At 56.9% G+C, this 112,674-nt stretch carries 94 protein-coding genes, 4 tRNA genes and 2 pseudogenes; 68 read left to right on the forward strand and 32 right to left on the reverse strand.

Translation table 11 applies throughout. The features are described from left to right. Together JRJ26_04640 and JRJ26_04645 are read right to left on the reverse strand one after the other, a co-directional pair. A partial coding sequence (locus JRJ26_04640; protein MBW2056769.1) for a phosphoribosylformylglycinamidine synthase occupies positions 1–866 on the reverse strand: 866 nt, incomplete at its 3' end. Positions 867–980: 114 nt separating this feature from the next. Beyond that, a complete protein-coding gene (locus JRJ26_04645; GenBank protein MBW2056770.1) occupies positions 981–2,366 on the reverse strand; it encodes an FAD-binding oxidoreductase in 1,386 nt (461 codons plus the stop codon). Between the two features lie 283 nt (positions 2,367–2,649). Between JRJ26_04645 and JRJ26_04650 the strand changes: the two genes are divergently transcribed. Beyond that, on the forward strand, positions 2,650–3,285 hold the full coding sequence (locus JRJ26_04650; GenBank protein ID MBW2056771.1) for a CBS domain-containing protein: 636 nt from the start codon (positions 2,650–2,652) through the stop codon (positions 3,283–3,285). 40 nt (positions 3,286–3,325) lie between these two features. Here JRJ26_04650 and radC read toward each other — a convergent pair whose 3' ends face one another. From radC to tatA, 3 genes are all read right to left on the reverse strand, one after another. Beyond that, positions 3,326–4,015 (reverse strand): DNA repair protein RadC, encoded by a 690-nt coding sequence (gene radC, locus JRJ26_04655; protein MBW2056772.1) that lies wholly within the window; start codon positions 4,013–4,015, stop codon positions 3,326–3,328. A gap of 184 nt (positions 4,016–4,199) precedes the next feature. Then, on the reverse strand, positions 4,200–4,952 hold the full coding sequence (gene tatC, locus JRJ26_04660; protein MBW2056773.1) for a twin-arginine translocase subunit TatC: 753 nt from the start codon (positions 4,950–4,952) through the stop codon (positions 4,200–4,202). Between the two features lie 7 nt (positions 4,953–4,959). Continuing rightward, complete coding sequence (gene tatA, locus JRJ26_04665; protein MBW2056774.1) at positions 4,960–5,355, reverse strand: twin-arginine translocase TatA/TatE family subunit; 396 nt, start codon at positions 5,353–5,355, stop codon at positions 4,960–4,962. A gap of 328 nt (positions 5,356–5,683) precedes the next feature. On the opposite strand from tatA, the gene JRJ26_04670 reads away from it, so the two are divergent. The 3 genes from JRJ26_04670 (at position 5,684) to JRJ26_04680 (ending at position 10,333) form a co-directional block, all read left to right on the forward strand. Beyond that, complete coding sequence (locus tag JRJ26_04670; protein ID MBW2056775.1) at positions 5,684–6,706, forward strand: potassium channel protein; 1,023 nt, start codon at positions 5,684–5,686, stop codon at positions 6,704–6,706. A 182-nt stretch (positions 6,707–6,888) separates the two neighbouring features. Beyond that, the gene (locus JRJ26_04675; GenBank protein MBW2056776.1) at positions 6,889–8,751 is read left to right on the forward strand and encodes an aldehyde ferredoxin oxidoreductase family protein; all 1,863 of its coding nucleotides are present in this window, start codon (positions 6,889–6,891) and stop codon (positions 8,749–8,751) included. A 34-nt stretch (positions 8,752–8,785) separates the two neighbouring features. Continuing rightward, entirely contained in the window at positions 8,786–10,333 is a 1,548-nt protein-coding gene (locus JRJ26_04680; protein ID MBW2056777.1) for an acyl-CoA carboxylase subunit beta, read from the forward strand. A gap of 52 nt (positions 10,334–10,385) precedes the next feature. Here the strand turns inward: JRJ26_04680 and JRJ26_04685 are convergent, their stop codons facing one another. Next, positions 10,386–11,273, reverse strand: coding sequence for a transposase (locus tag JRJ26_04685; protein MBW2056778.1), 888 nt, complete (start codon positions 11,271–11,273; stop codon positions 10,386–10,388). Between the two features lie 136 nt (positions 11,274–11,409). Between JRJ26_04685 and JRJ26_04690 the strand changes: the two genes are divergently transcribed. Together JRJ26_04690 and JRJ26_04695 are read left to right on the forward strand one after the other, a co-directional pair. Beyond that, positions 11,410–12,933, forward strand: a complete 1,524-nt coding sequence (locus JRJ26_04690) for a thiolase family protein (GenBank protein ID MBW2056779.1) — start codon at positions 11,410–11,412, stop codon at positions 12,931–12,933. Between the two features lie 60 nt (positions 12,934–12,993). Further along, on the forward strand, positions 12,994–13,560 hold the full coding sequence (locus JRJ26_04695; GenBank protein MBW2056780.1) for a hypothetical protein: 567 nt from the start codon (positions 12,994–12,996) through the stop codon (positions 13,558–13,560). Here the strand turns inward: JRJ26_04695 and JRJ26_04700 are convergent. Then, a complete protein-coding gene (locus JRJ26_04700) occupies positions 13,529–14,194 on the reverse strand; it encodes an MBL fold metallo-hydrolase (GenBank protein ID MBW2056781.1) in 666 nt (221 codons plus the stop codon). The two genes, JRJ26_04695 and JRJ26_04700, sit on opposite strands and share 32 nt — an antisense overlap. Positions 14,195–14,565: 371 nt before the next feature. Between JRJ26_04700 and ndhC the strand changes: the two genes are divergently transcribed. The 13 genes from ndhC (at position 14,566) to JRJ26_04765 (ending at position 29,793) form a co-directional block, all read left to right on the forward strand. After that, complete coding sequence (ndhC, locus tag JRJ26_04705) at positions 14,566–14,934, forward strand: NADH-quinone oxidoreductase subunit A (protein MBW2056782.1); 369 nt, start codon at positions 14,566–14,568, stop codon at positions 14,932–14,934. Then, positions 14,925–15,434 carry an NADH-quinone oxidoreductase subunit B gene (locus JRJ26_04710; protein ID MBW2056783.1) on the forward strand — a complete coding sequence of 170 codons (510 nt, stop codon included), beginning with the start codon at positions 14,925–14,927 and terminating at the stop codon, positions 15,432–15,434. Before ndhC ends, JRJ26_04710 begins: the two co-directional genes overlap by 10 nt. Positions 15,435–15,567: 133 nt before the next feature. Next, positions 15,568–16,047, forward strand: a complete 480-nt coding sequence (locus JRJ26_04715) for an NADH-quinone oxidoreductase subunit C (protein ID MBW2056784.1) — start codon at positions 15,568–15,570, stop codon at positions 16,045–16,047. A 114-nt stretch (positions 16,048–16,161) separates the two neighbouring features. Further along, positions 16,162–17,334 (forward strand): NADH dehydrogenase (quinone) subunit D, encoded by a 1,173-nt coding sequence (gene nuoD / locus JRJ26_04720; protein ID MBW2056785.1) that lies wholly within the window; start codon positions 16,162–16,164, stop codon positions 17,332–17,334. Between the two features lie 71 nt (positions 17,335–17,405). Next, complete coding sequence (locus JRJ26_04725) at positions 17,406–19,376, forward strand: FAD-dependent oxidoreductase (protein MBW2056786.1); 1,971 nt, start codon at positions 17,406–17,408, stop codon at positions 19,374–19,376. Positions 19,377–19,430: 54 nt separating this feature from the next. Next, positions 19,431–22,100 (forward strand): formate dehydrogenase subunit alpha, encoded by a 2,670-nt coding sequence (gene fdhF / locus JRJ26_04730; GenBank protein MBW2056787.1) that lies wholly within the window; start codon positions 19,431–19,433, stop codon positions 22,098–22,100. Position 22,101: 1 nt separating this feature from the next. Next, positions 22,102–23,115 (forward strand): NADH-quinone oxidoreductase subunit NuoH, encoded by a 1,014-nt coding sequence (nuoH, locus tag JRJ26_04735; GenBank protein ID MBW2056788.1) that lies wholly within the window; start codon positions 22,102–22,104, stop codon positions 23,113–23,115. 46 nt (positions 23,116–23,161) lie between these two features. Further along, on the forward strand, positions 23,162–23,575 hold the full coding sequence (gene nuoI, locus JRJ26_04740; GenBank protein ID MBW2056789.1) for an NADH-quinone oxidoreductase subunit NuoI: 414 nt from the start codon (positions 23,162–23,164) through the stop codon (positions 23,573–23,575). Between the two features lie 81 nt (positions 23,576–23,656). Continuing rightward, positions 23,657–24,202: an NADH-quinone oxidoreductase subunit J gene (locus JRJ26_04745; GenBank protein ID MBW2056790.1), complete on the forward strand. Its 546-nt coding sequence runs from the start codon at positions 23,657–23,659 to the stop codon at positions 24,200–24,202. A 3-nt stretch (positions 24,203–24,205) separates the two neighbouring features. Further along, a complete protein-coding gene (gene nuoK, locus JRJ26_04750; GenBank protein MBW2056791.1) occupies positions 24,206–24,520 on the forward strand; it encodes an NADH-quinone oxidoreductase subunit NuoK in 315 nt (104 codons plus the stop codon). Between the two features lie 71 nt (positions 24,521–24,591). Continuing rightward, a complete protein-coding gene (gene nuoL, locus JRJ26_04755) occupies positions 24,592–26,583 on the forward strand; it encodes an NADH-quinone oxidoreductase subunit L (GenBank protein MBW2056792.1) in 1,992 nt (663 codons plus the stop codon). Positions 26,584–26,756: 173 nt separating this feature from the next. Continuing rightward, positions 26,757–28,307 carry an NADH-quinone oxidoreductase subunit M gene (locus tag JRJ26_04760; protein ID MBW2056793.1) on the forward strand — a complete coding sequence of 517 codons (1,551 nt, stop codon included), beginning with the start codon at positions 26,757–26,759 and terminating at the stop codon, positions 28,305–28,307. Between the two features lie 22 nt (positions 28,308–28,329). Further along, positions 28,330–29,793, forward strand: coding sequence for an NADH-quinone oxidoreductase subunit N (locus JRJ26_04765; protein ID MBW2056794.1), 1,464 nt, complete (start codon positions 28,330–28,332; stop codon positions 29,791–29,793). 176 nt (positions 29,794–29,969) lie between these two features. Here the strand turns inward: JRJ26_04765 and JRJ26_04770 are convergent, their stop codons facing one another. The 5 genes from JRJ26_04770 to ftsE form a co-directional block, all read right to left on the reverse strand. Further along, on the reverse strand, positions 29,970–31,085 hold the full coding sequence (locus JRJ26_04770; protein MBW2056795.1) for a divergent polysaccharide deacetylase family protein: 1,116 nt from the start codon (positions 31,083–31,085) through the stop codon (positions 29,970–29,972). 182 nt (positions 31,086–31,267) lie between these two features. Then, complete coding sequence (locus JRJ26_04775) at positions 31,268–32,605, reverse strand: S41 family peptidase (GenBank protein MBW2056796.1); 1,338 nt, start codon at positions 32,603–32,605, stop codon at positions 31,268–31,270. 177 nt (positions 32,606–32,782) lie between these two features. After that, positions 32,783–33,931, reverse strand: coding sequence for a peptidoglycan DD-metalloendopeptidase family protein (locus JRJ26_04780; GenBank protein ID MBW2056797.1), 1,149 nt, complete (start codon positions 33,929–33,931; stop codon positions 32,783–32,785). 4 nt (positions 33,932–33,935) lie between these two features. After that, the gene (locus JRJ26_04785) at positions 33,936–34,835 is read right to left on the reverse strand and encodes an ABC transporter permease (GenBank protein MBW2056798.1); all 900 of its coding nucleotides are present in this window, start codon (positions 34,833–34,835) and stop codon (positions 33,936–33,938) included. Positions 34,836–34,850: 15 nt separating this feature from the next. Continuing rightward, on the reverse strand, positions 34,851–35,540 hold the full coding sequence (gene ftsE, locus JRJ26_04790; protein ID MBW2056799.1) for a cell division ATP-binding protein FtsE: 690 nt from the start codon (positions 35,538–35,540) through the stop codon (positions 34,851–34,853). Between the two features lie 227 nt (positions 35,541–35,767). On the opposite strand from ftsE, the gene JRJ26_04795 reads away from it, so the two are divergent. From JRJ26_04795 to JRJ26_04870, 16 genes and pseudogenes are all read left to right on the forward strand, one after another. Beyond that, a tRNA-Tyr gene (locus JRJ26_04795) sits at positions 35,768–35,852 on the forward strand. Positions 35,853–35,914: 62 nt separating this feature from the next. Next, a tRNA-Gly gene (locus JRJ26_04800) sits at positions 35,915–35,990 on the forward strand. Between the two features lie 141 nt (positions 35,991–36,131). Continuing rightward, positions 36,132–36,203 (forward strand) — tRNA-Thr (locus tag JRJ26_04805). Positions 36,204–36,281: 78 nt separating this feature from the next. Next, positions 36,282–37,423 (forward strand): annotated as a pseudogene (gene tuf, locus JRJ26_04810) (elongation factor Tu). A 58-nt stretch (positions 37,424–37,481) separates the two neighbouring features. Next, the gene (rpmG, locus tag JRJ26_04815; GenBank protein MBW2056800.1) at positions 37,482–37,631 is read left to right on the forward strand and encodes a 50S ribosomal protein L33; all 150 of its coding nucleotides are present in this window, start codon (positions 37,482–37,484) and stop codon (positions 37,629–37,631) included. 69 nt (positions 37,632–37,700) lie between these two features. Further along, positions 37,701–37,777: transfer RNA gene (locus JRJ26_04820), tRNA-Trp, on the forward strand. Positions 37,778–37,801: 24 nt separating this feature from the next. Next, a complete protein-coding gene (gene secE, locus JRJ26_04825) occupies positions 37,802–37,990 on the forward strand; it encodes a preprotein translocase subunit SecE (protein MBW2056801.1) in 189 nt (62 codons plus the stop codon). A gap of 50 nt (positions 37,991–38,040) precedes the next feature. After that, on the forward strand, positions 38,041–38,571 hold the full coding sequence (gene nusG / locus JRJ26_04830; GenBank protein ID MBW2056802.1) for a transcription termination/antitermination protein NusG: 531 nt from the start codon (positions 38,041–38,043) through the stop codon (positions 38,569–38,571). A gap of 26 nt (positions 38,572–38,597) precedes the next feature. Next, positions 38,598–39,020 carry a 50S ribosomal protein L11 gene (gene rplK, locus JRJ26_04835; protein MBW2056803.1) on the forward strand — a complete coding sequence of 141 codons (423 nt, stop codon included), beginning with the start codon at positions 38,598–38,600 and terminating at the stop codon, positions 39,018–39,020. 6 nt (positions 39,021–39,026) lie between these two features. Next, positions 39,027–39,731: a 50S ribosomal protein L1 gene (locus tag JRJ26_04840; protein MBW2056804.1), complete on the forward strand. Its 705-nt coding sequence runs from the start codon at positions 39,027–39,029 to the stop codon at positions 39,729–39,731. A 24-nt stretch (positions 39,732–39,755) separates the two neighbouring features. Then, a complete protein-coding gene (gene rplJ, locus JRJ26_04845; protein MBW2056805.1) occupies positions 39,756–40,271 on the forward strand; it encodes a 50S ribosomal protein L10 in 516 nt (171 codons plus the stop codon). A 97-nt stretch (positions 40,272–40,368) separates the two neighbouring features. Beyond that, positions 40,369–40,746 carry a 50S ribosomal protein L7/L12 gene (gene rplL, locus JRJ26_04850; GenBank protein ID MBW2056806.1) on the forward strand — a complete coding sequence of 126 codons (378 nt, stop codon included), beginning with the start codon at positions 40,369–40,371 and terminating at the stop codon, positions 40,744–40,746. Positions 40,747–40,826: 80 nt separating this feature from the next. Then, positions 40,827–45,014: a DNA-directed RNA polymerase subunit beta gene (rpoB, locus tag JRJ26_04855; GenBank protein ID MBW2056807.1), complete on the forward strand. Its 4,188-nt coding sequence runs from the start codon at positions 40,827–40,829 to the stop codon at positions 45,012–45,014. Positions 45,015–45,114: 100 nt separating this feature from the next. After that, the gene (rpoC, locus tag JRJ26_04860; protein MBW2056808.1) at positions 45,115–49,260 is read left to right on the forward strand and encodes a DNA-directed RNA polymerase subunit beta'; all 4,146 of its coding nucleotides are present in this window, start codon (positions 45,115–45,117) and stop codon (positions 49,258–49,260) included. 123 nt (positions 49,261–49,383) lie between these two features. Continuing rightward, positions 49,384–51,804, forward strand: a complete 2,421-nt coding sequence (locus JRJ26_04865) for a Cache 3/Cache 2 fusion domain-containing protein (protein ID MBW2056809.1) — start codon at positions 49,384–49,386, stop codon at positions 51,802–51,804. Continuing rightward, a complete protein-coding gene (locus JRJ26_04870) occupies positions 51,779–52,177 on the forward strand; it encodes a response regulator (GenBank protein ID MBW2056810.1) in 399 nt (132 codons plus the stop codon). The genes JRJ26_04865 and JRJ26_04870 overlap by 26 nt, the downstream gene beginning before the upstream one ends. 53 nt (positions 52,178–52,230) lie before the next feature. On the opposite strand, the gene mgtE is transcribed toward JRJ26_04870, so the two are convergent. Both mgtE and JRJ26_04880 read right to left on the reverse strand, forming a co-directional pair. Beyond that, positions 52,231–53,592, reverse strand: a complete 1,362-nt coding sequence (mgtE, locus tag JRJ26_04875) for a magnesium transporter (protein MBW2056811.1) — start codon at positions 53,590–53,592, stop codon at positions 52,231–52,233. 259 nt (positions 53,593–53,851) lie between these two features. Beyond that, a complete protein-coding gene (locus tag JRJ26_04880; protein ID MBW2056812.1) occupies positions 53,852–55,168 on the reverse strand; it encodes an MltA domain-containing protein in 1,317 nt (438 codons plus the stop codon). Positions 55,169–55,218: 50 nt separating this feature from the next. Here JRJ26_04880 and JRJ26_04885 point away from each other — a divergent pair, with 50 nt between their 5' ends. After that, the gene (locus JRJ26_04885; protein ID MBW2056813.1) at positions 55,219–55,662 is read left to right on the forward strand and encodes a hypothetical protein; all 444 of its coding nucleotides are present in this window, start codon (positions 55,219–55,221) and stop codon (positions 55,660–55,662) included. 96 nt (positions 55,663–55,758) lie between these two features. Here the strand turns inward: JRJ26_04885 and JRJ26_04890 are convergent, their stop codons facing one another. Further along, entirely contained in the window at positions 55,759–55,923 is a 165-nt protein-coding gene (locus JRJ26_04890; protein ID MBW2056814.1) for a zinc ribbon domain-containing protein, read from the reverse strand. Positions 55,924–55,949: 26 nt separating this feature from the next. Continuing rightward, positions 55,950–56,498, reverse strand: a complete 549-nt coding sequence (locus JRJ26_04895; GenBank protein ID MBW2056815.1) for a hypothetical protein — start codon at positions 56,496–56,498, stop codon at positions 55,950–55,952. Positions 56,499–57,104: 606 nt separating this feature from the next. On the opposite strand from JRJ26_04895, the gene JRJ26_04900 reads away from it, so the two are divergent. Further along, positions 57,105–58,139: a GNAT family N-acetyltransferase gene (locus JRJ26_04900; protein ID MBW2056816.1), complete on the forward strand. Its 1,035-nt coding sequence runs from the start codon at positions 57,105–57,107 to the stop codon at positions 58,137–58,139. A 2-nt stretch (positions 58,140–58,141) separates the two neighbouring features. Further along, on the forward strand, positions 58,142–59,452 hold the full coding sequence (locus JRJ26_04905; GenBank protein ID MBW2056817.1) for a glycosyltransferase: 1,311 nt from the start codon (positions 58,142–58,144) through the stop codon (positions 59,450–59,452). Here JRJ26_04905 and JRJ26_04910 read toward each other — a convergent pair. The 3 genes from JRJ26_04910 to JRJ26_04920 all read right to left on the reverse strand — a co-directional run bounded on the left by JRJ26_04910 (position 59,334) and on the right by JRJ26_04920 (position 64,081). Next, positions 59,334–60,776, reverse strand: coding sequence for a ribonuclease H-like domain-containing protein (locus JRJ26_04910; protein ID MBW2056818.1), 1,443 nt, complete (start codon positions 60,774–60,776; stop codon positions 59,334–59,336). The genes JRJ26_04905 and JRJ26_04910 overlap by 119 nt on opposite strands. Before the next feature lie 72 nt (positions 60,777–60,848). Then, positions 60,849–63,254: a DEAD/DEAH box helicase gene (locus JRJ26_04915; protein MBW2056819.1), complete on the reverse strand. Its 2,406-nt coding sequence runs from the start codon at positions 63,252–63,254 to the stop codon at positions 60,849–60,851. After that, entirely contained in the window at positions 63,254–64,081 is an 828-nt protein-coding gene (locus JRJ26_04920) for a response regulator (GenBank protein ID MBW2056820.1), read from the reverse strand. The genes JRJ26_04915 and JRJ26_04920 overlap by 1 nt, the downstream gene beginning before the upstream one ends. A gap of 422 nt (positions 64,082–64,503) precedes the next feature. Between JRJ26_04920 and JRJ26_04925 the strand changes: the two genes are divergently transcribed. Continuing rightward, positions 64,504–64,977, forward strand: a complete 474-nt coding sequence (locus tag JRJ26_04925; GenBank protein MBW2056821.1) for a MerR family transcriptional regulator — start codon at positions 64,504–64,506, stop codon at positions 64,975–64,977. A gap of 11 nt (positions 64,978–64,988) precedes the next feature. On the opposite strand, the gene JRJ26_04930 is transcribed toward JRJ26_04925, so the two are convergent. Beyond that, positions 64,989–65,255 carry a hypothetical protein gene (locus JRJ26_04930; protein ID MBW2056822.1) on the reverse strand — a complete coding sequence of 89 codons (267 nt, stop codon included), beginning with the start codon at positions 65,253–65,255 and terminating at the stop codon, positions 64,989–64,991. 182 nt (positions 65,256–65,437) lie between these two features. Here JRJ26_04930 and JRJ26_04935 point away from each other — a divergent pair, with 182 nt between their 5' ends. The 3 genes from JRJ26_04935 to JRJ26_04945 are packed head-to-tail and all read left to right on the forward strand — an operon-like array spanning position 65,438 to position 69,729. Then, positions 65,438–66,391, forward strand: coding sequence for a MoxR family ATPase (locus tag JRJ26_04935; protein MBW2056823.1), 954 nt, complete (start codon positions 65,438–65,440; stop codon positions 66,389–66,391). 24 nt (positions 66,392–66,415) lie between these two features. After that, positions 66,416–67,534, forward strand: a complete 1,119-nt coding sequence (locus JRJ26_04940) for a DUF58 domain-containing protein (protein MBW2056824.1) — start codon at positions 66,416–66,418, stop codon at positions 67,532–67,534. Next, a complete protein-coding gene (locus JRJ26_04945; GenBank protein MBW2056825.1) occupies positions 67,531–69,729 on the forward strand; it encodes a DUF3488 domain-containing protein in 2,199 nt (732 codons plus the stop codon). The genes JRJ26_04940 and JRJ26_04945 overlap by 4 nt, the downstream gene beginning before the upstream one ends. A gap of 85 nt (positions 69,730–69,814) precedes the next feature. Here JRJ26_04945 and JRJ26_04950 read toward each other — a convergent pair whose 3' ends face one another. The 4 genes from JRJ26_04950 to JRJ26_04965 all read right to left on the reverse strand — a co-directional run bounded on the left by JRJ26_04950 (position 69,815) and on the right by JRJ26_04965 (position 73,111). Then, complete coding sequence (locus JRJ26_04950; GenBank protein ID MBW2056826.1) at positions 69,815–70,774, reverse strand: methionyl-tRNA formyltransferase; 960 nt, start codon at positions 70,772–70,774, stop codon at positions 69,815–69,817. Between the two features lie 58 nt (positions 70,775–70,832). Beyond that, positions 70,833–71,573: an aminotransferase class I/II-fold pyridoxal phosphate-dependent enzyme gene (locus JRJ26_04955; GenBank protein MBW2056827.1), complete on the reverse strand. Its 741-nt coding sequence runs from the start codon at positions 71,571–71,573 to the stop codon at positions 70,833–70,835. A gap of 79 nt (positions 71,574–71,652) precedes the next feature. Next, positions 71,653–72,378 carry an alanine racemase gene (locus JRJ26_04960; protein MBW2056828.1) on the reverse strand — a complete coding sequence of 242 codons (726 nt, stop codon included), beginning with the start codon at positions 72,376–72,378 and terminating at the stop codon, positions 71,653–71,655. A gap of 112 nt (positions 72,379–72,490) precedes the next feature. Beyond that, complete coding sequence (locus JRJ26_04965) at positions 72,491–73,111, reverse strand: hypothetical protein (GenBank protein ID MBW2056829.1); 621 nt, start codon at positions 73,109–73,111, stop codon at positions 72,491–72,493. Positions 73,112–73,409: 298 nt separating this feature from the next. Between JRJ26_04965 and JRJ26_04970 the strand changes: the two genes are divergently transcribed. Next, entirely contained in the window at positions 73,410–74,234 is an 825-nt protein-coding gene (locus tag JRJ26_04970) for an ABC transporter substrate-binding protein (GenBank protein MBW2056830.1), read from the forward strand. Positions 74,235–74,398: 164 nt separating this feature from the next. Further along, the gene (locus tag JRJ26_04975; GenBank protein MBW2056831.1) at positions 74,399–75,910 is read left to right on the forward strand and encodes an amidohydrolase family protein; all 1,512 of its coding nucleotides are present in this window, start codon (positions 74,399–74,401) and stop codon (positions 75,908–75,910) included. Positions 75,911–76,045: 135 nt separating this feature from the next. On the opposite strand, the pseudogene JRJ26_04980 reads toward JRJ26_04975, so the two are convergent. After that, positions 76,046–77,482 (reverse strand): annotated as a pseudogene (locus JRJ26_04980) (RtcB family protein). 140 nt (positions 77,483–77,622) lie between these two features. Then, positions 77,623–78,063: an archease gene (locus tag JRJ26_04985; protein ID MBW2056832.1), complete on the reverse strand. Its 441-nt coding sequence runs from the start codon at positions 78,061–78,063 to the stop codon at positions 77,623–77,625. Positions 78,064–78,179: 116 nt separating this feature from the next. On the opposite strand from JRJ26_04985, the gene nth reads away from it, so the two are divergent. Then, the gene (gene nth, locus JRJ26_04990) at positions 78,180–78,833 is read left to right on the forward strand and encodes an endonuclease III (GenBank protein MBW2056833.1); all 654 of its coding nucleotides are present in this window, start codon (positions 78,180–78,182) and stop codon (positions 78,831–78,833) included. Between the two features lie 90 nt (positions 78,834–78,923). Here nth and JRJ26_04995 read toward each other — a convergent pair whose 3' ends face one another. The 5 genes from JRJ26_04995 to JRJ26_05015 form a co-directional block, all read right to left on the reverse strand. Then, entirely contained in the window at positions 78,924–80,081 is a 1,158-nt protein-coding gene (locus tag JRJ26_04995) for a Gfo/Idh/MocA family oxidoreductase (GenBank protein ID MBW2056834.1), read from the reverse strand. Between the two features lie 42 nt (positions 80,082–80,123). Further along, positions 80,124–80,978, reverse strand: coding sequence for a sugar phosphate isomerase/epimerase (locus JRJ26_05000; protein MBW2056835.1), 855 nt, complete (start codon positions 80,976–80,978; stop codon positions 80,124–80,126). 63 nt (positions 80,979–81,041) lie between these two features. After that, positions 81,042–82,034 (reverse strand): TIM barrel protein, encoded by a 993-nt coding sequence (locus JRJ26_05005; GenBank protein MBW2056836.1) that lies wholly within the window; start codon positions 82,032–82,034, stop codon positions 81,042–81,044. A 72-nt stretch (positions 82,035–82,106) separates the two neighbouring features. Further along, positions 82,107–82,697 (reverse strand): cupin domain-containing protein, encoded by a 591-nt coding sequence (locus tag JRJ26_05010; GenBank protein ID MBW2056837.1) that lies wholly within the window; start codon positions 82,695–82,697, stop codon positions 82,107–82,109. A gap of 66 nt (positions 82,698–82,763) precedes the next feature. Then, complete coding sequence (locus tag JRJ26_05015; protein MBW2056838.1) at positions 82,764–83,435, reverse strand: bifunctional 2-keto-4-hydroxyglutarate aldolase/2-keto-3-deoxy-6-phosphogluconate aldolase; 672 nt, start codon at positions 83,433–83,435, stop codon at positions 82,764–82,766. A gap of 881 nt (positions 83,436–84,316) precedes the next feature. On the opposite strand from JRJ26_05015, the gene JRJ26_05020 reads away from it, so the two are divergent. The 21 genes from JRJ26_05020 to JRJ26_05120 all read left to right on the forward strand — a co-directional run bounded on the left by JRJ26_05020 (position 84,317) and on the right by JRJ26_05120 (position 108,604). Beyond that, positions 84,317–85,372 (forward strand): ABC transporter substrate-binding protein, encoded by a 1,056-nt coding sequence (locus JRJ26_05020; GenBank protein MBW2056839.1) that lies wholly within the window; start codon positions 84,317–84,319, stop codon positions 85,370–85,372. A 93-nt stretch (positions 85,373–85,465) separates the two neighbouring features. Continuing rightward, a complete protein-coding gene (locus JRJ26_05025; protein ID MBW2056840.1) occupies positions 85,466–86,974 on the forward strand; it encodes a sugar ABC transporter ATP-binding protein in 1,509 nt (502 codons plus the stop codon). 98 nt (positions 86,975–87,072) lie between these two features. Continuing rightward, on the forward strand, positions 87,073–88,068 hold the full coding sequence (locus tag JRJ26_05030) for an ABC transporter permease (protein MBW2056841.1): 996 nt from the start codon (positions 87,073–87,075) through the stop codon (positions 88,066–88,068). 21 nt (positions 88,069–88,089) lie between these two features. Further along, on the forward strand, positions 88,090–89,157 hold the full coding sequence (locus JRJ26_05035; protein ID MBW2056842.1) for an ABC transporter permease: 1,068 nt from the start codon (positions 88,090–88,092) through the stop codon (positions 89,155–89,157). A gap of 13 nt (positions 89,158–89,170) precedes the next feature. Next, the gene (locus tag JRJ26_05040) at positions 89,171–91,624 is read left to right on the forward strand and encodes a glycyl radical protein (GenBank protein MBW2056843.1); all 2,454 of its coding nucleotides are present in this window, start codon (positions 89,171–89,173) and stop codon (positions 91,622–91,624) included. A gap of 78 nt (positions 91,625–91,702) precedes the next feature. Next, positions 91,703–92,740, forward strand: a complete 1,038-nt coding sequence (locus JRJ26_05045) for an alcohol dehydrogenase catalytic domain-containing protein (GenBank protein MBW2056844.1) — start codon at positions 91,703–91,705, stop codon at positions 92,738–92,740. Positions 92,741–93,021: 281 nt separating this feature from the next. Beyond that, a complete protein-coding gene (locus JRJ26_05050; protein ID MBW2056845.1) occupies positions 93,022–93,732 on the forward strand; it encodes an FCD domain-containing protein in 711 nt (236 codons plus the stop codon). Then, a complete protein-coding gene (locus tag JRJ26_05055) occupies positions 93,722–94,780 on the forward strand; it encodes an Ldh family oxidoreductase (GenBank protein MBW2056846.1) in 1,059 nt (352 codons plus the stop codon). Before JRJ26_05050 ends, JRJ26_05055 begins: the two co-directional genes overlap by 11 nt. A 140-nt stretch (positions 94,781–94,920) precedes the next feature. Continuing rightward, entirely contained in the window at positions 94,921–96,519 is a 1,599-nt protein-coding gene (locus JRJ26_05060; protein ID MBW2056847.1) for an ABC transporter substrate-binding protein, read from the forward strand. Positions 96,520–96,597: 78 nt separating this feature from the next. Further along, complete coding sequence (locus tag JRJ26_05065; protein ID MBW2056848.1) at positions 96,598–97,521, forward strand: ABC transporter permease; 924 nt, start codon at positions 96,598–96,600, stop codon at positions 97,519–97,521. A gap of 40 nt (positions 97,522–97,561) precedes the next feature. After that, positions 97,562–98,398: an ABC transporter permease gene (locus tag JRJ26_05070; GenBank protein MBW2056849.1), complete on the forward strand. Its 837-nt coding sequence runs from the start codon at positions 97,562–97,564 to the stop codon at positions 98,396–98,398. Positions 98,399–98,435: 37 nt separating this feature from the next. Next, positions 98,436–99,470: an ABC transporter ATP-binding protein gene (locus JRJ26_05075; GenBank protein ID MBW2056850.1), complete on the forward strand. Its 1,035-nt coding sequence runs from the start codon at positions 98,436–98,438 to the stop codon at positions 99,468–99,470. 3 nt (positions 99,471–99,473) lie between these two features. Then, positions 99,474–100,460, forward strand: coding sequence for an ATP-binding cassette domain-containing protein (locus JRJ26_05080; GenBank protein MBW2056851.1), 987 nt, complete (start codon positions 99,474–99,476; stop codon positions 100,458–100,460). A gap of 73 nt (positions 100,461–100,533) precedes the next feature. Further along, a complete protein-coding gene (locus JRJ26_05085; protein MBW2056852.1) occupies positions 100,534–101,103 on the forward strand; it encodes an HD domain-containing protein in 570 nt (189 codons plus the stop codon). 272 nt (positions 101,104–101,375) lie between these two features. Then, entirely contained in the window at positions 101,376–102,098 is a 723-nt protein-coding gene (locus JRJ26_05090) for a GntR family transcriptional regulator (GenBank protein MBW2056853.1), read from the forward strand. Then, positions 102,095–102,868 (forward strand): metal-dependent hydrolase, encoded by a 774-nt coding sequence (locus tag JRJ26_05095; protein ID MBW2056854.1) that lies wholly within the window; start codon positions 102,095–102,097, stop codon positions 102,866–102,868. Before JRJ26_05090 ends, JRJ26_05095 begins: the two co-directional genes overlap by 4 nt. Before the next feature lie 118 nt (positions 102,869–102,986). Then, positions 102,987–103,997, forward strand: coding sequence for a TAXI family TRAP transporter solute-binding subunit (locus JRJ26_05100; protein ID MBW2056855.1), 1,011 nt, complete (start codon positions 102,987–102,989; stop codon positions 103,995–103,997). A gap of 104 nt (positions 103,998–104,101) precedes the next feature. Then, positions 104,102–106,009, forward strand: coding sequence for a TRAP transporter fused permease subunit (locus JRJ26_05105; GenBank protein MBW2056856.1), 1,908 nt, complete (start codon positions 104,102–104,104; stop codon positions 106,007–106,009). Positions 106,010–106,083: 74 nt separating this feature from the next. Then, a complete protein-coding gene (locus tag JRJ26_05110) occupies positions 106,084–106,761 on the forward strand; it encodes an RraA family protein (protein ID MBW2056857.1) in 678 nt (225 codons plus the stop codon). A gap of 13 nt (positions 106,762–106,774) precedes the next feature. Continuing rightward, on the forward strand, positions 106,775–107,782 hold the full coding sequence (locus JRJ26_05115; protein MBW2056858.1) for a hydroxyacid dehydrogenase: 1,008 nt from the start codon (positions 106,775–106,777) through the stop codon (positions 107,780–107,782). A gap of 42 nt (positions 107,783–107,824) precedes the next feature. Beyond that, entirely contained in the window at positions 107,825–108,604 is a 780-nt protein-coding gene (locus JRJ26_05120) for a hypothetical protein (GenBank protein MBW2056859.1), read from the forward strand. 30 nt (positions 108,605–108,634) lie between these two features. Here JRJ26_05120 and JRJ26_05125 read toward each other — a convergent pair whose 3' ends face one another. Then, on the reverse strand, positions 108,635–110,887 hold the full coding sequence (locus JRJ26_05125; GenBank protein MBW2056860.1) for a DNA polymerase II: 2,253 nt from the start codon (positions 110,885–110,887) through the stop codon (positions 108,635–108,637). 382 nt (positions 110,888–111,269) lie between these two features. On the opposite strand from JRJ26_05125, the gene JRJ26_05130 reads away from it, so the two are divergent. Next, positions 111,270–112,181, forward strand: a complete 912-nt coding sequence (locus JRJ26_05130; protein MBW2056861.1) for a hypothetical protein — start codon at positions 111,270–111,272, stop codon at positions 112,179–112,181. Between the two features lie 61 nt (positions 112,182–112,242). Beyond that, positions 112,243–112,674 (forward strand): transposase (locus tag JRJ26_05135; GenBank protein MBW2056862.1); only part of this gene is annotated, 432 nt, incomplete at its 3' end.

The raw sequence follows: 112,674 nt of genomic DNA on the forward strand, positions 1-112,674 counted from the left end.
CCGAGTTCCTCTCTGACCCGTTCTGTAGCCCCCCGGACAAAAGTGTTGAACAGGCCGTCGATGATAGCCGATTCTCCGTGAGGGCCCACATAGTCGATGACCGCATTGAATATCTTGTGTTTGCAGTGTTCCGACCAGGTCTGGGCCACCGCCTCGAGCTCGACGTCGGTGATTCGTCCGTCCAGCCCGTAAGCCATCCGCTCCTGTCTGACCCGGGGGTCGTCCAGGTACGCCCTGATGGCCTTCATCTCCTCGAGATTCAAGGCAAGCAGTCTGGTGCGGCTTATCTCCATAAGGTCTCTGTCACCCCCATGGAGATCGATTCTCTCGACCCGGGATCCTCCGGTCCCCTCGACCCTGGGCACCACGGGCCGGGGACGCCGCCCCCGGCGCCATGTATCTCCGTCGATGATCTCGAACCGCTGAATCAGGTTGTTGCCGAGAAGCCCCGATGCGATTCGTTCCACCTGGTCACGGGAAAGGGTGCCCCAGATGACGTACTGAACCGACGTGTAGACTCTCTCCCCCGGCCCGAACGGCCTGCCGAGGCGCAGCTCTGCGGCCTCCGTAGCCGTCTTGCCCACATTGTCCGTCACACCGGGCTTGAAACCCACCTCCACGAGCCAATCGAAGCCGGAGGCCAGAGACTCATCTATCGCGTATTCCTGACTGATCGGATCGAGATAGGCCCCGCAAGCGATGGCCTCGAGCTCCTCCCCGGAGAGAACGGCGTCTATCGTATAGACGTTTACGGTCCTGACACGATCGACAAGGAGTCCCAGATCTGTCTCGATCCTCCGCCCGATCTTCTCACCCAGGGCGTCTCTCAGGTGCTTTTTCAATGCGATTTCGATCCGATGAGCCATGGAGATCTCCCCGGCTGAGCCGACACCCGCCCTTCCCTCAGACGGCAAGCGCCGGCATCCGGGCCAACCCTTTGGAATCCACGTGTTTTGAGCCTACTTCACCCTATTCTACCTTCAGGGCAGAATCTTGCCGGGATTCAAGATGCCGTTGGGATCCAGGAGATTCTTGATCTTCCTCATCACCTCCACCCCCTCGCCGTGCTCCTGGGCCATGAATCTTCTCTTACCGATTCCGATACCATGCTCACCCGTGGCCGTCCCCCCGAGAGAAATCGCATGTGAGACTATCTCTTCATTGGCCCGGTTCATCCGTTCGACGAACTCTCCGTTCCCCATGTCACCCACGATGTTCAGATGGAGGTTCCCGTCTCCGGCATGACCAAAGCCGTACGCTTTCAGGCCGTACGACTCCACAACCCTTCTTGCATACTCCAGCATACCCGGATATTTTGACAGGGGGACGGCCGTATCCATGATGAGGATGTCGAGGCCTGGATTGGACCGCTTCAAAGATTCAAAGGCATCGTGTCGGGCCTCCCAGAGTCTGTTCCGTTCCTCCCGGCCCACCCCGGACTGGAAGCAGAGGGCCCCGTGGTCTTCGCAGATCTGCTGTGCCAACTTCAGGTCTTCTTCCAGACCGATATCGCTGGACCCGGTGAACTCGATAAAGAGAGTCGGCTTCTCGGCCAGGCTGACCTTCCCGTCCCTGTTTATGGCCCCGATCGTTTCCGAGTCGAGCAACTCGAGGGCTGCGGGGATGAGACCGGAACCCATGATCTCGTAGACCGAATCGGCAGCATCCTGGACAGAGCCGAAGGTGACAATAGCGGCGCTGAACTTCTCCGGGATACCGGCGAGCCTCAGAGTGATCTCCGTCACGATGCCCAGCGTCCCTTCGGAGCCGACCATCAGTCTGACCAGGTCGTACCCTGAAGATGTCTTGTGGGAACAAGAGCCCGCACGGAAGACCTCGCCTGTGGCCAGAACTACCGTCAGCCTGAGGACATTGTCTCTTGTCGACCCGTATTTGACTGTACGGATGCCGCTGGAATTGTTCGCCACCATCCCTCCGATGGTCGCGTTGGCTCCGGGATCGGGCGGGAAAAACAGACCGTGCCGGGCAAGAATTCGATTCATGTCTTTGTACTTCACGCCCGCCTGCACATCCACCTGGAAATCCCCGGGGCGTACTTCCAGGACCTGGTCCATCTGTCCGAAGTCAAGGACCAGGCCCCCTTGGGTGGGGAGGGGGTTCCCCTCCAGGCTCGTCCCGGCTCCCCACGGCGTCACTGGAAACAGCTTCTCATTGGCCAGCTTCACAATGGCAGCCACCTCCTCGGTCTCTTTGGGCCACACCACTGCATCCGGCCTATACCCTCGATGATACGACTCGTCCCGGCTGTGGAGATCTAGCACCGAGGTTCCAACCGAGAGGCGTTCTGGCCCCACAAGGGATTTCAGGAATTCCAGATCCTCGGGTGTGACACGGTTAAACGCCATCGAGTCCCCTCCCGACGGGCCACTCCCGGGCTCTACCCGGGCAAAGGGCTCGCCCATCGCATCCAAGACCGACTCCCCGATGAGATCCACCCTCCCCTCGGGCTCGCGCCAAACCCCTGAAGAGACGTGATCCCACGGGCAATTTATATCAACACATACGAGTTCACGTCAACACTTCAACGTCTGCCCCGCGGAATTCGCGCTTTACAAGACCCGATCGAAAAAGGGATACTTAGATAGTCCCGGTCGGCCTCAGACCAAACCAGACAGGGAGGTGTCGGTGATGAGAATCAAGGACGTCATGACGGAAAACCCGATTACAGTGGACGTCGATACCCTGGTGATCGACGCGCAAAAACTGATGAAGGAAAAGAGGATCAGGAGGCTTTGTGTCACAAGAAAGGGAAAGCTAGTGGGGATTGTAACCTACCATGACCTGCTCAGGTCTTCCCCCTCCCCTGCCACAAGCCTGAGTGTATGGGAGATTAACTACCTCTGGGGTAAGATGAAGGTCAGCGATGTGATGACAAAAGACCCTCTAACAGTCACCCCGGAAACGACCTTTGAGGACGCCCTCCTGCTCGGACAGGAAAAAAAGATAGGATCCTTTCCGGTAATGGAAAACGGCAGGCTGGTGGGAATTACCACGGAGTCTGATATTATCAGACTCGTTGCCAGGGTTCTGGGGTTGAGGGAGGAAGGTTCAAGGATCACGATTCACGGACTCCAGATGAAACTCGGAACCTTTTCCAAGATCATCTCCGTGGTGGATCGCCATCGGGTACCCATCCTGAGCATGATGTCCCTTACAAGGCCGGAGCAGAGGGACGTGATGATCGTCCTCAGGCTGAAGACAAAGAATCCAAGGCAAATCCAGGCGGATCTGGAAGAGATGGGCCTTTCCGTGGACGTCTCATAGGGCGCAAGGCCGAGTGGTGGCTTCCCTCGGTCCTTCCGTCTTAGAGCTCTTTCTCCTCGGCAAAACTGTAATAGCCCCGGTCCCCGATGATCACGTGATCCACAACCTCTATGTTGACGAGGCCGCAAGCCTGGACAAGCCGATCGGTCACCTTCCTGTCCTCCGGGCTCGGGCAGGGATCACCGCTGGGGTGGTTGTGTACGAATATCACGCCGGCCGCCGAGTGGGCCAGGGCGGTCTTCACGATCTCCCTGGGATTTACCAGACTCCCTGTCAGGCTCCCTTCGAAGAGGGTCTCTTCCCTGATTATCCTATTGCGCCGGGTCAGAAAAATGACCTTGAAGACCTCCCGCTTTCGGTGACGGAGATGGGGACCAACGATCCTGTAAACATCCCGGCTGGAAGCAATTCTCCTCTTTGTTGACCCCCGGCTCGACTGGAGGCGTTTTCCTATCTCAAAGGCCGCCTTGAGCTGAGCCGTCTTGGCAGGTCCCACACCCTTGACACGGCAGAGTTCCGAAGCCGCCTTGCCGTCGATTCCCACCAGCCCCCCGGTCTCCCTGATCAGGCGGCGGCCGAGATCAATGGCCGACTCCTCTCTGTTTCCAATGCGAAGAAGGATGGCCAGGAGCTCCGCGTCCGAGAGTTTCTCAGGGCCGAACCGCATCAGCTTTTCCCGAGGTCTTTCCTCCTTCGGCCACTCAGGAATCTTCCGCCAATCCCCGTTCATGGGCGACCCCACGGTTCACAAGACCCGAAGCTGGGCAGCCGGTACCCATCGCGCAGCATCCCGAAAAACCCCGACATCACCCGACCTCTCCCGTCCGATACCTGTCCAGCCGAAGGCTCCGTGCCGTTCCCCCTGCCGGCCGATCCCCTCTCACGAGCAGTCCCGCATCCGACCTTCGAACATGCTAATCCCCGCCGGTTTCCGACTCCTCAGAATCGTCCTCTTTCTCCTTCTTCGCCTCTTTCCCAAAAACCCGGGCGACGACGATGCTGACACCGTAGAGACACAGCAGGGGGCCAGCCATCATCAACTGCGTTGCCACATCTGGAGGGGTCAGGATTGCTGAAATGGAGAAGATGATAAGAAGGGCGTACTTGAACTGCCTCACCAGCATTCTGGAGTTTACGATCCCCATCTTGGCCAGAAAGAAAACGAACAGGGGAAGTTCGAAAACCGCGCCGAAGGCCAGAAGCATCTTGGAGGCCAGGGAGAAGTACTCCCTGATTCTCGGATAGGGTCGGATCTGCTCGCTGGCAAAACCGAGAAGGAACTTGAATCCGTAAGGAAAGACAACAAAGTAGCCGAACAGAGCCCCACCAACAAAAAAGATGGTCGAGAATATGACAAAAGGAATGACGTAGCGCTTCTCCTTGGTATAGAGCCCGGGAGAGACAAACGCCCAGATCTCGTACAGAACCAGGGGCGAAGAAACAAAAAAACCGGCCAGGATGGCAACCTTGAGATAGGTAAAGAAGGCTTCCGTGACTCCGGTGAAAATGAGGGTACTTTCAGGGGGGAGGGCCCTCACAAGGGGGGCCATCAGGACTGCGAACATCTTGGGGGCGAAGTAGTAGCAACCGGCAAACCCGATCCCCACGGCCACGGCACAGATTATCAGGCGCCTCCGCAGTTCCTCCAGATGGGCCGTAATGGGCATTCTCTTGTCATCCGGGGGGAGATTTTTCGTGCTCTTCGGTCGACTCTTTTCCGCCTTCTGCATCGCTCAAATCATCCGTTTTTTCGCTCTCCTGCTCAGACCTCCCGGCTCCGGCTTCGTGCCCCGGTGTCTCGGCCTCCTCTTCGGTTCCTACAGCCTCCTCTTGCTCTGTTGTCTCCTCCGGTTCAGTTGCCCGGTTGATCTCCCCTACGATCGTATCCTTGATCTCTTCCAGTTCTCCTGTCTCCTCCCTCAGGCTCTCCCTCATCTCGTCGGTTGCGCTCTTGAACTCCCTCATAGCCCGCCCAAGCCCCCTTGCGATTTCCGGGAGCTTCTTTGGACCCAGAATGATCAGCGCGAGTCCAAGGATGACCAGCAACTCGGGCATTCCAATTCCAAACATGACGATCTCCCTTGAAATTCCCCGAATATATAACACAAGGCCGTAGGGATTGCAACAAAAGAACCTTCTCCAGGGTAAAGGGGCCCTTTGCCGGGAGTTCTCACCGGTTTGGAAGAACATGTCGCAAAGTGTCTCGATCTATCAGGACGTTTCTCGATTCTCCAGGGGAATCCTTTTGTCCTTTCCCCCGTGACCTCACAAGGCAAACTCCCGGCCCCTTGCGGGTTGAGATTTTCAAGATCGAATGTTATAACTCGGCATAATACGGAAACAATCCTTCGACGATCGATCATTACTACGGGATGTCCCGACAGGGAAGCTGAGTTCTTTGGACATTATCAAACAAGTCAAATTCGGCCTCGCCTTTCTCCTTCTGGTCCTGGTCGGTGGTACCCTGGGATACTCTCTGATAGAGGGATGGGACCCTCTTGACGGACTCTACATGACGGTGATTACGATCACTACCGTGGGATACCGCGAGGTGGCGCCCCTCTCTCACGGGGGGATGATATTCACCATGGTCCTGATTCTCACGAGTGTGGGCATGGTGGCCTTTATCGTCGTCGGAATGGCCAGAATCATGGTGGAGGGAGAGATCCGGAGAATCCTTGGGAGGAGAAAATTGGAGAAGAGAATCGGCGGTCTCAAAGATCACTATATCATCTGCGGCTTCGGGCGGATCGGGAGTTATATCTGCAGGGAGTTGGCAGACAACCCTCTGGACTTTGTCATTGTGGAAAGAGATCCGGAGGTCACTCAAAGAATCGAAGAACAGAACTACATCTATGTCCGGGGGGATGCAACAGACGACGAAACCCTTCTCAAGGCCGGAGTCAGATCCGCCAGATGCCTTGTAGCCACAGTGGCAAGCGATGCGGACAACCTCTATATCACCTTGACAGCCAGACAGCTCAACCCGAAACTCCATATCCTGAGCCGTGCCACCGACGAGAACGCCCAGAAAAAGCTGCTCTCCGCAGGAGCCAACAAGGTTGTTTCCCCTTATCTGATCGGGGCACACCGCATGGCCATGGCACTCCTCAGGCCCGCTGTCGTCGATTTCATGGAGATCGCCATGCAGAGGAGGAGTCTCCAACTCCAACTCGAGGAGATCAAGGTCCACCATGTGGACCGCCTCCCGTCCACCGTGCTCCGCGACTCCGGTATCCGCAGCGATCTCGATCTGATCGTGGTGGGTGTCAAGAAGGAATCCGGCAAGACGATCTACAATCCTTCGTCTGAAACCCGCATTGAGCCGGGGGACACCCTGATCACCATGGGGGAGCGAAAGAATCTGGACAGATTGGAAAGGCTCGTCGGATTCAAGGCAGAGCTCGGGGATCTCGGGTAGATGTCCCGCAGGAAATCCCCTTCCTTGCCTAATCCTCGATCCCCCATCCGGGGGGAGAGGCCTTCGGGAAGAGAGACCTCAGAGCGAGATACACTTGACAAGAGGGTTTCTTTTGGTGGAAGATGATGGGAATCGCTCGGCTGCAAAAGGGATCAGGACCATAACGGAAAGGACGGACTGCTATGGGATACGGTTTTTGGGGAATACTTCTAGACGTGGATCTCAAGACGGGCCAGATAGAGGAGAGACAGGTGCCCGAAGAAGACTATCGCCGGTATCTCGGGGGAAGCGGACTGGCCGCGAAGATCCTCTTCGAGGAACTCGATCCTAGGGTGGATCCCCTGGCCCCTGAAAACACCCTGGCTTTCATGGCCGGGCTCGTCACGGGAACCGTTGTTCCCTGTGCCTGCCGGACGGTGATCTGTGCGAGATCGCCCCTCACGGGGATCTGGAACGAGTCGGCAGCAGGGGGTTACTGGGGAGCAAATCTGCGGTTCAGCGGCTACGACGGGATCATCATAAGAAACTGGTCCGAGAAGCCGGTCTACCTCTGGGTGTCGGATCAGGGGGTCGAGCTTCGCGATGCGACCCACCTGTGGGGAATGGATACATTTGAGACCGACGAGGCGCTCCGCCGGGAGACCCACCCGAGGGCCAGGGTGGCGGCCATCGGCCCGGCTGGAGAGAGAATGGTACGGTTCGCCTCGGTCACTTACGAGGGGAGAATGTCTCGGGCCTCCGGCCGGGCAGGGATGGGTGCCATCATGGGATCCAAGAATCTCAAGGCCGTCGTAGCGTATGGCAAGAAGCGAGTCGACTTGAAGGACAAGGACGGACTCCACAGGCTGCTCAGGGAGGACGTGCCCATCTTGAAGAAGGGCGCTGCCGGACTGACCGCCTACGGAACACCTGGAGGAGTCGAGGCTGTCGAGTTTACCGGTGATCTCCCCATCAAGAACTGGCAGCTTGGAACCTACAAGGAGGGAGCTAACAAGACGGCAGGTCAGACCAACTTACCCAGGTATCTCGATTCCCATCACACCTGTCATGCCTGTCCGATCCGATGTGCGAAGACCGTTCGAATCACCGAGGGTCCCTATGCTGGGATCTCCGGCCATCAGCCGGAATACGAAACCATTGCCGGATTTGGGGCGAATTGCCTCAACGACAACTGGGAAGTTATCGCAGCGGCCAATGACAAGTGCAACAGGTACGGTCTCGACACGATCTCCACCAGTGCCGCAGTGGCTTTCACAATGGAGGCTTACGAACATGGGATCATCACAAAGGAGGAGACCGACGGTGTCGAGGCCACCTGGGGAAGTGCCGAAGCCATCCTGAAGGTCGTCGACCTCATCGCTGAGAGGAGAGCCCTGGGAGATCTTCTCGCTCAAGGAACCCGCCGGGCCGCTCAAAAACTGGGAGGACTGGCCCCGGAGTTCCTGGCACAAGCCAAGGGGCTGGAGATAGCCTTTCATGATCCCCGGGGCTTCACTTCCATGGCGGTCAACTACGCTACGGCGAACCGGGGGGGATGCCATCTGGAAGGCCTGACCTACTTCATCGGCCGGGGAGTTCCATTGGCCGACATGGGATATACCGAACCGCCGCCTGCCCACGTTACAGAGGGCAAGGCAAAACTCTGCTACGATCTCCAGAACTACATGGCGATCTTCAACCCCCTCGGTCTGTGCAAGTTTCTCTTCATCGGCCGGGCGGGGCCAAAGATGATCGCCTCTTGGCTGGAGAAGGTAACCGGATGGGAGATGGACCAGGAGAGCCTGATCGGGCTGGGAGAAAAGATCTTCAATCTCAAACGAATGTACAACGTTCGACTCGGCATCAGTCGAAAAGACGATACCCTTTCTCCCAGAATGCTGGCCGAGCCCAAACCCGATGGAAAAGCCGCCGGTGTGGTTCCCCACCTGGGGCTCATGCTCTCGGAATACTATCGACTCAGAGGATGGTCGAAAGAGGGAATCCCGGCACCTGAAACGCTCGACAGGCAGGGACTCGGCTGGACTCTCGACTATCTTGACAGATAGAGGGTCACGGTTTTCCCGTGGATTGGAGATCTCCATGACGAAGGACAAGATAGAACTGCTCCGTGAGAGGAGCGCCGCCGCGGAACTCGGAGGCGGCCAGGCGCGGATCGAGACCCAGCACAAGAAGGGAAAGCTGACTGCCAGAGAGAGGATCGAGTGCCTCCTTGACAAAGGGTCTTTTGAAGAGTTCGACAAATTCGTCCTCCACGCCAGTACCGAATTCGGACTGGACAAGAAGCGGTTCCCGGGCGACGGGGTGGTGACGGGTTACGGGAAGATCGACGGCCGCCAGGTATACGTATATGCCCAGGATTTCACGGTCATGGGCGGTTCCCTCAGCCTGACAAACGCGGGGAAGATCTGTAAGGTCATGGACATGGCCAGGAAGAACGGGGTCCCCCTCATAGCGCTCAATGACTCTGGAGGGGCACGCATTCAGGAGGGAGTAACCAGCCTGGCCGGATACGGAGACATCTTCATGCGAAATGTCCTCTGCTCCGGTGTAGTCCCCCAGATCACTGCTATCATGGGGCCCACCGCAGGAGGGGCGGTCTATTCACCGGCCTTGACGGATTTCGTCTTCATGGTCGAAAAGACCAGCTATATGTTCATCACCGGCCCAGAGGTGGTCAAAGCGGTGATTCACGAGGATGTGAGTCCGGAAGAGCTCGGGGGGGCACTGGCTCACACTACAAGGAGCGGAGTGGCCCACTTCTCTGGAAAGGACGACCGGGAGGTCCTCGGGATGATACGCGAACTGCTCGGTTTCTTCCCTTCCAATTCAGGACAACCCCCCCCTGTCAGGAAACCCACCGACGATCCTGAGAGAATCGATCCTGGACTCAATGCACTTGTCCCGGAAAACCCCGCCAAGCCGTACGACATCAAGGAGATTATCCGGTCCGTGGTGGATGATCACCATTTCTTCGAGGTCCAGGCGAGACACGCCCGAAATATCGTCGTGGGATTTGCTCGACTCAACGGAATGCCCGTAGGCATCGTAGCCAACCAGCCGAACTGGCTGGCGGGAGCTCTTGACATTCTCGCTTCCATCAAGGCAGCCCGTTTTGTGCGATTCTGTGATTGTTTCAACATCCCGCTCATCACCTTCTGCGACGTGCCTGGTTTCTTTCCGGGAACCCAGCAGGAACACGGAGGGATTATCAAACACGGTGCCAAGCTGATCTTCGCATACTGCGAGGCCGTGGTTCCCAAGATCACCGTCATAACGCGGAAGGCATACGGCGGAGCCTATATCGTCATGTCGAGCAAGCATCTCTGGGGCGACATCAACTATGCCTATCCCACCGGCGAGATTGCCGTCATGGGGGCCGAAGGTGCTGCCAGGATTATCTTCAGAAGGGAGATAGAAAGTGCCGATGATCCCGTGGCAAAGGAGAAGGAGATGATCGAAGCTTACAGGCAGGCCTTTCTCAATCCCTATCGAACCGCGGAAAAAGGCTATATCGATGAGATCATAGTCCCCGAACAGACGAGGCCCAAACTCATCAGGGCCCTTGAATCTCTCAGAAACAAGAGAGACAGCATGCCCCGGAAGAAACACGCCAACATGCCCCTCTAGAGCAAACTCGACACTCTCCTCGCCTCCCCGCTGGGGGTCAGGTCTTGAATTATCAGTTCCGCTTATCCGGTCTTGAATCCCCAGTTTGTTCCATGGCCTTCCCCACTATCTTGCTGACCGTTGTGTAATGAAGCCCGAGGATCTTTGCTATTTCCGAGAGGGTGTATCCGTACTCCAAATGAGCCGATACGACAGCCTGATTCCTACGGGCCTTATCCCTTTGCATCTTTTCCCCAAGGAGATCATCCAGCGGCGGTCTCGACGCAAATCTTTCCAGCTTTGGTACTTCTTGAATCCTGGATCTGTCTTGGAGCAATGGAGTGATCCGCTCCAGAAATTCTCTACCCCCCAAAATGAACCGGCCCTGAAGCTCTTGCCATGGTGAGGGTTGGCTGATTCCTGAAGCAACAAACCGCCTGTAACGCTTCTGGGCCTCCCGGCGGTCCTCGTCGAACTGGGCCAATACCCAGTCGGTGGTGAGAAAGGTGGGCCTGCCTCCCAAACCCGATGTGGCTCGATAGCTGCTCCATGGCCATTTGGCTGGTTCTTGAACTATCGCTGCCCTGACAGGATTGAGTACCACATAACGGCAAACCTCAAGCAGATGGCTCTGTCGATCAACCAGAATCGATCCGTACCTTCCCTGAAAAATGTGGCCCGTCTGTTGGTGTCTCCGATTGAAGCGTTGAGTATAGACTCCGTTCAGGTGACGCATGCCCTGCGAGAGCTTCCCATCAACTGTCTCTACCACTAAATGGTAGTGATTCTCCATAAGGCAGTATGCGTGAAGGCACCAGTTGAACCGCTTGATGGTCTCTTTGAGGATCCCGAGAAAGTTCACTCTGTCTTGATCATCTCGGAATATAGACTGACCTGCGTTGCCCCTTGAGGTTATGTGGTAGACCGCACCGGGAAATTCAATACGCAGAGGTCTGGCCATGATGGACAATGGATAACACAAGAAGACTTATAATTCAAGACCTGACCCCAAGTCGGAGCTTGAAAAAAAAGCCCCGGCACCTTAACATAGTGGAGGTTTCTCTCGGGCTGTGAGAACCCCTTGGGAGGTATGGGCCGTGTCCTGTGAGGTCTACGTGGCGGGGGCGGGTTTGAGTGCATTCAAGAAATCGACCTTATCCATCGAGGAACTGATGGCCGAGGCCGGAAAGAAGGCTCTGGAGTTTGCCCGGCACCATCCCATCGACTCGATCTATATCGGGGCCATGAATGTTGAGGAGTTCGTCGGAGAGGCCAACTTTGCCACCCTCCTCGCCGAGTACCTGGGGCTTTCAGGGATTGGCTCCTCCCGCGTGGAGACGGCCTGTTCGACAGGGGCTGCCGTATTCGAGTCGGCTTTCTATGCCGTCGCCTCGGGGTACATGAAGAATGTGCTGGTGGTCGCCGGAGAGAAGATGAGTCACGTCCCCAAGATGAGAAGAGCCCGTATCCTCAGGGAGGTGATCGACCGGGAGGAACGCCGGTACGGCGCCACGATGCCCGCCCTTGCCGCCATGATCACCCGGCGATACCAGAAGGAATCCGGCCTTTCGGACAAGTCTCTCCAAAGGGTTCTGTCCAGGGTCGTCGAGAAGAACAGCGCCAACGGAATCCTCAACCCCTACGCCCGGGCAAAGAGGAGAATCACCGAGGACATCTACGAGAAGAGCCGATTCATTTCGACCCCCCTCAGGCTCTACGATTGCTCGCCGAATGCGGACGGTGCGGCTGCCGTGGTGCTCACCTGTGAGAAGACGCCCATCAGGGTATCGGGCATAGGCCATGCGACCGATACACTGGCGCTCAGGCACAGGGCATCTCTGACCTCCTTCAGCTCCACAAGGGCCTCAGCCCTGAAGGCCTATGCCATGGCTCAACTCAATCCCGGGGATATCCAGTTCGCGGAAGTGCACGACGCCTTCAGTATCTTCGAGATCATCGGCACGGAGGATCTGGGATTCTTCGAGCCCGGCCGGGGATGGCGGGCCGTGGAAGACGGTGTGACGGCCCTGGATGGCGGACTCCCTGTCAATCCCTCCGGAGGACTCCTTGCCCGAGGTCATCCGGCTGGAGCCTCCGGGCTGGCCCAGATCGTGGAAATCGTTCTGATGATGCTCGGCGAGGTGGATGAAAAGAGGCAGGTGAAACGGACGGAGGTGGGGCTGGCCCAGAGCGCAGGAGCCCTGGCCAACAACAATGTGGTAACCATTCTCGAAAAAAGCGACAGGCATCGGGTGATCACCACAGGATGGCAACCCGAGTACAAACCCGTGATCCAGGTAGGGACGGTCGACGGTCCCCCGCAGCCCCTTGCAGCGAGCGGGATCCTGGAAACATACACCGCTCTTTACGCCACACCCGAGGGGTTCTCGGCCCCCCATACCCTCGGTATCATTGGAATAGGTGGCGGCAAGAGGGTCCTGGCCCGTTATCCCAAGTATCTTGAGAGAGCCCGGTTCAAGATCGGCCAGAAGGTCGTGGTGAAGAAACGGGGAGATTCGATCCTCTTCGAGACGAGGAGCCTATTGCACACGCTGAAAGACGGGGTCAGAGGCCTCTTCAAGAGGAAGGCAGGGGCCAGCAGGTCCCGGGCCGAGGCCTGAGAAAAATCCGCCGCACCGGTATCAACCGCTCCGGAGGCTCTTATCCATTGAGGAGGACCGATGGGAGAAATCAAGAGTACCCTGGAAATCGCACTGGAAAAAGCGAGGTCGATCAAGATCTCTTCGGAGGATAGAAGGCGTTTCAAAGGCGAGGAGGCCCGTTCCAAGGCCAGGGAAATCTTTCAAGACTATATCGACCACCGGGCCCGGTCGGCAGACCTTGGGGCACTCATAGAGAAAAGCGGCCAGGAGCCGTCCCTTTTGAGGCACCATCTGGTCGAGGTCTTTCTGGACTCCCTCGATCCTGCCCGTGAGTCCGAAAGGATCTGGGAGGGGCTGGGTGAACTCGGTCTGAAGGAGACATCACCCTTCCGGGAGGCCCTGGCCCGGATAGGCGAAGATGAAGAGACGGCTCGCAGGGAAGAGGCCCAGAGGCTCGAGAAGCGACTCTCGGAGGCTCTGGCAGAGGCAGGAATTTCGGGAACAGCAGTGGAACCCAATGTCGAGGGGACATCCGAATGGAAAGAGATCCTGCACAGTGTCGAGAAACGAAGATCCAAAGCCCTCCAGAGGCTTCGCCGGGAAGTCTCACAGGCTATAGAAGGGGATAGTAGCTTTCCTCGATAGCTCGAAAATTCTCCTGCACCCGGTCTTCTCCAACGATTATCTCTCCGTGGCCGGGGAGGAGGATCTCCACGTCGAGTCTTCTCACCTTCTCGATGCTCTCCATCAACTGTTTGCCGTCTCCACCCGGGAAGTCCGTCCTACCCACTCCTCTGTAAAAGACCAGATCCCCCGTTACGAGGACTCTCCTCTCCGGCCAGTAGATACAGATCCCTCCCGGCGAGTGCCCCGGGGTATGAATCACCTGGTAGAGGCACCCCCCCACCTGGAGGGTCCCCTCCTTCAAATGGAAATCGATGGGAACCCTGGGAATCGCTATTCCCATCATCTGGTAGAGGACCCCCCCCTCCCGGCGCAAATACTCTTCCTCCTCCTTGTGGCAAGCCACCTTGATACGGCCGTCGGCAAATGTTCCGACCGCCTCATAGTGATCAGGGTGACAGTGGGTGATGATGACGAGATCTATCGAATCCAGGGAGACCCCATCCTGCTCCATGCCCCGCAGCAGGTGATCCACGTGTCTCTTATGGCCTACATCGACAAGGACGGCCCGATCCTCACCCAGGACGTAGCTGTTGCAGTTGTTCTCAAAGTAGTTCTGCCACGGATACGCATAGATCCCATTTTCGATAATCATGCTTCACCCCTCACCCGGCTTTGCCGTCAGGTTCGGGCCGTCCCTTCCATTGCTGAAAACATCGAAGGCCCGCCTCTATTTCTCTTCTCCCTCCCGAGATCAATCCCGCCTCCCCGAGAAAGAGCCCGGTATACACGGAAATATACCCCCATGCCTCTCCGAAAGTAAAGAATCCTCGGCCTGGGGCGCTCTCCACGGCGGGTTGGGTGAGCCCGGATGCTTCCCAATGTTCGCTCCACCCTGATTTTGGGGCCTTCCCCAAAACTCAGGAACTCCCGAGGGATTTTTGTTGACAAAGGGGGAGAGATCCTGTATAAAGCAATTTATTAAACTTTTCACAAAGTCACCTATTCTGCCCCTGGAGGCCCCTCATGCTTCTCGAATATCTGCCGCTTCTCGTCTTCGTGGGGATCGCCGTCGCTTTCGGCGCCTTTGTGGTAATCGCCTCCTACCTGGTGGGCCAACACAAGCCGACACCCGCCAAGATGGCCCCTTATGAATGCGGGGTGACCACCGTGGGATCCACCAGGCGGAGGATTCCCATCCGGTATTATATTGTGGCCATGCTCTTCCTCCTCTTCGATATCGAGATTGTTTTTCTCTACCCCTGGGCCGTTGTCTTTCGTGATTTCAAGGCTGCTTTCGGCATATTCGTCTTCGTAGAAATGCTGGTCTTCCTAGGGATCCTCGTTGTGGCCTATGTCTACGTCTGGAAAAAAGGAGCACTCGAATGGGAATAGAGGTCTATCTCGGTAACACCGCCCTGATGAGGGGACTCGACGGCCTTGTCAACTGGGGACGTAAGTCCTCCATATGGCCTGTAACCATGGGGCTCGCCTGTTGCGCCATCGAGATGATGGTTTCGGCTGCTTCCTGGGATATCGCCCGATTCGGTTCAGAGATCTTCCGACCCTCACCCCGCCAGGCGGATCTCATGATCGTCGCCGGTACCCTGACCAAGAAGATGGCCCCCATCGTGAGGAGGATCTGGGAGCAGATGCCCGAGCCCAAGTGGGTCATCGCCTATGGGGCCTGCGCCTGCTCGGGCGGTATATTCAAGACCTACAGCGTGGTTCAAGGGGTTGACCAGATACTGCCGGTCGATGTGTACGTCCCGGGATGCCCTCCGAGACCCGAGGCCTTGCAACTGGCCCTGATGGATGTCCAAAAAAAGATTACAAAAGAATCCCTCCTCGATCGGAAAGACGTGAAGAGTGTGTTCGACGCCCCATCGTTCTAGCTCCTGAGTGGAACCTCAGCAGGGGGGAGCCCGGGAAGGGCTTCTTCCGGTCGGTCCATGTGAGGCGAGACGTCTTTGACGGTTGCTGGAAAGGGCAAATCCAGAGCTTCAGGCTCTTCTGGTTGGTGGATCTATGGCAGAGAGAGAAGTCATCAAGAGGATGAGAGAGAGGTTTCCATCGGAGTTGCTGGACTACAGGGTTTTCCGCGACGAGGTCACCCTCGTTGTCCGAAGGGATTCCCTCTGCAAAATCATGGAATATCTCCATGACGATCTCGCCTTTGACCTCCTGACAGATCTCTGCGGGGTGGATCGATTTACGGAACATCCCAGGTTTGAAGTGGTCTATCATCTCTACTCGATCAAGAGGAACGACCGGGTGAGGGTCAAGGTCCCTGTGGATGAGGGAGAGACCGTACCCACGGTCGAGACGGTATGGAAGGGAGCCAACTGGTACGAGAGAGAGACCTTCGACATGCTGGGGATAGCCTTCGAGAACCACTCCAACCTCAAGAGAATCCTCTTGTGGGACGAGTTCGACGGTCACCCCCTGAGGAAGGATTTCCCGACAGAGGGAAGGGATTTTGAGAACCCCGTGCTCCCGGACACGTGAGAGAACTCCCGAATCGCTCGGCTCGGCCGCCGGGGCTTTTCCGCCGGAACGGGCAGGGAGTCGGGCAATCGTGGGATGTGAGGTTCAGGGCCGACTCGAAAAGGAGCAGACCTAATGGCTGAGCAGAAGACCATGACCATAAACATGGGTCCCCAGCATCCGGCGACCCATGGTGTGCTGCGCATCGTCCTCGAACTGGATGGGGAGATCATCAGGAAGGCCACACCGGTTCTGGGCCACCTCCACCGAGGAATCGAGAAACTCGCCGAGGCCAAAACCTACCACCAGTGCATCCCTCTCACCGACAGGATGGACTACGTCAATGCCATGGGCCATAATCTCGGATATGTTTTGGCCGTGGAGAAACTCCTGGGCGTCGAAATCCCTGTTCGAGCCCAATACGTGCGGGTCATGCTTGCCGAACTCCAGCGCATTGCATCGCATCTGATCTGGCTGGGGACCCACGTCCTCGACCTCGGAGCAACGACTCCCATCATGTACTGCTTCAGGGAAAGGGAGGCTATTCTGAGGATTTTCGAAGAGGTGGCAGGGGGCCGTATCACGCCCACCTACTTCCGAATCGGTGGATTGCCCAGAGATCTTCCCGATGGGGCTGTCGACCTCGTCAGGGATTTTGTCAAGGATTTTCCAAGGAGAATCGATGACTACGAGGCTCTCCTCACCCAAAACGTCATCTTCCAGCGCCGAACCAAAGGGGTGGGAGTACTGTCGGCCGAGGATGCGATAAACTTCAGCGTCACAGGCCCGACCCTCCGCGGATCCGGAGTCTCCTATGACGTGAGGAAGGCCACTCCGTACAGCCGGTACGAGGATTTCGATTTCGAAGTCCCCGTGGGCGAGAAGGGGGACGTCTTTGACAGATACCTGGTGCGTATGGAGGAGATGCGCCAGTCCAGGAGGATCGTCGAGCAGGTTGTGGAGAACCTCCCTGAGGGGCCTATCAAGGCCGATGCTCCCCAAGTCGTGCTGCCCGACAAGGAGGATGTCGAGACCAGGATCGACGCCTTGATAAGGCACTTCAAGATCGGGTTCGAGGGCTTCCAAACGCCCGTCGGTGAGGTTTTTCAGAGCGTAGAGGCCTCCAAAGGGGAACTGGGCTACTACATCGTCAGCGACGGGGGTAACAAACCGTTCCGCCTCAGGGTTAGGGCACCGAGCTTCGCCAATCTCAGCGCACTGCCCAAGATGATCGAGGGCCAGATGATAGCCGATGTGATCGCCACTATCGGATCGATCGACATAGTGCTCGGGGAGATCGACCGGTAGGATCAGGCAGAGGAATGAGGAGACGGGGAAAAGGCCCGGGGTGAACCGGGCAGACCAGTAAAGGGCGCGTCATGGGCGACATAGTTTTTTCCAGCTGGCACGGTAGGGTAATCGATAATCGGGGGAAACCCCCCGAGGAGTTCGAGGAGGTGACCGGTCTGGATCTTCCCCTCGACTATGACGGGGAACTCCGGATCAAGGCTCTCATGGGATGGGACGGCCTGGCCATCAGAGATCCCGATGTGAATGTGGTCGACATGTGCCGGGTTTACATGGAGGCGGTGCAGAAGGAATCCTGTGGAAAGTGCGTCCCCTGCAGGGTCGGGACCCAGGTAATCCTCACCGCTCTGAAGAGGATCGCGGATGGCCGTGGAACGCGGGCGGATCTGGAGGAGATCGAGTCCTTGGGCCGCATCGTTCAGGAGAGTGCCAAGTGCCAGATCGGACAGACGGGCACCGTCGCCCTCCTCCACTGCCTCCGGTACTACAGGGATGACTTTCTCGACCTGATCGAGAACAACAAGAAGGCACCTTCCGGAACCTACAGGACCAAGACCGTGGCCCCGTGTTCCAACGCGTGTCCTGCCCACCTCGATATCCCCACCTATGTCGAATACGTGAGGGAAAACAGGTTTGAAGAGTCCCTGGACGTGATCCGGAAAATGACCTGCTTTCCCGGCACTCTGGGGAGAGTATGCATTCGGCCCTGCGAGTCGAGCTGCCGGAGGGCCAACCTCGACGAGCCGATCTCGATCAAGTACCTGAAGCGTTTCGTAGCGGACTGGGAGCTCGAACGACGGCACACCCCGCCTATAGAGAAACCCGACACAACCAGGGACGACCCGGTTGCAGTGGTGGGAGCAGGTCCGGCCGGCCTCTCCTGCGCATACTACCTCGCCCAGCAAGGCTATCCCGTAACGGTCTTCGAGCGTTTCGGAGCCCCCGGGGGCATGGCGGCCTGGGGCATCCCGGATTATCGCCTGCCCCGGGAGATCCTCAACCGAGAAGTGGAGCTTGTCCAGGCCATGGGAGTGGAGATTCTCTACAACACGGAGGTGGGCAAGGATATCACCCTCAAGGAGATAGCCCAGAAGTACAAGGCCATCTTCCTTGGGGTGGGCGCCCAGGGAAACACTTCCATGAGAGTGGAGGGGGAGGACGCCGGCTATCAGGGTTTCATCCCAGGGGTGAAGTATCTCCTGGAAATCAATCAAGGAAAGGACCCCTATCCCGAGGGCAAGAAGGTCGTAGTGGTCGGGGGGGGGAACGTCGCCATCGACTGTGTGCGGTCCTCTCTTCGTATCGGAAAGACCGACGTGAATTTGGTCTATCGGAGATCCCGAAAGGAGATGCCCGCCGATGAGGTGGAGATCCGTGATGCAGAGGAGGAAGAGGTGAAGTTTCATTTCCTCTGCAACCCTGTAAAAGTGGTGGCCAAGGACAACAAGGTGGTGGGCGTCGAATGCATTCGCATGGAACTGGGTGAGCCTGATGAGAGCGGCAGGAGGCGACCTATTCCGATTCCAGGCTCGGAGTTCTTCATCGACTGTGACATTGTGATTCCAGCCATAGGCCAGGCCGTAGATCTCGGCTTTCTGGAGGGGATGAAGGAAATCGAAACGACCCGATGGAAGACTCTCGTGGTCAATCCCAAGACCTTCGAAACCACCCGCAAGGGGATCTTCTCTGCAGGAGACTGCGTAACAGGGCCTGACGTCCTTGTCAGAGCGGCCGGCAACGGAAAGCGTGCAGCGGACAAGATCGACAAGTACCTGCGAGGGATGCCTGTGGAACCCTCTGAAGAAGAGAGATTGGAAGACCTGATGGCGGCGATCGGTGTCTATGATAAAGAGGAAATGATCGGTGCGGTGGGAGGACAGGAGAGGAAGCGGCTGCGCATGCTCGAACCGGAACAGAGGCGACAGACTTTTGAAGAGGTGGAAAAGGGATTCCCGGTGCCTGTGGCAAAGGAAGAGGCCGAGCGATGCCTGCGGTGTTACAGGGTCAGCCTCGTAGCCCTGGGCCCGAAATCCCAGGGATAGATCGATCTCTCCTGGCCAGGGGCGAGCGGGTTTCAGGAGAACTGAGGGTCAAGCATGGTTAGTCTGACTATTGACGGGAAACAGATAACAGCCGGAGAGGGAAAGACTATCCTGGAGGCGGCCAGGGAGAACAATATCTACATTCCCTCCCTCTGTTACCTGCCGAAGTTGAGCTGGCTCAAGTCATGCCGGATGTGTCTGGTCGACATCGAGGGTGTCGAAAACCCCGTGGCCGCCTGTGCTACCCCGGTCATGGAGGGTATGACTGTTCACACCCGGTCCGGACGGGTGGAGAAGATGAGGAGGGAAGCCCTCAAACTACTCCTCATCCAGCATCCTCTCGACTGTCCGGTCTGTGATGCGGGAGGCCAGTGTGAACTCCAGAATCTGGTCTACCAGTTCGGCATCGACGAGCAGAACCATGTTGCGGAAAGGGCTGAGCGGCCCCAGGTGCCATTTGCAACTCCCCTTGTCGAGCAGGTGATGGACCGGTGCGTCATGTGTATGCGCTGTGTCCAGGCCTGTATCGAGATTCCCGGTTCGCACGTACTCGATGTGGTCGACCGAGGTTTCGAGTCCCATGTCGAGGCGGTTCGACCCGAGGCTTGTATCTCTTGTGGGGAATGTCTTCACGTCTGCCCAGTAGGGGCCCTCACGGACAAGCTCAGCCCTATCAAGGGACGAATCTGGCAGATGGAGAGGATTCAGACGACGTGCACCTTCTGCGGGTGCGGGTGCCAGCTCGATCTGAACGTCCTCCACGGCAAGCGGATCGTGAAGGTGACGAGCCGCGACGAGGTCGGGATCAACGCCGGAAGCCTCTGTGTCAGGGGACGCTTCGGCTGGGACTACATCCACCATTCGGATCGACTGGCCCGCCCCATGATCCGTGAAGGGGGAAAACTCCGAGAGTCGACTTGGGAGGAGGCCCTCTCCCTGGTTTCGAGCAGACTCCAAAACCTCAAGGAGGGTTTCGGTGGGGAGAGCATCGGGGCCATTGCTCCCTCAAGGGGGACCAATGAGGAGATCTACCTGCTCCAGAAATGGATGCGGGTGGTTCTTGGTTCGGACAACGTGGACAGCGGCGCACGCCTGGGCAGCGCACCGACTCTGGTGGGACTCTCCGAGTCTCTCGGTTACGGGGCCATGCCCGGAAGTCTCGAAGGGGTTGCCGGGGCAGAGGTGATCCTGGTCGTGGGGGCGGATCCTGATGAGAATAACCTGATTTTCGCACACAAGATCCGTCAGGCCATCCAGAAAAACGACGCCCGTCTCATCCTCGTCGATCCGCGCAGGACCCGGTTGGAGAAATACGCAAACATCTGGCTCCGTCCCTTTCCCGGGAGTGATGTAGCCTGGATCAACGGCCTCATAAATATCCTCATCAACCAAGACCTCATCAAGGAGGATTCGATCAAGAAGAGGCTCCGCGGGTTCGGAGAATTGAAGAAATCCGTCTCCTCCTATACCCCGGAAAAAGTGGAGAGGCTCACCGGCGTTCCGGCGAGCCAGCTCGAGGAGGCGGCCCGCCATTTGGGCGAGGCCGGCTGTGCGGCAATCGCTTATGGATCGGGAATCACCCAAAACGTGAGGGGAACGGAGGCCGTCAAGGCTCTTGCCAATCTCGCCCTGATAACCGGGAATATCGGGAAGACGAGGGGTGGGTTTTATCCTCTTTGTCCCCAGAGCAACGCCCAGGGAGCCTTTGACATGGGCGGCCTTCCAGGTTATCTCCCCGGATACCAGAGGATCGACGATCCCGCCGTCCGCGAGAAGTTCGAAAAGGCCTGGAACGGGGAGCTTCCCCGCAGACCCGGTCTCGTGCTGGGGGAAATGTTCGACGCCATGCACACGGGAAAGATCAGGGGGCTCATCGTGGTCGGAGAGAATCCGGTGATAACCCTTCCCAACCCAAAGCGAATCGAAGAGGGCCTTAAGAGACTCGAACTGCTGGTCGTGGTCGATGTCTTCCTCACGGAAACCGCGGAGAAGGCGGACGTAGTGCTTCCCGGGGCGACCTTTGCGGAAAAAGACGGGACTTTTACCAGCATGGACCGGCGGGTCCAAAGAGTCCGGCGGGCGATCCCTCCGGTGGGAGGAATGGCGGAATGGGAGATCATTTCAGCCCTCTCATCCCGGCTGGGTCACCCGATGGGCTACCACCATCCCCGTGAGATCTTTTCTGAAATGGCCTCCCTCACACCCCTTTTCCGTGGCATGGATTATCCGGGCCTGGACGAGGCCGGCCTCCAGTGGCCGTGTCCTGAGCCGGGCCATCCAGGCACCCCTGTCCTTTACAGGGAGGGATTTCCCGACGGAGGCGGCCGGCTTGTCGCTGTTTCTTATGAAGAGCCGGAGGAGAAACCAGGGGCCGATTTCCCCCTCTGGCTCATCGTTGGAGGTCTCCTCAACAATTACTCCATCGGTACAAAGAAAAGGCGGGCCCTGGGACTGGCACGGTGGTATCCTGAAACCGCTGTCGAGATCCACCCGGAAGACGCGGCGGCCCGGGGAATCGGGGAGGGAGACACGGTCCGCCTCTCTTCTCCCAGAGGTCAAGTCGAGATCAAGGCGAGAATTTCCGAGGGTGTGGCCAGAGGCACGGTCTATCTGGCCCCGGACTTCCACGATGTGGAGCTGACAAGGCTCCTCTACCCGGACTTCGACACGCGGGTGGGAACACCCGCATACAAGGCCTGCGCGGCCAAAGTGGAGAGGGTCTAGCATGGAGCTTCTTTACACGCTGATTGAGATTGTCGCAAAGAGCCTGTTGGTCTTCGTCGCTCTCCTTTTGATGACCGCATACAATACCCTCTTTGAGAGGAAGGTGCTCGGCCACATACAGGTTCGATACGGCCCCAACCGCGTCGGTCCTTTCGGCCTCCTCCAGCCTATCGCCGATGGAATCAAGGCCTTTTTCAAGGAAGACCTGGTCCCGGCCAGGGCAGACGGCATGGTCTTCATGGTGGCACCTGCCGTATCCGTGATCTCGGTGCTCTGCCTGGCAGCGGTCATCCCCTTCGGCAACGACCTCGTTCTCAAGTCCGGCCGGGTCATCAAGATGGTGGTAGCCGATGTGGACATAGGGCTGCTGTACATCTTCGCCATCGCCTCCATTGGGGAGTTCGGAGTGGTACTGGGAGGCTGGGCCTCGGGAAACAAATACGGCATCACGGGTGCTCTCCGCGCGGCGGCGCAGATGATCAGTTATGAGGTCTTCATCGGACTGGCCGTCATAGGCGTCTTGATGATCTCCCAAACACTCAACCTCAGAGAGATCGTCCTGGCTCAGAGCGGCGGTTTCTGGCACTGGAACGTCTTTCTCCAGCCCGTGGCCTTTCTGCTTTACTTTGTCGGGGGGCTGGCCGAGCTCGCCCGGGTCCCTTTTGACATGCCTGAAGCCGAATCGGAACTGGCCTGCGGATTCAACATCGAGTTCAGCAGCATGAAGTTTGCCCTCTATTTCATAAGCGAGTATGCCCATATGATCATCATGCCGGCCGTGGCCGTCACCCTCTTCTGGGGCGGCTTCCTTCCCGTCGTGCCGGCCCTTTCGTTCATTCCGGGGTGGATCTGGTTCCTCGCAAAGGTGTCGGTTCTCGTCTTTGTCTGCATCTGGATCCGAGCTACCTATCCCAGGTTGCGGTACGACCAGATCATGAAGTTCGGCTGGAAGTTCATGTTCCCCCTGGCTCTGCTAAATGTGCTTGTTACGGGTGTGGTGCTCCTGTTCAAATAGGGGTTGCCCCCGGGCCTGCAGGTGGCAATATAGGAAAGGAAAGACCATGATTATCCCACTTCTCAAAGGCTTGGCCGTAACCCTCAAGTATTTCTTTTCGAGGCCCTTTGCCATCCAGTATCCGGACGAAAAGATCGAAATGACGGATCGATGGCGGGGGATTCACTACTTCGAAAGGAGAGAAGACGGCTCGACCAAGTGCGTGGCCTGCGGTCTCTGCGAGGCCGTGTGCCCTTCCAACTGCATCTACCTCGAAGCCGAGGTATACGAAAACGGCAGGAGGTTTCCCAGGGTTTATGAGATCGACGGAACCCGCTGTATCTTCTGCGGCTTCTGTGAGGAGATCTGCCCGGTCAATGCGATTCGGTTGGGAAAGAACTACGAATACGTCAGACACGAAAGGGCAGACTTCATCTTTGACACGACCTTTCTCCTGGATCAGAAGAAGTTGAACCCGTGATCTTCAACAACGGCCCTTGGCAAATGACCAGTGGGAAATGGTAAATCGCCGATGAAAAACGATAGATAGCAGAGGTTCTCCATGTTTGCACAGAACATAAGCATCCTCTTTGAGTGGCTCGTCTTTCTGGGAACGGCTTTTGTGGCTCTTCTCGCCGCGGTTCTCATGGTGACCCGCAAGAATCCTATCCATTCCGCCATATTCCTTATCCTTACGCTACTCTGCACGGCCGTGCTGTTTTTCCTGCTCCAGAGCCCCTTCATCGCCATAATCCAGGTTCTGGTCTATGCGGGGGCCATAATGATGCTCATCGTCTTCGTGGTAATGCTTCTGGAGCTCGAAGAGGAACTCCGCCTGCCCCTTAAGATCTCGTTTTCCAAGGGAGTCGGGGTACTGACCGTTCTCCTCATCATGTTGGGGCTTTTCTTCGCCGTCTTCGGTGGAGCCCGGGGTCTCAGCGACGGATATACACCCGAGCTTTTGAGTCATCTGGGATCGGTGAGGATCGTCGGCAAGTTGCTTTTCACCGACTATCTCCTCCCTTTTGAGATCGTCTCGGTTCTCTTGATGGCGGCCATTGTGGGGGCTGTGGCACTGACCAAGAAGAGACCCTCTGAAAAGGAGTAACCCATGACCATACCGCACATCCCTTCAGCCGCTTATCTCATCCTGGGGGCCATGTTGTTTGCCGTGGGCGCCATCGGCGTCTTGACCAGAAGAAACGCCATAGTCGTCTTCATGTCGATCGAACTGATGCTCAACTCCGTCAATCTGACCATGATCACCTTTGCCCATTTCCTCGATTCCATGGAAGGCGTCGTGTTCGTGTTCTTTGTCATGGCCGTGGCCGCCGCCGAAGCAGCCGTCGGCCTGGCCATCTTTGTGCAACTCTATAGAACACGCAAGACCATCCATCTAGACGAGGTTCATCTGATGAAGTGGTAGCGGCGGTCCTGCAGTGAACCTGCAAGAGAGCGACAGGAAAAAAAGGAGAGATTCTTTCCAAGGAGATGGCAATGCTTGAATTCGTGTGGCTGATACCTCTCTTCCCTGCTATTGGATTCGTTATCAACGGTCTCTTTGGAAGGCGGTTGAACCGGAAGGCCGTGGGCCCAATAGCCTGCACGGCTATCGGACTGTCGGCGGCCCTCTCGTCGGTCCTCTTTTTTGCCCTTCTGAAGCAACCCGACCGTTTTTTTGAGAAGGACATCTTCACCTGGATCCTTTCCGGACAGTTGAGCGTGGCCGTCGGTTACCAGGTCGACGCCCTCTCCATCGTTATGGCTCTGGTGGTCTCATGGGTGAGTTTCTTCATCCATGTCTACTCCATCGGGTACATGCACGAAGACCCCGGTTACCCACGGTACTTCACCTACCTCAACCTCTTCGTCTTCATGATGCTCAATCTTGTCCTGGCCAACGGTTTTCTCCTCATGTTCGTCGGATGGGAGGGGGTGGGGCTCTGCAGCTATCTGCTCATCGGGTTCTGGTTCGAAAAGGACTCTGCCTCCAATGCCGGTAAGAAGGCTTTCGTGGTGAACCGTGTGGGGGATTTCGGGTTTCTTCTCGGCATCTTCTTACTTGTGGTCCACTTCGGAACCCTCAATTTCAGCCAAGTCTTCGACCGTGCCCCTGAGATCCTGACGACCTCAACAGCCACCACCATAGCCGTTCTCCTGTTCGTCGGCGCGGTGGGCAAGTCGGCTCAGCTCCCGCTTTACGTATGGCTGCCTGATGCCATGGAGGGCCCCACACCGGTGAGCTCGCTGATCCATGCCGCCACCATGGTGACCGCGGGGGTTTACATGGTGGCCCGGTGCCACGTGATCTATCAGATGGCGCCCCTCGCCATGGCCATCGTCGCCACCATAGGCGCTTTGACGGCCATATACGCGGCCTCAATCGGCTTCGCCCAGAACGACATCAAGAAGGTTCTCGCCTATTCGACCATCAGCCAACTCGGTTACATGTTCCTCGGGGTGGGAGTAGGGGCGTACAGTGCGGGCATCTTTCACCTCATGACCCATGCCTTTTTCAAGGGTCTCCTCTTTCTCGGCGCCGGCAGTGTCATGCATGCCATGAGCGGTGAGCTCGACATGAGAAAGATGGGGGGATTGAGGAAACTCACCCCGATCACCTTCTGGACCTTCCTCATCGCTACTCTCGCCATTTCGGGTTTCCCCCCTTTCTCGGGCTTCTTCAGCAAGGACGAGATCCTCTGGCAGGCTTTCCAACAGAACCGTCTACTCTGGGCAATCGGGTTTGTTGCCGCGGGTATGACCTCCTTCTACATGTTCCGTGCGGTATTTATGACTTTTTTCGGGGAGTGCCGCGCCCCCCAAGAGGTGAAGAAGCACATTCATGAATCCCCCAGGATCATGACGGTCCCTCTGATGATCCTGGCAGCACTGTCGATCGCAGGAGGATGGATCGGTATTCCCCATGCCCTGAAGGGGGCAAATCGGTTCCATGAGTTCCTCTCCACCGCAATCAGAACCTCCCCCGAGACCGGTGGTTCTGCAGCCGCCAAAATCCACCTACTTCTCGCCTCCAATCAGAGTACGGCGGAATTGGCCAAGCACGGACTCGTATCGGCACATCCCCCTGTCGACCCTACGGAATACACTCTCATGGCTCTCTCGGTGGGGATCGCCCTTGTAGGGCTGGCCGTTGCCTATCTCCTGTACATGGCGAAGCCCGTGCTGGTGGAGCGGTTCGTGGCAAGCTGGCAGCGACTCTACCGACTCGTTCTGAACAAGTACTACGTCGATGAGATCTACGAGGTCCTCTTCATCGATTCTCTCAAGGGCCTCGGCAGAGGACTGTGGAAAGGGGTGGACACCTTCCTCATCGACGGGGCGGTAAACGGTGTGGCTTATGTAATCCGGATCCTGAGCGATCTCATGCGGAGGCTCCAAAACGGGCTCGTCCAGAGCTATGCCCTCTCCATGGTCGTGGGGGGGGTGGTGGTCATGGGATACTATGTGATCCGTGTCATATTCTTCTGACCGTAGTCCCGCTTGTTGCGGTCAGAGGCGAAATGGGCTTTGTGCAAAATCAGGCCGGTTCCGGGCGCCGGGATTCTTCGGGGGCACCCGGCACCCTCCGAATATCGGGGAAGCGATCCCGGACGGATGGAGACCGATCGGCTGCGGGTGAATTCAACAAGGAGTAAAAACCAATGGAAGGTTTTCCCATTCTCACTGTGGTGACTTTCTTTCCCATCGTCGGTGCCGTCATCCTTCTCTTCATAGACAAGGAGAACCATCCGGCCCTCCGCACGGTCGCCCTCATGTTCTCCCTCGGAGAGTTCATCCTCTCCCTTCCCCTGTTCTTTCTCTTTGAAAACTCCACCCACCAGATGCAATTCCAGGAGGTTCTTCCATGGATTGAAAGCTACGGCATCACCTATCACCTGGGCATCGACGGGATCAGCCTTCTGCTGGTGCTTCTGACAACATTTCTTACGGTTCTCTGCGTCCTGAGCGCCTTCAGTGCGATCCAGACGCGGGTCAAGGAATTCATGATCTCCTTCCTCTTTCTCGAGACGGGAATGGTAGGCGCCCTGGTAGCTCTCGATCTCGTCCTGTTCTACATATTCTGGGAAGTCATGCTCATCCCCATGTACCTTCTCATCGGTGTCTGGGGCGACCCGAGAAGGAGGATTTACGCTGCCGTCAAATTCTTCCTCTATACAATGGCAGGAAGTGTCCTGATGATGGTGGCCATCCTCGCCCTCTATTTCATCCACGGCAAGGCCACCGGAAACTACACCTTCGATCTGCTGGAACTCTACAAGTTCGGCGTGCCCCTGGGCGCCCAATACTGGCTCTTCGGCGCCTTCGCTCTCGCCTTTGCCATCAAGGTTCCCATGTTTCCCTTCCACACGTGGTTGCCCGACGCGCACACAGAGGCTCCCACCGCCGGGAGTGTCATCCTGGCGGGTGTCCTCCTGAAGATGGGGACCTACGGTTTCATCCGATTCGCCATCCCCCTGTTTCCCAGCGCTGCTATGAGGTTTCTCCCCCTGGTCTGTGCACTCGCCCTTGTGGGAATCATCTACGGTGCCCTCGTTTCCATGATGCAGGATGATCTGAAACGCCTGGTGGCCTTCTCGAGTGTCAGCCATCTGGGTTATGTGATGCTGGGAATGTTCGCCTTAAACATGCAGGGGGTCCAGGGTTCTGTCTACCAGATGCTGAATCACGGTATCAGCACGGGTTCCCTCTTTCTCATCGTGGGTATCATCTACGAGAGAAGGCATACGCGGATGATCGCCGATTTCGGCGGCCTCTCAAAGGTTATGCCGGTCTATGCAGCCATCTTCATGATAGTCACCCTGTCATCCATCGGGCTGCCCGGGACCAACGGTTTTGTGGGTGAATTCTTGATCCTTCTCGGGGCTTTCAAAGCCAAGACGATATACGGGGTTCTCGGGGCCACGGGGGTCGTTCTCGGAGCGGCTTACATGCTGTGGATGTTTCAGAGAGTCATGTTCGGACAGATAAGAAACCCCGAGAACCTGAAACTCAAAGACCTCAATCCACGGGAGATCGCTTACATGGTTCCCATGGTCATTATGATCTTCCTCATGGGGATCTACCCCAGGCTGTTCTTCCAGAAGATGGATGCCACGGTGGACCATTTCATCAAGGACGTCAAGAGCAGGTACGAGGCCACGGTCGATCAGGCACCCTCAAAGGCCCTGCTGGCAGGGGAGATGAAACGATAGGAGTCTAAGGGAGGATTTTTTGATGGATCTTTCAGGCCTGCAGATCAATTTTCGGATCATCATGCCGGAGATCATTCTAGCCGCTTTCGGCATGCTGGTCCTGCTGGTGAGTGTCTTTTCCTCCTCGAGAGAAGAGGGTAAAGACCACCTCGGATACATCAGCCTCTTCGGCGTGATTCTGGCCCTGGGCTTTTCTCTCCCCCTCTTCGGTAAGGCGCAGTCCGGCTTCAACGGCATGATCACTGCGGACAGTTTCGCCGCTTTCTTCAAGCTGGTCTTCGGTCTCATCTGCCTGCTGACGATCCTCATCTCCGTCGGATACACGAAGCAAGAGGACATCCCCATGGGAGAGTACTATGCCTTGGTGCTGTTCTCCACCACCGGGATGATGCTCATGGCAGCAGGGACCAACCTGCTTACCATCTTTCTCGGCCTCGAAACCATGTCGATCTCCATATACGTCCTGGCTGGAATCCTCCGCCGGGACCCGAGATCCGTAGAGTCGGCCATGAAGTATTTCATTCTGGGCGCCTTTGCCACTGGTTTCTTCCTCTACGGTGCCGCCCTGCTTTACGGTTCCACCGGATCCTTCGGTCTCAAGGAGATCGCTTCCTACCTGTCCACCAGGGGCACGGAGGCCAGGAGCCCCATGCTGATCATAGGCATCGCCCTGCTGACCATCGGGTTTGGATTCAAGATCGCCACGGTTCCCTTTCACATGTGGACGCCGGATGTCTACGAGGGCGCACCCACATCCATTACCGCGTTCATGGCCACGGGGGTGAAGGCCGCAGCCTTCGCCGGGCTCATCCGGGTTTTCTTCTCGGCTCTCGGGCCCTTCCAGCCGGACTGGACCGCCATCATGTGGCTTCTCTCCGTAGCCACCATGACGCTGGGAAACATCGTAGCCGTCTCTCAGTCGAATATCAAACGGATGCTGGCGTACTCCAGCATCGCCCACGCCGGATACATCCTGGTGGCGTTTACGGCAGGAAACGCCTTGGGAACCTCGAGCATCCTCTTCTACCTGCTCGCCTATGCATTCATGAATATCGGAGCCTTCACGGTGGTGATCCTGCTGGGCAAGAAGGGCGAGGAGAACACCCTGATTGCCGACTATGCCGGGATCGGGTTCAAGTACCCCCTTCTGGCCGCAGCTATGACGATCTTCATGCTCTCCATGGCCGGAATTCCCCCCTTGGCGGGCTTTATGGGGAAATTCTACATATTCAGCGCCGCCGTCAAGGCGAAGTTTTACTGGCTTGCCGTGATCGGCGTGCTGAACAGCGCCCTTTCGGTCTACTACTACCTCCGTGTAACGGTTCTGATGTATTTTCGAGAATCGGAAAGGGAGATCACGGGTCTTACCTTCTCACCGGCAGCAGTGGTGGGGGTGACCATTGCCGTGGCAGGGGTCATCTATCTGGGCATCTTCCCCTCCGCCGTTCTTGCCCTGGCAAGAGCCTCGATAGGGGCTCTTATGTGACAAGAACCCGCGGCGAGCGGCCGCGGCCAAGGCTTTGCCAAGGTCCACCGAGGAGCTTTCCGAGCGGTGGGCAATCCTCACACCTTGGGGAAACCCTCGAGGATCGAAAGACATCCTTGGAAATCAAAAGGCTTCAAGACGCGTGCTTCGAAGGTGCGAGGCAGGTCCGGGAATGCTCACTCCAGGAGAGAGGAGACGGGAACCAGCCTGACCCCGTTCTCCTTGATGGAGGGAAGAGACTGGCGGATCGCCTCCAGGGTCTCCGGATAGGGATGGCCGATACCGATGGCTCCCCCGTTTTTCATCGACAGCTCGATCAGTTCCGAAATTCTGGCCTTGATTCTCTCCACGTCCTTCTCGTTGTCAAGGAAGACGTTCCGTCTCCCCGTCCTCAAGCCGAGTTGCCGAGCCACACTGTATCCCACACTCTTCGCCGTGGTTCGGCTGTCCAGAAAGAAGAGGCCCTTCCTGCGGACATCTTCAAGCACAAGGCGCATCAGTTCGGGGTCCTCGGTGAACTTCGAACCCATATGGTTGTTGACGCCCTTCACATAAGGGACCGCACTCAGGTCCTTCTCCAGTTGTGAAACCAGCTCTTTCCTCCCCATTGTGGTAAGCAGTCCGCCTTTGCCGGGGTCCTGCTCCGGGTATCCCTTGGGCTCCAGGGGAAGGTGTAGGAGGACATCCCTTCCCCGCCTGGTGGCTTCCCTGGCGAACTCCCGGGAATGCCGTGCAAAGGGAAAGACGGAGAAACTCAGAGGGACGTTGAGATTGAGAAAATCCATGGCGATCTTTCTTCTCTCCCCCAGATCATCTATGACAATGGCCACTCGTCCCTTTGGGGGTATCTCGGGTTTTGCCAGCTTGGGCGCACGAAAGAAGAGGTTATGGACCACCGCGTCACGAACACGTACCTCGACTTGGAGAAGCCCCTTCCCCTCCCTGCCGGTCACCGAGAAGTCTCTTCCCAGGGTCGATATCTCCCGGTCGAGCCGCGAGACAATCCTCTGGAAGGGAATGGGCCTGGGCAACTGGATCGTGGTAGTGACTTGCCTCCACTTCTCACCGTCCCTCTGGTGAAATCGTGACTTGCGGGCCACCACGTCTCTTTCCGAGAGACCGAGCATGTAGAACTGACTCTTAAGGGCGAGATCGACGAGGTGGATTCTCTCGGAAAGGGAAGGAACAGGGGGCCTGGTCGGCGGGGGAGAAATCAACCGGCCGAGGAGGAAGCCTGCCGCCAGGCAGACCACGACCAGAGCAAGGCCGAACCACCACGCTCTCCTCTGCACTCCTTTCGGTTTTCGGCGGGAAGGGGGCTTCCTCGAGGTCTTAGGCCTCGCCCTCGTGGGCCCCCTCTTCCTGGTGATCGATGCTTTTGACTGACCCTTCATCGGCCTCCCTCTGGCAGGCCTTCCACCCAGACCGGGAAGATGGCCATTCAGGTCCGACCGGGTACATCTCTCCAGGAGGCTCAGGAGGGAGACCCGCTTGCCTCTTCACTTCCGTGGAGATAGGTTTGAAAGGTTCCCCAGTTCCTCAATATCCGAAGGGCTACGGACTTCTGGCCGTCGGTCTCCGTCTCTTTTACCTCGGCCTTCAACCGATCGATGAATTCCTCGAGCTCCGGATTCTCACGCCTTTTCGCCGCCTTCTCCTTTCTCTCTCCGATCGGTTCCAGATGCCCTTCAAGATCCTTTTCGAGGAAATGCTGGGGCTTCGTCTCCCCCTTTTCTCCCGCCCTCTCCTTGGCACCAAAAGGGGGAAGAAATACATCAGGCTCTATTCCCTCTGCCTGAATATCTCTTCCGTTGGGAGTGAAATAGCGGCCCGTCGTCAAGCGGAGACCTGACCCGTCCCTGAGAGGGTAGAGGGTCTGTACCGTCGCCTTGCCAAAGGTCCTGGTCCCCACAATGACGGCTTTGTGATAGTCCTGGAGAGCCCCTGCCACGATCTCCGACCCACTGGCACTCCCGTCGCTTACGAGCACGACCACGGGATAGTTCTTCTCCGTCCTTTTTGCATGCGCCCCATAGGTAGAACGGCTGGACGGATGGCGCCCCCTGATGGAGACGATCACCCCCGACTCGATGAAGTGGTCCGCCACTTTGACGGCCTGATCCAACAATCCTCCGGGGTTGTCTCGAAGATCGAGGATCAATCCCTTGGGAGGTCCCTGAATCGACTTCTCCCATTTTCTCAGGGCCTGGCGGAACTCCCGGTCGGTCCGCTCCGAGAACTGTCTAATCCTGATATAACCGTATCCCCCATCAAGAATCTCGGATCGAACGCTCCTGATCGGAATGACGCCCCTCTCAATAGTAAAATCCCTGGGCTTGTCGAATCCCTCCCGCATGATCGCGATCGTTACCCGGGTTCCCTTCGGCCCCCTCAGCTTGTGGACGGTCTCCAAAAGGGACATCTTCTTGGTAGGCTCACCGTCGATTTTCAGGATCTTATCCCCGGGCTTGATCCCTGCATTCCATGCCGGTGTTCCCTCGATAGGTGCGACGACCGTAAGAACCCCGTCCCTCATCTCGATCTCTATGCCCAGCCCCTCGAACTTCCCCTTGGTATCCAACTGTGCTTCCTTGAACACATCAGGAGGCATGAAGGAGGAATGGGGATCAAGGGTAGCCAACATCCCGTTGATGGCCCCGTAGACCAGAGCTTGACTGTCGGTCTTTTCAACATCCACATAATCCTTTTGAATGATCGAAAGAACGTCGGTAAAGACCTTCAGGTTCTCATAAATCCCGTCGGTGACGGCTCCGACTCCACGACTCTTGACCAGCCCGAGGGATACACCCATGAGGAAGACAAGAATCACCAGAAACCCATACCTCAGTCTTGAAGACTCCTTGAATCGAATCATTACACTCTCCTACCTGCACACGTGATCTGTCTTTTCAATCTACCTCCTGTCGTCCTCTCCTGTCAATTCATCCCGGAAGAAGATCCCCACCTCGGAGAATGCCTCTCTTTACCCCTATTTCAGGGCCAACCGGTCCTTGGGCGAAAACCAGCCGAGAGGGTTCACAGGGATGCCACCGCGCCTTATTTCGAAGTAGAGGGACGAACCCCCAAGTGAACCGGTGCTTCCGACCCTGGCCACGGGCTCCCCTGCCTCAACCCAGTCACCTTTTTCCTTCAGCAGCTCTGATGCATGGCCCATGACGGTATGATACTTGTTGCCATGGTCGATGATCAGGAGATTCCCGTATCCCTTGAACCAGCCGGCATAGACGACACGCCCTTTGTAAACAGCCCTCACCACAGCACCTCGATGCGCTTTGAGTGAAATCCCTCGGAACCACCCCTGTTTCTTCCTGTCGATCTTTCCCGCCACAGGTACAGGGAGCCTGCCCTTCAGAGCCCCGAAACCGCTCCCCTCCTCAAGCCCGTCTCCCCTCTCTTTCGAGAGTCTCTTGACCAGCACCTGGAGTTTCTCCGCCTGCACTTCCAAATCACGGATCAACGCGGCATAGGAGGACTTCTCGGCTCTCAGCCTGCGGAGGCTTTTCTTCTCCTGTTGCTGGAGCGCCTCGATCTCTCGCTTCTTTCTGGAAACCGCTACCTGCTTGTTCGCGAGGTCCTCCCAGTTCGCTGCCAGCCTCCTCTGAAGGGCTTCCTTGCGGGCCAGCTGGGTATCAAAGGTGGTTAGAAGCCGAAAGTCGTGGCCGATCATTGAATTGAGAAAGGCAAACATACGGAGAAAATCCCCGTAATTCTCGGCCGAGAGGAGAAAAGCCCAGGGACCGAGCTTGGACATCTTGTAAAGAGCCACCACCCTCGCTTCGATCCGCTTCCTGGTAAGAGAAATACCCTCTGTCAGACCCCTCATCTCCTTTTCCCGCAACCGGATGGCTTTCTCTATCTCCAGGCGCTGTCTTTGAAGGGATTTGAGTTCCATGTTCTTACGGTTCCGCATGAAAGCCAACCGATCCAGGTGGTCGAGAAGGGATTTCTCCTGTTTTCGCAGATCCTCGTGTTTTTTCCTCTGGATCTCGATCTCTCTGATGACTCTCTTGTAGCGATGCTTGGCCCCGACGGCCCGGCGATCCGATTCCTCTGCAAGACCTATTCCAAAGGAGAGGGTAAGAATTACGGCCGTGACTGCGAGAACTCCCTTCCTCATACCTTCAGTTCTCCTTGAGTCTCACCAGTGAGAAGAAGCTGCCGAGAAACCCCAGCAAGCCGCCGCCTGTGATGATGGAGACGACGGCCCCGGGCGTAAGGAACCGGATATCCATGAAGAGACCGTAAAACTGCAGCTTCCTGGAAAGTTCGGAAAGAAAGAGCAGGTAGAGGAGAAAGAGTATGCCCAGGGAGACGGACGAACCCATGAGGCCTTGTAGCCCTCCCTCCACGTAGAAGGGAACCTTGATAAAGCCCGTGGTCGCCCCCACCAGTCTCATGATCTCCAGTTCTTCCCGGCGGGAGTAAATGGAAAGCCTGATGGCATTCGACACGATAAAGGCGATAGCCACGGAGAGGAGAAGGCCGAGCAAAAGGGTCGAAAACCGGTAGACATCCACGAAAACCGAAAATCGGTCGATCCACTGCTGGCCGTACTGGATGTCGGAAATCCCGCCGGTATCCTTGAGACGCGACGCCAGGCGCCGGACTTGGTCGGAGTTCCGGTAAGGGCGCTCCAGCCGGATTTCGAAGGAGGCCGGCAGAACACCGGGCGTGAGGGCATCCAGGATACGCCCCTGACTGCCGAGATGCTTCTTCACGATGGCCATGGCCTCCTCTTTTGACACAAAGCGGACACTCTCGATCTCGGGCATGTCGACGAGGGCGACACGGATTTCTTCGATTCTCTTCGCCCCCAGATCATCGGCCAGGTAGGCGATAATCTGAATCCTCTTTTCCCAGGCCTCGAGAAAACCGTTGAGATTCTGAAAAATCAGGAAAAAGGCCGAAAAGATCAGGAACGAGAGTGCCACCGTTCCCACAGCCATGACGTTGATGACCGCGTTCTGGCGGATCAACTGAAAGCCCCTTCTGAAAGAACTCGTTAGCCTGTAGAGTGCCATGAGATCTCGAGACTGTCACAGCCGAACCGGCTTCCGCGATTCGGCTGTTCCCGGGTGAACGATCTTTCCCTGAGACAATAGAACAACCCTCTTGCGGTACCTTTGGATAAGGTCGGTGTCATGGGTGGCCACAACAACCGTGGTTCCCTTTGTGTTGAGGAGCATCAGCATGTTGATGATATCCGACGTCAGTTCAGGGTCGAGATTCCCCGTGGGTTCATCGGCGAGGATGAGAGGGGGATCTTTTACCAGGGCCCGGGCGATGGCAACCCTCTGTTGCTCCCCCCCGGAAATCCTCAGGGGCAAGACGTCCATCTTCTCATGGAGTCCTACGAGGCGGAGAGCCTGCCATGCCCTCCGCTTTATCTCCTTCTTGCTATAGCCGAGGATTTCCAGAGCAAAGGCGATGTTCTCGAAGATGGTTTTGTGATTGAGGAGCTTGAAATCCTGAAAAATCATCCCTATACGCCTCCTAAGCATGGGAATCCTTCTCCCATCGATCTTGGAGACGTTTATCCCATCCACCAGGATCTCGCCAGCCGAGGGCTTTTCCTGGCAAAAAAGCAACTTGAGGAGAGTGCTCTTGCCCGCTCCGCTGGGTCCGGTGAGAAAGACGAACTCACCCCTTTCGATTTTGATATTGATGTCCGACAGCGCCGTGATGCCGCCTGGGTAGGTTTTGTATAGATGATACGTTTGAATCATCGCCCGGTGACTGGAACCAAGGATGAGGCTAACACATTTACCCGGCGTTGGCAAGATCCGCTGTTTTTTGGTAAGATAAGAAAGACCGAGACGATCCCGGCGCTTGACAGTCGAAGACGGAGTGAGGGAGCGTGCTTTTTTCTGCCAAAAAGAGCAGAATTCTCGGAAAGTGACCCAACGAGGTATTGATTTCCCGGGAATTTGGTAATATAATATATTTTTGCACTGGAGAGGTTCCCGAGCGGCCAAAGGGGGCAGACTGTAAATCTGTTGGCAACGCCTTCGGAGGTTCGAATCCTCCCCTCTCCACCAGTGGTTGCATCTATTTGAAACAGCAACTAATTTTCCAGATCAGTAATAGTTCCTTGGCGTGTGCGGGAATAGCTCAATTGGAAGAGCATCAGCCTTCCAAGCTGAGGGTTGCGGGTTCGAGCCCCGTTTCCCGCTCCAAGAGTTGAGGTGCGCACGGGTTCGGGCGTCTCCTTTTGGTCGCCGGTCTTTCACTCGTGCAGGACCTATTCTCTGACCCATCCGCGGGCGGGCCCGCTTGCGTCAGAGGCGGTCGAGCGCGGGTTAGGGAGACCGAGAGCTGCCCACGTAGCTCAGTGGTGGAGCACTTCCTTGGTAAGGAAGAGGTCATCGGTTCAATCCCGATCGTGGGCTCTTATTCTTTGCGGGCAAGAGCTTCTGACTTGCTCGACTCATCCCCAGCCCAAGCTTTGTTTTTAAGGAGGATTTCCAATGGCGAAGGCGAAGTTTGTGCGGAGCAAGCCCCACATCAACATAGGGACGATAGGGCATGTGGATCATGGTAAGACGACGTTGACGAGTGCGATAACGAGTATATGGCGTTTGAGCAGATAGACAAGGCGCCTGAGGAGAAGGAGCGGGGGTTAACGATAGCGATAGCGCATGTGGAGTATGAGACTGAGAGGCGGCATTATGCGCACATAGACTGTCCTGGGCATGCGGATTACATAAAGAACATGATAACTGGTGCTGCTCAGATGGATGGGACGATATTGGTGGTATCGGCGGCGGACGGTCCTATGCCGCAGACTCGGGAGCATGTATTGTTGGCCAAGCAGGTACGGGTACCATCGATAGTGGTATTTTTGAACAAGGTGGACATGGTGGATGATGAGGAGTTATTGGATTTAGTGGAGTTGGAGGTAAGGGAGTTATTATCTGGGTATGAGTTTCCTGGGGATGAGATACCGATTATACGTGGTAGTGCGTTACGGGCGTTGGAGAGTGGGTCTACGGATTGGGATGGTGCGCCTGAGTATCGGTGTATATGGGAGTTGATGGAGGCGGTGGACACGTATATACCGGAGCCTGTGCGGGATGTGGACAAGCCGTTTTTGATGCCTATAGAGGATGTTTTTTCGATATCTGGTCGAGGGACGGTGGTGACTGGTCGAGTGGAGCGGGGTCGGATAAAGGTAGGGGAGGAGGTTGAGATAGTAGGGTTTAGGCCGACGGTGAAGACGGTATGTACAGGGGTGGAGATGTTTCGCAAGACATTGGATGAGGGTCAGGCTGGGGACAACATAGGGGTATTGTTGCGTGGTGTGAAGCGTGATGAGGTGGAGCGTGGTCAGGTATTGGCCAAGCCTGGCAGCATAACGCCTCATCGGAAGTTTAAGGCGGAGACGTACATATTGACCAAGGAGGAGGGGGGTCGGCACACGCCGTTTTTCAATGGGTATCGGCCGCAGTTTTATTTTCGGACCACGGATGTGACGGGTGTGGTGTCATTGCCCGAGGGGGTGGAGATGGTGATGCCCGGGGACAATGTCTCGATTTCGGTTGAGTTGATCACGCCCATAGCCATGGAGAAGGAGCTGCGTTTTGCCATCCGTGAGGGCGGTCGAACGGTGACCCTTTGGGTCTGGTCTCCGTATTGGGCTTGCGTTACCAGGTGTTTGGGGAGCGGAAATGAGAAACATCGTGACCTTGGCATGTACAGAGTGCAAGAGGCGCAACTACACTACCACCAAGAACAAACGAACCACGCCCGACCGCCTGGAGTTCAAGAAGTACTGCCGATTCTGCCGGAGACACACGGTCCACAGGGAGACCAAGTAGGGTTTCCCGGAGATTCAGAGGGCGACCCGAGTGAAGGGTCAGTGGTTGGATCATAGAAACCCCGTTTGTAGGCCAGTAGCTCTAACGGTTAGAGCGCCGGACTCCAAATCCGGAAGTTGGGGGTTCGAATCCCTCCTGGCCTGCCAAATCACTTCGTTAGGAAAACCGTGATGAGTCGATTCGAGGCAATCAAGCAGTTCCTGAGAGAGGTCAAAGTCGAGCTAAAGAAGGTTACATGGCCCTCCAGAAAGGACACCATATATGCCACCATCGTTGTTTTGATCTCCGTCTTCATTTTCGGCTTTTTCCTCGGGATTGTCGACATGGGCCTATCACGCCTGGTTCGGTTGGTCTTATAATCCTTCTTCAAATCAACGGCGATAGAAAAGGAATCCGCATAGAGTCCGCCATGGCAAAAAACTGGTATGTGGTCCATACGTATTCAGGCTATGAGAACAAGGCCAAGGCCAGCCTGGAAGAACGGGTAAAGAACTTCGGCCAGTCCGCCTTTTTCGACGAGATCCTGGTCCCCACCGAAACGGTGGTGGAACTGGTCAAGGGGAAACGACGCACGTCTCAGAGAAAGATCTTTCCGGGTTACATTCTCGTCAAGATGGAATTGAACGACGAGACCTGGCACATCGTCAAGGGGACCCCTAAGGTCACGGGATTCGCCGGGCATGGTACACGGCCGACCCCGATCTCGGAAAAGGAACTGGAGGGGGTGATAGCCCAAATCAAGGAAGGCGTTTCCAAACCCAAACCGAAGGTCTCTTTCTCGGCAGGCGATACGGTCAGAGTCATCGACGGCCCCTTCGTGAATTTCGTCGGTACCGTGGAAGAGGTAAGACCGGAAAAAAGGAAGGTCAAGGTCCTGGTCTCAATCTTCGGCAGAGCTACTCCGGTGGAACTCGATTTTGTACAAATCGAGAAGAGCTAGGGCGCGACTCGATCAGGAGATCCAGAATGGCAAAGAAGATTATCGGCATGATCAAACTGCAGATCCCTGCGGGGCAGGCAAATCCATCGCCACCGGTCGGGCCTGCCTTGGGCCAACACGGGGTCAACATCATGGAGTTCTGTAAGGCCTTCAATGCCAAGACTCAGGGGCAGGAGGGGACGATTATTCCTGCGGTGATCACCGTTTACTCGGATCGGTCTTTCACCTTCATCACCAAGACGCCGCCGGCCTCCATCCTTCTGAAAAAGGCAGCCCAGATCGCCAAGGGTTCCAGTGAACCGAACCGTACCAAGGTGGGCAAGATAACGAGGAGCCAGATCGAGGAGATTGCAAGGGTCAAGCTTCCCGATCTGAACGCGGTCGATCTGGAGGGAGCGATTCGAACCATCGAGGGAACAGCCCGCAGCATGGGCATCGAGATTGAGTAGGGAGCCATGGGGAAAAAAGGGAAAAAGTACTTGGAAGCAAGGCAGAAAGTCGATCGAACAAAGAAGTACGGCCTCGAAGAAGCGATCCGACTGGCAACGGAAACGAGCTATGCCCGGTTTGATGAGACCGTAGATATCGCCATCCGACTCGGAGTGAATCCCAGGAAGGCGGATCAGATGGTACGAGGCACAGTGGTGCTGCCCCATGGGACTGGAAAGACCAGCCGTGTCCTGGTGTTTGCCAAGGGAGAGAAGGCGAAGGAAGCCGAAGAGGCCGGGGCCGACTTCGTCGGTGCCGAAGACCTTGTGGAAAAAATCCAGGGGGGATGGCTCGACTTTGACAAGGCAGTGGCCACACCGGACATGATGGGCCAGGTCGGAAGATTGGGAAAGATCCTGGGACCGAGGGGGCTCATGCCCAACCCAAAGGTCGGCACGGTGACTTTCGACGTGGCCAGAGCGGTAAAGGAGATCAAGGCCGGGAAGGTGGAATTTCGGGTGGAAAAGGCGGGTATCGTCCATGCCCCATTGGGAAAGGTCTCCTTCGGAGTCGACAAGCTCATGGAGAACGCCCGGTCCCTCTTGGAGGTGGTCATGCGGGCAAAACCGCCCACTAGTAAGGGCGTATACCTCAAAGGGATCGCCCTTTCGAGCACCCTGGGCCCGGGCATAAGGGTCGATCCCCTGGAAGCTCGGAATCTGCTGAAATGAGCCGATAGTAAGGAGGAATCACCTTTGCTGAGAAGAGATAAGGAAAGAATCGTCGAGGAATTACAGGAGGCGCTCAAAGGCGTTAAGGCTGCGGTTCTGTCCGATTACCGGGGGCTGAACGTGGAAGAGATGACTCTTCTCCGCAGCCAGCTCAGAGAGGCCTCCGTGAACTACCGTGTCGTGAAGAATGCATTGATCAAACTCGCCATCAAGAATACCGACCTCGAACCTCTCGCCAGCGAGATAAACGGCCCGACGGCCCTCGCCTTCTCGTATGACGATCCCTTGGCCCCTGTAAAGACCCTCGAGGGATTCAATAAGAAGCAACCCAAGCTCGAGATCAAGGGGGGAATGGTCGAAGGGAGGCTGCTCGACCGAGAGGAGATCAAGAAACTGGCCGAGATCCCGAGTCGAGAGGTTCTGCTAGGGCGGCTGATGTCGGTCCTCAGTGCTGGTCCGACCCGTGTGGTCACCGTCCTTTCTCAGATTCCACAGAGACTCCTTCTCGTACTGAATGCGATAAGCCTGCAAAAACAGTAGGCCGCTCTCCCGGTCCCGGCGGAAGAGACGGTCCTGACTGGTGCGGTGAACCGGCAACTAAATACCCAGCATGAAAAAGGAGAGAGGCATGGCAGAGCTGACAAGAGAAGATGTGAAGAACTTCATAAAGAACATGACGGTTCTCGAACTCTCGGAGTTCGTCAAGGAACTCGAAGAGGAGTTCGGGGTCACCCCAGTGGCACCGATGGTCGCAGGTGCCGTTGCTGCGGCCGGGACGGCTGAGGCTGCCCCCAAGGAGGAGAAGACCGAATTCGATGTGATCCTGACCGGGTATGGCGACAAGAAGATCCAGGTGATCAAGGCCGTGAGAGAACTCACGGGCCTCGGTCTCAAGGAGGCCAAGGATCTCGTAGAGGGAGTACCCAAAGCCGTCAAGGAGGGAATATCCAAGGAGGAAACCGAGACGGTGAGGAAGAAACTCGAAGACGCGGGCGGCACCGTGGAAATCAAATGAGGTCAAACAGCTTGGATGTGAATCCCTGCCAACCTGTGGGGTGTCCCCAAGAGGAAAAACAAGGGGGTTAAGGGGTTACTATGTCAATCGAGAATGGCCAGAATCTCAGAAAAGATTTTGCAAAAATCAAGGAGGTCGTGGGTATCTCCAATCTGATCGATATCCAGACCAGGTCGTACAGTAAGTTTCTCCAACACGATCGACCTCCCGAACAAAGGGAAGACACCGGGCTGCAAGGGGTATTCAGGAATGTCTTCCCTATTACGGATTTCTACGATACCGCCTCCCTGGAGTTCGTCAGCTACCGCCTGGGAGAACCCAAGTACGACGTGGACGAATGCGTCCTGAAGGGCGCTACCTACGCGGCACCCATAAAGGTGACCCTTCGCCTCGTGCTCTACGACATCGATGATGAAACAGGCAGGCGAGACATCAAGGCGATGAAGGAGCAGGAGGTCTACTTCGGGGAGATCCCTCTCATGACAGAGAACGGGACCTTCATCATCAACGGTACCGAGAGGGTCATCGTCAGCCAGCTCCACCGGTCACCCGGCGTCTTCTTCGACCACGACCAGGGCAAGAGCAGCGGCAAACCCCTTTACTACGCCCGGATCATTCCGTACAGGGGCTCGTGGATCGACTTTGAATTCGATTCCAAGGACATACTCTACGTCCGAATCGACAGGAGAAGAAAACTCCCCGTGACGGTTCTCCTCAGAGCCCTGGGGTATTCGGCCAAAGAGCTGCTCGACTACTTTTACCGCCGGGAGAAGATCCACATCGAGGAGGGAAGGTTCGTCAAGGATATCTCTTTCGATCTTCTCGAAGGGCAGAGATCCGCAGTCGATATCGTCGATCCAAAGACCAATCAGGTGATCGTCAAGAAGCTCCGGAAAATCAACAAGGCCATGGCCAAGAAACTCGAGGCCGCCGGCATCACAACTCTGGTCGTAGGGGAATCGGATCTCATCGACAAGTACCTGGCAGACGACGTCTTCGATCCTGACACAGGAGAGCTGATCGCCGAATGCAACGAACCCGTCACCGAGAAGCTCCTCCAGGAGTTCAAGACACGAAACGTACCGGAATTCGAGATCCTCTTCATAGACAATATCACGGTGAGCTCCTCTCTGAGAGACACTCTTGTTCTCGACAAGCTCTCCCTCACAAGGCAGGAGAAAGAGCGGCTGGCCGAGACGGAACCGGGAAAACTCCCCACCCAAAAAGAAACGGAGAAGGCCATCGTAGAAATCTACCGCCGTCTCCGTCCCGGGGATCCACCCACCCTGGAGACGGCCACCACCCTTTTCTACAATCTCTTTTTCAACCCGGAACGGTATGATCTCTCCCGGGTCGGCAGGATGAAACTCAACTACAAGTTGGGGTTGAAAGGGGTGCCTGAGGATCAAACGGTTCTCAGACGGGAGGACATACTCGAGGTGGTCCGTTACCTCATAAACCTGAAGGACGGTCATGGGAGTGTGGACGATATAGACCATCTCGGAAACCGGCGAGTCCGCACCGTGGGGGAACTCCTGGAGAACCAGTATCATATAGGTCTCGTGCGAATAGAAAGGGCCATTCGGGAACGAATGAGCCTCCAGGAGATCGAGACTCTCATGCCCCACGACCTGATCAACTCGAAGCCGCTTTCGGCAGTAATTAAGGAGTTCTTCGGAAGCAGCCAGCTTTCACAGTTCATGGACCAGACCAACCCTCTGTCGGAGATCACCCACAAGCGGAGGCTGAGTGCCCTGGGCCCTGGTGGCCTGACCCGGGAGCGGGCGGGTTTCGAAGTACGGGACGTCCATCCCACCCACTACGGCCGGATCTGCCCGATCGAGACACCCGAGGGACCCAATATCGGGCTCATCACTTCACTGAGCACCTACGCCAGGATTAACGATTACGGATTCATAGAAACCCCATACAGGGAGGTGTTGGACGGAAGGGTGACAAACCGGATCCGCTACCTCTTTGCCCTGGATGAGGAGAAGGCGGTCATCGCCCAGGCCAACGCCCCGCTGGACGAAGAGGGACGATTCCTCAATCCACTCGTCTCTGCGAGAAAGGGTGGGGAATTTGCCATGGTGAAGCCCGAAGAGGTCGATTTCATGGACGTCTCTCCGAAACAGCTGGTAAGCGTGGCCACTTCTCTTGTCCCTTTTCTGGAACACGACGACGCCAACAGAGCCCTTATGGGATCCAACATGCAGCGCCAGGCGGTTCCTCTTCTCGTAGCCGAGGCCCCACTGGTGGGAACTGGAATGGAGAAGGTTGTGGCCAGAGATTCAGGGGTGACTGTGGTGGCAAAACGGGGCGGAATCGTGGAGGAGGTTGATGCCTCAAGGATCGTTGTCCGCTGCGATCAGGTATCTGACGACACAGACCCGGGGGTGGACAACTACAACCTCGTAAAGTACCAACGGTCCAATCAGAACACCTGCATGAATCAGAAACCCATCGTCTCCAAGGGAGATCGAGTCAAGGCAGGCCAGATCATTGCGGACGGCCCCGCAACCCATAACGGTGAGCTGGCCCTGGGGAGAAACGTCCTGGTGGCTTTCATGCCGTGGGGAGGCTACAACTTCGAGGACTCCATCCTCCTCAGCGAGAAGCTGCTGAAAGATGATGCCTACACCTCGATCCATATCGAAGAGCTTGAATGCACGGCGAGAGACACTAAACTCGGCAAGGAGGAAGTCACTCGTGATATCCCCAACGTGGGCGAAGAGGCGTTGAAGGACCTCGACGAAAGCGGGATCATCCGGATCGGCGCCGAAGTCGCCCCCGGTGATATCCTGGTCGGCAAGGTCACTCCAAAGGGGGAGACCCAACTCTCTCCAGAGGAAAAACTGCTCAGGGCTATATTCGGAGAAAAGGCCGGGGATGTGCGGGATACATCCCTCCGGGTCCCTCACGGCATAGAGGGCATCGTGATCGATGCCAAGGTCTTCTCCAGAAAGGGGGTGGAGAAGGACGAAAGAAGCAAGGCCATAGAAGACCAGGAACGGGCCAAGCTCCTGAAGAATCAGTCCGATGAGATCCGAATCATCAATGAGAGCGCCAGGAGGAGGATGGAGCGGCTCCTCTTGGGCAAGAAGCTGACGGCTCCTGTCATCGATCCCAAGAGCGGAGCTGTCCTCGCTGAGGCCCACAAGAAGATCACGGCAGAAATGCTCAAGTCCATACCCACCAGCCGGCTCGTGGAAGTCCCCGTGGCGGACGAGATGGTTACGGCGAGACTGAGAGACATCCTGGAGGGTGCAGAGATTCAGATCGATCGTGTGAGGGAGAGATTCGAGGAGAAGATCGCCAAACTCAGACTAGGAGACGAACTGCCACCCGGGGTCATCAAGACGGTCAAGGTTTACGTCGCCATCAAGCGCCGGCTCTCGGTGGGGGACAAGATGTCCGGAAGACACGGTAACAAGGGGATAATCTCCCGCATACTGCCCGAGGAGGACATGCCTTTCACCGAGGACGGAACGCCCGTCGAGGTCGTCTTGAATCCCCTTGGTGTACCTTCCAGGATGAATGTGGGGCAGATCCTTGAAACTCATCTCGGATGGGCAGCCAAGGGGCTGGGCTGGCAGATCCAGCGGTTTCTGGAGGAGAATTACAGCCCGGATGCGTTGAGGAAGCAGATCAAGTCGATCTACCAATCCAAGGAGGTCGACGAATACGTCGACAGGCAGAGCGACGACGAGATCATCGAGCTGGCCAGAAAGATCGGCGAAGGCGTCTACATGTCGGTCCCGGTTTTTGACGGCGCTTCCGAAGATGATATCAAGGAAACCCTCAAGAAGGCCGATCTCCCGATCACCGGCCAGACGGTTCTCTACGACGGCAGAACAGGGGAGCAGTTCGACCAGAAGGTGACCGTAGGTTACATGTACCTGCTCAAGCTCCATCACCTGGTGGACGAGAAGATCCACGCACGGTCCATCGGACCCTATTCACTGGTAACCCAGCAGCCGCTGGGTGGGAAGGCCCAGTTCGGCGGCCAGCGGCTTGGAGAAATGGAGGTTTGGGCCCTCGAGGCCTATGGAGCCGCCCATTCACTACAGGAGTTTCTCACCGTGAAATCCGACGATGTGGGAGGAAGAACGCGAGCCTACGAGGCCATTGTCAGGGGCGAGCACGTCCTGGAGCCCGGGCTGCCCGAGTCTTTCAATGTGCTGGTCAAAGAGCTTCAAAGCCTCGGTCTTGACGTAGAACTGATTGAAGATAGGAGCGCCAGGCAAGAGGAGGCAACAGGTTCGTGACCCAAACCCTCGTAGAGAGTGTGGAATCCGGGAAAAGACAGCAGATAAAGAACCCGGATGAGCCGCTCGAATTCCTGGGAAATTCTTTAGGGAGGATATCTTGGAAGACTATCTCAGCTTTCTCGAGAAACCAAAGAGTCCTTTGAGTTTCAATGCCATTCGAATCTCCATCGCCTCTCCTGAGAAGATCGAGTCATGGTCCCACGGAGAGGTGAAAAAGCCGGAGACCATCAACTATCGGACTTTCAAGCCCGAGAAGGACGGTCTTTTCTGTGCCAAGATCTTCGGTCCTGTAAAGGACTACGAGTGCAACTGCGGCAAATACAAGCGCATGAAACACCGCGGCATCGTATGCGAGAAATGCGGTGTCGAGGTCATCCAGTCGAAGGTCAGGCGTGAACGGATGGGACATATCCGGCTGGCAACGCCTGTGGCCCATATCTGGTTCTTGAAGAGCATCCCGAGCAAGATAGGGATTCTTCTCGACATGACCCTCAGGGACCTGGAGCGGGTTCTCTACTTCGAGGCTTACGTGGTCCTGGACCCGGGCAGCTCGCCCCTTACCAAGGGTGACCTTCTCTCAGAGGAGAAGTACCGGGAGGCATCCAAGAAATACCCCGATCTCGTCGCGGGACAGGGTGCAGAGGCGATCCGGGATCTGCTGGCCGCAACCGATGTGGAGAAACTCTCAGAAGAACTCCGCCTGGAGATGAGGGAGACCACATCAGAGGCGAAGAAGAAAAAGGTCGCCAAGCGGCTCAGGATCGTCGAGGCCTTCAGGGATTCGGGGAACAAACCCGAATGGATGATCCTCGAGGTCATCCCTGTCATCCCACCGGATCTGAGGCCCCTGGTTCCTCTGGACGGAGGAAGATTCGCCACCTCCGATCTGAACGATCTGTACAGGAGGGTGATCAACCGCAACAACCGTCTCAAGAGGCTCCTCGAGCTGAATGCACCGGACATCATCATCAGAAACGAGAAGAGGATGCTCCAGGAGGCGGTCGACGCTCTTCTCGACAACGGCAAGAGGGGCCGCACCATTCTCGGGGCCAACAAGAAGCCCCTCAAGTCCCTGAGCGACATGCTTCGCGGAAAACAGGGCCGATTCCGCCAGAACCTCCTCGGCAAGAGGGTTGATTACTCGGGCCGTTCCGTCATCGTTGTGGGACCCGAGTTGAGGCTCCACCAGTGCGGCCTCCCCAAGAAGATGGCCCTGGAGCTTTTCAAACCCTTCATCTACAACAAGCTGGAAGAGAAGGGCCTCGTTTCTACCATCAAGAGTGCAAAGAAGATGGTCGAGAAGGAGAAGTCCGAGGTGTGGGACGTTCTGGACGAGGTGATCCGCGAACATCCGGTCCTGCTCAACCGCGCCCCTACCCTGCATCGGCTCGGCATCCAGGCATTTGAGCCGGTCTTGATCGAGGGAAAGGCGATCCAGCTCCACCCACTGGTCTGTTCGGCCTTCAACGCGGATTTCGACGGGGACCAGATGGCCGTTCACATCCCTCTTTCGGTCGAGGCTCAGGCCGAGGCGCGAATTCTCATGATGTCCACCAACAACATCCTCTCTCCTGCCCACGGCAAGCCGATCATCGTGCCGACCCAGGATATCGTACTTGGTATTTACTACCTCACCAAGGAGAGGCCTGGATGTAAGGGGGAGGGGAAGATCTTCTCTGATCCGGAAGAAGTCCGCATCGCCTACGACGCTGAGACCGTAGACCTCCATGCCGCTATCAAGGTAAGAATAGACGGCGAGATGGTCGATACCACGGTGGGCAGGGTTCTCCTGAGGGAGATAGTCCCCAAAGACGTTCCCTTCTCGGCTGTCAACAAGACCATGAACAAGGGGGAACTTGGGAACCTCATCGACTATACCTACCGGGTGGCGGGAGAGAAGGAGACCGTTCTCCTGGCGGATCGTGTCAAGAATCTGGGTTATCGTTATGCCACGCAGGCTGGTATCTCCATGTGTATCGACCACATGCTGATCCCGCCCAACAAGGAGAGGTTTCTCGAAGAGGCCAACCGCGAGGTTCAGGAGGTCAGGGAGCAGTACACCGAGGGCCTTATTACAGACGGTGAACGCTACAACAAGGTGATCGACCTCTGGTCCCAGGTCACCGAAAAGATAGCCGAAGAGATGCTGAGACAGCTGGGAACCGAGGAGATTACCACACCCGATGGGAGGAAGCTCCGGGTCTCCAGCATGAACCCGATCTTTATGATGGCGGATTCGGGCGCCAGGGGAAGTGCCCAGCAGATCCGCCAGCTCGCCGGGATGAGGGGACTCATGGCGAAGCCCTCAGGGGAGATCATCGAGACCCCTATCACCGCGAACTTCAGAGAGGGTCTCACGGTGCTCCAGTACTTCATCTCGACCCATGGCGCAAGGAAGGGGCTTGCCGATACGGCCCTGAAAACCGCAAACTCGGGTTATCTCACCAGGCGGCTCGTCGACGTGGCCCAGGATGTCATTATCACCGAGTACGACTGCCAGACCCTGGACGGCATAGAGGCCACCGCTCTCGTAGAAGGGGGGGAGATCATAGAACCCCTGGCCAGCCGAATCCTCGGCCGTGTCGCCCTGGAGGATATCAAGGATCCTTACACAGGAGAAGTACTGGTAAGGGGCAACCAGGAGATCGACGAGGAGGCGGCCAGGCGGATGGCTGATGCGGGCATCGACAAGGCCAAGATCCGCTCGGTCCTGACCTGCAAATCCAAGCGGGGGGTCTGCGCCCTTTGCTACGGGAGGGATCTTGCCAGGGGGCGGCTGGTCAATGTGGGTGAAGCCATCGGCATAATTGCGGCCCAGTCCATAGGCGAGCCTGGGACCCAGTTGACCATGCGAACCTTTCACATCGGCGGGACCGCCAGCCGCCGTGCGGAACAGACGACCCTCGAGGCGAGGATCCCCGGGAGAATCAAGTTCGAGAACCTGAAGACCGTGCGAAACCGGGATGGTGACCTGGTCGTTATGAACCGAAACGGCGAGCTTGCCATCGTGGATGAAGAGGGCCGGGAGAGGCGGCGCTATTCGGTCATCTACGGTGCAAAGCTCAAGGTCAACGACGGTGACGAGATCAAGGAGGGCCAGTTGCTCGCCGAGTGGGACCCATACTCGATCCCCATTCTGACCGAAGTGGGAGGACGTGTCAAGTTCGGTGACATCATCGAAGGCGTGACGATGCACGAAAGGGTCGACGATTTTACGGGGCTCTCCCGAAAGGTGATCACGGAGTCGAAAGACCCCCATCTCCGCCCGAGGATCTCCATCAAGGACGAGAAGGGCAAGACACTCCAGTTGCCTGACTCGACATCGGCTGCGAGATATCTCCTCTCGGTGGGCTCCAATATCCTGGTCGCAGAGGGAGATATGGTCGAGGCGGGAGACGTCCTTGTCAAGATTCCAAGGGAGACGACGAAGACCAAGGACATCACCGGCGGTCTCCCAAGGGTGGCCGAGCTGTTTGAGGCTCGCAAACCCAAGGAATACGCCATCATAAGCGAGATCAACGGCAGGGTCTCCTTTGGCAAGGACGTTAAGGGGAAGCGGAAGGTCATCATCACCCCCGATGTGGGGGAACCCCGGGAGTATTCTTTTCCCCGCGACAAGCACATCAGTGTCCATGAAGGGGATATAGTGAAGGCCGGAGAACCCCTGATGGACGGACCGGCGAATCCCCATGATATCCTCCGTGTGCTGGGAGACAAAGAACTGGCAAAGTACCTGGTGGACGAGATCCAGGAGGTCTACAAACTCCAGGGGGTCAAGATCAACGACAAGCATATCGAGGTCATCGTGAGGCAGATGCTCAAGCGGGTGCGAGTGAAGGAAGTGGGAGACACCAACTTCCTCGTGGATGACCAGGTGGAGAAACACGTCTTCGAAGAGGAAAACGCCAGGGTCCTTGCCCAGGGAGGGAAACCTGCCATTGCAGAGCCTCTCTTCCTGGGGATCACCAAGGCCTCCCTGATCACCGACAGCTTCATATCAGCCGCTTCTTTCCAGGAGACCACCAAGGTCCTGACCCAGGCGGCGGTGGCTGGAAAGACCGATCATCTCAGGGGGCTCAAGGAGAACGTGATCATGGGACGCCTGATCCCGGCTGGCACCGGCCTCAACAGGTACACAAGGCTGAAGATCCACGTGGAAGGCTATGAGGAACCGGAAACCGGCGAGATGTACGGAGAAAGCGAAGAACTCCCTCTCGCCGAGTCACAGGGCGACTTCTCATAGTGAGAATCTTCCCGCCACGCTCTGAACGGGCGTGGCGGGATTTTTTTGCCGATCCAACAAGAAATCACAAGACCCTATCCGTCATCACAGGAGTGACACCGCCTCACCGTCCAGGACCAGGGCATGAGAAGATTCTTCAGGGACTGGAAAATCCAAACGAAGATAACTCTTATGGCGGTAGTCCTGGTCCTCCTTCCCATCCTCATCATCTCGGCACTCGCTCTCGGCCGTTTCACACATGCCCTCCAACGGGCAGCAGAGGCCGACCTGGAACACATCCTTCAGGACGTGGTCTCCATGTGCCGGATCGAACAGGGGTCGCTCCGGAGCAGAGCCGCCTCGAGCCTCGATATGGCCCAGTCCATGCTGAAAGACCGGGGTAGATACCTCAGGGAAGACCGGGCCGTAACGGTTGTATTCAAGGCGGTCGATCACGAGACCCGTGAGGTACGCCGCGTCGAGCTGCCCCTGCTCGAGACGGGCGACTCTCCCATTACCGGGAACAGCGGCCTCGTTGAAGAGATCCAGCGACTGCTCGGCGGCGAGTGTACGGTCTATCAGAGGGTGCACGAAGGCGGTCTTCTCGCAATATCGACTACTGTTCCAGACAGAGGCGGACCCGGAGCCCCGGGTGATTACATCTCCCTCACCTCCCCCCTTGTCGATGCGATACTCAGGGGCCAAACCTATCTGGAACAGACCTTCAAGGGTGACAGATGGGAGACAAGGGCCTTCGGGCCTCTCCGTGACGAAGGGCAGAGGATCGTCGGAGCCCTCTGTGTTAAGACGAGGGACCAGCCGATCGATGCCCTCAAGAAGGCCATTGCCCGGATCAGGGTAGGCCGAACAGGGTACGCCTTTGTAGTGGATACGAAGGGCAATATCATTCTTCATCCCACCAAAGAGGGCAGAAACATCGCCTCCCTGCCAAATCCGGCTGAATCAGCCGTAATCTCCAAGATCATCCAGGAGGGGTCGCTGCTCAGGGAGCGGCAGGTCGGAACCATCCGGTACCCCTGGGTCAACGTGGAGTTGGGGGAGAAGAGACCGAGGAGGAAGATCACAAAGTACGTGTATTTCAAGGACTGGGATTGGATCATCGGTGCGGGGAGCTACGAACAAGAGATCTATCACGCCGTGGGCAGAACCAGGCTGTTTATCTACCTCGTCTCGGGAGCCATCGTGTCGGCGGCCGTTTTCCTGGCGGTGTTGCTGTCCAGACTTCTTACCCGACCCATCCTCAATCTCACCGAGATCACCGCCAGGATGGCCAGAGGCGACTTCTCCCACCAGGCCGATACCTCCAGCAGGGACGAGGTCGGCCTCCTGGGCCGGTCCTTCAACGAGATGGCCCGGCAGATTCTGGACAAAACGGAGAAGCTCCAAGAAATCGTGGCCGACCGGACAGCCAGGCTGACCGAGTCGGAGGCCAGGTATCAGAGGCTCTTCGAGGGGTCGAAAGACGGGATCTATATCTCCACCGTTGAGGGGAAATTCCTCGATGTCAACCAATCGGCCGTAGAGCTGTTCGGCTACAGAGACAAAGAGGATCTCCTCTCAATCGACATCCCTCGAGACCTTTACGTCAATCCCGAAGATCGGGAAAAGATGAAGAAGGAGATCGAGAGACACGGGTATGTCAAGGATTTCGAGCAGAGGTTGAAAAAGAAGGACGGTACAGAGGTCTTCGTCCTGATCACCTCCAATCTCGTCAGGGACGCCCAGGGCAGACCGGTCGCCTACGAGGGAATCATGAGGGACATCACCGAACGCAAGAGACTCGATGCCGAGCTGAAAAAGACCCAGGCCTTCCTGGTTCAGACGGCCAAGACAAGGGCCCTGGGAGATCTTGTGGCCGGTGTCGCCCATGAACTGAACAACCCCCTGATGGCATCAGACACTATCCTCCATGTGATCTCCGAGAACCTCCACAAGGGATGCCCCAACCAGACCCGGCTGGAGCTGGTCCAGGAATGCAACAGAAGGATGGCAAAGATCATCAACCACCTGAGGGAGTTCTCCCGCCAGGCCGAGACGGTTTTTGAGCCTCTAGACATCCGTCTCCCCCTTGAAAACGCCCTGATGATTGTGGGCCAACAACTCCTCAACCAAAACATCTCCACGGAGAAGGATCTGGCTCCGAATTTGCCCGTGATTCTCGGTGATTCCAATCAACTCGAGCAGGTCTTTCTCAACCTGATCTCCAATGCCCGGGACGCCATGCAAGACCAGGACGAACCGAGACGGCTAATCATCAAGACCCGCCTGATCGAGAAGGAGACCGAACAGGAGGTCGAGGTTCTCATAGGGGATACCGGCAGAGGGATCCCCGAGGAGATCATCGACAAGATCTTCGTCCCCTTCTTCACCACAAAAGATGTGGGCAAGGGTACTGGACTGGGCCTTGCCATATGCTACGGAATAATCGAAAACCACGGGGGTCGTATCGAGGTCGACTCCCGCCAGGACAGGGGGACGAATTTCAGAGTCTATCTCCCCGTCCCCAAGGGGGATGAAAATGGCAAGAAGAATCCTGGTAGTTGACGATGACGAACTGGTTCTCGTGGCCTTAAGGGAGCTCCTGGCACCTCGGGGTTACGCTGTCACCACTGTCCAGAGCGGCGCCCAGGCCCTGGAGGAGATTGAAAACCATCGCTTTGATCTCCTCATCCTCGACGTCATCATGCCCCGGATGGACGGTTTCCAGCTCTGCGAGAGGATCCGCGCAACGGAGGGATATTCCCGGACCCCCATCGTCATGCTTACCGCCAAGAGCGACCCGGATGAGGAAAAACGAGGGCTGGCAGCAGGAGCCGATCTGTTCCTTCCAAAACCGATCCCACCCCAGCGCCTCCTCGATCTGATAGAAGCCACCGTCGAGAAGGGGAAGAGAACGGGAGCCCGGAACTCCCACTGAGAAGCCGAGGACGACCCCCCTCGCGGCCCCCCATGGGCTATCCCCCTATCCTCTCAGGCGGGAATCGGAATTATGGCTGCTGCCAGGCTCAGATAGAGGAGCAATGTGAACACGTCCATCAGGCTGCTGATAAAGGGGCCTGACATCAAGGCCGGATCGAGACCGATCTTCTTGAAAAAGATTGGAAGCACCGCTCCCGCCGATATGGCAAGCATCACGCATCCCACCATGGCCAGCCCCACGGTCAGACTGAGAGGAACAACTAGGTTTGGATCCGGGCTGGTAATCACCGCCCGAAGAGCCGTAAGAACGCCCATGGCCAGGCCCACAAGCATGCCGATCCGAATCTCCTTGAAAAGAATCCTGAAGATATCCCTCATCTCCAGTTCCCCTGTGGCAAGCCCTCGGATGATGACCGTGGTGGTCTGGGTCCCCGCATTGCCCCCGGTTCCGGACAAGACCGGGATGAAGAAGACCAGGGCGATGACGGCGGTCAACTGGTCTTGAAACCTCTGCATCACCGCTCCGGCCACAAATCCCGTCAGGACCAGGATAAAGAGCCAGAGAATCCGTTCCCGGGCGATCTTGAAGGTCCCAGTGCTCAGGTAGTCGAGCGGCTTTCCTGCAGCCGCCAGGTGGTAGATGTCCTCTGTGGCCTCTTCTTCCACCACATCGAGAATATCATCCACGGTCACGATCCCCACCAGCCGTCTCTCCTCGTCGATAACCGGAATGGCCAGAAAATCATAGTGAGAGATCTTGTCGGCCACCTCCTCGGCGCTCTCGTCAATGGAGACACTGATTACATCCTTCTCCATGATCTCTTCCACCCGCTCGGTCGGTCGAGCAAGGAGAATATCCTTCAAGGTCACGAAGCCCGTCAATCTCCGATCCTGGTCGACAACATAGACATAGTAGACCGTCTCCTTGTTGGGGGCCTGCATTCTCAGCCGGTTGAGGGCTTCGGCCGCTGTAATGTCCTTGTCCACCGAGGCATACTCGGTGGTCATTATGGCCCCGGCCGTGCCCTCCTCATAGGCGAGGAGGCGCCTGATGTCATCCCGCTCGGCCTGGGCCAGCAGCGGCATGAGGCGTTCCGCTATTTCCGGCTCCACCTCCTTGATCAGGTCTACCCGGTCGTCCGGAGACATGCCCTCGATAAAGGGGAGCACGGCCTTTGGACCGGCTTTTTCCAGACAGGCCTTCTGAACCGGCAGATCGAGCTGTTCGAATATCTCAATGGAAGCCCGGTTGCCGACAATGGCCAGAATATCCATGATCTCGTGAGGCTCCAAACCCGAGATGAGTTCCGCACCATCCGACGGGTGGAGATCGGCGAAGACCTCCCGAATCGTATCACGATTCCCTGCAGCCACCAGTTCTCGAAGCTCGGGAACAAAAAGAGCACCCCGCATGGCTCCTCCTCTGATCGAACACGACCGATAAGGACTCCGAACTATGCTCCGTTGTCTCTGTGGCTCGGTATTTCAGTAGAACCGAAGGTTTTCAAAAAGGCAGGAGAGAGGAAGGGAGGTCTTGTGGAAATACGTGCCGATCAATCCCCCCCCTCTTCCTGCAACCTTTGGCAACTGTCACTATCGTCCACGGTTTCCTCCTGTACACTGAATACTTACCACACCGTGCGGGGAAAATCAATTTGGAGGCACGGCCGCTTCACCTCGATTCCTTCCTCTTCATCAGGAAAAAGAGCTTCCCCCTCTGTTTCATGTGCCCTGCAGAAACCGCGGCCACCTCTCCCTCCCCCCAAAACAGGTCCACTCTCGCGGGGCCGCGGATAGCCCCTCCTGTATCCTGGTTTACCACAAACCTGGAGAAGGGTTTCCATTCGACTATATCCCCCTTCTCGTCCATCACCGGTTTTTCCGTGATAACAAAGGCGAGTCCTCCCTTTGGAAAGAGTCTTGAATCGGTGGCAATAGAGCGGCCCGTCGTGAGGGGGACGTTGATGTTCCCCAGCGGGCCCCTCTCCACCACACGGAAGAAGGTGTAGCTCGGGTCGTGAAAAAGAACCTCGTCCACCTCACGCGGGTTGTCACGGAGGTAGGATCGGATTCGCTGCATGGACATCTCCTTTCTCGGGATTTTCCCCCGATCTATGAGAAGTCTCCCGATGCTCCGGTACGGCCTCCCGTTTGCGGCATCGTAGTTTACTCGCAGGCACCTACCATCCTGAAGCCGCACGAAACCCGACCCCTGGATCTGCAAGAAATACCGGTCGATCTTGTCCCTGAGCCAGACTATCTCGTATCCCCTTCCCTCCAGAACACCCTCACCGTCGATCTGGGCCCGGGTGTAAAACGGGACAAGCCGGTCCCCTTCCAGTCTCCCCATGATCCTCTCCCCCTCGAAACGCGGACTGAACATCCCCAGCCTGACAGTGACCAGTTCGTCAGGCTTCCTGTAGAGGGGATAGGGGTGACCCTCGTCCCGAACGAGGCTCCCCTCCACCACCGGTTCGTAGTAGCCGGTAAAGAGCACCCGGCGCCCCCAACCGTGACCAACAGACTGGTAGACCTGGAAGCGGCTGGCGACAAGACGATCCACCTCTTCAGGTGTACGGGCCTCTTCGAGAAGACCGAGAAAAGCCTCGAGGGAGGAGACCGCATCGGCCACCGTGTAGGTGTCTGGGCCCAGGACCAGCAGCCGGTCCTGCGGCAGAGATCTGAAGTAGCGGATACTGCCCTGGAGAGCCTCTTTCAGAGACGCCTTATCGAGGTCGTCCAGAAACCTGGGAAACCGGCTGGCCTTGAGGCGCACCAGGGCGTCCTCCGGCCTCCGCACCTCACGAATCCTCAGGGCCGTACACCCCGAGAGGAGAACCAGAGCCACCAACAAGGCGGAGAAAAACCTCCCGAATCTCTTCACCATCCTCCCACCCGGATCCATACTACCACCGCCTCCGCTCCCCATGGATTTGACAAAACCCGCCATATGGGTTAGAAAGGAGGTATCATCTTCCAAAAGACTCATCTACGAAACACCTCGTCTACGGTTCATCTCAAACGGGAGGGAGGATTCTGGTGGTGGAAGAGGATTTCGGAAACTCCATGGGCGAGAGGAGACGGTACCGCCGGTTGAAGATCAGGCTGCCCCTCTCCTTTACCGTCCGGGATCCGGAAGACCTGGATACAGACCTCCGCCGCCATGGGCCTGAACAGCGATCGATCAGAGGAGAGACCTACGATGTCTCCATGGAGGGCCTCACCATCGATGTCATGCTCTCGCCCCAGGATATGGACTATCTCCTCCCCCTCATCGCCAAGGCCCAAAAAGCACCTCACATCGATGTCGAAGTGGAACTCGATGAAGGTACCGTTTCCATGGCGAGCACGGTGATCTGGTACAATCTCTTTTTCCCCGGCACGCCGCCTCCCAATTTCAAAGCCGGCCTCTATCTCATCGAGCCCGACAGCAACCCGGCCAAGCAGAGATGGAACGAGTTCCTCGAAACCATCAGGGTCTAACGGCCGATCCTCTCCTCCCCGCCCGAGGTCAGGTGGTAGAACGAGCCCTCCCGGCCTGTTCGGCGGACGAAAATAGCCGACAAAACCGCCTATCTTTCAGCTCTTTCTGGATGTCTTGGTCATGAAGGGCGTAATCTGCTGTTTCAGGTCCATGCTTCCGCAGTGGGGGCACTTTGCCTTCCCCTTCTCGTACTCCTGGAGCGACAGATTCATACTTACCGGCTTCTTACACTTCGTGCAGACAAAATCATAGGTCGGCATGGCGATTCCTCCTCTAAGCCGAAAGCTTAGGCCAGAATCTCCAGTTGGCCCGCAAAGTCCAGAAAAGGGTCATTCCCCCCTCTGTCCTTGAAGAAAGCCTTTTTCATGTAGTGAACCGCTCCTGAATAGAATTCGAACCGCCTGGCCAGTTCAAGAAACAGATAGGCTGGTCTCATGAGCCTGACATCCATGTCAAAGACCACCTGGTACGCCCTTCCACCTTCCTGGAGGTAATACCCGAGAAACGCGTTTTTTTCGACGTATTCGCGGAAAACACCGGACATGAAAAGAATGTAGTCGCCGGTATGCTTGTAGATCTCCCGCTCCTTTTCGAGATCCGAATCGACCTCCCCCATCCTCCCGGCCTCAAGGAGCATCTCCACCACGCTGTCGAGTCTCCTGCCCTGCAGGTCCCTTATCCTGTACAGGTTGTCCGTCCGGGCGAACTTTGCCAGCAGGTCGGCGATGTAATCGGCCACTGCGGGCTCCCTTATCTTCAGATCCTGGAAAGCCCTCCGGATCAGCCAGTCGAAAAAACGATTCAGCCGCGAAGGAGCAGGTTTTGTCGTGATCATGTACTCCACCTCCGATTCATAATAATTTTAGTTAAGAACCCATTGCCTGTCAATTCCCCCCTCTCACAGGAGTCCTCCCGCCATAACCCTTTCCCTTCCACCGCAGGAAACCACCCCGGTTCTGCCCTACCCGGGTAGTCCTCCCCCCAGAGGCGACCCCCTTTTGTCTCTGAAATCCCTATCACTCCCTTCTCACGCTCCCGGCACCGGGCAGAAGGACCCCCGAACCTCTCTTCCCTCCCCTGGTGGAGTTTCCTGAGTCTCCGGCCGAGGATTCTTGAAAGAATATGACTTCAGGCTTTTTTCTGTTTTGGCAGGACAACCCCTCGCTCCTGAGCTCACGCGGTGACCCTATCAAGGTTCGCGGGTGGGCGGTTCCTGTCCCTTCCCCGGGAACACGACTCACGAATCACGAACACGACCTTTCCCCTCCCCGCTCACCCTTGATGGGTACCCCACCGCTTCCGCAATGTCGCCAGGAGGCAAGGATGTTCCCCAAAAGTCAAAAAACTCCACCTCCTCTGTCGTTGCAACATCTCCGGGGACTGTGGTATTTTTCTCTCTGTAACCCTCGCTGGAAACTCTTGTGGCTTCCAATGGGATCAAATGACGGACAAGCCGCTGAGACTCGAGCTCCATCAGGATCCTTCAGATCTCATGGAGCTCAGAGACGAATGGGAAGACCTCCTCGGCCGGAGTGCGACCAACACGGTGTTCCAGACGTGGGAGTGGAACACTCTCTGGTGGAAACATTTCGGTTCCTCAGGAGGACTCTTCCTCATTACCGCTCGAACTCCCGATGGCAGACTCGCGGGGATAGCCCCTCTTATGACTAGTTCAGAGGGGGACGGCCCAAAGAGGCTCGGTTTCCTGGGAGGTACCGATCTGTCCGACTACCTCGACTTCATTATCCGCCGGGGAGAGGAGGTTCCTTTCTTCGAGGCAGTGGCCGACTTGATCACCACCCACGGGGAACTCTGGGATACCCTCGATCTCCATTGCCTTCCCTCGGATTCCCCCACTCTGGAACACCTTGTGAGAATCTGCGAGAAGAGCGGATTCCCTCACACCCTTGTCATGGAGGATGTCTGCCCGAGGGTCGAACTCCCTTCGAGCTGGGAGACTTTTCTTGCAGGAATGAATCGGAAGAACCGTCACGAGATCAGGCGGAAAAGCAAGAAGATCCGGCGGGAGGCAGGAGAGTACAGGTATCTCAACAGTTCTGCACCATTCATCCTCCAGGATATGGAATCCTTTATCGAACTCCACAAGAAGAGCGATCCTGCAAAAGCGGTTTTCATGAACCAGACAAGGGAGGATTTCTTCAGGGAAATGGCCTCGTGCCTTCACCGGGCAGGATGGCTTGATATCTCCTTCCTCGAAGCCAACGGCAGGAGGCTGGCCGGTCTGGTCACCTTCAAATACGGAGACTCCCTCTACCTCTACAACTCGGGATATGACAAGGAGTTCGGCCACTGGAGTCCCGGCTGGGTTCTGATCAGCCATTCCATAGAGGACGCGATCTCGAAAGGGGTGAAAACCTATGACTTCCTGAGGGGGAACGAGTCCTACAAGTATCGATTCGGGGCGAGGGATTATGTAATCTACAGATATACCGTCTATAGGCGAGAGGAGCATTAACCTTGAAACGGATCGCCATGATCAGCTTTCATACCTGTCCCCTGGCCGACCTGGGCAGGAAGCGGACGGGGGGCATGAACGTCTATGTGAGAGAAATCGGGCGCCGCCTCGGGAGCTCCGGTGTCGAGGTGGACGTATTCACCCGCTCTCAAAGCCCTGACGTCGGCAGAGTGGTTCCCCTGGGCGGGAAGGCCCGGGTGGTCCATGTTCAGGCCGGTCCTCAGAGGCCGTTTGGGAAAGACGGGATCTGGCTCTACCTGCCCGCTTTTGTTAGAGGGATCCTGGATTTTGCCCATGCCCGGGGAATCCGTTACGACATCATCCACAGCCACTACTGGCTCTCCGGGTGGGCCGGCCTTGAACTCTCCCGGCAGCTCGGAGCCCCCCTCGTCCATATGTTTCATACCCTCGGCGTGATGAAAAACATGGTAGCCAGGGTGAAGGAGGAAAGAGAGACAGACCTGCGAATCGGTATCGAAAAGAAGGTGATGGGTCTCTCCCAACTCATCGTGGCCTCGACTCCGGCTGATCGAGCCCAAATGGTCTGGTACTACGGAGCGGATTGCAGCAAGATCGCCGTTGTTCCCTGCGGCGTCGACCTCGATCTGTTCACGCCTCTGCCCAAGGAGACTGCAAAGGAGCGACTCGGTCTTTCCGGCCACCGGATCCTTCTGTTCGTGGGGCGGATCCAGCCGATCAAAGGCCTGGACTGTCTTCTCAAGGCGGTGGCCATGCTCATCGATAAGCGGGGTATCCATTCCGAGGACCTCCGGCTTCTCATCATCGGAGGCGATAGGGACAACCGTGGCAATTCGGCAGACACAGAGATGGAGAGGCTGAAGCACCTCGCCTCTCAACTCGGCCTCGATCCTGTGGTAACCTTTCTCGGCTCTCAGCCCCAGGAAGCGCTCCCCCTCTTTTACTCCGCAGCCGAGGTCTGCCTTCTGCCATCCCGCTACGAGTCATTCGGCATGGTGGCATTGGAGTCGATGGCCTGCGGTACTCCCGTGATCGCATCGAGGGTAGGCGGCCTGAACTATACGGTTAGAGACGGCCAGACAGGGTATCTCATCCCCGAGGGAAACCCCCGGGCCATTGCGGACAGGCTCGACAGGCTTCTGCGGGACAGTGCCCTCAGAAGCTTCATGGGAAGCCGAGGGATCGATCAGGCGAAAAGGCATTCGTGGGAAAACATCACCTCCCAGATCCTCTCCCTTTACAACCGGATCCTCTCCCGGAAGAGCTCTCATGCACTCGGTCCTGATCGACTCTCCGTCTCGAACACTGCCAAGGAGGCAGGGATCTGCTGCTGATTTCCGCCACGCCCTCGCCGCTGTCCTTCCCCCCGCTTTTCTTTGAAAGGAGGCGGCGATACCGGCGTTGGAGGGCCTCCCTCTCGACCATACTCAGGTCCCTCAGCTTACCGGAGGCCTCTCTGACCCATCTCAGAGCTTCCTGATAGTCCTTCGCATGGTGCTCGTAGTACTTTCCCAATTCTTCGTAAGGGAAGAGCCCCCGGCTCCCGTCCAGAGAGACCATCTCTTTCCAGAGCGAAACCGCCCCCTCCATCTGCCTCTCTCTTTTCATGGCCAGGGAAAGGTGCTTCAGGATCTCCCACTCTCCGGAATCCTTGCAGATCCTCAAGGCATGATGAAAACATCCGATCGCCTCACCGGTTCTTTTCCGATTCGACAGGAGTCTTCCGACGGCATAAGGCTCGACCCACTCCCTTTTGGAGGCCGTCTGAGGGGCGTGAACCAGCTCATGGATCCGCCCGGCCAGGGTGACAAGCGAGAGAACGTCCATGCGGTTGTGATAGAACACGCGCTGGATCCGGTTTCCGTCGCCGGTCCTGAGATAGTCGAAATAGACGTAGGGGATCATCTCACTCGGGATGTCGTCGTGACGCTGGATATCCAGTACGTGAGACTCCAGCGTGGCCAACCGACAGTCCCCATACGCCCCTCTCCATATCCTCATGGAGGGGAACAGGAGGTCGTGGTTCGGGAGATCCCTCAAGGGGTTTTCCATTTGGGAAAGGACAAACCTCGTCTCCAGCACGGGAACGTCGAATCTCTTCCCGTTGAAAGTCACGAGGAATCGGAACCTTGCGGCCAGCTTGCCCAGGAGCCAGAGCATAGCCCTCTCCTCTGAGAAATCCCTGAGAAAGAACTGGCGCGTTATGAATCGGCCCCCTTCGAAAAAACCCACACCCACCAGAAACGCGCAGGTTCCCGTTCCACCGGCCAGACCGGTAGTCTCCACATCGATGAAGAGAGTCCGGGAAAAATCAAGGCCTACGAGGCTTTCGTCCCGGGAAACTACGGAAATCGAATCCGTCGGGATTTCCAATATCCGGTCGAGCAGCATACCTCCATGGCGGTAACCTGAACCGTAGGTCTCCTCCCTCATGAGAGTCTTTCCGTGGGGGGTGGCCACCTCTTGGCCCCCGATCAACTCCTCAACAGGTCTCGACTTCTTCCCCTCTGCCACTATTCGCCGGTCACGAGCCAGTCTCTCGAGCCTCTTCTTCAGATCCGAGACTATCTCATCCCGGGCCTGTCGCTTTGCCCCGGACCTCGTTTCGAGTCTTTCCAGCCGCTCTTTGATACCCATCATGATCCCCGTCGAGGGCAAGGCCTCTCTCAGAACCCGATGCGGGTCCTACAGGCCTCCGGGAGCAGCAGACACCGTCGGCCCCTTTGACTATCAAACTCCCGTGGAATCCAAGACATGGCTGAGCAGGGCCATGGCCACCTCCTTGGAGTTCATACCCACCTCTTTTGTGGGGCCCACACACGAGGGACAGCCATGGGAACAGGGACAGCGGGAGATGAGTCCGAGAGTCTCGCGGAAGAGGCCCTCTCTGGTATCGTAGATCTGGTGGCTGAACCCCACTCCTCCGGGATAACTCTCATAAATATAGACAGTGGGCTCAAACTCCTCGACCGTTTCCGGAGAGACCAGATCTTCTCCGCCGACAGATCCGTACAGGCCCCTGCCTTCACCCGAGAGCCGGACAAACCAACGACCCTCCCTGTCTCCGACAGTCCACTGTATGTCTCTGGGATCACACATCAGATGAAGACAGGCCACGGCATGGAGGGCATGAGAGATCCCCAGTACCCCGTCTATGACCTCCCACCGGGGAAGGGAGAAACTGTCGATCGCCGCCTTCCGAAAGGTGAACCAACAGGCAGTGGTGTGCATCTCCTGGTCAGGGAGACTCACCTTGCCGTAACCCAGGTTCTCCAGGGTATGGAATCGGATCTTCTTGAATCCCACCACCTTGCTTGTGAGTCTTATCTCGCCGTGTTCGACCCGGTACGAACCCTCCTCGCTGCCTTCAAAGGTATCGAGGATGGCGATATGGGTGTAGCTCAATGCCTCGGTATAGTGATCCCCGTGGAATCTCCTGACGTATGCCTTCCGGTGGTGATAGTCGAGCCTCTCCACCTGGTAGAGTTGGGATTCACACATGTAGACGGCCTCCGGATAGAGGGTGGTATGGGCCCCCACGAAATCCACCTCTGCAATGACCCGGTTTGCAGGTTTCCCCTTTTCCCTCGTGGTGTCAACCACCACGAAGTTCTCCTCGGAGATGCTTCTGAGACTCACCTCGTCGGCAGGGTAGGCATCCTGTGTCCAGTGCCACCGCCCCCCGGACTTGTGGAGGACCTCCTTATCGGCCAGGAATTCCAGGATCTCATCGAGATCTTCTCCGCCGAACCTTTCTCCCTCCCTGAAGGGGAGCTCGAAGGCTGCGCACTTGATATGGCTCAACATGATCAGGAGATTGTCCGGGTTGACCCGGCCGTACTCTGGGCTCCCGCCGAAGAAGTAGTCCGGATGCTCGATAATAAACTGATCCAGAGGGGAACTCCTCGCAACGAAAACCACCAGGGCCCTGCCGGATCTCCGCCCGGCCCTCCCGGCCTGCTGCCAAGTACTGGCGATGGTGCCCGGATAGCCGACGATCATGCATGCATTCAACCACCCGATGTCGATTCCCAACTCCAGGGCGTTCGTGGAGACCACTGCCAGAACCCGGCCCTCTCGCAGCCCCCTCTCGATCTCCCTCCTCGTCCGGGGCAGGTAACCCCCGCGATACCCCCGGATCGACTGCTCCCTGCCTGTCGACCTTCCAACGCGGTCTTTCAGATACTTTGTCAGCACCTCCACATTGAGCCTGCTGGTAACAAAGAGGATGGTCTGGACCTTTTCCTTTAGAAGTGCCGAGGCGAGTCTCTCGGCGGCTTTGAGATGATTCGCCCGGATACCCAACTCCTTGTTGACAACAGGAGGATTGAAGAAGACAAAGGTCTTCTCCCCAGAGGGCGCTCCGTTCCGGGCAATCAGTTCCACGCGCCTCTCGATCAACCTCTCGGCCAGATCTTTCGGGTTTGCGATTGTGGCACTGCAGCAGATGAATTGGGGCCTCGACCCGTAGAAGGCCGAGACTCGATCCATCCGGCGAATCACGTTCGCCATGTGGGAACCCAGCACACCCCGGTAGAAATGGAGCTCGTCTATGACCACGTACCTGAGGTTCTGGAAAAAAGAGGCCCACTTGGTATGATGGGGGAGTATGCCCGTATGAAGCATGTCCGGATTTGTTATGACGATGTCTGCCTGGGATCGGATAGCACGGCGCACTTCACCGGGCGTATCCCCGTCGTATGTGTGAACCTTGAGACGGCGGGAAATCCCGCCCTGGAATTCCTCGACTTCGGCCATCTGGTCCTGGGCCAAGGCCTTTGTGGGAAACAGATAGAGGGAGCGGGAAGGGGGGTTCTCCATCTTGTCGTTGAGAACAGGCAGGTTGTAGCAGAGGGTCTTGCCCGAGGCGGTCGGTGTAACCACGACCACGTCCTTGCCCGAACGGACCGCCTCGAGAGCCTCTTTCTGGTGGGAGTAAAGCCTCGAGATGCCTCTCTTCTTCAGGACCGAGACGAGTTCCCCGTGAATAAACGGGGGGAAATCAGCGTAGATCCCCCTCCGTGCGGGTATATGTTCGACCCTCGTTATGCAGGGTGAGATGTCCTTGGACCGCCGCCACCAGTCTAGGATGGATTCCAGCGACCTTTCCCCGTGCCCTGGTTCTCTGTCATCCATCATCGCCCTGCCGGCCTCTTTTCTCTGTACATCACCGCCGTCACCTCGTCGCCTTTGCCGTTGAACCGGAGTTCGTCCGCAAGGAGGTCGACGATGAAGAGACCCCTCTTCTCAGGAACCGACGGCTGCCGTCCCCTTATCATTCCCAAGTAGTTCTCCCCGTCAAATCCCTCCCCCTCGTCTCTGACAGAAAGGACAAATTTCTCCGCATCGAAAGACATCTTCAGCCTGATTCGCTTATCCCCATTCCTCCGGTTACCATGAACATAGGCATTACTCAGAAGCTCCTCCAGGCATATGGCGACATTCTCCAGGCGCCCTTCATCGTCCATGCCCCGCCACTGGCACTCCTTGACGGCAAACAGTATCGCAGAGGGGAAGAGATGGGGCTGGCTGGGGAAGACCATCTCCGTTTGACTCTGAACCCACTCCATAAGCGCGTAGGTCCCCAGGGACAATTCCCGCAACTGCCTGCCCTTTCGAACCAGTTCCCTTATCTCCGGCAGCTTGAAGGGCTTGGCCACGAAGCTGAAGGCACCCCTGGTAAGGGCCTCGCTTGTGTTCTCCACACTTCCAAAGGCGGAGATGACGGCGATGGGAATACTAGGGTTGATCTCCTTGGAGGCGAGTATCAGATCCAAACCGTTCAATCCGGGCATCGACAGATCGGTAATGACCAGATCGACCTTCTCGTCCCTGATTCTCCGAAGAGCCTCCTCCCCGCCCCCTGCCACCAGAACCTGATACCCGAGCCCCTCGATCATCTCCGAAAGAGTCTGCCGCACCTCTTGCTCGTCATCGACAACAAGAACACTGAATTCATCCATAAGGAACTCCTCCGCCCGGGTTCGAGCCAGGCATCTCAGCCCTTTCGGAGACCAAGGGATCCCTGCAACGGGTCCCTCCGGCCGGCCGCCACCGAGACGTGCCGGTCCCTTTCTCTTGGGGAACCTTCTGACCCATTCCGAGCACCGGTCGACCCGACCGGAAAACCCATGCCGGCGGACTCGGAGCATAAAGACTCCCTTTCGGGAAAGCCTTTCCCGGCAAAAGGGAACGACCACAAAAAACCCCGTGATGCCCGCCCCACGGCCACTCTTCAGTGATTACTAATTGGCCGTAACCATAAGACTTTTTTGCGATACTAACAGAAAATCGAGAGGAGGGCAAGTCCCTTCGCTCCTCTCTGGCCTTGAAACACAAAAGCCATCTTTTTTATACTTAACAGGGCATGGCTGCGAGGAACCGCGTGGGCAATACACAGGGGCTGATGAAGATCGGCGAGGTCGCAAGAAAGACGGGCGTTTCCCTCAGGACGATACGCTATTACGAGGAACTCGGACTGATCAATCCGGCCATGCGAAGCCCCGGAGGGTTTCGGCTCTACGATGGAACAGCTCTCTCCAGGATCAATCTGATTCAATCACTCCAAGAACTCGAGATGAGCCTCAAGGAGATCAAGGTGCTGATGGCCTTGAAACGCAAGAGCAAGACCAGAGGAGAAGTGGCCAAGAAGCTTCTCGTGCGGCTCCAAAAGCAGAGCGCCGAAGCGGAGAGAAGGAGAGCCGTCTACCAGACCATCCTTCGGGATTTCCATGAAGGCATGAGAATCCTGAGCCAGTGCCAGGAGTGCACGAGGAAACCGGATCAACCCCACTGTGGAAAGCACAAGGAGTTTCTCTCGGAAGACCTCCTCCCCACCGTCGTGCGCTCCCTCTTTTGATCTTACACCACTTAGCCGGATGAAGAGCTCCGCCGGCAGAGGACCTTTGTTCTGATCCGTTTCAAGACGAGAGTCTGCCGGGGGTATCTCCTCTTAACGCGGTAAACCCACTTTTTCACCGTCTCATTGCCAGTTGCAAGAAGCCCCACTCCCCCGGCGATAAGGAGAATCCCCTGGAGAACAGGGAGGAAGAGCCCGGCAATTCCCACGAGGATCAGGCTGATCCCTGCGATGTGGATGAGTATCTTCTTTAGCAGACCCGGTGCATTTTCCTCCAAGATGCGCCTCTTGCCTCCCCGCGTTGACCTCGGCAGAAGAATAGCAGAATATTCCCGGTCCGGCAAGGACGCATCGGCCTGTGGCATGGATTATGCTTTCCCCTTCTTCCAATCTGCCCGCTTTTGCCGTAGATTTCTTTGAGCCCCTCCAAATGCAGGTGTGCCATCTGGAGAAAAAACCTATGCAGGTCGACATGGAAACCGCGGCCAGGATCTCCCTCCTCCAGAAAAACGTGGAGAAGGCAATCAAGGGGAAGTCTCATGTGGTCCGACTGGCGGTGATCACACTTCTCGCAAGAGGCCATCTCCTGATCGAGGATGTGCCCGGGGTGGGCAAGACGACGTTGGCCCACAGTCTCGCACGCTCCCTTAACTGCTCCTTCAAGAGGATCCAGTTTACAAGCGACATGCTGCCCTCGGACATCCTGGGCGTTTCGGTCTACAACCCGATTCAGAAGGAGTTCGAATTCAAATCGGGCCCCATCTTCTCCAATGTGGTTCTTGCCGACGAGATCAACCGGACCTCACCCAAGACCCAGAGCTCACTGCTTGAGGCCATGAATGAATCCCAGGTCTCGATCGACAAGGAGACCTATCCCCTGCCCAGACCCTTCATCGTCATCGCCACACAGAACCCCCTGGAGTACCAGGGTACCTTTCCCCTGCCCGAATCCCAACTCGACAGGTTCATGATGCGCATCCGGATCGGATACCCCCAGATCGACGACGAAAAAGAGATTCTCAAGGCAGAGTGGCCGGGCTCCCCATGTAGTGATCTCGCCCCCGTCCTCTCTGTGGAGGAGGTTCTCCATCTCCAGGAGATGGTAGACACCGTGCGGATGGATGAGAGCCTGATGGACTATATCCTCCATATCGTGGGTGCAACTCGAAGCTCCAAGAACCTCGAAGTGGGCGCGAGCCCCAGAGGGGGGCTTTTTCTCATGAAGGCATCAAAAGCCATGGCAGTCAGCCGGGGAAGGGGATACTGCATTCCCGACGACATCAAGGGTGTGGCCGTCCCGGTCCTGGCCCACCGGGTGGTTGTGGCCGGTCGATTCAACTTCTACGGCCAGAGGGGTGAGGAGGCCGAGCGAATCATACAGGACCTGGTCGAGAGTGTCCCTGTGCCCCTATGAGGCCGCCGGGAGAGTCGCGAATAGATGGAATCCTTGCGAAGACTCCTCCAGCTCTCTTACAGGGATCGAGCCCTGAGGTTCACACCCGTAGGATTCCGATTCTTTCTCATCACACTCGGAGTGGGCATCGGGGCCTTGAACACCGGGAACAATCTGCTTTACATGATCCTGGCCATGATGCTCAGCCTCATCGTGGTCTCGGGGATACTCTCGGAACAGTCTATCAAGCGGATCTCCTTGTCGAGATCCTTTCCCCAATCCGTTTTCGCCGCCTCCCCCTTCCTGGTAGAGCTGAGGGTGACAAATCTCAAGCGATTTGTCCCCACTTTCTCTCTCCAGATCGAGGACCTGGGCGAAGGGGATGTTGCCTTGGGGAATCACTATCTTCTCAAGATTGCCGCGGGGAAGACCCTCGTCCTGAACTACCGGGCCCGCTTTGAGAGGCGGGGGCGCCACGCATTCACAGGGTTCCGCCTCACCACCAGATATCCCTTCGGCCTCTTCGTCAAATCGAGAGAAATCCGCAAGGAGAGAGCGATCCTGGTCTACCCCGAGATCCTGCCCGACCGGTTCGAGGGAATCAGGACCCCGGGTGACGGGACCGGTAAGCTCCCCAATATAAGAAAGGCAAATGAAGGCGACTTCCTGGGCATTCGAGACTACCGGACCGGCGACGACTCAAGGTCGATCCACTGGCGAAGCTCCGCGAAACGGTCCAGCCTCATGGTCAAGGAGTTTGAGGCGGAACAGAGCCACCGCGTCAGCCTTGTCCTCGACGGGGCCTTCGGTATGGGTCACCTTGAGAATCCTAAGGAGCTGTTCGAGACCGCGGTTCGCATTGCTGCAACCCTGGTTCTCAGGTTGGACCAGAGAGGGTTTCAGACCAGGCTCGTCACCAGGGGCCGTACAACGCCTTTCGGCCTCGGAACGCATCATGCGCGGAGTCTGCTTGAGATACTCTCCCTCGTCGAAGGAGAAGACCTGGCCGAAACCAACCCTCCGGATCCCGGATCTTGGCGAAACGGCAGGCAGGGGTCGGTGGTATTCATCTCGGCACGCCCGGATGCTTTGAGCGGAATCCCCGAGGAGTGCATCCCTGTGTCTGTTCTCGATTTCCATAGATCTCTCAATGAACCGCCATGAACAAGAGGTTTCTATCTCTTTTCAGGTCTTCCTATCATCTGCTCGTTCTGGCCGGGTTTCTCTCCCAGGCCCTGACAGGAGCTCTCAATCCGCTGATCCTCTCATTGGGATTCGCCGCACTGGGCCTCTCTTTTTTCAAGAGCCGCCTCGGGCCTTCCCTGATTCTCTCCAGGGCATTGGGAAACACTGCTGCCCTTGCCGCCCTCCTCTTCGGCCTTGCCGATTACTTCTTCCTCTCAGGAGACATGATCATCGCCTCGGCCCATCTCCTGATTCTGATTCAGACCGTCAAGCTCTTCAGCCTGAAAAACAACCGCGACTACCATCAACTCTACGGCCTGAGCTTCTTCGGCCTGATTTCTGCGGCCGGATTGACCGCCGGGCTCTCCTTCGTCTTCTCCTTCCTCTTCTATCTCTTGATGCTGACCTGGACCCTGATTCTCCACCACTTCAAGGAAGAGTTGGAAAGCAGGGGAATGGAGCTGTCCGCAGATCCTGGCGGGGCACCACCCGTGGGCGGCCGGTTTCTTGCGACCGTGTCCCTGGTCGCCTTCTTCTCCTTCTTCATCACCCTTGCCTTCTTCTATGGAATCCCCCGCATCGGATTCGGCTATCTCCATTCAAGAAGCCCTGACAGCCGTGTTTCGGGATTCTCCAAGACCGTGGACCTCGCCCTCTTCGGTCCGGTAAGACTCGACTCACGGGCTGTCATGAGGGTTGAGCTCTATCCGGCACAGGGAACGCCACAGGCAGGACCCCTCCACTGGCGAGCAATGGCCTTCGACTATTACAACGGCAGGGCATGGGAGAGCCGGGCGCCCTTCGACCGGCTCCTGAGACCAGGCTCTGGCAGGGTCTTTCCCGTCCGAGAAAGAGCCGGCACGGGGCCGATTCTGGAGCAGACCTTCTACATGGAACCCCTCGGTATGGATCTCGTCTTTTCTCTTCCCGGTACCGTGGCCGTTTCAGGCGATTTTCTGTACGTGAAGACCAACAGGCTCGGCACCATAGAGCTCCCCCTCTCTGTGAGGAAGAGGATACGGCTGAGCTACAGGGTTCGATCCGAGATCGCCCTCACCCGGGATGGAAGGGAGATCAGCAGCCCCAGGCCTCCCGAAAAGGGGGGCTCCGACTTCTCCCTCCAGTTGCCCGAGCAGAGCCAGAGCATCCGGCGTCTCGCCCATCAGGTAACCAAGCCCTTTGAGGGAGACTACCAAAAGGTGGAGGCCGTCGAGAAATTTCTCAAAGAAAACTACACCTACAGTCTCGACGTGGAGAGAAACCCCGCTTACTCCCCTGTCGAGGATTTTCTCTTCCATCAGAAAAAAGGCTTCTGCGAACACTTTGCCACTGCCATGACACTGATGGTCAGAAGCCTGGACATCCCCGCCAGACTCGTTTCAGGCTTTCTCGGTGGAGAGTGGAACGGATTCGGCCGGTACTACCTGATCCGCGAGAAAGACGCCCACACATGGGTGGAGGTCTATTTCCCTGGAAGCGGCTGGGTGACCTTCGACCCCACCCCGCCGGCCGGAGAGGAGAAACCGGTCTTCGGCCCGGTCAAAGAACTCTTCCATTTCGTCGATGCCCTGCGCTTGAAGTGGAACCGATATGTCATAAACTACCGGTTGAGAGACCAGGTCGCGGCGGTCCGCCTGGCCCGAACCAAAGGCCTCTACCTGGGGAGGGGAGGCCGGCGGCTTCTTGCGGCGCTCAAGATTCGATACCGCCTCTGGGCAAGCAAGGCGCCCTCCTGGCAGAAGTCTCTCTTTCTCCTTTTGATCCTACTCGGAGGAGTTGGAACCCTCTTTCTGATCATCCGTCAAGTGAAGAAACCCCTTGCCTCGACAAAGGAATCTTCCCGCCAGCCGATCCGGGTGGGGTTCTACAGGGAAATGGTCAGGATGCTCGAGGCACGGGGCTTTTCGAGAAAGGCGGGAACTACTCCTCTCGAGTACGCCCGGGAGGTGATCCGATCAGGGGGCAGGGGTTACAACGGTGTGCTCGATATCACCTGTCTTTACAACCGGCAACGGTTCGGGGGGCAAGAGGCCTCTCCCCAGGAGATGGCTCGCATCCGATCCATGCTCGGAGATCTCAGAAACCTGATCCAAGAGACCCGAGGCTCTCGCCCCGCCAGCCGGCCGTCCCGCTACAACCGTAACCATCCACCCCCAACCGCCACCCCCCTTTAACACCTCCACCGATTCCGCGCACCGGATCGCCTGCGGTTTTCGGGTCGACTCCCGAAGACCGCGTGATCTCTCACGGGCCGGCCCTTCAACCGAGCAGCAGAGGCATGTCTCCACCAAATTGAGCCACTAGTTCGAAGAGGGTGGTGTCAGGCCGGTCGTCCGGCGTGGCATCCAGGATCCGCACCTGGCCCTGGCCGCACTGTACCCACATGCCCCTGCCGGTCACCGCCAACACCTGGCCCGGCAGCGTCCTTGCCGCTGCGAGTTCCCCGTCCGGGTCAACCACCTCGATCCCCCAGACATGAACCCTGCGACCACCCACCATCGTCCAGGCACCACCCAGAGGCCGGGTCAGTGTCCGTACCAAGTTCCAGATTTGAGTGGCAGACTGCGTCCAATCTATCTCTGCGATATCCCAGGAGAAGTTGAAAGTCGACGCCCTGGATTCGTCCTGTTTGAGGCGCGGCGCCGTGCCGTCTTTTACCCTGGGCCAGTATTCCCGCAACATCTCCATTCCGGCTTCTGTCAGGCGCCGGCCCGTTTCAAACCCGGTCTCCTCGGGCCTGATCTCGATCGAGGACCACGCGATAATGTCACCGGTGTCCACCCCTGCATCGAGCCAGTGCATGGTGATGTAGTTTCTATCGTCGCCGAGGAGCATATGGGTAAAATGAGGGGTGAGCCCCCGGTACTCGGGCAACCTCGCCGGATGGAGGTTCACGCAGCCTTCCGGCGGGATGGCGAGGAGCGCATCGCCGAATATCTTGGCGTAGTAGCCGGACACGATAAAGTCGGGGTTTGTCTTGCGGATCGCCCCCAGGAATTCGGGGCTGTTCAGCCTCGAGGGCTCGGGTTCGTAAAGGGGAAGGTAGCTCTCGATTGCCTTTGCGCGGACGTCGTACTCCGGGGGAACGTGCCAGTAACCCGTAGCCGGCCTCACCGAACCGGCCACCACCCCGACGATCTCGTCACCCGTCTTGAGCAGTTCATCGATGAGGCGGACACCCAGATAATGGGACACGATCAGGAGCACACGTACGCTCATTTTTCATCTCCAGTCTCTCCGAGGATGGTTTGAACCATTACGAAGAAGATCTCGGATTTCAACGATGGCATTTGTTGCGATAGAACCGGCAGAATCGTCGCAGCCCTTCCTGGAGTTCATCGGGACCGGCGCAAAATGAGATCCTGATATAGTTGTCGGAGTTCGGGCCGAATGTTCTTCCAGGGGCTACCGCAACGCCCGTCTCCTGGACCAATTCTCTTGCGAAACCATATGAGTCCATGCCCGTTTCACTGATTTCAAGCATCAGATAGAAGGCACCCTCAGGTATGAAAAACTCAACCCCCTCCTGCCGCAACGCTTCCACTACTATGTCTCTGCGCTGCCTATAGGCACGAACCATTTCCCGCACACAGTCCCGGGGACCGCTCAGGGCGGCCTCTGCCGCTTTCTGTGAGATGGAAGTCGCATTGACGACAAAGGGTTCGATCACCTTGTGCATCTCATCCGCAACCCGGAGGGGGGCGACATAGTATCCTATCCGCCAGCCTGTCATGGCATAGGTCTTGGACGCCCCAAAGACGGAAATCACGCGGTCATCCCGGTCAAAGGCAGCCGGACTGTGATGCTGCTCCTCGAATACAATCGCCTCGTAGGCTTCATCCGAGATCAAAAAGACGTCGTGCCGATGCGTCATGTCTACGAGGGCCTGTATAGATTCTTTTGAAAAAACGGCTCCGGTGGGATTCGACGGTGAGTTGATGATCACGGCAGCCGTACGCGGTCCGACAAGTGGTTCTATTTCATCGACAACCGGCTGAAAACCGTTCTCCTTTCGCAGGAGCTACAGGACGGGCTTGAGGCCGAGAATCGTGGCCTGCATACTGTAGTTGGGCCATCCTGGATCCGGAACCAGAACCTCATCGCCGGGTTCGGCAATCGTTATCAAAGCGCTTGCCAGGGTGAATACGGAACCGGGCGTCACCGCAATCTGCCCGATGTCCGCCTCTATTCCGTTCTCTTTCCGCACCTTTTGGAGTATTGCCTCCCGCAGAGAGAGAAGCCCCGGATTGGCCGTGTATTTGGTAAATCCTTCTTCCAGCGCCCGAATCGCCGCCTCCCGGATATGCCTGGGTGTCGGTAAAGATCCGTTCGATTTCGATATTCGGCATCAAACCGATGGCCTTGATCAGGGCGACCGTCTCGGAGTCCGCCGGGAAGCCCAACCTGTGCATACCCGTATCGATCTTCAGGTGGATTCTTATTCTTCTCCCCAGGGCCAACGCTCTTTCCGACAAGGACCGGGCATCTTCAAACGTGAAAACAGTCGGCGTAATCGACTCGGCAATAAGCTCGTCGTATAGGTATTGGGGGGTGTAACCCAGGATGAGGACAGAGGCTTCCGGCAATGCCCGTCTCAGCAGAACCCCCTCGGAATACATAGCCACCGCGAATCGGGAAACGCCGTTAGCATAGAGTGTCTTGGCCACCTCCGGTATCCCGTGACCATAGGCGTCGTTTTTGAGCACAGCCATGATCTCCGTATCCTTGCGGGTGTCCTTCCTTACCAACCGGCGGATGCTCCGCACGTTGTGGGCGATATTGTCCAGATCGATTTCTACCCAGGCCGGTCTGCTTAACCTCAATTCCTACACCTCGGAGTATGGCTGGTCTGCCGGGGGTGAACAATACGAAGGGTTCAGCCTTTCCGGGTTCGCGGGCAAGTGGGGAATTCCTGGCCCTTTCTTGCGGCCGGGCTCAGGACGGCACCCGCCCAGTCCTGATAGGTGCCCCAACGCTTCCACGATGCGCTCGGGAAAGAGGCACTTCTCCGAAATTCAGGGAACCCCGGAGGCACAACGACTCAAGGCTGAAAGATATCTTCCATCCCACCAGGAGCAGGGCCTTTTGTGCCGCGGCCGCATCCCTTGCAAATTCTTCCACAGGGAGATCCGTCGCTCTGATCGAGGCCAGATGACACTCGAACCCGTATTTGTTCACCAGCTGCCGATTAAGGACAATGACCCGGGGAATCACGGTGAGAATCGAAAACCTGGGTGCCAGCATGCTGGCGACATGAAGAGCTGCCTCGCAGATTCCGATGACAGGCACATCGACGACTTCTCTGGCCCCATCCAGACCGACGTCACCGAAACAGGCGATAACGTATGCATCGTATCTTTCCCTGTCCTTGAGCACTTCCCCGAGCACCTCTCTTGCCGCCAGGTAACTGTCATACGCACCCTCGATGGAGAGAGGACCTCGTGGAGGGTTGACGGTCAAGAACTCCGTATCAGGGCGGGCCACCCTCTTGACAGTCTCGTTGATCTCACGGGTCATCTGCTCCATCGTATTCGGATTGATGATCTTGATCTTCATCCTGACTCCTCCTCGGGTGACTAGGCCGACATGACTTCCGGATTCCGTCGAGTTCAACAGGGCCCGAAGTCTCAGACAAGCCTATCTCGTCCGTACCGTCCTGCCGGGTTTCGACCCGGTATGTACTCCGTTCTCCACCACGACTCTGCCGTTCACGATGACCCATTCGATTCCGGTGGAAAACTGCCCGGGATTCTCGTAGTTGCATTGTCAATGATTCTGTCGTAGTCGAATATCGTGATATCAGCATCGTAATTCTCGGCCAGTCTGCCCTTGTTCTTGATCCTGAGTTTCTCTGGTGGAATGGGACATCGTCTACATAGCCGGCGGCATATTCATGCCACTGTTGAAGCAGGGCCTGCTGGAAAAGATCGATTACAGCTACTTTGATAAGAAGACCCTGGACGAACTCTATCCCGAGGCCAAGCGGACATACGCCGTGGGGAGCTTCTACTTCTCCGTTGTCATGGCATACAGCACGGAGGCGTTTCCGGGAGACAGTTACCCCAAAACCTGGGCGGAATTCTGGGATGTCAAGAGATTTCCGGGCCCGAGAACCTTGCAGGACATGTCGAGCGATGGAGGCGGCTGGGAGTTTGCCCTTCTGGCAGACGGAGTTCCCAAGGACAAACTGTACGACAACCCCGATATCGGGCGAGCCTTCAGAAAACTCACGGAGATCAAACCCCACGTGGTCAAGTGGTGGAGACAGGGACAACAGCCCCCGCAGATGCTCGTCGACAAGGAAATCGTAGCCGGGTCTGCATACAACGGCAGGATAGAGCGTCTCAAGGAGCAGGGAGCACCCGTCGACTACCACTGGAACGGGGGCAAGCTCTATCTGGAATACGTGTGCATTCCCAAGGGAGCGAAACACTACGAAAACGCGATGAAATTCATCGCCTGGCACACCAGGGCAGACAAACAGGCCGCATTCGCCAGGGCTTATACCAACGGCCCCGTGAACAGTAAGGCCTTTGAAGAGCTGCCTGAGAGCATAGTGCGCCGTGCTCCCAGCTACCCCCCAAACAAGGAGAAACAGTTCTTCATCAATCAAGACTGGTACGCGGACAATGCGGCCAGGGTGATCGAACGCTGGAACAAGTGGACCTTGGAAAAGTAGATCTCCGGCGCCGGGGAGGCGGAAAGAGCCGTTTCAGGCTCTTCCGCCCCCTTTCCCGAGCCGGATGCCTCTCGAACCGATTCTCTCGACAACAGGTGCATCCGATCCGATCGATGCCCTGTTCATACTTGAGGAGAAACTCGCCGGGTAATTAGGAGCGGCCCATGAATTCAAAGAAGACCTCGATCAGGGCGTCCTATATCATTGCCTTCGACGGCACCAAACACCGCTACCTGAGAGACGGGGAGCTAGTGTATCAGGGAGACGAGATCGTCTTTGTGGGCAAGAAGTATGACGGAGAAGTCGACGAGACGATCGATGCAGCAGGGAAAATCGTGTCTCCGGGTTTGATCAGTGCCCACGCCCATCTTTTCGAATCTCCTATGGATCGATCCTTCATAGAGGATCGAGGGAGCCCCCAGTTCTACTTCTCGGGGTTGTATGAGTTCCTCCCTGCTCGAGGGAAGGCCATGGACAGGGATATGGGCAGAGTCTGTCTCGAATATTCCCTCGCGGAGCTGCTACGAAGCGGCACGACGACAGTGGTGGAAATGGGCCCTCTTGGTGAGGATATCATCCCTCTCGTCCCGGTTTTCGGAAACAGGGTCTGCTATGGCCAGATCTACCGTTCCGGACGATGGTATACCCCCGACGGGAACCAGGTCCTCTATGAGTGGTACGAAGACGAAGGCATCCGGGCCATGGAACAGGCACTCAGGTTCATTGAAGAGTACGACGGTGCCTGTGATGGACTCGTCAGGGGATTTCTGTGCCCCGTGCAAGTCGATACCTGCACGGAAAAACTCCTGCTCAAAAGCCGGCAGTGGGCCGAAAAACTCGATGTTCCTCTCTCTATTCACGTCTCCCAGTCCGTGGTTGAGTTCAATGAGATGTTGAAAAGGCACGGCAAGACGCCCATTGCCTGGCACCGCGACATCGGTTTTCTCCAGGAGAATGTGATCCTGGGCCACGCGATCATCATCGGTGGAACGAGTTGGACCAACTACCCTGCCGGTGACCTGGACATAATGGCCGAATCCGGTTGTTCGGTGGCGCATGCACCGTGGGTATTTTCCAGGCGTGGAATAGTCATGGAATCCTTCTACAAGTATCAGAAGGCAGGAATCAACATGACACTCGGCACGGACACCTGCCCGCAGAATATGATCCAGGCCATGCGCTGGGCGGCGGTACTTTCCAAGATCGTCGAGCGGAATACCGAATCGACAACCGCTGCAGATGTCTTCAACGCGGCCACCCTCGGCGGTGCCAAGGCCCTGGGAAGAAGAGATCTGGGCAGATTATGCGCCGGAGCCAAGGCCGACATCGTCATCTTCTCAGGAGAGACCATGAACATGGTGCCCCTGCGGGATCCTGTGAAAAACATCGTCTACAATGCCGAAACCGAGGACGTGGAAACGGTCATAATAAACGGCAGGACCGTGCTCGAAAATGGAGAGGTACTCGGGGGAAACACGGAAAGGCTCAACCGGAATCTCCAGGCCGCCGGAGAAAAACTCTGGTCACGGATATCGGCTCATGACTGGTCGCATCGCTCAGTGGATGAACTCTCGCCGCCGAGCTTCGACTACTGGGACGAGGATGGAGCAGACAGGCATCCCGAAAAAGGCGAGACGGGGGAAGACGGCCGGAACAGGAAACTGAACGCCTGGTGACTCCCACAAGGCATTGACACCGGCTCTCACACTCTCGTTCCGGAACAAGAGGATGCTTCTGCAACCATCGGATGGAAGCCGGTCGGCAAACCGGACCGAATCTACATGGAACGAAATCCCGGCCGCAGGATCTTCTCAACCCTTGATCACACCCAGGGGCCTGAGCTTTGCAACAGCCTCACTGATACCCGCACCCTGGACCACTCGCACCACATCGTCCACGTCCTTGTAGGCCTCGGAGATCTCCTCGACGATGGTTCCCCGGCCCGCGCCTCTCACATAGATACCCTTGTCCTCCAGCTCCCTCGTGATGGCACGGCCTTTTGCGGCCTTCTTGGCCTGATGACGGCTCATGAGGCGGCCTGCACCGTGACAGGTGCTCCCGAAGGTCTCTCCGTAAGCTCTCTGGGTGCCAACCAACACGTAGGAGTATCTCCCCATGTCGCCGGGGATCAAAACCGGCTGACCTATGGCCCGGTACTCTTCAGGTATGTCGGGATGGCCCGGAGGAAAGGCGCGGGTAGCTCCCTTCCTGTGAACACAGAGCGTCCTTTCCCTGCCCTCGACCGTGTGTTTTTCGATCTTTGCGATGTTATGGCACACGTCATAGACGAGTTCCAGGGAGGAGACCCTTCCAAGCACACTCTCAAAGCTCTCCCTCACCCAGTGGGTGATGATCTGGCGGTTGGCAAAGGCGAAGTTCGCAGCTCCTGCCATGGCCCCGAGATAGCCCCGGCCCTCAGGTGAGCCGACAGGAGCGCAGCAGAGCTGTCTGTCAGGCAGTTCGATCCCGTATTTCCTCGCAGCCTGGAGCATAACCCGGATGTGATCGTCGCATACCTGGTGGCCCAGCCCCCTCGATCCGGTGTGGACGATGACGGTCACCTGATCCTTCTCCAGGCCGAGGATTCGGGCCTTCTCCGCCGAAAAAACCTCCTCTACGTAACCGACCTCGACAAAGTGATTCCCCGATCCGAGGGTCCCCAGCTGGGGTCTCCCTCGGTCCATGGCCTTGCTCGAAATCCGGTCTGGATCCGCCCCTGAGATGCACCCTCCTTCCTCTATGCACCTCAGATCCTCCGACGAGCCGAAGCCTCTCTCAACGGCCCAGGGCGCACCCTGGATAAGGACGCTTCTTGACTCAGCCTGATTCAGCCTCAAGTCCTTCCGGCTCGACCCCACCCCGGAGGGAACATTGAGAAAAAGAGCATCGATCAGGTCCCTTATCTTCCCCTCAAGATCCTTGCGCATCAAACCTGAGCGCAGAAGACGCACGCCTCAGTTGATGTCGTATCCCACCCCGCCGGGCGAGACTACTCCCTCATCCAAATCGAAGGCCGCCACTCCGCCGATGGGAAATCCGTATCCCCAGTGGATGTCGGGCATCGCCATGGACGGTCCCACGATCCCGGGAAGCCAGGCCACGTTGGCCACCTGACTCAGGCTCTGGTCCTTCTGGATCGTCCCCATCATCTCATCATCGGCATATACCACCCCGTGGGTCCGCATCTTTCCCTGCTGGGGGATACGCCACCTGAAGGGGTCGATCTTCTCGATCTTTAAGTCCGTCATGGTCATGGCCTCCTTTGACGTTCAGGATGTTCGAATCGTTCGAAACGTTCGACCTGTTAGAAACGCGGTCCAAGCACAAACGAGACACCAACAAAGGCAAAGCCGATCGAATGACTCGAACGCCTTGAACTCTCCTATCTTCACAGATCCAAAACCACCCTGGCCCGCCATCTGCCCTTATCCTCGCGGACCTCGATTTGATGAAACGTTACGGCCTTTATCTCTGTCCGAATCACATGCCGGCCCTCGTCGAAGACCTCCCCCCTTGCACTACCCTCAAAGCGGCCGTCTCCGATGATTCTAACCTCGAATCGCCTGAACAGAAGCCTCTCTACATCATGGAAGTAGAGAAGCTCGCCCAGCCAGTCGACCATCAGGGTCTCCAGGTCTTCATAGGTCAGGCTGACCTCCTTCTCCTCCCTCTCCTCCACCCGGGATGGGTCTGTGACCACATGGAAGAGGGCGACGCCGGCATTCTCGAAAAGATCCGGTAGATTCTTTCCATAGACCTCGACGGCGAGGTCGCCTGTGTGGTCGAGAAACCTGAACCGCCTCATGACTATAATATAATCATCAAACATCAAAAAGCCATTCATTCCGGCTCAACCGTGCTCGGGTTCTTCTGGACATGACTTTCACGGTGTGCTATCTAGAAGGGGAGGAACGCAAGGATCTTTCCTGAAAAGAGGAGGGCGGGATGGGGGAAAACGATCAAGAAAGAGTCATCAAGATCATAGAGATTCTCAAACAGGAGTATCCAAACGCGAGAACGGCCCTGCGGTTCAGCAATCCCCTCGAGCTTCTCGTTGCAACCGTCCTTTCGGCTCAGTGCACCGACGAAAGGGTTAACAAGGTGACCGAGAACCTCTTCCAAAAGTACCGCTCAGCCGCGGATTACGCCCGAGCCGATTTGAGGGAACTGGAGGAGGATATCCGGCCTACCGGATTCTACAGAAACAAGGCCAAGGCCGTTCAGCGGTTCTGCACCGACCTGGTCAACCGGTTCAACGGTGAGGTTCCATCCAGGCTGGAGGACCTCCTGTCCCTCCAGGGGATCGGAAGAAAGACGGCCAACCTCATTCTCGGGGAGGCCTTCGGCATCCCGGGAATCGTCGTGGATACTCACGTCAAACGGCTGGCTAATCTTATCGGCCTGACAAGGCAGACCGACCCGGAAAAGATCGAGTTCGATCTCATGAAGATCGTTCCGAAATCCCAGTGGACCCTCTTCTCCAATCTTCTGATTCTCCACGGCAGGAGCGTCTGCGTGGCTCGAAAGCCGAAGCACGACCAGTGCAGAATCGTCGATCTCTGCGACGAGGGGGTCCGGTGGAAGAAAAAACAGGGATGACGGGAGCCTCTCCTCCTGCGGTCCCTACCCCCCGGCCTGCAGAAGTCGAGACTCCTGCCGTTCTCACCTCCTGCTGCGGCCCTGTTGAAACTAACCCAGGGTGATTCTCTTCCCTGTCCGCGCGGATTCTAATCCTGCCTCCAGAACCTCCATGGTCTTCATCCCATCGTAGAGATTCGGCTCGATCTTCTCGCCTCTTTCCACGGCACCGAGAAAATCGACGACCGCGTGGACGAACTCATGCTCATACCCGATGACATGCCCGGGTGGCCACCAGTTTTGGATGTACGGATGGACCGGTTCAGTGGCCAGGATTGTTCTGAATCCCTGGGAGTATTCAGGATCCTCGGCCGAGAAGAAGCGCAGCTCGTTCATCCGCTCGATGTCAAAAATCAGGCTTCCACGACTCCCGTAGATCTCGAAATAGTTGTAATTCTTCCTCCCCGGTGCAAATCTCGTTGCCTCGAAGGAACCCAGTGCGCCACTTTCGAACTCGACGAGCATAAACGCAGAATCTTCCACGGTCACCTCGCCTTTCTCCTCCCCTTTTGTTGCCGCCTTGAAGGTTCCGGCAGCGACTTCATCCGGCAGAGGGCGCTCCTTTACAAAGCTCGCCGTCATCGCGGTGACGCTCTTGATCTCACCGATGAGGAAGCGCGCCAAATCCACACTGTGGGAATTGAGATCGTTCTGGGGGCCGGAACCGGCCGTCTCCTTTCTCAGGTGCCACGTGAGAGGGAAGTTCGGGTCGACGATCCACGACTGGAGATAGGCCCCTCTCCAGTGGAATACCCTTCCGATCTTTCCCTCATCGATAAGCCTCTTTGCCAGGAGAACCGCAGGACACCTCCTGTAGTTATGGTTGAGGTAGTGTACGACACCGTTCTTCTCCGCGGCCTCGTACATCGATCTTGCCTGCTCCACGGTCAGGGCTATCGGTTTTTCGCAAAAGATGTGTTTCCCTCTCTTTGCAGCCTCAACGGCGATATCGTGGTGGAGGAAAGTCGGTGTCGAGATATCCACGATATCAATATCGTCCCGCTCCACCACCTTCCGCCAATCGGTCTCGATTTCTTCCCAGCCCCATCTCTCGGCAAAATCTCCCAGCGGTCCTTCGTGTCTCCCACAGGCGAGTTTCATCACGGGTTCGACATTCAGATCAAAGAACAAAGGGGCCTTCTTCCACGCATTGCTGTGTGCCTTGCCCATGAACTTGTAACCGATGATCGCAACATTCAGCTTTTTCATTCTCCCACCCCCTCTACGAGTGCTCCAACCTAGCCGGGTCCCTCAGCCCAACTCCTCGACCAGGTTCTTGAGATAGGCGACACTGTCGGCAACGATTCTGTCTTCGTCTTGATTGTCCTTGTGATGATCGGATTCGACAGCCAGGACCCCGGTATAACCGCTCTCCTTGAGAGCCCTCGCCACCCCGGGGATATCGATCAGGCCGGTCCCCACAGCCACCGAAGAGAAGAAATACCACTCCTCCGGAGAGACGTGGCGACAGGCATCCAGGTCCTTGGTGTGGGTGGCCACCGTGTACGGCCCCAGCCGTTTTGCCGCCTTGACCGGGTCTTCCATCATCCGGAGGGTGTTGCCTGTGTCGAAATTCACCTTGAGAGAGTCGGAACCAACCCTTTCCAGGATCTCGTATATCTCCTGGGAGGTAAAGTCGATGTGATTCTCAATGGCCAGCACGACCCCATTATCAGCGGCGATCTTGACGCTCTCCCTGAGCATCTTGACAACGGCCTCGATCTGAGGCCCATGGGGCTCGTTGCGAAACATGAGGGAGGATGCCACGATTCGCATGATGTCCGCTCCCAGGAACCGGGCCTTGGGAATGAGGTCGTTCATCTCTCTCCAGGCCTTCTCGTTCCGGCCGGCCTCCAGGCCGTCGGGGTGTCCCCAGGCAAGGACACGCTCCAGCCCCCTTTCATCGAGAACCGCCTTCATATCCGAAAGGTATCCCGGCTCAAAACTCTCAAAAAAACAAGACTCCAGCGAGACACCGTCGACGCCCAATTCGCCCGCCCGATTGACAAAATCATGGAACGTCCACCGCACCCCGGGATCCTCCTGGTCCGGGTATATCTCCCCGAAGTAGCGATGATAGCAGTAGCTGTCGATGCCCACTTTCATGACCGTCCTCTTTTTCTCAGCTCTATGGCCGGTTCCTCCGACATGTCAAAGAGACTTCTTACCCTAGCCTCTCTTCATCCGCCCGAAGACAAACTCGCGGACATACCTGTGGGAATCGATCGCATCGCCCTTTGCCTGACTCTCCTTCAACCTGGCAGGATCGATCTCCAGGGCGATCTCATGAAGATCCTTGACATTCTCGATACTGAGTTCGCAGGCTGCGATGATGTCCTCCCGATACGGAAAGATGTCGAGACCATACCAGCCGTCGTATCCGACCTTGTCCATGTAGTAGAGCATCTCGAGGGTCTGCCAGATGTGAATCGACCCGGCGATCATATCATCGTCAAAACAGCCGTAGGCATCGTTGAAGTGGATACTGAACAGCCTCCCGTGCCTGGCCAGATACGTGGCTGCCTCAGCCGGGCTCTCCTTTGCCATAAAGGCATGTCCAACGTCGAAAGTCACTCCGATGTTGTCCAGGCCGATCTCGTAGCAGAGGGCAAGAGCCTTGCCCGCACTGCCGATGAAAATATGAGTTCTCGGTTCGGCTATCTTGTATTCGATACAGATCCGAATGTCAGGATTGTGGCGGGCCGCTTCGGCGATGGCGTCGCGCTCGCGGTCCCATGCCTCCAGGAAGTTCTCCTGGAAGGGATAGTCGAAACCGTCCTGCCCCGGCCAGAGACCCGCGTTCTTACACCCCACGGCGGCAGCCGTGTCCATGGTCCTCTTCATTGCATCCAGGGCTTTCTGCCTGACAGCCGGGTCGGCGTTGGAAAGGGCACCGTTCTTGTACTCCCTTTCGAAGATGTTCGCGTCGACGGCCGCGATCTCCAGGCCGTTGTCCTCGACAAGCCTCTTGACCTCCGAGGCGTTGTCCTCGTTGATCACGTTGGGATACTGGAGGATCACTCCGTCCAGACCCCTGACCTTCCCAGCCATTTTGATCTGGTCTTCCAGGGGGATGGCATCGCGATAACCCGCGGTGCAGAAGCGATCGACGCAACTCGTGAAAGCCCAGATTCCAGCGGAAAACCTAATCTCTTTTGCCATAGTCTCCTCCTTGGGTTTATTCTCCGTCTAGATCAGATCGGGCCGGCAAAATGGCCGGAACCGCCGATCCGATCAGATCCTGTCCTTCCACTTCGGGTTATCCTCGATCCTGGGTTCACCGTCCCTCTCGACGACCAGCTTCCTGAACCCACTGGTTTCTATGGAGCCATAGTCGTGACCCGCTCCACCGGGATAAACACACAGGGAGATCAGAGGCTCCTCCCCGGTATTGATGCTCCTGTGGGCATAGTAGGGCGGAACATATACGACCTTTCCACGGGCCATGGCTTCCGCTTTCCAATCGCCTCGATCCGATTCCATCATCATGAATCCCCGTCCCCGGAGGCAATAGTAGACCTCACCGGTCTGGATGTTCTCGTGGAAATGGCCCTTGGTCATGAAGTACTCGGTCCCCACCTTGCCGGGGTAGGTGATGCTGGTGCATACCAACAGGTGCCCCGGCTCATCGGGGACCTTGACCTCATAGACCTCATACAGAAGTGTATCTTCAACCGCGAGCATCGCCTCTCTTGCCTCTTCATCCATGAACACCCCCTTCATGTGGGAGAGGCGCCGCTGGACGAGGTTGTCATAGGGTGTGATCTTCCCGGACCATGGGTCCAGGTTGAAAGAAAAGGGATCTATCCTTGTCACCTCTTCCATACCTTTTTCCTTTGGAGGCATCTGAAAGAGCCGCTCTTCGCCCCTCAGACTGCTCTCCCGGCGAGCCTACCTTCCCGCCTTTACTGGTTTTGCGCCTCGGGCTTCACGAACAGCCCTGACATAGGTCTCGGCCTTCCGGGTGATCAAAGAATAGTCACCCTTGGCGAGGGCCTCCTTTGTGAGGTCGCTTCCCACTCCGATGGCCACAGCACCTGCCCTGATCCACTCTCCGGCGTTCTCCACATCGACGCCTCCCGTAGGCATCAGCGGCGCATAGGGAATAGGCCCATGAACCGCCTTGATGAAGGCAGGCTTCAAGAGGCTCCCTGGAAAAATCTTGACAATCGCGGCACCAAGCTCCAGGGCTTCCAGGACCTCACTCACCGAGGTCGCTCCCGGCATGCAGTTGACCTGGTAGCGGTTGCATATCCGGATCATATCAGGATTCAGGGTGGGGCCCACGATAAACTGAGCGCCGGCAAGCATAGCCAACCTTGCCGTTTCGGCATCGAGGATCGTGCCCGCCCCGATGATCTCATCTCCCCCTTCGTATCTCCGGCACACCTCCTTGATAACATCGATGGCCCCGGGCACGGTCATGGTCACCTCCAGGGCGATGATCCCACCTTTGCGGGCGGAGTCGATGATTTGAACCGCCTGTTCCGCCGACTCTGCCCGAACAACGGCGACCACCCCGGTTTCCAAGATCCGATTCAATATCTCGATTCTCTGGATCATTTTCTCTTTCCTCCTTCCAGGGTTTTGCGTTCACATGGCTGACCGAGATCGCCTGCCTCATCCTCCGAAAAGCGAAGTTTCCTGACTTTTGGACGACACCCCCACCCGCGAACCCCGATAGGGTCACCGCGTGAGCTCAGGCGCGAGGGGACAAGGATGTTCTCCTGCCAAAACAGGAAAAAACCGTGAGGTCATATACTTGCATGAATCCTCGGCCGAAGACTCGGAAAACTCCACTCCGAAAGTCCTTGACACCTTAACCGACTCCTGATGAAAGTCATTATACATACGTACATTAGGTTGTCAGTATATGTCAACTGGAAAGTAGGCCGCGTTTCCTGGCAAGACCTTGCCTCCATGCGCAGTCAACGATCTACGGATGTCGCTCGCATCAGACTCGGTGACTTCGGCAGGCCTTTCATGAAGGCCGATTCGTGACACATCCCCTCTTGCCGCCTGGGCTCGTTCGGGGAGGTTGCCAGGATGGATTCGGAGATAGCTTCCTTACTGGTTCCCTCTGACAAGAAAGGGTACTCCGGATCGCACCACATTCGGACCTGCCGAACCCAACAACGTGAGCTCCTCTCGGAACCCGATGGGCTTCTTATCCCGGCTTCACGGCCACCCGGCTAAGAGGGGAAAGGTGTGATCTGTTTCGAGTCTCCTACCACACGCTCGAAAAGCCGGTCCGGGCGAGCCGGTTGCCGAACACGTGTCGAGACTCCCGGCGGATGGACCAGTTGCGGCCCTGCGCCTGTGACCGGCTCTGATGCCGGTTCGAGGGCGGGCGGGATGCTCGGAAAAGAGAAAGGAGGTGAAGACAGAGAACCACGCCATAGGTAGTCGAACTTAAGACAGCTGGAAAGGAGGAACGAGTAGCCATGTACGAGAAAAGAAGAATCGCAAGAATTCTTGTGATGGTCTTATGCTTTGGGGCATTCCTCTGGCAACTGGGTGTGGCCGCCGCGGCCGAACCCAGGTATGAGTTCATAAAGGTGGATACCACAAAGTACAAGAAACATCGTCCGTGGAAGATAGGGTTCAGCAACGCCTCCGTGTCTAACTCGTGGCGTGTCTTCTTTTTCCAGGAGATCAAGCAGGAGATGGCAAGATTCCCCGAAGTCGAACTCATAGTCACGGATGCCATGGACAGCCCGTCAAAGCAGGTCTCCGATATCGAAGACCTCATGGCCCGCGGGATAGATCTTCTGTTTCTCAGCCCGTGTACCGCCAAGCCTCTCACCCCCATCGCGGAGCGCGTCATGAACAAAGGGATCCCCGTGATTACGGTGGATCGGGGCATTGCCAGCGACAACTACGTCTCCTTTGTCCACTCGAGCCATTACTACATGGGAAAGACCCAGGCGACCTGGCTGGTCAAGCAGCTCAAAGGCAAGGGCAACGTGGTCCTGTTGGGAGGCATCGCCGGGGCGACGCCGGCAGAGGAACGCGTGAAAGGGGCTCTGTCCGTTCTGAATCAGTATCCGGGCATCAAGGTTCTCGCCGTCAAGTACTGCGACTGGTCTCCCGTGAAGGGGAAACAGGTAATGGCGGACCTTATCGTGAGATTTCCCAAGATCGACGGGATCTGGTCCGGTAGCGCCCTTCAGGGAAGCGGGGCGGTCGAGGCTTACCTCGATGCCGGAAAGCCTGTGCCCCCCATTACCGGAGAGGACATGAACAGGTTCCTGAAGCAGTGGAAGAAACTCGGCCTGAAAGCGGTCAGTGTCAGCAATCCCGTCTGGCAGGGAGCCATCGGAGCCCGGGTGTGCATCGACGTTTTGGAAGGCGTTCCGGTTTCTCATTACATCGACGTCGGACGTACCGTCGTCACCGAAAAAGAACTGGACAGGTACGTGGACATGGATGCACCTGATGACTGGTGGATGGATAATCACCTCCGGAAGGAATGGTTGCCTCGCGAGTATGCCAAGTAGTAAATGACCGGTTGGGGATAGGTCCCGGGGCGGGCCGCCTCGGGACCTGTTCACCCTTCAGGAACGAGCCTCCTTGGTCAGGGATCAAGCTTGATGGAGAACAACAGCACCGAAACGATCCTGGAGATGCGGAACATCAGCAAGTCCTTCCCCGGTGTAAAAGCACTGGATAATGTTTCCTTTGAATGCAAGAGGGGAAGGATATCTTGCCTGTGCGGGGAGAACGGAGCCGGCAAGTCCACGCTGGTGAAAATACTGGTGGGAATCTACCGGCAGGATCAAGGAGAGATCATATTTCGAGGGGAGAAGACCGAAATTTCAAGCCCTTGGGATGCCTATCGGTCGGGAATCAGCATGATCTACCAGGAATCCAACCTGGTTCCCCACCTGAGTGTGGGAGAGAACATCCTGCTCGGCCATGAGCCTTCTCGAGGGATGGTCATCAACTCCGACAGACTCTACGCCGATGCCGAGAGATTGTTGCAGAGACTGGGCCTCAGCATAGATCCACGGACCCTCGTATACAAACTCGGTGTGGCCCAGCAGCAGATGGTGGCTCTGGCAAAGGTCCTCTCCCTGAACAGCGATCTTGTCATCATGGACGAACCGACCTCCTCCCTCCCCTTTCATGAAGTGGAGACACTCTTTGGGTGTGTGAAAGCCTTGAGGGAACAGGGCAAAGCGATCATCTATATCTCCCATCGACTGGAGGAGGTATTTCAAATAGGAGACGAAATCGTAGTGCTGAGGGACGGCAGGAAGACAGGCGTCCTGACCAGGGAGGAGGCCGATCCCCGTACATTGATTCGAATGATGGTGGGCAGAGAGGTCGATCGAGTATACCCCGTGAAGCAGGAGACGGCGGTCCGCCGGAACCCGATCCTCTCTGTAAAGGATTTGAACACGGCCACGGTGAAGGATATAAACTTCGAGGTCCGCCGGGGAGAGGTCTTGGGAATCGGGGGACTGGTCGGGTCCTGGCGAACGGAACTGGCCCGTGCCATCTTCGGAATAGAGCCCCTCCAGAGTGGGGAGATATACCTTGACGGCAGGAGGATAGACCCCAAGGACCCAGGGGAGGCCATCAGAGCGGGAATCGGGTTTCTTACGGAGAACCGAAAAGAGGAGGGGCTTGTCGTCACCTTGTCGGTGGCCAAGAACATCTCCCTGCCGGTTCTGCGCAAGATCTCGCATTTCGCGTTCTGGCTGGACAAGCACAGGGAAAAAGAGATGACAACGACCCTGGCAAGGGAACTGGCGATCCGCACTCCCAGTCTGAACACGGAGGTGAATTCCCTCAGCGGCGGCAATCAGCAGAAAGTCGTACTGGCCAAATGGCTATCCGCCGCCCCCAAGTTGATGATTTTTGATGAACCCACCAGGGGCTTGGATGTAGGCGCAAAATCGGAGATTCATCAACTGATCAGAAAACTGGCGGCAAACGGCACCGGAATACTCCTTATCTCATCGGAACTGCCCGAACTGATCGGTCTGTCCGACCGTGTTCTGGTGATGAGAAAGGGGAGAATGGTCGGAGAGCTTTCGGCCGGGCAGATTACGGAGGATCGGGTCCTCTCCCTGGCAGCAGGTGAGGATGAGTGAATCGAGAGGAGTCTGCCTTCCCGGGGGGATGCCTCCATCGCTCCGGTTGAGTTCTCGGGAGAGAACTCCGGTCAAAAAGCAAGGGCGGGGTAGTTCTTATGGGGACGTCTGGCAGAGTTGCGGACGCGAAGGGCCCTGTTGAATCGAGCGGCATATGGAAGCAGATCCTCCAGGCGACACTGGGCCGCTATGCAGCCTATGTGATTCTCGCCTTCTTGATCATCATCTCCGGGGTGGTTCAGCCCATATTCTTTGACCCCAGAAACATCTTCAATGTCCTGCTCAGGGCCGCTCCTCTGGGAATCGTCACGGTCGGTCAATTCATAGTCATACTCGGGGGAGGTTTTGACCTGAGTGTGGCGTCCTTGATGGCCACGGTGAATATCATCGCCGCCGCGGGCATGTTCGGAAGGGACGAACTGTGTCTACCCATAAGCCTCCTTTGCTTGGGAGTCGGTGCCCTGGTCGGAACCATCAACGGCGTTCTCATCACCAAGCGAGGAATCCCCCCATTCATTATGACCTTGGGAATGATGATTCTCCTCCAGGGCATCCGGTTTGTCTGGACCAAGGGCGCGCCGTTCGGTACTATTCCCCCCATGCTGAGGTTCATCGGGAAGGGTAGGATATGGATAGTCCCCACCCCGGTGATCGTCTTTGGCCTCGTAGCTGCCGCGGCGGCCGTTGTTCTGTACGGCACGACCTATGGGAGACAACTCTACGCCACCGGTGGTAATCCGCGGGCCACAAAACTCGCCGGTATCAACGTGGACAGGGTCGTAACCATGAGCTACGTGATTTCCGGTTTCCTGGCCGCTCTGGCGGGTCTGGTCTTGACAGGCTATCTGGGTCTGGCCGACAACTGGGCTGGGAAGGGCTATGAGCTCGGGTCGATCGCCGCGGTTGTCGTCGGAGGTGCCTCTCTCGGAGGGGGAAAGGGCACAATAGGGGGGACGGTCGCAGGAGTCCTTATCATGTCTATCCTCACCAACATGGTCCTTCTCCTAAACTTCGACGTGGAACTCGGGATGATCGTCGAGGGAATCGTCCTCATCACGGCGGTAAGCTTTTACAGTCTGAAGGAGATGCGGTAGATTCACTTCAAGGTGGTTCACATGGCAGCAAGATTAGGAGATGCGTTCAAGAGCGCGATTTCGCTCTTCAACCTCAAGGCCCAGGAAGAGACCAGGGCCAGGCAGACCGTGGCCTGGCTGCTGCTGGTGGGCACGGTGATAGCGGGGATTGTGGCCTCCCCGAGTTTCACACGCCCCTACAACATCATGAACGTCCTCCGCCAGGCCGTGGCACTGGGATTGGTCGGGATAGGACAGACCTTCGTCATTCTCGGTGGGGGGTTCGATCTTTCGGTGGGATCGACCATCAACCTCACGAGTTGTCTCGCAGCCGGCATAATGGACGGCAGGGCGCAGATGGTCCTTCCGGCCCTGGTTGTCACCCTGGCAGTGGGGATCTCAATCGGCTTGGCGAACGGGATCATCATCTCCTATCTCAAGGTCCCCCCTCTGATAGCGACTCTTGGACTGATGACCATACTCCAGGGGGCCGTACTGCTGTATACCCATGAGCCGGTGGGTATGATCACCCCGGGCTATGACTATATCTCCGAAGGGTATGTGGGATTCGTGCCTTTCCCTGTGATCGCCTTTGCCGCCTTGTTTGCTCTCGGGGTCTTTACTCTCAGGCGGACCACCTTCGGGCGCCACCTGTATGCCACCGGAGAGAGCGAGGATATCGCGCACCAGTCGGGGATAAAGACACACAGGGTAAGGTTCGTCACTTACATCATCTGCAGTCTATCGGCCACGTTCTCCGCTCTTTTCCTGGTGGCCCGGTGTGGATCCGGCGACCCGCTCCTGGGAGTGGGCTACGAATTCGACTCTATCACGGTTGCCATCATCGGGGGTACAAGCCTCGCCGGGGGCCGCGGCGGCCTAAACGGCACCCTGGCCGGGGTGTTTATCATGTCCATATTGAACAACATACTCAACCTAATGGGTGTATTCAGCTGGTGGCAGTGGGTGGTCAAGGGGGGCCATACTGATCGTGGCCCTGTCCACCTATCGGATACGGCAGTAGCCACCCGTGGTTTCCAGCGGTCTCCCGGACCGATTCATCTCGATGACCTCCTTTCGATTGAGTCGACCGGATCTGAGACCGGATGAAGGGAGTGTGGAAATGAGCGCACAGATAGCAGCGGGTTCATCCGGAAAGGACAGGAGAGCAGAACAGGCCGGGACAGCCTCCAAATCGCCCACCCCTTCTCCTTTTGAGAGGACGAGGAAGCTCAACGAGCAACTCCTCTCCGTGGTTCCGGAGATGTGTGTGGAAAGGGCTCGTCTGGTCACTCTCTCCTACCAGGAGACAGAGGGCGAACCGATGATTATCCGCCGGGCCAAGGCCCTGGCAAAGGTTCTCCGGGAGATGACGATCTTCATCCAGAAGGATCAGCTGATCGTTGGGAATCAAGCCAGCAGGTTGCGCTTCAGCCCGCTTTTCCCTGAAACAGAAGCGAACTACTTGGAAAAAGAGCTCGACATATTCCCCGAGAGAGAGCAGGATCGCCTGATGGTTTCAGAGGAGGTCCGGCGCGAACTCGAGGAACTCGTCTTCCCCTATTGGAAGGGGAAAACCACCGAGGATGTCGCCCTGAAAGCCATCCCTGCAGAAACCGTCCGGATATTCAAGGACGAGCACCCGGTCTTCAGCCCCGACATCCATTTGACGGGGAGCATCGGGCATGTCATCGTGGACTATGGCAAGGTCCTCGAATCGGGCATAGGCGGTTTGAAAAAAGAAGTGGAAGAGAGGCTCCGGGCCGCCGAACTCTCTGATCCGGATCAACAGGACAGGTACTTCTTCTACCAGGCCGAAGCAATCGTATGTGACGCCCTTGTGGACTGGGCCCATCGGTACGCGGCTGAAGCCAGGCGGCTGGCCTCAGAGGAGAAGGACCCGGCCTGGAGGGAGGAACTCGGGCGCATCGCCGAAAGGTGCGATTGGGTGCCTGAAAAACCGGCCCGGACTTTCCGTGAAGCTGTTCAGTCCTTCTGGTTTGCGCACCTGCCCCTCTATATCGAGCAGAACGGCCTGGCCGTATCGGTGGGCAGACTCGACCAGTTCCTGTACCCGTACTATCGAAAGGACAGGGAAGAGGGGAGGATAACCCCCGAACAAGCCCAGGAACTTCTCGAATGCCTCTGGATAAAATTCACCGAGATCATGCGGGCGTACGACTATGACTGTGCCAGGTTCTATGCGGGATTCTCCATATCCGAAAACGTCGTGCTGGGAGGGCAAACCCGGGACGGGCAGGACGCCACCAACGAGCTCTCCTATCTCTGCCTCGAAGCAGAAAAAAACACCAAACTCTCCCAGCCGAACCTGGCCGTGCGCATACATTCCAAGACGCCCGGGGAGTTTCTCATGAAGGCCGTGGATGTCATCAGCATGGGCCGGAGCAAACCCGAGCTCTTCAACGACACGGTGGGGATCGCTTCTCTCATGTCGACGGGTGTTCCCCTGGAAGATGTCCGCGACTACCGCATCTCCGGATGTGTCGAGGCGGTTCCGCCCGATGCGAACGGGATGACGAACGCCGCCATGTCGAATCTGGCAAAGGCCCTGGAGTTCGCCCTCAACGACGGCAGATGCAGGCTCTCCGGCAGGCAGATCGGCCCGAGGACGGGGAATCCCAGAGAATTCACCTCCTTCGACCAAGTGCGTGGGGCGTTCGAGAAGCAGGTTGCCTTTTATGTGAAGCACATGGTCGCCTCGCTCAACATCATCGAGAGGGTCCATGCCCGGATCATGCCGCTCCCTTACTTCTCCCTTGTCATCAACGACTGTATAGAAAGGGGGAAGGATGTCACCGCAGGAGGGGCTCGATACAATTTCACGGGTCCCCAGGGGGTCGGCCTGGCAACCACAGCCGATTCCCTGGCCGCCATAAAGAGACTCGTGTTCGACGGAAAGAGGCTCACCATGGAGGAGCTGGTGGAAGCATTGGACAGGGACTTTGAGGGGAAAGAGGTCCTGCGCCGGACCCTGATCAACCGGGCCCCGAAATACAGTACCGACGATGACTATGTGGACGAGATAGCCAGAGACGTCGCCGCGATTTACTGCAGGGAGGTGTCGAAGTATCGCAACACCAGGGGGGGTATCTACCGTCCGGGTCTGTATTCCGTGTCGGCCAATGTTCCATTCGGGCTCAATGTCGGAGCACTGCCCAACGGCAGGAAGGCGAAGACCCCTCTGTCTGACGGCGTGAGCCCCTCCCACCACACAGAAACAAGGGGTCCAACGGCCATCGTCAAATCGGTGGCCAAACTCGACCACACCGCCGTAACCAACGGTACCCAGCTCAACATGAAGTTCAGCCCGAGCCTCCTGTCCGATCCCAAGGGGAGGCGGAGTTTGGCCGGCCTGATCAGAACGTTCTTCGATCTTGGGGGATGGCATGTCCAGTTCAATGTCGTTTCGGCGGATACGCTGAGAGCCGCCCAGGCAGACCCCGACGCTTACAGGTGGCTGATCATCCGGGTCGCGGGATACAGTGCCTTCTTTGTGGAACTCGACAGGGGTGTACAGGACGACATCATCGATCGTACCGAGTACGGGACCGCATGAGCCTCCCCCCGGTGCTCGCTCTCTTGGTATAGGTGCCTGCGGTCAAAGACTCAGTCTGCACTAGAGGAGATCGTAACGGTGATTCCCAGCCAAATGCGTGCCGCTGTCGTAACAGAGCCCAACGAGATCGTCGTCAAGCAGGTGGAGGTCCCTCGAATCGGCAGGGGGGACATCCTGATTCGGATCAAATACTGTGGTATCTGCGGAACGGACGTCAGTATCCTTCATGGCATCTATTCCTCTGAGTTTCTCCCCCTGATCCCGGGACATGAGTTTGTCGGCCACGTGGCCGAAGTGGGCGACGGCGTGGATGGGTTCGAGCAAGGGCAACCGGTCACTGCGGACATCAACCTGGGCTGCGGCCGGTGCTTCTATTGCAGGCGTAACGCGGTCCTGATGTGCAGGGAATGCAGGCAGGTGGGCATTCATACCAACGGAGCTTTTGCGGAATATGTCTCGGTCCCTGCCAGCCATGTCTACCCCCTGTCCAGCGATATGCCGCTCGAAAATGGAGCCCTCATCGAACCTGTTTCGAACGTGGTCCGGGCAGCCAAAATGGGGGGGATGACCATCGCCACGAGCGTAGCGGTCATCGGTGCAGGTCCGGCGGGCCTCCTCCACGTCCAGATGGCCAGGAATCATGGAGCGGCTCCAATAATCGTGGTCGGCAAACATCGTGAGCGTTTGGAGCATGCCAGGCGGCTCGGTGCCGACTTCACCGTGTTGGCCGGACAGGATGCCGTTGATAACGTGAAGAGGGTAACGGACGGAAGAGGTGCCGATTTCGTCATCGTAAGTGTGGGAAAGACCGAGGTCTATGAAGAGGCCTTCCGCTTTGTCAGACCCGGGGGAAGGATCATGGCTTTCGGCATAGTCGAAGCCGCCGGCACCGCCCAATTCAGGCCTTTCCAGCTGGTCCTCGGCGAGATGAGCATAACCGGATCATGCGCTGGTATGGGCAACGATTTTTTCGAAGCCCTCACACTGGTCCGGTACAACAGATTCTCCCTGGAGCCCTTCACCCATGTCAAGATCCCCCTGGAAAACATCCAAGAGGGGTTTGACAGGGTGGTGAACGACAGGGCTACTCTCAAGGTCCTCATCTCCATGGACTAGCTCAGCCGACCTCTTTCCTGCCCCGAAACCGCCACGGGGATTCCCGTACTCGCCTGTAATTCCAGAGAGGGTTCCAGGCGAGCCGATTCCCGCGCATATCCGAGAACATCAACGGAAAACCGCTCCCGACCACAAAAGCAACGGCATACTGTCCGTTTTCCTCTCGATTCGAGTAGACTCCGGAGATGGTTCTGTTTGACAGAATGGAAAAATTGGTATACCAATACACCGGTATTCAGGTATCTGACCACCGGATTTCCAGTAAGCGGAGAGTCGAGCCAATGCTGCCGGCCGCGAGCATCAAGTCGAATCTAAAGCGGGAAACCCTCGTGGGCAGAATCGTCGACATCCTGGAGGAACGTATACTGGCGGGAGAGCTTTTACCGGGATCCAGACTGAGTGAGGGGATGGTTGCGAGTCAATTCGGGGTCAGCAAGACTCCTGCCCGGGAGGCCCTGCAGCGCCTCGAAGAGATGAAACTCGTGCGGAAGACCCATCTGGTGAGGGAGGTCGCGGAGTTCAGCCTCCAAGAGTTTCACGAGATCTATGAGTTGAAAAACGTGGTGGAGGCATTCGGAGTGATGCAGGGGTCCCTCAATGCTTCGGATCGAGACCTGAGCAGGATTCAGTCGGTTCTGGACAAGATGAATGATGTAACCGATGATGGGGACCTGGCGAAACTCAGATATTTCAATTCCCAGTTTCACGATCTTCTCGTCGGTTGTTCGGGCAACCAGAAGGTGATCGAAACATACGCCATGCTGGCCAAACAGGTCAGATGGACAGCCTCGCGATCGCTCAGCCTGCCGGAGCGCCCCAGACGTTCCACCAGGGAACATCAGGCCATCTTCCAAGCCTTCAGGCTGCGAGAGGCGAGGAGGGTCCGAAACCTGATGGAAAAGCATACAAATGCCGCTATGGCAAGGATCATTTCACGGCTGAAATCCGAGCAGGCAAAGAAAAACAGGGCCGGAGAGCACCATGACCGGTAGTATAAATGTGGCATACCAGGACCTGTTTGAAATAGGCATCAGATCCCTGGAGATCGTGGGTGTACCACCAGACGATGCAAAGACCGCCGTCGAGGTGTTGCTGAGCGCAGATCTGAGAGGAATCGATACCCACGGCATCCGAAGGCTGCTCATGTATGTACCGAGATTGAGGAAGGGATTGATTAATCCCAATCCGACCCTAGTCGTCGAGACCCCGGCTCCTGCCCTGAGGATCGTTCAAGGGGACAACGGGTTGGGACCGGTTGTCGGGGCAAGAGGGATGAAGGAGGCTATCGATCTGGCCGGGAGGGCAGGTATAGCCTTCGTGGGTTGCAGGGACAGCAACCATTTCGGCGCCGCGGCCCCTTATGTCTTGATGGCCTGCCGCCGGGAAATGATCGGAATAGCCGGCACAAACGGTTTTCCTTCAATGGCGCCCTGGGGTGGGTTGGAAAGACTCGTAGGGAACAACCCCCTGGCTGTCGGCGTTCCCTACAAGGGAGGTGGTCCCTTTGTGCTGGACATGGCCATGTCCGTCTCTTCAAGGGGTAGAATCAGGGAGATGGCCGAAAAGAGAGAGAAGATCCCAGAGGGCTGGGCTCTCGATTCGGAAGGGAGGCCGACAACCGATCCCTTGGAGGGACTCAAGGGCTTTGTCTTGCCCATCGGCTCTCACAAGGGGTACGGCCTCGCCCTGGCAATGGACGTTCTCAGCGGCGTTCTGACCGGGGCGGGATTCTCCGCAGGGGTCAAATCCCTCCTCCAACAGTGGGAGGAACCCCAACACATCGGTCATTTCTTTGTCGCCATCGATCCCAGGCGATTCATGGACTGGGATGTCTTCTCTGATAGGATGGACCGGCTCTGTAACCTGATCAGAAGCGCCCGAAGAATAGACCCGCGGAAACCGGTCCTGATTCCCGGAGAACCCGAGGCACAGACGGAACGAGCTCGGCGAACGAACGGAATTCCTCTTGAGCCTGAGGTGTTCGAGAACCTGAAGGGTCTCACCGAGGGCAGATACGATTACGATATACCGAGGTTCTAGCAAGAGGCCCGTACTGTCTCTCGTGATCCACCTTTGACATGGAAACCGTCGAAAGGGGGTGTTGCATATGGACGATTGAACGGATCCTGACCGGTGTCGAAAGCTCAGCCAGTCCGATTCTTGAGAGAGGAGGGGAAATCATGCATCAGAGCGATTCGAGACGGAAGATTCGTACAAGGGGCTTGGTCCTCCTTGCGGTGGGACTCATTTTCTGCGCGGTTTTCGCTTCCCGGGCACGAGCTGTCGAGCCCGAGGGAGAGCTGAGGATCGCCGTTTCCGCCATGGAAAACGAATCCCTCGATCCTGCCAATGGTTCCGGCGCCAATAATCTCTGGAACCAGTTGATCTACGATCAGTTCATCGGCCTGGACCCCCACGCAAAGATCGATCTGGGCAGGGGGATATGCCGCAGCTACGAGCAGAGCGCCGATGGTTTGACCTGGACCTTCCACCTGCGAAGGGGAATCAGGTTCCACACGGGGGACGAGCTTACGGCCGAGGACGTAAAGTTCTGCTGGGAACGGGCTCAAGAGCCGTGGGTCGTAGGCCTGGCCGGCGCCACCTTGAGGAAGGTAGCCGATCACATCGATGTTGCCGATCGCTACACGGTGGTGGTCCATCTGAAGAAGCCCTATCTCTTCTTATGGTCGATCCTTTCCGGAAACTACCCGATCGGGTACATCTATCCGAAGAAGTACGTCCAGGACAAGGGCGACCAGTACTTTCGCCAGCATCCCGTCGGCACCGGGCCTTACAGGCTGGTCCGTCACGAGCAGGGTGTCTCCATGGAATTCGAGGCGGTGCCGGGCAAACACTGGCGTTGGGGCACACCGAAGTACAAGAAAATCATATTCAAAATCGTACCGGAGGCTAAGACCCGCATGGCCCTGCTACGCACGGGCGAGGTGGACATCGCCCCGCTGCCCAGGGATTGGGCCGTAAAACTCAAGAAGGAGGGCCACGAGGTGGTAATGCTTCCCTCACAGGCGTCGGTCTTCGTGGGCTACCACAGCCAGTGGCGCCGCGACAATCCGCTCTCCAGAGAGAAGGTGCGAGAGGCCTTGGATCTGGCTATCAACCGGCAGGAGATCATCGACTATGTTCTGGCAGGCTTTGCCGTACAGACCGGGATTCCCGCCCCTTGGGCGGCCATATCCGCATATATGGAGCCCAACATGGTTAAGCCCTATCCCTATGACCCGGCTCGGGCCAAGACCCTCCTGAAGGAGGCCGGCTACCCGAACGGTTTTGACATCAAGATGGTGTCGTGGCCCAAGCAGGGGATGGCCGAGGGGCCCAAGATCATCGAGGCCATTGCCGGCTACTGGAGTGCGATCGGCGTGAGACCGAAGATCGTGCCCATCGACTACGGAACGTGGCGCAAGCAGTGGGTCGAGAATCCTGACCAGGGTTGCGTGGTCGGCTGGTACTGGGTTGGCTCCCGTATCTGGCCCATGTCGATCGTCAGGGCGCTTTTTGCATCCGACGGCAAGCTCACATACGCCAAGGATCCCGAGGTAGACCGGATGATAAACCTGGTTGCGTCCGCACCCGACGAGAAGGCCCTGAAGAAATCTCTCTGGGGGCTGGCCACCTATATGTTCGATCATCATATAAGCGGTACCCTTTTCGAGTCGGCTGTACCCTTCGGGGTTTCCAAGAAAGCCTCCGGCTGGTTCCCGGGTCTGCTGCCCTACGCCTGGAACTTCCAGCAGCTCTTTGCCAGCCGTCACGAATAAGGAGAATCATCGGCCGGTGTCTCCCGGCCGGGAGACACCGGCACCAACCGGCCAGGACCTGGTGAACGGACGTAACCCATGCAGCGTTTCATACTTTCCAGAATCTTCCAGGGGTTTCTCACCGTCTGGGTGGTTGTCTCGGTGGTGTTTATCTTGGGCCGTACCACGGGCGATCCCGTGGAGCTCATGCTCGCCCTGGAGGCAACAGAACAGCAGCGGGTCGAGGTGCGCAAGAGCCTGGGGCTGGACCGTCCCCTGATCGTTCAGTACGGGATATATATGGCCCGGCTGGCACGTCTCGATCTCGGAGAATCCATCATTTCCAAAATCCCTATCAGGCCTTTGCTGGCCGACCGCCTCGTAAAATCGCTCCAGCTCGCCGGTTTTTCCATGCTTGTCACCCTGGTTTTTGCCTTCCCTCTGGGTGTCGTAGCGGCTGTCCGGAGAGGGTCGCGGGTGGACATGGTGGCAAGGCTTATTGCGGTCTTGGGGCAGAGTCTTCCCCATTTCTGGGTGGGACTGATCCTGATGGAGATCTTCGCAGTCCGCCTGCGATGGCTGCCTGTGGGCGGAGCCGAGAGCCTGAAGTCGTATGTCTTGCCTGGATTCACCATGGGTTGGTTCATCACCGCAGGCATCATGCGGCTTCTCCGCTCGAGCATGCTGGAGGTTCTCAACAGCGACTATGTCCTGTTTGCCAAGGTCAAAGGGGTTCCGCCTTCAGGGGTGGTCTGGAAACACGCACTGCGCAACGCCCTCCTGCCCGTGGTGACCTTCAGCGGTATGTATTTTGCGCTCCTTATCGGTGGAGCCGTGGTGATAGAAACTGTCTTTGCCTGGCCGGGGATCGGGCGGCTCGCCTACCTGGCCGTGGTCGACCGCGACTTCACCGTGATCCAGGGCGTCGTCGTGGTAATAGCTCTCATCGTGGCTTTGGTGAACCTGATAGTCGATATCGTGTACTACTGGATCGATCCGCGTATCCGGATGACCAAAGCGTAGCCCCAAGGCAAGGGCGTCCTTGCTTAATGGGAATGCCGAGATGTATGTGTTTCGTGACCCCAGGTTTGTATTCCCGGCAACGGTTGCATTTATCATCGTCATAGTTGCTGTTGCGGCCCCCTGGATCGCGCCTCACGGCTACTACGAGATGTCGCTGCCGAACAGGCTGCGCCCGCCCTTTTGGCAGGAAAGGGGCAGCCTGGAATACCCTCTCGGCACGGACAGCCTGGGTCGAGACGTTTTGAGTCGAATGATCGGAGGAACAAGGATATCTCTGGTCGCCTCGATGCTTTCGATCCTTATCGGTGCCGTGATCGGTATATCGGTCGGTATGGTCTCGGCCTACCGGGGAGGCATGACCGATGCGGTCCTGATGAGGGTATGCGATGGATTCCTCTCCTTTCCAATGATCCTCCTGGCCTTGATTCTGGCCATCGCCACCGGACCCGGCATGCGCACGGTGGTTTTGGCGATCGGACTGGTTGTCTGGGCACGTTATGCCCGGGTCATCCGGAGCGAAACACTGAGTATCAAGGAGAGGGATTTTGTGATCTATGCCCGGATGATCAAATCATCGCAATTCAGGATCTTGATGCGTCACCTCCTGCCCAACATGGTGGGAAGCATCCTGGTGCTCGCTACCCTCCAGGTGGGTTGGGCCATTGTGGTCGAGGCATCCCTTTCGTTTATCGGCGCGGGCATTCCTCCTCCACAACCCTCGTGGGGCGCAATGGTTGCGGCAGGCAGGGAGTACATCGGCATGGCCTGGTGGCTGACTTTCTTCCCGGGAACGGCGATCGCCGTCACGGTCCTGGCTTTCAATTTCCTTGGGGATTGGCTGAGGGACCATCTCGATCCGAAGATGAGGGAACTCTGAGGCAGGAAGCACCTGCATCCCCCCGGAAGGCAACCGCATGGCGTACAGCAAAAACACCGTACCAGGAAAGGAGGAGGCGGCTCGGTCAGGCCCCGCTGCCGCCCTGGGCCAAGAAGAGGTTCTTCGGGTAACCGGTCTCAAGACGTATTTCTTCACCCGCGAGGGCACGGCAAAGGCCGTTGACGGCGTCGGCTTCTCCTTAAAGAAGAACGAGACCCTCGGTCTCGTGGGCGAATCGGGATGCGGCAAGACCGTGACCTGTCTGTCCATACTCGGACTCGTTCCGCCTCCCGGCCGGATCGTAGGGGGCCGGGTCTTGCTGGGTGACGAGGATCTTCTCTCGAAAACCGAAAAGGAGATGGTGAAAGTACGAGGCCGGAGGATTACGATGATCCTGCAGGATCCCATGACCTCATTGAATCCTGTTTTCACCATCGGCAATCAGGTGGCCGAGGCCATCCGGATCCACCAGAGACTCAAGGGTCGCCACCTGTGGGAAAAAACCATTGAAATCCTCCGGCTGGTGAGGATTCCCGCCCCGGAGATGCGTCTGGGTGATTATCCTCACCAGATGAGCGGCGGCATGCGACAACGGGTGGTGGGAGCGGCGGCCCTGTCGTGCAGACCGGAGGTCCTGATTGCAGACGAATGTACGACTTCCCTCGATGTCACCATCCAGGCCCAGTACTTGAGCCTCCTGAAAGAGGTGCAAGAGCGGCTCCACGTCGCCATAATCTTCATTACCCACGACTTGGGAATCGTCGCGAAGATGTGTGATCGTGTGGCTGTCATGTATGCGGGCAGAATCGTGGAGACCGCCCCCATGAGAGAGATATTTCATAATGCCCTGCACCCTTACACGGACGCTCTCCTCAAGTCGGTGCCCAGGTTGGAAGAGAGACAGAGATGGCTGGCCACGATCGAAGGACAGCCCCCATCGCTGTTGAACCTGCCACCTGGATGCAGCTTTGCCCCCCGGTGCAGCAAGGCTGATGACCGGTGTCTTGTACAGTATCCTCCTGAGGTGCGGGTTGGAAAAGATCACACGGTTTCGTGCTGGCGAACGGTTTGAGTCATGTCCTCGAGATCAAACATCCTCCTTGAGGCAACCAACTTGAAGAAGTACTTCCCCATCACCAGGGGGCTGGTCAGACAGAAAACGACCGGTTGGATAAGGGCCGTCGACGGGATAAGTTTCTCCATCAGCCGAGGGGAGACCTTTGGTCTGGTTGGTGAGTCAGGATGCGGCAAGACGACAACCGCCAAGCTCATCCTGCTGCTCGAAAAGCCTATGAGCGGTACCATCCTTTTCGGGGGCGAGGATGTCCTGGCACTCCCCGAACCTAAGCTCAAGGAGTACAGCGAGTCCGTTCAGGCCGTGTTCCAGGATCCATACGGCTCCCTCGATCCTCGGATGAGCGTGGGAGAAATCGTGGCGGAGCCGCTGGCGGTAAGCGGGGCTCTCCCCCGCAAGGCGATCGCCGAAAGGGTGAAGGAGGTTCTCCACCAGGTCGGTCTGGATCCGGAAAGCGTCAACCGTTTTCCTCATCAGTTCAGCGGAGGGCAGCGGCAGAGGATAGCCGTGGCCCGGGCCCTTGCTCCCGAGCCCAAAGCCATCGTCCTCGATGAACCCGTCTCGGCCCTGGATGTATCCATCCGGGCACAGTTGATGAACCTTCTGAAGAGTCTCCAGGAACGGCTCGAGCTGACATATCTGCTCATCGCTCACAATCTGGCCGTGGTGAGACACATGAGCAACACCATCGGCGTCATGTACGTGGGAAGCCTGGTGGAGTACGGCGATGCGGATGAGATCTATCGCCACCCCTGCCATCCCTATACCGTCGGACTTCTCTCGGCCGCCCTGCCCGCGGACCCAGATGCCCCGAGCACCGGCGTGATTCTCGGTGGCGAAGTCCCGAGCCCGGCCGATCCGCCCCCCGGCTGCCGTTTTCATCCACGGTGTTCTCATGCCAAGGAGATATGTTCCGAAGAGGAGCCCGCGCTGCGGGAGGCGGCCCCTGGTCATTTCGTAGCCTGCCACTTCGATCTGGGCGGGTAGGCCGCCCCATGTCCGGGTAAAGACCCTCCGGCCGCTCTCGTACCGGGCAAAAGAGAAGCAGAGGGGATTGTTCATGGAAAAGCGCATTCACATGAAAATACTGGAGACATTCCCAGCCATCCGGGAGATTCAAGATTCGGAATTGAGGGAGAAAGTCATCAAGGCCTGGGTGCGGGCGTTGAGAGAGGGCTCCTTCAAGAACATCGAGGATATTCCCTTCAGTGTGGCCATCCCGGAGGTAGATCTTGTAAACCACATAAACTGGGTCATGGAAGCCGCCCTGTCCACCGCCTCCCTCGTGGAAAAGAACATGGGGATTTCCATCGACCGAGACCTTCTCATTGCTTCGGTTGTCTTGCATGATCTCGGAAAGGCCTTTGAGTACGAAAAGAGAGGAGACCGGTACGTCAAGTCCGATATCGGAGAAAGATTCATGCACGGTTTCTGGGGAGCGTTCATAGCACTTCAGGAGCATCTCCCGAACGATCTGGTCCACCTGATCGCCACTCACGGTAAAGATTCACCGGAACACCCGCGGCTCTTGGAGGGCATCATACTCCACTATGCGGATTTTGCCCATGCGGATATCCTCCGCTTCCGGAAGGGCCTCGATACCTTCCTGTCCATGAAATGCCGATCCTGAACACGGCAGGAAAACAGGGAAAGGACCCGCGGTTGCCTCTCTGCCCGGCAGTCTGGTCTGGTCCGCTAGGTCGCTCAGCCTGTCCTAGAAAATCGATGAAAATCCGCTGAATGAGAAGAATCCGCGAGCAGATAGGTCCTCTTCTTTAATATCGCCGGGATTTTTCGGCATGGGGCTCTTTGACAGATCGGGGAGAATGGTATACCTGTATTCAGGTATTCAGGTTATGTCTTTGCGGCTTCCCTGTTCCCTGCCGTGAGGGAAACACAGAGATGGCGTCTGTCCGGGACATAAGATTCAATCTCAACCGGGAAACCCTGGTCGACAGGATCGTCGGAAATCTTGAAGACCGCATACTGACAGGAGAGCTTTTGCCGGGGACCAGACTGAGCGAGGTCGGTGTTGCCAGGGAATTTCGAGTCAGCCGGGCGCCGGCGCGGGAGGCGCTTCAGCGCCTCGAAGAGATGAACCTAGTACGGAGGACTCATCTCACAAGAGAAGTCGCAAAATTCAGTCACGACGAGTTCAGGGACATCTACGAATTGAAGAACGTGGTTGAGGCGTTTGGTGCCATGAAAGGCGCATTGAATGCCACAAAGCGTGACGTGAAGAGGATTCAGTCGGTCCTGGAGGGGATGAGAGACTCTCTGAATACCGGGAACCTGAAGAAGCTGCAGCATCTGAACTTTCAATTTCATGATCTCCTCGTCAACTGCTCCGGTAATCAGAAGTTGTTTGAAACGTACAGGCTGTTGGCCAGGCAGGTGAGGTGGGCAGCCTCTTTCTCTCTCGATGTACCAGGCCGGCCCCAGGAGTCTTTCAGGGAGCACCAAGAGATCTTCGAGGCCTTCCAACAGAGGAGAGCAGAGGAAGTCCGGGCCCTGTTGGAGACCCACTCCAACAACAACATGCAGCGCGTCCTCGCTCAACTCGACGACAGGGGGAGGCACCGCAAAGGCGTGGACCGCGGCCAGAGGCCGAAGGAGCGTAGATGACCGGTTCTGAAGTGCGGCTTCAGTATCTATCCAATTCCGGCTTCTTATTGACGACTGAGGAGGGCAAACGGGTCCTGATCGATCCGTGGCTCACAGGCAACCCCTCCGCCCCTTTCGGCCCGGAGGGGATTCCCCGGGTCGGCTCGATCCTGGTAACACACGCGGCCTTCGATCATTTGGGAGATTCCCTCCGCATTGCAAGCCGGGACAAGGCTTTTCTGGTTTGCGACTATCTCGTTCGCGAACTGGCCCGCGCAGAGGGTCTTCCCAAAGAACAGGTCAAGACATGCAGCTACGGGGGGAGGGTGGAGACGGAGGGTGTCAGTCTCCGAGTGCTACAGGCCAAGCACGTGAGCTATGCTATGGACGACGCCGGGCGCCCGAGCACAGGTATACCACTCGCCTTCCTGATTACTACCCCAGGAGGGCTCAGAATCTACCATGCCGGGGACACCTGTCTCTTCGGCGACATGAAACTCATCGGCCTACTCTATCGGCCCCAGATCGGCTTGATCCCCGTGGGGGCTGCCTCTCCCCTTTACGGCAAAGACCTGCCGCCCCGAGAAGCGGCCCAGGCCGTTCAATGGATAGGCTGCGAGCTCGCCGTACCCATCCACTACTGCGACCCCGAGGATCCGCCCCAATTTGCCGCTGCCGCAAAGATCCTCGCACCTTGGACGGAAGTGAGACCCATGGAGCCGGGGGAGGAACTGGTTCTATCAGTCATCAGGCAGGGAGCCCGTACCACCTTTATCCTGAAAGAAACGTAGCCGCGAGCGAGGCCTGATACCGAAGAGCGGGGCCGGAATGAAAGGAGGTGAGAGAAACAAGTGAGAGACTCATGAACCCTGAGAACTCAGAGGGCCAAGCAAGAGGAGGGAGGGAGAAATGAAAAGAATCCTAACACTATTGATCTTCATCACCGTTTTCTGTATCGGATCTCTATCGACGGCAAAGGAGATTGAGGTTCGTTTTACCGGCACCACAATGACTGCAGGTAACTATATGCTTGGTGTGGGCTGGTCGAACGTAATCAACAAGTATCTGCCTGGTGTCAAGATGGCCGTACTGGCCAAGGGAGGTACGACAAAACTCCTCAGGGGTATGGTGGCCGGAAAATGGGACACCGCTTACATCGGCTCGCCCCACCTGGAGTGTGCCCGCAAGGGGATACTGCTTTTCGAGAAGGAGAAGGCGTATTCAAAGGAGAGGTACTACGACCCGACCCGGGCACTCTTTGCCATCGTTACGGGTTGGTGCAATTACGTGGTACGAGCTGATTCCGGAATAAAGGTGATTACCGACCTGAAAGGCAAACGAGTTCATTTCGGGCTTCCTGGCGGGTTTGGGGGAATCATGACGCAGGGCGTTCTAAAGGCTCACGGCCTGGATCTCCAAAGAGGAGATTACAAGGCCATGTATCTCAAGACAAGCCAGGCCGTAGACCAGCTTCGCGACAAGGCAGGCCTGGATGACGCCCTTGTGTGGGGCGGGCTGCCGCAGCCCCTGATCACCGATCTCTCCTCTAAGATCCCGGTGCGACTCGTAACCATGACAAAACAGGGATGGGAAAGATTTCAGAGGGAATTCGTCGTGGGACCTTACACCCTTCTGAAGACCCTCACACCCGAGCGGTTGAGAGAGGCATACAGGGGCAGAGTCGTGAACACGGAACCCGTTTACACCTGGACCGTCCCCTTGATGCTCGTGGTGCGCAAGGACATGGATGAAGAGCTCGTCTACAATATCGTCAAGGTGTTCTGGGAACATCTCGATGAGGTGAAAGGGGTTTCAAAGCAGCTCCAATCCCTCACTCTGCAAGGGGCCTTGCAGAATCTGTCTGCTCCCCTTCACCCCGGCGCCGTCAAATACTACAAAGAGGTAGGCGCCATAAAGTGAACACCCAGAAGAGGGCGGCCTGGAGAGGCTGCCCTCTCTTCTTCTGTTTAGCACATTGCCCTTCCTAATTGTAGGGTTCTAAGCTGACATAGCCGAGACAGGGAATGGAGACTCCTCAGAAGCATCAGAAATACCTTGCCCTGAAACGACATATCGTCGAAGTGCTGGGAATATCTCTAAGCCTGTTCATTATCTTCACGATAGTAAGGGGCCAGTATTCCGTGCCCGTCCAGAGGGGCACGGTGCTCATGCTCGGAGCCGTGATGATATTTCTTTCGCGGCGCACCCTGGCAAGGTCGAGTCTCTTCTGGCTTGATGAAATCATCAGTTGGTCGGGCATCGTCGCAATGATCGGCTGCGTCTTGTATATGTACGTGGAATGGTTCGACATTTCCCAATACAGGCAAGGGATCCCCAACCGCGCGGACTTGGTCGTCTATGTCGTCACCATTCTGGTCGTATTCGAGATCACCCGTCGTGCCTCAGACCTCTCCATACCGGTTGTTGCACTCGTTTCCATCCTCTACCTGCTGCTGGGGCCTTACCTGCCGTGGATATTTCGTCATTCCTCAGTCGACATCGTGGAAATACTCGAAGGCTCCTTCGGCATGACGGGCATCTACGGGCTCGTGCTCTCCGTCATGGCAGGCATCATCTATATCTTCCTCATCTACGGGGCCTTCCTTAGAGTATCCGGTGCCGGGGATGTGTTCGTAAAGATAGCTTACATGACCGCCGGGCGACTGCGTGGAGGTGCTGCCCAAACGGCGGTGCTGTCTTCCACGTTGTTCGGTTCGATTTCGGGGTCCGCCCCGGCCAACGTAGTGGCAACCGGCAACTTCACCATCCCCATGATGATCAAGGTCGGCTACAAGCCCGTGTACGCGGGAGCAGTGGAGGCATGCTCCTCGACGGTGGGACAGATAATGCCTCCGGTGATGGGAGTAACGGCTTTCATCATGTCCGAAATAACTGGAATTCCCTACCTGAGGATCTGCCTGGGCTCGATGCTGCCCGCGATTCTGTTTTCCATCTCCCTCCTGATTCTGGTGTACCTCGAGGCCAAGAAAAGCGACATCGCTCTTATTCCACGAGAGGAGATCCCTGTAGTAACCAAGGCCTTCATTCGCCAGGCCGCCATCCTCGGCTTTTCTCTCGGCACCCTTGTCTTCATGCTCATCAGGGGGCATTCGCCTGCATTCTCCTGTGTCCTCGGAATCCTCACTCTCATAATCGGGAGTCTCTTTGACAAGACCATGCGGATGACCCCGAAGAAGATTCTCGTGGCCCTGAGCCAGGGTGCCCAAGACGGTCTTGCCCTGTTGGCCATCTGTGCTATACTGGGCATCGTTATCAATGCAATAGCTTCGACCGGCATAGGTTTGCAGTTTTCCCAGATCATAACATCACTGGCAAAGGGCAACCTACTTGCAGCCTTGATTATCACCATGTTTTCCGCCATCGTCCTCGGCCTGGGCCTTCCCACCGTACCCACCTATCTGCTCGCTGTCTTGGTAGTGGGCCCGGCGCTGAGCAAACTCGGCATACCACTGTTACTAGCCCATCTCTTTGTCTTCTATTACGGCGTCATGGAGACTCTGACCCCACCTGTCTGCATGAGTGCCTACACGGCTGCCAGTATTTCAAAGGCAAACCCCATGCTGACCGGTTTTGTTGCCTGGCGATTCGGACTGGTCGGCTTTATGATCCCCTTTATCATGGTGTACAACCCTGAGATCAGTTTTTTCGCCGAGTCCTATCTTACGGTTCTCGTCGTATTCTTGCTCAGTGCCGTGGGTGTCCTCGCGTGGGTGGCGGCAGAGCGCGGCTTCCTGCTTCACCACTTGAGTATGCCGTCTCGAGCCCTGTTACTACTGATTGCCCTATCCCTCTTCTACCCCCTTTACTGGGCAAAAATCGTCGGCCTCTGTGCGTTCACCGGCATGATCTATTTTTCGTTCATGACCATGCGGAGGCGAGCATTGAGATATGGCCCTGAGAATCCAGGATGATCGACGAGCCCCCGGGCCCCTCGGAACCCGGCTTTCTCGGCCGGGTTACATTCCAGCATAGTGAGGAGAACAGGATGGAACCTCTATCACAAGCAGAACTCAAGGCCCTTGCGGCCTGGCCCACACCGGCGGTCTCCAACGCCATCGAAACCTTTGATGTGAGGCCGAGAAATCAGGGCTTCATGTTGGGAATAAGATGCATCTTTCCCGACCTGGGCCCGATGGTGGGTTACGCCTGTACGGCCGCGATGATGGCCGACCTGCCGCCGACAGAGGAGGCCCGCAGGGTCAGGCACGCTCACTGGGACAACATACTCAGCACCCCAGGACCGAGGGTGGCGGTAATCCACGATCTCGATCAGCCCCGATGCATCGGCTCCCTCTGGGGCGAGGTCAATGCCAACAGGCACAAGGCCCTGGGATGCATAGGGGTGGTCACCGACGGCGGGGTCCGCGATCTCGACGAGGTCCACACACTGGGCTTCCATTTCTTTGCAGCCGACGTGATTCCATCGCATGCCTATTCGCACATGGTGGAGGTGGGAAAACCGGTAAAGGTAGGCGGCCTCGTGGTGAGAAACGGCGACCTGATTCATGCCGACAAGCACGGGGTCGTCGTCATACCCCATGAGATCGCCCGGGAGTTGCCTGAAGCCTGCCGGGAGTACGAACAAAGAGAACGGAGGATCATCGATTTCTGCAAGTCCCCGGATTTTGATGTTGAGAAAATGAAAACCGATTTCGACAAGTAGACCGAACAGGATCATGTCAAGAGCCAAGCGTTCTGCAAGCCAGGTGGTCATCACGGGCCCTCCCATCGCCGAGGAGGGCATGGAACTTCTCGGCAAAGAATGCAGTGTCCAGTGCATAGAACCCTACCTCCAGCCATCCGAAATCGCACGGGTGCTTCGTGACAAAAGGACGGACGGCCTTCTCGTACGAATGGGCAGAATCACCCGGGAAGTGATCGAGGCCTCACCGAATCTCAGGGTCATCGCAAAACACGGCACAGGCGTCGACAACATCGACCTAAGTGCCGCAACCGAACTCGGCATTCCCGTTCTGATCGCGCCCTTTGCAAACTACCAGTCCGTCGCCGAACACGTCTTGGGCCTCATGCTGGCTCTCGCAAAGGACATCCCACGCCTGGACGCCAGGATCCGTGAGAGCCATTGGGACAAGCCCAACTACAGGGGTGTGGAACTCTCCGGCAAGACCCTCGGGCTGGTCGGATTCGGCCGAATAGGCCGCCGGGTGAGACAACTGGTGGCCCCTCTGGAGATGAAGGTCTCCGTGTACGATCCTTTCTTGAAACCCGATGAGGTTCCGCCCGGCGTGAGACGGGTGGAAAAACTCGAAGAACTCCTCGAATGCGCGGATATCGTGAGCCTCCACTGCCCCCTGACCCGAGAGACAAGACACCTCATCGGTGAGAAAGAGTTCAGGATAATGAAAAGGACAGCCTGGCTTATCAATACCGCCAGAGGCGAAGTTGTAGACGAGGAAGCCCTTATCGACGCCCTCAAGGGGGGAGAAATAGCCGGGGCAGGCATCGATACCTTCTCCAGCGAGCCTCCAAGGGACATCAGCGGTCTTGCCCATGCGGGCAAGACCGTGCTGACCCCCCACATAGCCGGCATCACCGAGGAATCCTTCAGGAGATTGGGTATCGAAGCGGCGAAGAACATCCTCACTATTCTCCAGGGGAGAACACCGGATAGGGAGTGCCTGGTAAACCCGGAGGTCCTTGAACATTGCTCCCACACAAACTAGCGAGATGAGGTGCCAAGGTATCGACGATTCAGGAGGACAACGATGGAAGCGGTCAACAGGCTGAAGAAGATTCTCGACCAAGGGAAGGTCGCCCTGGGAACGGCGATTTTTTCGTACAGCCCGGCGGTCGTGGAGGCCGCAGGTTACGGCGGTTTGGATTTCCTCCGCATCGACAATGAGTACTCATGGCGGCGCGACGAGTCGATGGAACACATGGTCAGGGCTGCAACCATTGCAGGAATCACGGCGATCATTCGACACGACAAGGGGGATCACTACCTGATCAACAAGGCTCTGGAAATCGGTGCCGGGGGGATATTGATACCCGACGTCAGGACCGGAGAAGAGGTGGAACAGGCTATACAGGCGGCCAAATTCCCACCCAGGGGCACCCGTGGATACTCGAGCATGTGCTTTTCCGGCCAATGGGGCGCAAGATCCGGCAGGGATTGGGTCGAATGGTGCGACAGCCAGCTCCTGGTGGGCATCATGGTTGAAAACGACGAGGTCATCACCAGGCTCGACGAGATCCTATCCATGGAAGGCCTCGATTTCATTCTGTTTGGACCGTCCGACTTCTCCATGTCACTGGGCCTGCGCCAACCTCAGAAAAACCACCCGAAGGTCCAAGAAGCCCTTAAAAGAACCATAGCAGTCGCCGCCAAACACAACAAGCCCGTCGGGATCGGTGTCGGCCGGCCCTGGCTCCGGGAGGCGAGGAAATACATCGACATGGGTTGTAGAATCATAGAAATCGGCAACGATGTCGCGCTTCTCAGATCAATGTGGACGAATCTTTCGGGTACAATCAAAACCCTCTAAAGCTCTTCTGGCGTCCATTCCGAAATCTCGCTAGGGAGAAACGGAAGAACGGGCTTTCCCATCTTCCTCGAAAAACCCGCTGAACTTCCTGTAGAGATCCCTCAGCTTTTTTTGATAATAGCGGACGTTCTCGTCCGGGCGGCGAGGGTCCCACTCCCTGGCAAGCCTGCAGTTATCGTAGACCTGAACCCTTTCCGTGTCTCCGGTCACATAGTAGGAGACCTGGTCCCCAGGTTGATACCGTTTCTCTGATCTCAGGGCCAGTTCGTAGGAGGCACTTCGATTTCTCGAATTGTTGCGGATCTTCTCCCTGTATTTGTCGAGAGAATCCTGGAGCATCTCGGTCTTCATGAACATCTTCACGTCCCACCGGTGGCCTGCGATCTCTTCCAGGTACCGGTGGAACAGATCGGGGATCTCCTCCTTCCGGCCGGCAAGAAGCAGATAGATCATCTCCTCGAGAAAGGCACGCTGGAACTTCTCCAGTCCTCGAGATCTGAGGCCCGACCCCTTGATCCTGAGTTTCCCGTCATAGTCGAGAAGAGCGTAGTTCTTGATCTTGTACGAAAACATCGCCTTGTAACGCCCCCCGTACTCGACGGTGATTCCCTCCGGCATGGAGTCCGAAAGCGCCTTGACCAGATCCTCTTCCTCTCGAGCCGTGGCGATCCCGCCTCCGGGGACAAAGTAGATGCCGTCGGTGTCGATCTCCACCACCTGGCATCCTCTGCCCCTGAGCCATTCGATCATCGACTGGAGGATCTCCCTGCCCCTTGCCGTTATCCTCTCTGCCTGATCATAATCGCTGAAATGGGCCTGGCCGTGTCCCATGTATCCATAAAAGGAGTTGATAAGGATCTTGAAGGTGGACTGGAGAGCCTCGAAAAACCGTTTCTCCTCAACGGAGGCGGCCCGAGCGGCCATGTCCTTGGCCCGGAGCCTGAAGTCCCTGAGCACTGAGAGAAGTTCGGAGAATATGCCCAGCTCGTCCTTCCGCGGCCTTATGCCCTCTGACAACATCAGAGACGGATATAGGGATCTCACGTCACAGTAAACGACCCCCCTGGCCACCCCCTTGAAAAATATATCCGTATAGCCACCGGCAAAGGGGCGGGCCCCTTCCAATTTCGGGATCGCACGGCCCTGCCTGAGATATTCCCGCATGAACAGGGAATCGATCTTGGCCGCATTTCCCCGGACGATAACGTTCTGGTAGGAGAGGGGAAAGATCTGCGCCTGCAAGAAGTAGCTCCTGCTCAGAAGGTCACTCAGGGCCCGCGTTTCTCGCACGTCGTCCAGGGCGTATCTGTGCAACTTCTCCGGGGAGTGGAGAAAGTGCCACGAGATCTCGTCTCCCTTGAGATAGGTCCTTTCAGGCGAAGCCAGGTCCAACTGCTTTGCGATCTGCTTCAACCCGAAGCTCTCCAGTTCCCTGGTCACCACGTCGTAGAACTGGGCCAGTATGAAGGTGTCGACCACGTGACGGCCGTACACATCCCACCTGGAATAGTTTATGGTCCTCTCCGCAATCATCACCCGAGAAGACCGGGACCTGGCCGGTCTACCCTCCCTGCCGAGCTTCAAGGCAACCCCGTGCCGCCTTGCCCTGAGGGCTATGTAGTCGAGATCGTAGTTGAAGATGTTGTGGCCCTCGATCACATCCGGATCCCGCTCCTGGATGATCTCGACAAGCTCTTCAAGCATCTCCTTCTCGGAGAGCTTCTCGCCTGAGATGATCTTCTCCCAGCCCGTGTTGTCGGAAAAAGAGACGACGATGATACGATCGGTCTCACGGTTCGGGTTCGGGAACTCGTAACCCTCCGGGCAAAAGGTCTCGATGTCGAGCTGGAGTCTCCTGAGCTCTTCGAAGGCGAGGCCCTTGAAGAAGGTCTGCCCTGTAACCATGAGATGCTGCTGGATCGGGTCATTGAGAGAATAGACCGGCGAATCCGGATGGCCGGCAGGAAGTCCAGCCTTCCTGGAAACGGCTCTCCTCACACGGTCCATCTCGTGCCAGGAGCGGAAGGTCACCTGATAACGGTATTCCCCCGATCCCTCGAGGCTCCTCACCTCGGCCGGGCACTCGATCCCCTCAAGGAGAGAAAGGTCCGAAAGGAGAAAAAAAGGATGAAAGGGCTGGGTCTCAGAAACGACCCGCCCGTCCTCTTTCCTGAAGACCCGGATCCGGTCCTCCCCTTCCAGCTCCATCGACACGATGCCGGGGGTCGGGTCGCATCCGAAGAGGACGCTGTTTTCTGCAAACGGAAGTCTGTCGAGTCTCATTCTCCTCCCAATCCACAGGCCGGGACTCGCCGCCCAAGCCCTCGGCAGACCCGCCTGGGTCTTTCGGGCTTCATCCAGGTCGGTCGGGGCCGAAAGCCTTCCACACCACTTCGAAGGCATATAAATCATATCAGAAGGATACTCTGAAAACAATTTTCCCACCCCGCCCCCGGGCAGAAAATCCCGGCGGCCGATAGGTCTGGCAAAGGGAAAGTTCCACGTGCTCCCCGAGTTTCATCAACCGTTTCCTCCCGAAGAATTAGCCCCATTCTGTCAAAAACGTTGACAACTGCAGCTTCCTGTGCTATAGGAAGTCCTGGAAACTTTCCAATTGTAGAATTAGTCTGCACTGACAAATCGATCAAGAATCAGTGACAACGAAATGGAAAAACACGTACTCTCAGAAAAGATCAGAAATCTTGCTGACACCATAGGAATAGATGCTTTAGGTTTTGCTGAGCCATCCGAATTCACAGACTATGCATTAAAAGACTCTAGAAGGCGATATCCGAATCTGTCTTTACCTGGCGCAAAAACTCTCATTATTGCCGGCATCTACATCGGTTGGCTAACTCTACCGGCTTGGGCAAATCCATGGTTTGGACGTACGAGCAGGCTTTATCTCTCAGGATTTTTCCTTGATGTTGTCAAACCCTTGGAACGGATTGTTTGTTGTTTAGAGGATGAGGGATATCAAACGATCCTTTGCGATGGTTCTAAGGAAGGAGGATCAATACTTCCATTGAAACTTGCTGCAGTAAGAGCAGGTTTAGGATGGCAAGGGAAGCATTCCTTGCTCATATCAAAAAAGTATGGAACATTTTTGGCTCTTGGAGGAATCATAACAAACGCGGATCTTGAACATAACATCAAGGTCGAACCAAACCGGTGTTACAGCTGCGACAAGTGTCAACAAGCCTGCCCGTTGGAAGCACTTGATCAGCCATATGTGTTGGATAGAAAAAAGTGCATGTCTCATCTTTTGATGGCTGAAAATCTACCTGAAAAAGCGAAGGCCACTATGGAAAATAGAATAGGTGATTGCGAAATATGTCAAGAAGCCTGTCCCTGGAACCAAAAGCATCTTCACAATCCTCTAATAACGAAAATGACCGAAACCTTTCAAAAGAAAATCCCGGACTGGGAAGATTTATTCCATCTACCTTATCTGGTTGAACTGACAGAAAAAGGATACAGAGAAAAGTTCGGTCATCTCAACACAGGCATTCCGTATCATATATTCCATCGTAATGTTGTGATCGCAATGGAGAGAGCAAGAACGGTGAGCCCGTAGGCAGTGAGCCCGTAGGGTCAGGTCTTGCATTGCGACATCTTGAATGCTATTATTTTCGATTATGGCCAGGCCTCTCAGAATCGAATATCCGGGTGCCGTCTATCATATCACTTCCAGAGGTAACGCCCGGTTACCTGTGTTTGATGACGATTTTGACAGAAGAGCCTTTCTTACCATCCTCGAGGATGTGGTCAAAAGATACAACTGGCTATGCCATGCCTACTGCCTTATGGAGAACCATTATCACCTCGTCCTCCAGACTGTTGACGCCAACTTGTCCTTGGGAATGCGATACCTCAACGGGGTCTATACCCAGAGGTTCAACCGGAGACATCACCGGGCGGGTCATGTTTTTCAGGGAAGATTCAAGTCGATTCTCGTGGAGCAGGAGAGCTACCTGCTGGAGCTTTGCAGATACGTGGTTTTGAACCCGGTCAGGGCAGGTATGGTCAAACATCCAGCCGCCTATGGCTGGAGCAGCTATAGAGCAACA

This window comes from Deltaproteobacteria bacterium (assembly GCA_019308905.1).
GTDB lineage: Bacteria > Desulfobacterota > BSN033 > WVXP01 > WVXP01 > JAFDHF01.

Bases quoted from the DNA above. Each gene is read 5' to 3' on its own strand.
- JRJ26_04645 (MBW2056770.1), bottom strand. From the start codon at position 2,366: ATGGCGTTTAACCGTGTCACACCCGAGGATCTGGAATTCCTGAAATCC.
- JRJ26_04650 (MBW2056771.1), top strand. From the start codon at position 2,650: ATGAGAATCAAGGACGTCATGACGGAAAACCCGATTACAGTGGACGTC.
- radC (MBW2056772.1), bottom strand. From the start codon at position 4,015: ATGAACGGGGATTGGCGGAAGATTCCTGAGTGGCCGAAGGAGGAAAGA.
- tatC (MBW2056773.1), bottom strand. From the start codon at position 4,952: ATGCCCATTACGGCCCATCTGGAGGAACTGCGGAGGCGCCTGATAATC.
- tatA (MBW2056774.1), bottom strand. From the start codon at position 5,355: ATGTTTGGAATTGGAATGCCCGAGTTGCTGGTCATCCTTGGACTCGCG.
- JRJ26_04675 (MBW2056776.1), top strand. From the start codon at position 6,889: ATGGGATACGGTTTTTGGGGAATACTTCTAGACGTGGATCTCAAGACG.
- JRJ26_04680 (MBW2056777.1), top strand. From the start codon at position 8,786: ATGACGAAGGACAAGATAGAACTGCTCCGTGAGAGGAGCGCCGCCGCG.
- JRJ26_04685 (MBW2056778.1), bottom strand. From the start codon at position 11,273: ATGGCCAGACCTCTGCGTATTGAATTTCCCGGTGCGGTCTACCACATA.
- JRJ26_04695 (MBW2056780.1), top strand. From the start codon at position 12,994: ATGGGAGAAATCAAGAGTACCCTGGAAATCGCACTGGAAAAAGCGAGG.
- JRJ26_04700 (MBW2056781.1), bottom strand. From the start codon at position 14,194: ATGATTATCGAAAATGGGATCTATGCGTATCCGTGGCAGAACTACTTT.
- ndhC (MBW2056782.1), top strand. From the start codon at position 14,566: ATGCTTCTCGAATATCTGCCGCTTCTCGTCTTCGTGGGGATCGCCGTC.
- JRJ26_04710 (MBW2056783.1), top strand. From the start codon at position 14,925: ATGGGAATAGAGGTCTATCTCGGTAACACCGCCCTGATGAGGGGACTC.
- JRJ26_04715 (MBW2056784.1), top strand. From the start codon at position 15,568: ATGGCAGAGAGAGAAGTCATCAAGAGGATGAGAGAGAGGTTTCCATCG.
- nuoD (MBW2056785.1), top strand. From the start codon at position 16,162: ATGGCTGAGCAGAAGACCATGACCATAAACATGGGTCCCCAGCATCCG.
- JRJ26_04725 (MBW2056786.1), top strand. From the start codon at position 17,406: ATGGGCGACATAGTTTTTTCCAGCTGGCACGGTAGGGTAATCGATAAT.
- fdhF (MBW2056787.1), top strand. From the start codon at position 19,431: ATGGTTAGTCTGACTATTGACGGGAAACAGATAACAGCCGGAGAGGGA.
- nuoH (MBW2056788.1), top strand. From the start codon at position 22,102: ATGGAGCTTCTTTACACGCTGATTGAGATTGTCGCAAAGAGCCTGTTG.
- nuoI (MBW2056789.1), top strand. From the start codon at position 23,162: ATGATTATCCCACTTCTCAAAGGCTTGGCCGTAACCCTCAAGTATTTC.
- JRJ26_04745 (MBW2056790.1), top strand. From the start codon at position 23,657: ATGTTTGCACAGAACATAAGCATCCTCTTTGAGTGGCTCGTCTTTCTG.
- nuoK (MBW2056791.1), top strand. From the start codon at position 24,206: ATGACCATACCGCACATCCCTTCAGCCGCTTATCTCATCCTGGGGGCC.
- nuoL (MBW2056792.1), top strand. From the start codon at position 24,592: ATGCTTGAATTCGTGTGGCTGATACCTCTCTTCCCTGCTATTGGATTC.
- JRJ26_04760 (MBW2056793.1), top strand. From the start codon at position 26,757: ATGGAAGGTTTTCCCATTCTCACTGTGGTGACTTTCTTTCCCATCGTC.
- JRJ26_04765 (MBW2056794.1), top strand. From the start codon at position 28,330: ATGGATCTTTCAGGCCTGCAGATCAATTTTCGGATCATCATGCCGGAG.
- JRJ26_04775 (MBW2056796.1), bottom strand. From the start codon at position 32,605: ATGGGTGTATCCCTCGGGCTGGTCAAGAGTCGTGGAGTCGGAGCCGTC.
- JRJ26_04780 (MBW2056797.1), bottom strand. From the start codon at position 33,931: ATGAGGAAGGGAGTTCTCGCAGTCACGGCCGTAATTCTTACCCTCTCC.
- JRJ26_04785 (MBW2056798.1), bottom strand. From the start codon at position 34,835: ATGGCACTCTACAGGCTAACGAGTTCTTTCAGAAGGGGCTTTCAGTTG.
- ftsE (MBW2056799.1), bottom strand. From the start codon at position 35,540: ATGATTCAAACGTATCATCTATACAAAACCTACCCAGGCGGCATCACG.
- rpmG (MBW2056800.1), top strand. From the start codon at position 37,482: ATGAGAAACATCGTGACCTTGGCATGTACAGAGTGCAAGAGGCGCAAC.
- secE (MBW2056801.1), top strand. From the start codon at position 37,802: ATGAGTCGATTCGAGGCAATCAAGCAGTTCCTGAGAGAGGTCAAAGTC.
- nusG (MBW2056802.1), top strand. From the start codon at position 38,041: ATGGCAAAAAACTGGTATGTGGTCCATACGTATTCAGGCTATGAGAAC.
- rplK (MBW2056803.1), top strand. From the start codon at position 38,598: ATGGCAAAGAAGATTATCGGCATGATCAAACTGCAGATCCCTGCGGGG.
- JRJ26_04840 (MBW2056804.1), top strand. From the start codon at position 39,027: ATGGGGAAAAAAGGGAAAAAGTACTTGGAAGCAAGGCAGAAAGTCGAT.
- rpoB (MBW2056807.1), top strand. From the start codon at position 40,827: ATGTCAATCGAGAATGGCCAGAATCTCAGAAAAGATTTTGCAAAAATC.
- JRJ26_04865 (MBW2056809.1), top strand. From the start codon at position 49,384: ATGAGAAGATTCTTCAGGGACTGGAAAATCCAAACGAAGATAACTCTT.
- JRJ26_04870 (MBW2056810.1), top strand. From the start codon at position 51,779: ATGGCAAGAAGAATCCTGGTAGTTGACGATGACGAACTGGTTCTCGTG.
- mgtE (MBW2056811.1), bottom strand. From the start codon at position 53,592: ATGCGGGGTGCTCTTTTTGTTCCCGAGCTTCGAGAACTGGTGGCTGCA.
- JRJ26_04880 (MBW2056812.1), bottom strand. From the start codon at position 55,168: ATGAGTCTTTTGGAAGATGATACCTCCTTTCTAACCCATATGGCGGGT.
- JRJ26_04890 (MBW2056814.1), bottom strand. From the start codon at position 55,923: ATGCCGACCTATGATTTTGTCTGCACGAAGTGTAAGAAGCCGGTAAGT.
- JRJ26_04895 (MBW2056815.1), bottom strand. From the start codon at position 56,498: ATGATCACGACAAAACCTGCTCCTTCGCGGCTGAATCGTTTTTTCGAC.
- JRJ26_04900 (MBW2056816.1), top strand. From the start codon at position 57,105: ATGACGGACAAGCCGCTGAGACTCGAGCTCCATCAGGATCCTTCAGAT.
- JRJ26_04915 (MBW2056819.1), bottom strand. From the start codon at position 63,254: ATGGATGACAGAGAACCAGGGCACGGGGAAAGGTCGCTGGAATCCATC.
- JRJ26_04920 (MBW2056820.1), bottom strand. From the start codon at position 64,081: ATGGATGAATTCAGTGTTCTTGTTGTCGATGACGAGCAAGAGGTGCGG.
- JRJ26_04935 (MBW2056823.1), top strand. From the start codon at position 65,438: ATGCAGGTCGACATGGAAACCGCGGCCAGGATCTCCCTCCTCCAGAAA.
- JRJ26_04940 (MBW2056824.1), top strand. From the start codon at position 66,416: ATGGAATCCTTGCGAAGACTCCTCCAGCTCTCTTACAGGGATCGAGCC.
- JRJ26_04945 (MBW2056825.1), top strand. From the start codon at position 67,531: ATGAACAAGAGGTTTCTATCTCTTTTCAGGTCTTCCTATCATCTGCTC.
- JRJ26_04950 (MBW2056826.1), bottom strand. From the start codon at position 70,774: ATGAGCGTACGTGTGCTCCTGATCGTGTCCCATTATCTGGGTGTCCGC.
- JRJ26_04965 (MBW2056829.1), bottom strand. From the start codon at position 73,111: ATGAAGATCAAGATCATCAATCCGAATACGATGGAGCAGATGACCCGT.
- JRJ26_04975 (MBW2056831.1), top strand. From the start codon at position 74,399: ATGAATTCAAAGAAGACCTCGATCAGGGCGTCCTATATCATTGCCTTC.
- JRJ26_04985 (MBW2056832.1), bottom strand. From the start codon at position 78,063: ATGTTTGATGATTATATTATAGTCATGAGGCGGTTCAGGTTTCTCGAC.
- nth (MBW2056833.1), top strand. From the start codon at position 78,180: ATGGGGGAAAACGATCAAGAAAGAGTCATCAAGATCATAGAGATTCTC.
- JRJ26_04995 (MBW2056834.1), bottom strand. From the start codon at position 80,081: ATGAAAAAGCTGAATGTTGCGATCATCGGTTACAAGTTCATGGGCAAG.
- JRJ26_05000 (MBW2056835.1), bottom strand. From the start codon at position 80,978: ATGAAAGTGGGCATCGACAGCTACTGCTATCATCGCTACTTCGGGGAG.
- JRJ26_05005 (MBW2056836.1), bottom strand. From the start codon at position 82,034: ATGGCAAAAGAGATTAGGTTTTCCGCTGGAATCTGGGCTTTCACGAGT.
- JRJ26_05010 (MBW2056837.1), bottom strand. From the start codon at position 82,697: ATGGAAGAGGTGACAAGGATAGATCCCTTTTCTTTCAACCTGGACCCA.
- JRJ26_05015 (MBW2056838.1), bottom strand. From the start codon at position 83,435: ATGATCCAGAGAATCGAGATATTGAATCGGATCTTGGAAACCGGGGTG.
- JRJ26_05020 (MBW2056839.1), top strand. From the start codon at position 84,317: ATGTACGAGAAAAGAAGAATCGCAAGAATTCTTGTGATGGTCTTATGC.
- JRJ26_05025 (MBW2056840.1), top strand. From the start codon at position 85,466: ATGGAGAACAACAGCACCGAAACGATCCTGGAGATGCGGAACATCAGC.
- JRJ26_05030 (MBW2056841.1), top strand. From the start codon at position 87,073: ATGGGGACGTCTGGCAGAGTTGCGGACGCGAAGGGCCCTGTTGAATCG.
- JRJ26_05035 (MBW2056842.1), top strand. From the start codon at position 88,090: ATGGCAGCAAGATTAGGAGATGCGTTCAAGAGCGCGATTTCGCTCTTC.
- JRJ26_05040 (MBW2056843.1), top strand. From the start codon at position 89,171: ATGAGCGCACAGATAGCAGCGGGTTCATCCGGAAAGGACAGGAGAGCA.
- JRJ26_05050 (MBW2056845.1), top strand. From the start codon at position 93,022: ATGCTGCCGGCCGCGAGCATCAAGTCGAATCTAAAGCGGGAAACCCTC.
- JRJ26_05055 (MBW2056846.1), top strand. From the start codon at position 93,722: ATGACCGGTAGTATAAATGTGGCATACCAGGACCTGTTTGAAATAGGC.
- JRJ26_05060 (MBW2056847.1), top strand. From the start codon at position 94,921: ATGCATCAGAGCGATTCGAGACGGAAGATTCGTACAAGGGGCTTGGTC.
- JRJ26_05065 (MBW2056848.1), top strand. From the start codon at position 96,598: ATGCAGCGTTTCATACTTTCCAGAATCTTCCAGGGGTTTCTCACCGTC.
- JRJ26_05070 (MBW2056849.1), top strand. From the start codon at position 97,562: ATGTATGTGTTTCGTGACCCCAGGTTTGTATTCCCGGCAACGGTTGCA.
- JRJ26_05075 (MBW2056850.1), top strand. From the start codon at position 98,436: ATGGCGTACAGCAAAAACACCGTACCAGGAAAGGAGGAGGCGGCTCGG.
- JRJ26_05080 (MBW2056851.1), top strand. From the start codon at position 99,474: ATGTCCTCGAGATCAAACATCCTCCTTGAGGCAACCAACTTGAAGAAG.
- JRJ26_05085 (MBW2056852.1), top strand. From the start codon at position 100,534: ATGGAAAAGCGCATTCACATGAAAATACTGGAGACATTCCCAGCCATC.
- JRJ26_05090 (MBW2056853.1), top strand. From the start codon at position 101,376: ATGGCGTCTGTCCGGGACATAAGATTCAATCTCAACCGGGAAACCCTG.
- JRJ26_05095 (MBW2056854.1), top strand. From the start codon at position 102,095: ATGACCGGTTCTGAAGTGCGGCTTCAGTATCTATCCAATTCCGGCTTC.
- JRJ26_05100 (MBW2056855.1), top strand. From the start codon at position 102,987: ATGAAAAGAATCCTAACACTATTGATCTTCATCACCGTTTTCTGTATC.
- JRJ26_05105 (MBW2056856.1), top strand. From the start codon at position 104,102: ATGGAGACTCCTCAGAAGCATCAGAAATACCTTGCCCTGAAACGACAT.
- JRJ26_05110 (MBW2056857.1), top strand. From the start codon at position 106,084: ATGGAACCTCTATCACAAGCAGAACTCAAGGCCCTTGCGGCCTGGCCC.
- JRJ26_05115 (MBW2056858.1), top strand. From the start codon at position 106,775: ATGTCAAGAGCCAAGCGTTCTGCAAGCCAGGTGGTCATCACGGGCCCT.
- JRJ26_05120 (MBW2056859.1), top strand. From the start codon at position 107,825: ATGGAAGCGGTCAACAGGCTGAAGAAGATTCTCGACCAAGGGAAGGTC.
- JRJ26_05125 (MBW2056860.1), bottom strand. From the start codon at position 110,887: ATGAGACTCGACAGACTTCCGTTTGCAGAAAACAGCGTCCTCTTCGGA.
- JRJ26_05130 (MBW2056861.1), top strand. From the start codon at position 111,270: ATGGAAAAACACGTACTCTCAGAAAAGATCAGAAATCTTGCTGACACC.